The organism is Clostridium moutaii (genome assembly GCF_041205085.1).
In the GTDB taxonomy this organism is placed as follows: domain Bacteria; phylum Bacillota; class Clostridia; order Clostridiales; family Clostridiaceae; genus Clostridium_B; species Clostridium_B moutaii.
This window is the reverse complement of the sequence record NZ_JBGEWD010000006.1, coordinates 57,672-173,014: the sequence shown is the minus strand read 5'-3', so window position 1 is coordinate 173,014 and position 115,343 is coordinate 57,672. Positions and strand designations below refer to the sequence as shown.

Here is a 115,343-nt window from a genome sequence, read left to right as displayed (position 1 = left end):
GTCTTATAATAAAACATGAAATGTTTATTCATATTAGGGTCAGTCTTATGAGGGCTGCAGTGGGATTTTTACTTGCCGGAGTTGTGGCTGTACCTTTGGGATTTTTGCTTGCCGGAGGTTTTAAAAAGTTAGAAGAGTATTTAGATCCACTGCTTCAAATTTTGGCTCAGGTCAATCCTTTTTCGCTATTTCCTGTTTTTATTTTATTATTTGGAATTGGAGAAGTGGCTAAAATATCTATAATATTTTGGGTATCCATATGGCCTATATTGTTCAGTACCATAACTGGAGTAAAAACTATTGACCCGCTGCTTATTAAAGCAGCCCAGGCAATGGGTACATCTAAAATAAAACTGTTTTATAAGGTTGTTTTACCAGGTGCTGCACCGAGTATATTTTCAGGACTTAGGATGGGATCCGGGAATGCATTCTTAATGCTTATTGCAGCAGAGATGATAGGAGCAAGTGCAGGATTGGGGTGGATGGTATTGAACTCAGAAGTTAATTTCCAAATTAACAGGTTATTTGCTGCAGCACTTACAATTGCTGTTTTAGGAATACTTATAAACAAACTCATAGGTTTTGCAGAAAAAAAGGTTGTTGTATGGAAACAAGATTCTTTTGTATCTTGAAGATATTGAATATTTTAAGGGGGATTAAATGTGAAAAGTAAAAAATTAATTTCAACAGTGGTTTCAATGGCTTTGGCAGCATCAATTTTTTCCGGATGCGGAGGAAGTAAGCAAGCTTCAGCTGGAAAAAATGGAGAGCTTCAGGTTCTTAAAACCTGGAGCAGAAAAGATTGCACAGCTGCACCTATTATAGTAGCGGATAAATTGGGGTATTTTAAAGAACAGGGTTTAAAAATACAGTATACAGGTGATACTCAACCGGCGCAGCGTCTTCCATCAGTATTAAATGGGAATAATGATTTTGGGGATGCCCATCCTAATAATCTGGCCATTGCATCTGAAGGAGGGGCAAAAGTAAAAGGTGTAACAAGATCTATTGTTGAACCGCCAGATAGTGTAACCGATACCCACCTTCAACATATGTGGTGGATAAGCAATAAAAATGGACCTATAAAAACACTGGCAGATATCAACAAATATCCAGGAAAGGTTAAGGTGGGAACAAACTCTAGAAATTCTTGTGTAGATTTTTTATCAGATATATTATTTGCTAAAAACAATATATCTTTAGACAAAATTGAATGGGTTCAGATGCCGGATATAGAACAGGTTTTGTCATTAAAGAAAGAACTTATTCAAATTGCTGTAGTTCATCCTCCTTTTTATAAATCTATTGAAGACAGTGGTATAGGAAATATATTAACTACAAGCAGGCCTATAGCTGGTGAGAATGGAGGAACTTATCTCTATTATTTCTCAGATAAATTTATAAAACAGCATCCAGATGAAGTTGCAAAATTTGTAGTGGCGATTAAAAAAGCAGAAAGATATATCAACAAGAGTGTACCTGATGAAAAAGAACGTGCCAAGGTCAATAAGTGGGTGGCAGATGCCATAGGAGTACCTGTAAGCGCCAATCACTATTATGCAGATGACGGAGTTATAAAAGATAAGGATATACAGCAGTGGATAGATGGCAGTAAAACAAGCGGGGCACTTCCTGAAAATGCAAAGGTAAAGGTTAGCGATATAGTGACTCATCAATTTGACAAATATGGCAATTTGGGATCGCAGCCCAATTATATAGTCAAAGAATAATATGAATATGATAAAAATCTATGGGAGGGGAGTTTTAAATGAAAAAAGTAGTGGAAAAATCTAAACAGGAAAGTGTAAATATAAAGGATAGGCAATATAAAATTGTAATTGATAATGTAAGAAAATCTTATAATATAAAATCACAAAATCGCCAGAAAGATGAAGAGTTTTTAGCACTTGATAATTTTAGCCTAAAGGTAAAAAAAGGAGAATTTATTACAGTGGTAGGTCCAAGCGGCTGCGGAAAATCTACCTTTTTGGATATCCTGGCAGGATTGTCAAGACCTACGTCAGGAAAGGTTTATATAGATGGGAAGTTGATTACGGGACCTGCCCTGGACAGAGGAATTATCCTGCAGGGTTATGCACTGTTCCCATGGAGAACTGTAGAGAAAAATATTGAGTTCGGGCTTGAAATAAAAGGCATGACAAAAGATTTAAAACAGCAGATAAGTAAAAAATTTATAGACCTGGTAGGACTGAATGGATTTGAAAACAGATATCCCCATGAGCTTTCAGGAGGAATGAAGCAAAGAGTTGCAATTGCAAGGGCACTGGCCTATGATCCGGAAGTCTTGCTTATGGATGAGCCTTTTGCGGCAGTAGATGCCCAGACAAGAGAGTCTCTTCAGGAAGAATTGCTGAATATATGGGAGAAGACCAACAAAACTATTGTGTTCATTACCCATAGTATTGAAGAGGCGGTATTTTTAGCCGATAGGGTGGTAGTGATGTCAACTAACCCGGGTAGAATTAAGGAAATTATAAATATAAAACTTCCAAGACCTAGAATTAACGCTCAAATCAGAACTTCTCAGGAATTTAATTCCAATAGAAATAGAATATGGGAGCTACTTCATGGAGATACTGATAAAATTCAGGTAGAAGCTTCTGTATAATAATTTTAAATTGTAGGAAGTGTTACAAAATGCAAAAGGAAATAGATATAGGCTATAAATATTTTGAATATTATGGATTGAAATATTGTGGAGTGATATTGATATTGGTTTTGTGGCAGGTCCTGCCTGAAATTGGAGTCTTGGATCCACAGTTTGTACCTCCATTTTCCAAAGTCCTGGGTCAATTATATGAGTTATGGATTAATAATGGATTATTGATTCATATTATAGTAAGTCTCTGGAGGGTGATTATAGGACTTCTCATAGCAATTGTGATTGCAGTGCCCCTTGGATTTTTACTTGGAGGATGGTTTACTTATATTGCAGATATTTTAGATCCGCTTTTTAGAATACTTTCACAGGTAAATCCATTTTCACTTATGCCTATATTTATTTTATTCTTTGGCATAGGAGAAGCTGCAAAGTTGTCAGTAGTTGCATGGGTTTGTATGTGGCCTCTTTTGTATAATACTATATCAGGGGCCAGGAGAGTAGATCCTGTTTTAATAAAAACTGCTTTATCCATGAATGTGTCTAAATTTCAGATGTTAAAAAAGGTAATGATACCAGCAGCAGGTTCAGCTGTATTTCTAGGGCTTAGAGTAGGGGTTGAAATGTCATTTTTTATGCTTATAGCAGCCGAAATGATAGGTGCCACTGCAGGTGTAGGATGGCTTTTTCATAATTCTGCTATGAATAATCAGATACCTAGAATGTATGCTGCTGGTGTATGCATTATAATTCTGGGGATAGCTTTAAATAGATTTTTAATATATATTCAAAATAAATTGTTTTCATGGAAGGAATCCTCACATATTTTCAGTTTTACAAAATGGAAAAAGACTATAACCAAGTTTAATGGAATTCAAGTGACTGGTATAGCTGTATTTATGGCTGTAGTTATCGGAGTGGGAAGTTATATGGCACATGTGTCTAAAATTGCAGGTACTGACAGCGGCGTTCATATGTATCATATGCATATGAATGAAAACAAAGATGTCAATGTTAAATATGATAAAGGTGAAAATCAACATAAGGATATGAAAATGGACAAAGATATGAATAAATAAAGTTGTTCGGGTGGGGGGGCTAATGAAATTCAGTAAAGATACTTTTTATAAATTTTTGGTGATATTTATATTTATTGCAATATGGGAAATTGTAAGTAGGCTGGGAATAGTAAATCCATTATTTATCCCACCATTTACAAGTGTGATTTTAACTTTAAAGGATATGTTTATATCGGGAAATCTTATTGTAAGTATAGCGATAAGTGTTGAAAGAGCATTGGTGGGGTTTGTAATCTCAATTATAGTTGGAATATCTCTTGGCTTTTTACTTGGAGGATGGTTCTCAAAATTGGATTTAATGGCAGAACCTGTTATAGAAATTTTTTCTCAAGTGAATCCATTTATATTGTTTCATGTTCTCATTTTGTTCTCAGGTATTGGTGAGATCCCTAAAATAGCAATAATTGCATGGACATGTACCTGGCCTATAATGTTTAATACCATATATGGTATTAGACATATTGATTCTTTAATAGCAAAAGCTGCCAGGGGATTTGGCCTTGGAAGATGGAAATTTTTTTATAAAGTAGTTATGCCCTCAATTTTGCCTTCAGTTTTTGTGGGAATTAGAATTAGTGGTGGATATTCATTTTTTATGCTTGTAGCTGCAGAAATGATGGGTGCCAGTTCAGGATTAGGATGGCTTATTTTAAATAACCAGGAAAATTATGCCATAAAAAATATATTTGCCATTGCCATTATCATAGCTTTTCTCGGACTATTAATGGATACTATAATAAAATTTATTCAAAATAAATTTGTAATTCATAGAAATGAGGAAATGTTCAATGGTGTAAATTTAAATATGTAAATACTTTTATAAGATAATGGGAGGTTTTAATTTATGAAATTTGATTTAAATACTTCTGTGGTAAAAACTCGTGAAGAACGTCTTGGTACTATTATTGGCTGGAAAACAGGAAAAGCTTCCGAGCTCTCCAAGGATTCTTCATATACCTGTGCGGGCTGCAGGGGAAATGGTGGAAAAAGGCTTTGCGAAACCATAGGACCATTTACTCAAGGTTCAGGATGCAGTGAGCAGATGGTGGAGTGTCAGGCCGGAAATATAAGAGATGCAGTTTTGATTCAACATTCACCTATAGGCTGCGGTACAGGGCAAGCAGCCTATAATTCCATATACAGAAATGGACTGGCAATCAGAAATCTGCCAGTGGAAAATATTAAAATAATTAATACCAATATAAAAGAGACAGATATGGTGTTTGGAGCTCTTGGAAAATTGGAACAATCCATAAGAGATGCCTGGAACAGACATCATCCCAGAGCAATTTTTATTGCAACTTCCTGTGCCACAGGAATTATTGGAGAAGATATAGATAGTGTGGCCGGCAAAATGCAGGAAGAGCTTAAAATACCGGTTATTCCCATGTACTGTGAGGGATTTAGATCCAAACACTGGAGCACGGGATTTGATGCTACCCAGCATGGAATACTGAGGCAGCTGGTACGTAAAAATCCAAAGAAACAGGAAGATCTTGTCAATGTAATAAATTTATGGGGAAGTGATGTATTTACACCAATACTTGCAGAACTGGGACTCAGGGTCAATTATATAGTGGATTTGGCAAAGGTGGAAGATCTGGAACAGCTTTCAGAAGCTGCAGCTACCGTGGGATTTTGTTATACTCTGTCTTCTTATTTAGCTGCTGGCCTTGAGGAACAATTTGGGGTTCCCGAAATTAAAGCTCCACAGCCCTATGGTATAGCAGGAACAGATGCCTGGATAAGAGAACTTGCAAGAGTTACCCACAGAGAAGAAAAAGCAGAGGCATATATAGAAAGAGAACATAAGAAAATAGCTCCAAGACTTGCCGAGCTTAGAAAACTTCTTAAAGGAAAAAGAGGCTATGTGGCCACAGGTTCTGCATATTCACATGGACTCATTGCGGTGCTTAAAGAACTAGGTGTGGAAGTGGATGGTTCACTGGTTTTCCATCATGATCCAATATATGATAGTAACGATCCAAATAAAGATTCATTGAAATTCTTAGTAGATAATTATGGGGATGTACCAAACTTTACAGTAAGTAACAGACAACAGTATCAGTTTTATATACTGCTTAAAAATGTAAAACCTGATTTCATTCTTATAAGACATGCAGGTCTTGCACCATTGGCTTCCAGAATGGGTATACCTTCGGCACCACTTGGAGATGAACATCATGCAATAGGTTATGAGGGAATTTTAAATTTAGGTGAAACTATTTTGGATATACTCGCCCATAGAAAATTTCATAAAGATTTGAAGGAGCATATTAAACTTCCTTATACAAAATGGTGGCTTGCTCAGAAAAGCCCTTATGTACTTAAAAGAAAAAAACTTGTAAAGGTATAGTAAGGTTTAGAAATGGGCAGAAGATGTTTCAATTGTTGAGTAAATGTTTTATTGAATTGAAAAGAGGGTATGATTTATGAAACTTGATTTGGATACTTCTGTGGTGAAAACCAGAGAGGAACGTCTTGGAACAATAATAGGCTGGAAGACGGGAAGAGCTTCTGAACTTTCAAGAGATTCTGTGTACACTTGCTCCGGGTGTAAAAGTAATGGAGGTAAAAGACTTTGTGAAAATATAGGACCTTTTACACAAGGATCTAGCTGCAGCGAAAGAATGGTGGAATGTCAAGCCGGCGAGGTCAGGGATGCAATTCTCATTCAACATGCTCCAATAGGCTGCGGTACAAGTCAGATTGCATGTAATTCTATATATAGAAATGGTCTCAAAAACAGGAAATTGCCTATAGAGAACATGAAAGTGATAAATACCAATATAAAAGAAACGGATATGGTATTTGGAGCTGATAAAAAATTGGAACGATCTATAGAAGATGCCTGGGAGAGACATCATCCCAAGGCAATCTTCATTGCAACGTCTTGTGCCACAGGAATTATTGGAGAAGATATAGACAGTGTAGCCATGAAGATGCAGAAAAAGTTTAAAATACCAGTTATTCCAATGTACTGCGAGGGATTTAGATCCAAGCACTGGAGCACAGGTTTTGATGCGGTCCAGCATGGAATATTGAGACAGATAGTGCGAAAAAATCCCAGAAAAAAGCAGAAAGATCTGGTGAATGTAATAAATCTATGGGGAAGTGATGTTTTCACGCCTATATTATCAAAGCTCGGGCTAAGGGTCAACTATGTTGTGGACATGGCTACGGTAAGTGATCTGGAACAGCTTTCAGAGGCTGCGGCCACAGTTTCCTTTTGCCATACACTGTCTTCTTACCTGGCAGCAGGTCTAGAACAGCAGTTTGGAGTTCCTGAAGTTAAAGCTCCGCAGCCTTATGGCATAGCAGGGACAGACGCCTGGATAAGAGAAATAGGCAGAGTGACCCACAGGGAAGAAAAAGCAGAAATATATATAGAAGAAGAACACAGAAGAATAGCTGCTGAAATTGAAAAGCTTAGAAAGTCCCTAAAGGGTAAAAGAGGTTATGCAGCTACAGGTTCCGCATATTCCCACGGACTCATTGCAGTGCTTAAAGAACTGGGTGTGGAAGTGGATGGTTCACTGGTATTCCATCATGATCCTTCCTATGACAACAACGATCCTAAAAAGGATTCCCTTAAATTTGTAGTAGATAACTATGGTGATGTACCAAACTTCAGCGTGAGCAACAGACAGCAGTATCAATTTTATAGTCTGCTTAAAAATGTGAGTCCTGATTTTATTATCATAAGGCATGGGGGGCTTGCGCCATTGGCTTCCCATATGGGAATTCCGGCGGTTCCCCTAGGGGATGAACATTATGCTGTAGGTTATCAGGGAATTATAAATCTAGGAGAAGCTATCTTGGATATACTGGCACGAAAAAAATTTCATCAGGATCTGAAAAAACATGTTAAACTGCCTTATACAAGATGGTGGCTTCAACAAAAGGATCCTTATATATTGCAAAAACAAGGTTCATTTGTAGAGAATAGGAGTGAATAAATTGATAGATTTAGAACTGAAATGCAAAGATACAAACAAAGCTGTAAAAAAATCAAATTCAATTGAGCAGATAAGATATGGCTGTGCTCTTGGAGCCATGCATACTGCTTTTGCAATTCCAAGAGTAATACCAATTGCCCACTGCGGTCCAGGTTGTGTGGATAAACAAACAGCCAACATAGCTTTTTATAATGGGTTTCAAGGAGGAGGTTATGGTGGAGGATCAGTTGTACCAAGTACTAATATTTATGAAAAGGAAGTTGTATTTGGTGGAGAGGACAGATTGAGAGAACTTATAGATGCCACCTTTAAAGTCCTGGATGCGGACTTGTTTGTAGTTATGACAGGCTGTATTCCAGATACTGTAGGTGATGATGTGGGATCTGTAGTAGGTGAGTTTCAGACAAAAGGTCTTCCTATAGTTTATGCAGAAACAGGAGGATTTAAGGGAAATAATTTCACAGGGCATGAACTGGTTACAGAAGCCATCATAGATCAGTATGTAGGTGATTACAATGGGTCTCTTGAAAAGGGACTTGTAAATGTATGGTCCCTGCTGCCTTTCCACAATACTTTCTGGAGAGGTGATCTGGTGGAAATAAAGAGGATACTGGAGGGGGTGGGACTTAAAGTAAATATTTTATTTGGACATGAGTCCCAGGGAGCAGCAGAATGGAAAAATGTAAAGAAGGCTCAATTCAATCTGGTTTTATCTCCATGGCTGGGACTTAAAACTGCAGAACATTTAAAAGAAAAATATGGTCAGCCATATCTTCATATTCCCACAATTCCAATAGGAGCCAATGAGACCAGCAGTTTTTTAAGAAAAGTGGTGGATTTTGCAGGAATAGATAAAAGTAAATCAGAGGAATTCATAGAAAAAGAAGAAAAAAAATACTATGAGTATTTGGAGGATTTTTCCGATTTTTATGCAGAGTACTGGTGGGGGCTTCCTGCAAAATTTTCTGTCATAGGCGATAGTGCATATAACCTGGCATTGACTAAGTTCTTGGTAAATCAACTGGGACTCATACCCGCAAGGCAGATTATTACTGAAAACCCGCCTGAAAAATATAGAGATGCTATCCGTAATGAATATCAGAATATAGCAGAAGATGTTTCTACTGATGTTGAATTTGAAGAGGACAGCTATGTGATTCATCAAAAAATAAGGGAAACTGATTTTGGTCATAAACCACCTATTATTTTTGGAACCACCTGGGAAAGAGATCTTGCTAAGGAGTTAAAGGGATTCATAGTGGAAGTAGGGTTTCCAGCATCCTATGAAGTGGTTTTATCAAAATCTTATGTAGGATACAAAGGGGCACTTACATTGATTGAAAAAATATATACCACCATAGTAAGCGCAAGTGCATAGTTTTTTTGAGTATTAATTCTAATACAAAATTTTATAATAAAAAAGATATGGAGGAATAATATATGAGACAAATAGCGATTTATGGTAAAGGCGGCATAGGTAAATCAACAACTACACAAAATCTGACAGCAGGATTATCTGAAATTGGGAAAAAGGTAATGGTAGTGGGATGCGATCCAAAGGCAGATTCTACAAGGCTGCTTTTAGGCGGACTGGCACAGAGGACAGTACTGGACACATTGAGGGAGGAAGGCGAAGACGTAGATCTGGATTACATTTTGAAAAGAGGATTTAACGGCATAAGATGCGTTGAATCCGGTGGCCCTGAACCGGGAGTCGGATGCGCGGGAAGAGGTATTATAACTTCTATAAACATGCTGGAGAGGCTGGGTGCATATACAGAAGATCTGGATTATGTTTTTTATGATGTACTAGGTGATGTGGTATGCGGAGGTTTTGCTATGCCTATTCGGGAAGGAAAGGCAAAGGAAATATACATTGTGGCCAGCGGAGAGATGATGGCACTTTATGCAGCTAATAATATATCAAAGGGTATAAAAAGGTATGCCAACAAAGGTGGAGTGAGACTTGGTGGAATAATATGCAACAGCAGAGTGGTGGATAATGAAGAGGAACTTTTGAAGGCATTTGCCAAAGAACTTGGTACACAACTGATTTATTTTGTTCCCAGGGACAATGTGGTACAAAGGGCAGAAATTCATAAACAGACTGTTATAGAATTTGATTCAAATTCAAAACAGGCAGAGGAGTACAGATCTCTTGCAAGAACAATAGAGGGAAACAATAATTTTGTAATACCAAAACCTATGTCACAGCAGAGATTGGAGGAAATATTCCTGGAGCATGGTCTTATAGACAAAAATTTAAGTGCTGTCTAAAATATTATCATCAATTTCATAATGAGCTTTAAGAGGTGGGGAAATATAACTTCCTGTGGACTTTTCAGCAGGGAGTTTTTATTTTTTTAATGTTATAATATTAAGTAATTCTAAGGTTTGGTGGATTTTCGTACCCAATCTTAGAAGAGCTAATCCAGGGGCATAGCAGTGCTTATTATCCACCACTTTATTTATAAAGCTGGGGTGTTAGCAATGGTGACCTTCGGATAAACTTGGAGGGATAATTATAATGAAAAGAAAAATTTTAGTGAGTTCATGTCTGTTAGGGCAAAAAGTACGTTATAATAATGGAGATGCAGCTTGTTATGATCCTCGCTTTCTTAAGTGGCTCAAAGAAGGACGAATGATAGGTATTTGCCCGGAGGTATATGGAGGGCTTCCTGTTCCAAGACCGGCTTCCCAGAGACAAGGAGATAAAGTAGTTACTAGTACTGGAGTAGATGTGACTTGTGAGTATGAAAAAGGAGCACAGGCAGCCCTTTCTCTGGCAAAAGCTGAGAATGTAATATTTGCCATTCTAAAGCAGAATAGTCCGTCTTGTGGAAGTTCATGTATTTATGATGGAACATTTACCGGTACTAAAAAGTTAGGCCAGGGGAAAACCACTGAATTACTGAGGCAAAATGGTATTAAAGTGTTTGGGGAAGATCAATTAGATGAAGTTGAAAGGGAAATAGGAGTAAATGAATAAAGATAAGTTAAAACTTTTAAATATTGATTATAAGGATCTGAATTTTATAAGAGACCTTATTCAAGAGGATGGCTTTTATCCTCTTGAATCAAATTTTAGTATGGATGAAGAAGAAAAAATTGTGCCCACATCGGGATCACATAACTGTGGTGGGAGGTGCATTATAAAAGCACATGTTAAAAATAATCGTGTGATGAGAATATCCACTGAGGATGACATTCCTGATACAGAAAAAATGCCACAGCTTAGGGGATGTTTGAGATGCCGCTCTTATCGCAATCGCATGTACAACTGTGACAGGTTAAAGTATCCTATGAAACGCAGGGGAAAACGGGGTGAAGGCAAGTTTGAACCCATTAGCTGGGATGAAGCCCTGGATACTATTGCAGACAATTTAAAAAGACTTATGTATAAATACGGACCGGATTCCATATATATTCAATATGCCACTGGAAATGAAGGAAAACTTTCAGAGAATGTCTGGATGAAAAGACTTCTTGGAATGTATGGAGGGTATTTATCCTATTATGGAACCTACAGCACAGCCTGTACCCAAGCGGCCACTCCCTATACTTTTGGTACTATATATACTGGAAACAGCAGGGAGGACTGGGTTAATTCAAAACTCATCATTTTGCTTGGATTTAATCCGGCAGATACAATACATGGCACAAATACTTCCTATTATCTTAAAATGGCAAAAAAGGCAGGAGCAAGGATAATAAGCATTGATCCTATTTATTCCAATACTGCAGTTGCCCTTGCAGATGAATGGATTCCAATTAGGCCTACTACAGATAATGCACTACTTGATGCAATGGCATATGTTATGATTACTGAAAACTTGCAGGATCAGACATTTCTAGATAAATACTGCCTTGGTTTTGATGAGGAACATATGCCACCGGGTATTCCATATGGAAATTCCTATAAGAACTATGTGCTTGGAAAGGGAAGTGATAAAATACCAAAAACCCCTGTCTGGGCTGAAGCTATTACAGGGGTACCCAGAGAAACTATAATCAGATTGGCAAGAGAATATGCTTTAAATAAACCAGGTGCATTGATACAGGGTTTTGGACCTCAAAGACATGCTTATGGAGAGCAGATAGCTAGAGGCGGAACGGTTCTAGCTTCTATGACAGGCAATGTGGGTATTAGCGGAGGCTGGGCATCAGGTACGGGATATCCAGTTAGAGAAGGTTATGTGGCATCAATTCCCCATTATAATCCCAATAAAAGTAAAATTTCCATGTTCAGCTGGCCGGATGCCATAATCAGGGGCAAAGGTATGGGATCCAATCTTGGTGTTAGAGGGACGGACAAGTTATCTTCTAATATAAAACTTATATTTAATTTAGGGGGAAACTGTATTGTAAATCAACATACGGATTCAAATGGTACTGCAAAGCTTTTGGAAAATGAGGATTTGGTAGAGCTTATCGTGACAAGTGATCACTTTCTAACTGCAAGTGCAAAACTTTCAGATATAATACTGCCTGCAGATGATATGATGGAGAGGGAAGACATAGTTACGCCCTGGGGATTCGGTGATTATGTACTCTTCATGAATAAAGCAGTTGATACTTTGTTTCAGTGCCGAAATGCCTATAAATGGATAGAAGATTTATCACGGAGGCTTGGACTTCTAGAAAAATTTACAGAGGGAAAATCATTAGATGACTGGATAAAATACCTTGTTGCAAAAACAGCTGATAAAAACCCCGGCTTCCCATGTTATGAGAATTTCAAGAAAAAAGGAGTGTATCGCTGGATTTATGATGAACCCTGCATTGCCTTTAAAAAGCAAATTGAGGATCCTGTAAACAATCCATTTTCAACGCCTTCAGGGAAAATAGAAATCTTTTCGACGAAATTGTGGAAAATGAACAATCATAAAGAGATTCCAGCAGTTCCTAAATATATTTCTGCATGGGAAGGACCGGAAGATCTTCAGGCAGAAAAATATCCTATTCAATGCATAGGACATCATTCAAAGAGAAGAGTACATTCAACTTTTGACAATACGAGCTGGATGGAGGAAGTGGAGCCTCAGAGGGTGATTGTAAATTGTGAAGATGCAAAATCCAGGGAACTTCAAGATGGAGACATGGTTAAAGTACACAATGACAGAGGTACTATAATTTTACCTGTAAAAATCACCAGCAGGATTATGCCGGGAGTTGCTTCCATACCTCAGGGAGGTTGGTGGATTCCAGATGAAAAGGGAATTGACAGGAGAGGATGTATAAATGTTTTAACCAGATACAAGCCAACTCCATTGGCTTTTGGGAATCCATCCCATACAAGTTTAGTTGAAATAGAAAAAGTATATTAAAGGGAAGTGCTTGAAAATGTGCGGACAACTGGCATTTTATTTTGAACAGAAAAATTGTACAGGTTGTAATACATGCAGCATAGCTTGTAAAGATAAAAATAATTTAGAGGTAGGACAAAATTTTAGAAGAGTGTATGAAGTGTCTGGCGGCAATTATACAAAAAGGGGCAGGGCCATTATACCTAATGTATATGCCTTCTGGATTTCAAGTAGCTGTAATCACTGCATTGATCCTGCATGTATAAAAAACTGTCCTGTGGGAGCAATTAAAAAAAGAAAAAAAGATGGGATTGTATATATTTGTGAAGATATATGTATTGGATGTTGTAATTGTATTAAGGCCTGCCCATATAAAGCACCTCAATATGATGCCCGGGTTAAAAAAGTTAGGAAATGTGATTTTTGTATGGATTTGCTGGATGAGGGAAAGCCTCCAGTCTGTGTGGCTGCCTGCCCAATGAGGGTTTTAGATTATGGCCCCTTAAATTTGCTTACAGAGAAATATGGAAATGCTTGTGAAGTAAAAGGTATGCCTGAAGGGAGTATTACAAAACCTGCGTTAGTAATTACTCCACATAAAGATGCATTAAAAACATAAGGAGAATTTTTTTATGGATGATATGAAATTGTGGTTTATGGAAAAAGAAGCTGTATATTCCACACTGGCCCTCTTTTACAGAGGCAGCTTGAGTAGAGGATTGAAAATTTTAAGAGGTACTGATTTACTGGAAAAACTTTTTAAATGGGAAAATAATTTGACTGTCTGCCGTAAAGCTGCGATAATATTAGGTGAAATAAATGGGAATCATTTGAATCCTAAATACAAGGAAGAATTATTAGAGGATTATCAGAGATTGTTTATTGGACCGGGACATATTTTAGCACCTATGTGGGAATCTGTATATGAGAGTAAGGATAGGCTTATTTTTGGAAAATCGCAACTTTCCGTAAGAAAATTTTATGGTGAATTTGGACTAGGGGTGAGCCCCAAGGAGCCAGCAGACCATTTGGCTTTTGAACTGTTTTTTATGGCAAGACTTTGTGATGTTAAAATGGATGATGATTTGCAGAACATAGTAAAGGCTTTGTCAGCAATGGAAAAGTTTTTAAAAGATCATTTATGCAAGTGGGTCCCTAGCTGGAGAGATTGTGTAAATTCCAGTGCCAAAACTAGATTTTGGATTGAGTTTTCAAATATGACAGAAGGCTGGATAATGGATAATTTAGAAGAAATAAAAGAAATTCGCAGGCTTGTCTTGTAATATGTTTTTAAATTAGATGAGTTTGTGTTGATAATATAAATTGAATATTAGGGAGGGCAAAATTGTGACATTAGGTAAAAAAATTGGATTTATTGGCGCTGGACAGATGGGTGAGGCTATCATTAGAGGATTGCTCCATTCAGGACTTTTTGCATCAGATGAAATTTATGCTGTGGATGCTTCAAGTTCCAGACTTGAATATTTGAAGGATAATTTGAAAGTCTGTAATATTGCAAGTGATGGTAAAAAAGGATATAAGTACCTTGTTGATAACTGTGATATTGTGGTTTTTAGTATAAAACCTCAGGTGTTAAAAGAAGTTTTAGGGAGTTTAAAGGATTTGGATTGGGATAGAGAGAAACAGTTTGTAATCTCCATTGTCGGGGGTATAAATACTTCGTTTATTGAGAAGTATTTAATGGATAAGGTTCCAGTGGTTAGAGTTATACCAAATACTCCTATGCTTGTTAATGCTGGGGCATCTGGAGTTGCAGGGGGAAAAACTGCATCTGAAGAACATACAGAATTGACTCTTAAAATTTTTGGAGCCCTTGGATTGACTTTTCATGTACCTGAAAATTTAATTGATTCCGTAATGGCTATAAGTGGATGTGGACCTGCGTACATATATATGCTTATTGAAGCTATGGCAGATGGCGGTGTGGAATTGGGCATACCTAGAAATATAGCACAAACTTTAGCAGCCCAGACAGTTATGGGTTCAGCTAAAATGGTTTTGGAAACTGGAGAGCATCCTGGGAGACTTAAAGACAATGTATGTTCTCCAGGTGGCTCCACTATTGCTGGAGTCAGAACTCTGGAACAGGGCAAATTTAGAGGAACTGTTATGAATGCCGTGGAAGCTGGAAAGACAAAAATGGAAGAAGTTGCAGAGAAATCCAAATAAATATTTTTAAGAGGTGAAAATAATATGATTAATATAAGAAGCAAAGATGAGCCTGTGGGAAGAATGGCTAAACTTATGGCTGGAATATTTTATTTTATGGCCAAAGAGATGATTGATAAACTAGGTGAGGATAAAGGAAAAGAGGCAATAAGAGAAGCTGTAACTAAGTTTGGAGAATTGAGAGCGGAAAATATGAAAGAAGAAGCTGTGGAGAGAGGACTTAAGATAAATGCAGAAACTTATGCCAAGGTAAAAGATATGCCTAGTATTTCCTGGGAAAGTGATCCTCACAATCCGGGCGATATAACTTACTGTCCTATGCATGATATGTGGAAACAGCTAAATGGAGAAGATATTGGAGCATTATATTGTGAGATAGATAAGATATTATATGACAAATTCAATATAGAATTTGAAAGACCACTCTGTAAGACAGCAGGTGATAAATGCTGTAGATTTGTGGTTAAAGATAAGAGATAATTTTATAAAAATCAATAAATAATATGTATTGTTTTTATTGAAATTATATGGAGCAAGGTGTATTATTAATGTAATAAAAGTTAAAAATTGGATGAACACAGCGTGAGATAATATTTGTTAACCGAAGGAGCAATGATGTACAGTCACAGTGTACACTCAAAAACTTTCAGGTAAAAATAGCGCTGTAGGACAGAACTCTGGAAAATCTGTTTTTTAACAGTACCGAAGGTGAAAGGTATTTGATATCGAAACTCTCAGGTAAATAAACAGGGATATGTGGACTAATTAGTCTTCATGTCCTTTTTTGTGTTATATAAAAATATAATAGGAGGTTTTGTCATGGAAAAATTAAAAAGAACTGCACTGTTTGATTCCTATGAAAAATATGGAGCAAAAATGATAAACTTTGCAGGATGGTCTATGCCGGTACAATTTGAAGGTATAATACCTGAGCATGAAGCAGTCCGAGAAAAGGCCGGATTATTTGACGTTTCACATATGGGTGAAGTGGACATAATGGGAAAAGATGCACTGCAATTTGTCCAGAATTTAATTACAAATGATGTATCTGTGCTTGAAGAAAATCAAATACTGTACACTCCTATGTGTTATCCAAATGGAGGCATTGTGGATGACATTATAGTTTACAGATTCAATAGTGAACATTTTTTCCTGGTGATAAATGCCGCAAATATTGAGAAAGATATTGACTGGATGTTGAGTAACAAGGGGAGTTTTGATGTTGATATCAAAAATATATCTTCTTCTATTATACAGCTTGCCATTCAGGGTCCAAAAGCTCAAAAAATACTTCAAAAGCTTACAAATACAGATTTAAGGGAAATCAAATTTTTCTTTTGTAAAAGAAATGTACTTGTTTCAGAGAAAGAATGCATGGTATCAAGAACTGGATATACAGGGGAAGATGGATTTGAAATTTACACTGGCACTGAAAATGCAGAGTATTTGTGGGATAAAATACTTGAAACCGGAAGGGAAGAGGGTATAAAACCAGTAGGGCTTGGTGCAAGGGATACTTTGAGGTTTGAAGTAAATCTACTCCTTTATGGAAATGAACTTTCAGAATCCATCACCCCTCTTGAAGCTGGAATTGGATTTTTTGTGAAACTTGATAAAAAAAGTTTTATAGGCAAGGATGCTCTTTTAAAACAGAAAAAGGAAGGGCTTAAGAGAAAAATAATTGGACTTAAAATGAAGGAAAGAGGCATTCCAAGGCATGGATATGAAGTTTTTGCAGAAGATAAAAAAATAGGTGAAGTGACTACAGGGTATCGTTCCCCATCACTTAAAAAGAATATAGGACTTGCCCTTGTGGATTTTAAATATTCTGGACTTGGAACTGAGATCTTTGTAAAAGTGAGAGGTAAACTTTTAAAAGCGGAAGTGGTAGACAAGAAATTTTATAAAAAAAATTATAAAAAATAATTAATTATACGGGGGGTTTGGAAAATGAAAGTTTTAGAAAGTGTACTGTATACCAAAGATCATGAGTGGATAAAAGTGGATGGAGATAAGGCTTATGTGGGAATTACTGATTTCGCCCAGGATTCTTTAGGAGATATTGTATTTGTGGATTTACCTGAAGTGGATTTTGAATTTGAAAAGGGGGAGGTGTTTGGAGCAGTGGAATCTGTAAAAGCAGCTTCAGATCTATATATACCTGTATCAGGTAAAATATTAGGGATAAATGAGGAACTTGTGGATAATCCGGAATATATCAATGAAGATCCTTATAAAAATTGGATGATTTTCATTAAAATGTCGGATGATTCGCAAGTTAAAGAGCTTCTAACCCCAGAGGACTATGAAAAATTATGCGGAGGGAAGTGATAATATGTATCCATATTTACCGTTGACAGATGAAGATAAACAGATTATGTTAAATAAAATAGGACTAAATGGTATAGATGATCTGTTTTCTGATATACCAGAGAATATACGATTAAATAGAAAATTGGATATAAATGATGGAATGTCTGAACTTGAGGTGAGTTCATATATGAAAAGCATTGCATCCCTAAATAAAAATTGTGATGATTTAACCTGCTTTTTAGGTGCAGGTTCCTATGATCACTATATACCATCTGTAATAGGACATATAATATCAAGATCGGAATTTTACACTGCATATACGCCTTATCAGGCTGAAATAAGCCAGGGTACTCTTCAGGCTATATTTGAGTATCAGACGGTTATGGCAGAGTTAACCGGTATGGAAGTTTCCAATGCATCCATGTATGATGGGGCAACTGCCTGTGTTGAAGCGGCACAGATGGCTGCCAATGTGACGAGACGTAAAAAAATAATTGTTTCCAGAGCACTTCATCCTGAAGTTAGAAAAGTTCTCAGTACTTATTTGAGATTTAAGAATTTGAATCTAATGGAAATAGATGAAGCAGAAGGAGCTACAGATATAGATAAACTTAAGGCAGCTCTTGATAAAGATACAGCAGCAGTTATAGTGCAAAATCCAAACTTTTTAGGAATAATAGAAGAACTGCAATATATTGAAAAATATACTCATGAAAATAAATCCCTTTTAATAGTCTATTGTAATCCTATATCTCTTGGGATTTTAAAAAGTCCGGGTGAATATGGTGCAGATGTAGCTGTAGGAGAGGGCCAGTCCCTTGGAAACAAGATGAATTACGGTGGACCCTATCTTGGATTTTTAACCACTACTAAAAAATATCTTAGAAAAATTCCAGGAAGAATTGTAGGTGAAACCACAGATTCAGAAGGTAAAAGAGGTTATGTACTAACTCTCCAAGCAAGGGAACAGCATATAAGAAGAGAAAAAGCCACTTCAAATATCTGCTCCAATGAGGCCCTTAATGCACTAACCGCCCTTGTATATTTAACTACTCTTGGGAAAAAGGGAATTAGGGAAGTTGCTTATCAAAATACACAAAAAGCCCACTATGCTTTTAAAAAACTTATGGAAAGTGGAGAATACAAGCCCCTGTTCAACAAACCATTTTTTAATGAATTTGCAGTTGAATCCACAAATACGGTGGATGAGGTGAACAGGGCGTTGCTGCAGAATAAAATACTGGGAGGCTATGATCTGGAAAAAGAATATCCTTCCCATAAAAATTCCATGCTTCTCTGTGTTACTGAAAAGAGAACAAAGGATGAAATTGATAAATTAGTTTCTATATTGGGGGGAATAAAGTAATGAGTGAATATGATAAACTTATTTTTGAACTTTCTAAAAAGGGAAGAAAAGGGTACTCCCTTCCAAAATGTGATGTACTGGGGGAGGATATTCATAAATTACTTCCAGAAGAATTTATAAACAAGGAAGGGCCGGAACTTCCAGAGGTAAGTGAAGTTGATGTGGTAAGACATTTTACATTGATTTCAAATAAGAATTTTGGTGTAGATAGCGGATTTTATCCTCTTGGTTCCTGTACCATGAAATATAATCCTAAAATAAATGAGGATATGGCCAATTTAACCGGATTCTCCGAACTTCATCCTTATCAGCCGGAGGAAACAGTTCAAGGAGCTTTAAGGCTCATGTATGAATTGAGTGGAAAACTTGCTGAAATAACTGGTTTTGATGCTGTTTCACTGCAACCGGCAGCAGGAGCTCATGGTGAACTCTCGGGGCTTATGATTATAAAAGCCTATCATGAAAAAAATGGGGATTTTAAAAGAAAAAAGATAATTATACCTGATTCGGCCCATGGAACCAATCCGGCTTCAGCCTCCTGTGCAGGATTTGAAGTGGTGGAAGTGAAATCTGGTAAAGACGGGACAGTTGATATTGAATCTTTAAAATATGCATTAAATGATGAAATAGCAGGCTTGATGCTGACCAACCCAAATACCCTGGGGATTTTTGAAAAAAACATCCTGGAAATAGCAAAACTCGTTCATGATGCAGGAGGACTTCTCTATTATGATGGTGCCAATATGAATGCCAATATGGGAAAGACAAGGCCTGGAGATATGGGATTTGATGTGTGTCATATAAATCTGCACAAAACATTTTCAACACCTCATGGGGGCGGAGGACCGGGAAGCGGACCTATAGGAGTCAAGAGAGAACTCTCACAATTTTTACCTGTTCCTATAGTTTCCAAGAAGGATAATAGATATTATCTGGATTATAACAGGCCATATTCCATAGGAAAAGTCAGGAGTTTTTATGGGAATTTTGGAGTTATGATAAAAGCTTTTTCATATATACTGAGTATGGGGGCGGATGGTCTTAGAGAAGCCAGTGAAGATGCAGTGCTAAATGCAAATTATATAAAGGAAGGCCTTAAAGAGTATTATAATATACCTGTAGATAGTATTTGCAAACATGAATGTGTACTTGGAGGACTGAAAAATGATGAAAATGGAATTACTACCCTTGATGTGGCAAAACGGCTTATAGACTACGGATACCATCCTCCAACCATATATTTTCCGCTGATTATAAAGGAAGCAATGATGATAGAGCCTACGGAAAGTGAGAAATTGGAGACCATGGATGAATTTATAGATAATATGATAAAAATTGCAAAAGAAGCTGAAGATAATCCGGAGATAATTAAATCTGCACCTAACAGCACCTATATCAAGAGATTGGATGAAGTTAAGGCTGCAAGAAAACCTGTAGTAAAATGGAATAAATAAATATAGCTAGGGGTGTAATAATGATTAAATCTGATGACCAGGATTTTAATAAATTGTCCATATTTAAAAATATAGATGAGTCTACCTTGAAACTATTGAAAGAAAAGGCTTTTAAGAAAAAATTCCATAGAGGTGAAGTATTGTTTTATGAAAAAGACAGGGTGGATAAAATTTATTTGATCTTAAATGGGAAAGTAACCATGTATAGGGTATCAGAAGAGGGGCAAAAAAGGGTCATTTATATTTTAAATAACGGAAATTTTATCGATGAAGATATCTTTGATGACTTACCTGTATCTATAAGTTGTCAGGCTTTTGAAGACAGTTGTATCCTATACTTTTTCAAAAATGACTTATTGGAAATTATGTCAAAGGATTTTAAACTCACTTGTATTATTGCCAACTCCATGTCCAGAAAAATAAGAAGGCTTTACAGACAATTAAAAAATACAGTACCTTTAAAGATGGATAAAAAATTGGCGGCCAAACTTTGGAAATTATCCAGAGATTATGGTGTAAAAACCACCAAGGGTACCCTTATTAATTTGAACATCAGTATAACTTATCTGGCAGATATGCTTGGCAGTACCAGGGAAACTATTTCAAGATGTATAAATGGTTTTGAAAGAAAAGGGATGATCAAGTTCCACAATAAAAAAATAATAGTTGTAGATCCGGAAGTGTTATCTATATATTTTAGAGGAATTTAACGTAATTAGCAGAATTGTATGCTTTAAAATAATCATCCATAAAAGCTATTGTGTAATAAAAGACTATGCTTGTACAAAATAATTACAAGCATAGTCTTTTTGCTTTAGTGTGATTTATATCACGTTGCATTTTCCATATTTATGATATGTTGGATATATAACAATTTTTAATTGAACAGTAAAAAATAAAATTACAAATATTTTTATGGAATGTGAAAACAGCTTTGAAAACTGTTTTTGCTGTAGTATGGGAAGTAATAGCACTGAAAAATACGATTTGTTTGTAAGATATAAAGATGGAAAGGTATTTATAGAATGTAGAGATGAAATTTTTGAAGGTTATTTTACTAACATGGAGAAATGTGATGTCAAACCCAAATTTGTACAAATAAATGAAGTGAAAGTAAAAATTCCGAAAAATATGGATGAAGATATATTTAATAATCCAATGTGGAAGGAATATTCTACAAGGTGTATAAACTGTGGAAGGTGTAATGTGGTGTGTGGAACCTGCACATGCTTCTCCATGCAGGATATTTTTTATAAGGACAACAAAAATGTAGGTGAAAGAAGAAGAGTATGGGCCTCCTGTCAGGTAGACGGATACACGGATATAGCTGGAGGACATAGTTTTAGACAGGATAATGGAGAGAGAATGAGATTTAAGGTCATGCACAAGGTTTATGATTTTAAAAAGAGATTTGGATACAACATGTGTATTGGCTGTGGGAGATGTGACGATGCATGTCCGGAATATATATCTTTTTCAAATTGTGTGAATAAATTAAATGATGCAGTAAGTGAGGTGAAGTAAATGGAAAACGTATATTTGCCAGAGGCCAGCAGAATATTGGATATAAAAAAACATACGGACATTGATTATACTTTCAGAATGGAGTTTTTGGGGGAAGTTAAACCAGGACAGTTTTTTCAGGTTTCCATTCCCAAATATGGAGAGGCACCTATATCAGTGAGTGAAATAGGAAAGGGATATGTGGACTTGACTATAAGACGCGTGGGTCTGGTTACAGATCAGGGTGCCAGGTGGATGTTTAAAGGCAGGATATTTTACCATACTCCAAAAAATCTCAGAGAAATATGGCAATGGGACAATTAATATTACAACTAGGCAGGGATTTGAAATACCTGGCATCAAAATGAAAAATATGACCTTGGTAAATGAAATGATGCAACCTGTTATTGAAGGCCTGGAGATAAATCAAAAAAGTGTCAATGGAGGCTATCCGGCTTCAGGCACAAGAAACGTCTGTGCCTGTGTAGGCAATAGAGTTTGTCCTTTCGCAAATTATGATACCACTGCTTTTGCAAAGAAAATAGAGAAGGCCATATTTCCCAATGATTATCATGTAAAAATAGCCTTGACAGGATGTCCTAACGACTGTATAAAAGTAAGAATGCATGACTTTGGAATCATAGGCATGACGGAACCGCAATATGACAGCTATAGATGTATAGGCTGCAGGGTTTGTGTCAATAATTGCAGACTGAGATCCGCAGATGCGCTTAGCTTTGAAAATTTTAAAGTTGTAAGAGATGACAGCAAGTGTATAGGATGTGGAGAATGTGTGGGCAAATGTCCTACAGGTGCGTGGACAAGAAGCAGTGAGAAGTATTATAAATTAGTGATAATGGGCAGAACGGGAAAGAAAAATCCAAGACTTGCCCAGGACTTTATTAAATGGACGGATGAGGACAGTATTATAAAAATAATTTTAAATACTTATGATTATATAGAATCATATATGGATAGAAATGCTCCTGGAGGGAAAGAACATGTAGGATATATTGTGGACAGGACTGGATATCAGGAATTCAAAAAATGGGCCTTAAAAGATGTAAAGCTTAATCCCAAAGCTGAAGTGAAAGAAAATATATATTGGTAGAAGTTGATGGAACTGCATTGAATCTAAAGGAAGATTTAGAGTATACTTATTAATAGTATACATGATATATGATAAAGGAAGTCGACGATTATGACTAAGAATTATTTTACCAATGCAGTTGATCTTGCCAAAGATATATGTATGAAAAAATTAGATAAGGGAGATATTGCCATAGATGCAACTATGGGAAATGGCAATGATACAGTGTTTTTAGCAGAGCTTGTGGGGACCTCAGGGGAGGTATATGCTTTTGATATACAAAAAGAAGCAGTTAACAATACAAGAAAAAACATAGATGATAGAAATTTATCAAAACAGGTGAAGCTTATAAATGACGGCCATGAGAACATGGATAGGTATATAGATGAAAAAGTAAAATTGGTTATTTTTAATTTGGGATATTTACCTAAGGGAAGACATGATATTACCACTAAGGCAACAACTACATTGAAGGCTGTTGAAAAATCTCTCAAATTGATTCAACAAAATGGGGTGATAATTTTAGTTATATACTATGGACATAATCAGGGAAAAATTGAAAAAGATGCCCTGGAAGGTTATGTAAAAGCCTTGGATCAAAGAGAATATAATGTAGTTAAGGCATCTTTTGTCAATCAAATTAATTGTCCACCCATGCTTATGGTAATTGAAAAAAGATAAAAATAAGCAATGTATCTAATTAATTTTTACCTTTTGCTGACATAGTGTCAGTTGTTTCATAAAGAGGAACAATACAGCCTTTTTTTACATCAACCAGGCCCATGTCTGTCAATTTCAGAGCCGGGCTTACAGGTAGAGCCAGGGTACAGAGAGAAGAAATGGGATTATAATGCTTATAGCCTAATTGTTCAAGGCTTTCTCTAATTCGTTTTACGGATAACCCAATTTCTTTTACAGAACCACTTGACATAATTCCACAGACATTCAGCTGTAATTCCTCCAATATCTTTTCGCTATAAACAGTTACAATGCCGCCTTGTAATTCGGTTATACGTTTAATTGCCAGCATCATGCTTTCAATGCTTTCTCCAATGACCATCAAGTTGTGATGATCATGACTGTGTGTAGTTGCAACAGCTCCATGTTTTATGCAATCTCCAGTTACAAAGCCTAAACCAATATTTCCGTTTTTCCCGTATCGTTCTAATACCATAGTTAATAGACAACCACTTCCCTGCCATTTTAATTCATGGTTTACAACTGGCATTTCTATTTTTTTTATTTTTGTTTGTGTAGAACCATTTACAACTTGCATAACTTTCACAATAACGGAATCTACATCTTCCTTTACAGGAATGATAAAATCTTCTTTGCTTAATGATTTTACGCAAACACTGTGATAATAGTTCTTTGGAAATATATAGCTTGAACTCTTGTCTTCCATTGTGTCTCCGGCACTATAAATTTGCCTTCCGTTTTTATACACTGAAACAATATCGAAGTTTTCGATATCATTTAGCAATATAAAATCAGCCAGCTTTCCCGGTGCAATTGCTCCTCTGTCTGTGAGGTTCATTCTTCTTGAATTTGTATATGTGCCGCAATAAATAGCATTTTCTTTACTAAAACCAAGACTCATTGCTTTTTTTACAATAAGGTTCAAATGACCATATTTATATAGCTTATCTGCCATGGTATCATCCGTAACAAATCCGCAATGTTCATACAGATTATTTTCAATAATATAATTTAAAATCTCCTGTCTCAGCATTTTCTCCTGTATTTCTACAAACATGCCATTGGCAAATCTCTGCTTGATTTCTTCAAGAGAATGTTCCGTATGGTCTCCGTTAATGCCCAAATACAGATATTTGGCCAAATCTAAATTTACAAGAGAAGGACAATGCCCTTCTATGACATAATTTGGTTTGTTTTTCCTCAGATATTTTAAAAACTTTGTGATTTCCAAACTATTTTTTTTTATAATCTGTCTGCAATTCATAATTTCTCCCACACAAATTACATTTTCATATTGTAGTAGTTTTTTCATATCTCTAAAGTCTATTTTTCCACCTGTGGTTTCTAATTTTTTATTGGTAGAAGGTACACTGCTGGGTATTCCATAATATACGTCTATCATAGAGTGCTTCCCAGCTTCTATCATATGCCTGATACCGTCAAGTCCCCTGACATTTGCTATTTCATGAGGTTCTGCCACAATGGTGGTAACGCCGCAGGAAGCCAGCCGCCTGCAAAATGGTTCAGGTGTCATCATAGAGCTTTCAATATGCATATGAATATCCACCAGTCCGGGAATCATGTACTTTCCTGTGCCGTCTATTATTTTTTTACTAGTAAAATTCCCGTCTTTTTTTGTATCTACATAATAAATTCTATCTTCTAATATGTAAACATCTGCATTTATAAATTTCTTTAAATAGCTGTTGAAAACGTCAATATTTTTAATGGTGAGATCAACTTTTTCCATGTCTTCTCCCTTCAATTTTTTATTGGTGATAAGGTAAATTTAGTACTGCACAAAGAACCATGCAGTACTAAAATATTTACGGATCTAGCAGGTTGTATGCAAAAGCATTTATAATTTTATAATGGAATAAAAATAAAATAGACAGATAATTGCTATAACATACAGGGGCTTGCTAACCTCTTTGACTTTCCCGGAAGAAATTTTTAAAATTAAATATGCGGGAAGTGCTACACAAATACCGTTTGCTATATTGTTAGCAAATATGGTAAATGTTACACAAAGGAGTGCAGGGAGATATTCTGTCATGTCATTATAATTGATATATCTCAGTTTACTAAGCATATTTACACCCATAAAAATCAGCACAGGAGCTGTGGCCGATGAGGGGATCATTAGTGCAAGCGGTGTAAAAAAGAGCATTGCTGTAAAAAGAAGACTTGTGAAAATTACTGTGAGGCCTGTTTTTCCTCCAGCCTCAACACCGGCAGATGATTCAAAATAAGTTACCATAGTTGGCATATTGAATAGTGAACCTACACAGGCCGAAATAGAATCCACATAAAAACATTTGTCTATACCAGGAAGGTTACCATCTTTGTCCAAATATCCAGCTTGTGCACCAACCCCTAAAACTGTTCCCAGGGTGGAAAAGAAATCTGGTATAAACAGGGCAAAAACAAAAGGAAGATATTTTAAATTTAAAGCTCCTAAAATGTCAATTTTTAAAAAATGTTGCCCAAGTCCCCCTGGAAGTAAAACAAGTGAGGATGGAATTTTAGTAATACCCATGGGAATGCCTATCAAAGTTGTGATTATGACAACAAGAATCATTCCAGCTGTGATATTTCTTGTCTTTAAAATAAGCATAAGTGTAAATCCAATAACGGCCAAGATGACCTTTGGGGATGATAAATCTCCAAAAGTTAAACTTTTTTTAACTGCATTTACAACTATCAATCCACAACTTTTTGCACCCACTAATGCAATAAATAGTCCGATACTTGCAGTAATTGCATATTTTAAACTGACAGGAATAATGCGAACCACACTCTCCCTAATCCCGGCAAAAGAAATAATTACAAATAAAAGACCACTTATAAAAATAATGCCAGCTGCTATATCAGGCGAAACACCCTCATTGGCAACCATAGCAGCCACAATGGCAACACCGCCAAGGCCGGGAGCAAGCGCAAAGGGTCTATTTGTGTATAGTGCCATAGCAACTGTTGTAAGTATGATTAACAGGATCTCAGCTGTTAATATTGCGCTTTTGTCAAATCCAGCTGTTCCCATTGTATTTGGTACAACAGCTAAAACGTATGCCATTGTAAAAAATGTTGTAATACCTGCAATCAATTCTGTTTTAATTGTAGTACCGTATTCTGATAATTTAAATTGTTTTTCTATCCAATTATTCATGTAGGTCCTCGTTACCTTTCTTCTTGAATTTTTACTAAATTAAATTTTTTACATAAACATCCGAATGTTGTATTACAATAAAGTTTATGTAGTAAATAGTTATATGTCAAATATATATAATTCATATGTGTCATGCATTTTAACTATAAATTTATTATGGAAGTATATTCTTTCTGGTATTATTATATAAAAGGCTATTTAAGGGAGGAAGAACAATGGACTTTAAAGAGTTAAATTATATATTGTGTATTGCAAAGCACCAAAGCATTACAAAGGCCTCAAAGGAACTCTATATTTCACAGCCCACGCTGAGTAAATTCCTGCAAAGGGTAGAATCTAAAATAGGAACAAAATTATTCCATCACATAGATAATCAATTTACACCCACTTATGTAGGTGAACGTTATTTGGAATATGCAAATAGAATTATGAACATTAAACAAAATTGGGATGATGAATTACGTAAATTGGTATTATTGGATAATGGGCAACTGACTATAGCTTTTCCCTTATTTAGAAGTTATTGTATTATACCGGACACCCTACCTATATTCAAAAAAAAGCATCCGCATATTCATGTAAATCTTTTAGAAGAAGTTTATGATGTTGAAGGAAAACTATTAAGTGATGATAAAATAGATATTGCCATTTTTAACAAGACGACGCAACAGTTAAAGCTGGAATATGAAATTTTGAGAAATGATGAGACTCTTTTACTGCTCAATTCAAATCATCCGCTTGCTAAAAGTGGTAAAGTTGTACAAGGATGTCGCTATCTTTGGATTGATCTTAAATTATTTAAAAATGACAATTTTATCCTTCTTAATTCAAATTTGCATACAGGAAAAATTTCTGCACAATTATTTGATGAGGCGGGAATAAATCCAAATGTAGTTTTTCGAACAAGAAATGTTGAATTACAAGCTCAAATGGCTTCTAAAGGGTTGGGGGCATGTTTTATTTCTGAGAGTTATCTTAAACACATTAAGTTTGAACATGAACCCGTGTGTTTTTCTATTGGAAAACCTAGAATCATCAACCCGTTGGTTGTGGCTTATAGAAAAGGCGCTTATTTAACACAATATACCTTGGATTACATCAAAATCCTAAAAAATTATTTTTCTGCCCATAAGGAGGAGTAATTGTATTCGTCAATTTTCAGGGTGCTCATTATGTTTATAATAATTGAATAGGTATAATTTGTATGGTAGGAGTAGGAGTAAGTGCCCTTGATTTAGTTCCTAAAAAAGCAGCTGGAACAGCAGGTTTACAGGATTATTTGGATATATGGGTGGAGAAGTATTAGCTGAGGCAGCCATGGGAGGTATTGTGGATAAATTTAGCTGGAATGGTGGATTTATTTTCCTTATGGGTTCCTGTATCCTTTCTATAGTATTTTTATTATTTACATGGAATGTTCACGACAGATCTAAATATGATAAGGAAATTACAGCTAGTTAAAATATTATAGGCAGCTTGAGTTTTACTCAGACTGCTTAACTTGTAAATATCTATGATAAATATTATAATAAAAATATAAGTTTTTTGTGGGATAGTAAATTTTAAACTATCCTTATTTTATATTTAATTTTATAATGAAAGGAAATAAGTATGAGTAAAATATTGGTATTGGCTGAAAAACCTTCTGTAGGAAGAGATTTGGCTAAAGTACTTCGATGTAATAGAAAAAATACTGGTTATTTAGAAGGAGATAAATATGTTGTAACCTGGGCATTGGGACATTTGGTTACATTAGCGGATCCAGAGGCCTATGATGAAAAATATAAAAATTGGAAACTTGAAGATTTACCCATGCTTCCGGAAAGATTAAAACTGGTGGTTATAAAACAGAGCAGCAGGCAGTTTAATGTGGTAAAAGCTCAGATGAACAGAAAAGATATAGGGGAAATAATAATTGCCACAGATTCAGGAAGAGAAGGAGAACTGGTGGCCAGGTGGATAATAGAAAAGGCCAGGATAAAAAAACCTCTTAAAAGATTATGGATATCTTCTCAAACAGACAAATCCATAAAAGATGGCTTTAAAAGCTTGAAACCTTCTGCACAGTATGACAACTTATACAGGGCTGCTCAGTGTAGGGCAGAGGCGGACTGGGTTGTAGGACTTAATGTGACTCGTGCCCTTACCTGTAAATATAATGCACAACTTACTGCAGGAAGGGTGCAGTCTGCAGCTCTGGCTATGATAGTTAATAGAGAAAAGGAAATACATGATTTTAAACCCCGGGATTATTATGAGATCACTGCTAAATCTGACAAATTTAAATTAAAGTGGCAGAATAAAAAGGGTGGCAGAGGAGATATTTTTGATAAAAACAGTGCAGAGGATATTGTGAAAAAAATTAAGGGTAAAATTTGTACTGTAGCTGATGTGATGGAAAATGACAAAAGAAAATTTTCACCTGCTCTGTACGATTTGACTGAACTTCAGAGAGATGCCAACAAGATATTCAACTATTCTGCTAAACAGACATTGTCCATAATGCAGAGACTTTATGAAAACTACAAGATATTGACTTATCCAAGAACTGATTCCAGATATATTTCTACAGATGTGGTGGATACCATACCTGAAAGATTAAGAGCTATTTCACTGGGAAATTACAAAAAATTTACAGAAGAAATATTGAGAAAAAAAATAAATGCCCACAAGGGTTTTGTAGATAACAGCAAAATCGGTGATCATCATGCCATAATTCCCACTGAAGAAAGAGTACAATTGTCTAGATTGAGTACTGAAGAGATGAATATATATGATTTAGTTGTAAAAAGGTTTTTATCTGTTATGCTGCCTCCTTACGAATATATTCAAACTTCTGTGAAAGCAGATATTAATGGGGAGATATTTACAGCCAGAGGTAATGTGGTAAAATCCAAGGGATGGAAAAGGGTTTATGAAAGAGAAAGCAGTTTGCAGAATGAAAATGAAGAGGACAATCAAGTACTTCCAAAAATGAAAAAAGGCGACAATATAAATATAAGGTCTATAGAATTGAATAAATTGCAGACTAAACCACCTGCCAGATTTAATGAAGCTACTCTTTTATCTGCTATGGAAAACCCTCAAAAGTACGTAAAATTGGATAGCGAAAGTGCTAAAACCCTTGGAGAAACTGGAGGTATTGGAACAGTTGCTACCAGAGCTGATATAATAGAAAAGATCTTTAATATGTTTTATGTGGAGAGAAAAGGTAAGGAAATTATTCCAACCTCCAAGGGAAAACAGCTCATAGATTTAGTACCTACCGGCCTTAAATCACCTCTTTTGACAGCTAAATGGGAGAAAGAACTTGAAAATATCAGTCTCGGAAATGAAAATCCAGGAGTATTTTCCAAGAAGATGATAGGGTATGCAGTAAAATTAGTTGAAGATGTGAAAGAAAGCAAGGACAAATTTGTACATGATAATCTTACAGGAAAGAAGTGCCCACGTTGTGGTAAATACATGCTTCAAGTAAAAGGCAGAAATGGAATAATGAATGTTTGTCAGGACAGAAAATGTGGCTATAGAGAAAATGTAAGCAGATTTACCAATGTAAGATGTCCGGAATGTCATAAAAAACTGGAAATTAGAGGAGAAGGCCAAGGGCAGATTTATGTATGCATTAACTGCAGTTTTAGGGAAAAAGCCTCTGTGTTTAATAAGAGATTTAAAGAAGCCAACAATAAGTTAAATAAGAAGGATGTTTCAAAATACATGAAAAAAATAAAAGAAGAAAACAAGGCCCCTATAAATTCAGCTTTAGCAGAGGCATTGTCCAAGTTGAAGTTAAAATAATGGAATGTTTTAAAAATTTATGCTCTGTAATTATTGCATAATAAATGTTAAAATATAGATGATTTATTTGTAAAGTATATTTGAAAAAGTTTATAAATAAGGAGTGATTTATATGGAGAATTTTGATTTTAAAAATGCTACGGAAATTATTTTTGGAAGAGACACTGAGAAATTTGTAGGCAGTAAAGTGAAAGAGTATTCAAAGTCCAAGAGGATTCTTTTCTGCTACGGTGGAGGAAGTATAAAAAAATCTGGCCTTTATGACAGAGTGGTTAAATCTTTAAAAGAAAATGAAATTGAATTTATAGAACTTTCAGGTATAAAACCCAATCCCAGATTGGAACCAGTTAAAGAAGGTATAAAAATTTGCAGGGAAAACAACATAAAATTTATATTGTCTGTAGGTGGCGGAAGTGCTGCGGATACTGCCAAGGCAATTGGAGTAGGAGTACCTTATGATGGAGATGTATGGGATTTCTATTCTGGAAAAGCTGAGGTAAAAGAATCACTTCCGGTGGGAGTGGTAATAACACTCCCTGCTACAGGAACTGAAGCCAGCAATAGTTCTGTTATAATGAATGAGGATGGTTGGTACAAAAAGGGCTTGAATACGGTGCTCATCAGACCTGCCTTTTCAATAATGAATCCGGAACTTACCTTTACAATTCCAGTTTATCAGACTGCCTGCGGTGCCGCAGATATTATGGCACACATAATGGAGAGATATTTTACAAATGTAAAACATGTGGATCTTACCGACAGGCTTTGTGAAGCTGCCCTCAGGACTGTCATAAATAATGCACCCATAGTTTTGAAAGAACCTAAAAATTATGATGCCAGGGCAGAGATCATGTGGACTGGAACCATAGCTCACAATGATTCATTGAGTACAGGCAGAATTGGAGATTGGGCATCTCATAAAATTGAACATGAATTAAGCGGAGAGACTGACATTGCCCATGGGGCAGGACTTGCAATTGTTTTTCCTGCATGGATGAAATATGTGTATAAACATGATATAAATAGATTTGTACAATTTGCAGTAAGGGTTTGGGATGTGGATCTTTCATATAATTCCCCTGAAGACATTGCACTTGAAGGTATAAGGAGATTGACTGCATTTTTTAAGAGCATGGGTCTTCCTACAAGTTTAAAAGAGGGAAATATACCTGAAGATAAAATAGAAGAAATGGCAGATAAGTGCACGGATAACGATACTAACACTGTAGGACAATTTGTAAAAATAGGTAAAGGAGATATCGTAAAAATATTGAATTTGGCTAAATAGTATAGTTGAATTATTTGATAAAGAAGAGCAGTTAATCAATATAAAATTAACTGCTCTTCTTTATATTTATTTAATAATAAAATTATCATGTGGATAGTTTTGTACTATGTCAAAATAGTACATCATATTCTAATCTATAAAATACAAAACTTAGTCGAAAATTTTAAAAAACCTTCTATCTTTTAGTAATAAAATTTAAGCATAGCAAAATTAAAAGTTGATTTAGCAAATAAAAGGAGGTTTTTTTGTGACGGAGGTTTTAAATAATTTGTATAGTATGACCAAGAGCGAAAGAATAGAAAAATTAAAAGATGTTTTGTATTCGGTGACTCCAGAAATTGAGTCTGAAAGGGCTATTTTGATTACGCAATCTTTCAAAGAAACAGAGGATTATCCGATTATAATTCGAAGAGCAAAGGCATTGGAAAAAATATTAAATAAAATGACAATAGTGATACGTGATGGAGAACTTATTGTAGGAAATTTAACTAAGAAACCCAGAGCAGCTCAAATTTTCCCTGAATACTCAAATAAGTGGCTTTTAGATGAATTTGACACATTAGCTAAAAGAAAGGGAGACGTATTCCTAATAGCTGATGATGTAAAATCTCAACTTAAGGAAGTATTTAAATATTGGGATGGCAAAACTGTAAACGAATTTGCTACAAAACTTATGTTTGATGAAACTATAGAAGCCATGGATGAAGGAGTATTCACTGTTGGAAATTATTATTTCAATGGAGTTGGACATATTTGTGTAGATTATGGTAAAGTACTTTCAAAAGGTTTTAAGGGAATAATTGCTGATGCAGAAGCAGAAAAAGCTAACAGTGACAAAACTGATCCTGAATATATAAAAAAGAGAAATTTCTTAGATGCTGTAATTATAACATCAAAGGCAGTTATTAATTTTGCAGGACGTTTTGCAGAACTTGCTAAAAAGATGGCAGGTGAAACATCAGATATTAAGAGAAGAGAAGAATTATTACAGATTGCAGAAAATTGTAAAGTGGTACCGGAAAATCCAGCTATAAATTTCTATGAAGCACTTCAGTCATTTTGGTTTGTACAATCTGTTATACAAATAGAATCAAATGGACATTCTATTTCACCAATGCGTTTTGATCAATATATTTATCCCTATTATGAAAAGGATATCCCAACTGGAAAAGTAACTAAAGAGAGGGCCCAGGAACTTTTGGATTGCCTGTGGGTTAAATTTAATGATGTGAATAAAATTCGTGATGAAGCATCTACAAAATCTTTTGGAGGATATCCTATGTTCCAGAACTTAATAGTAGGTGGACAAACCATAGATGGCAAAGATGCCACCAATGAACTGTCATATATGTGTCTTGAAGCTACTGCACATACACAGTTGCCTCAACCATCCATATCTATACGAGTTTGGAACAAGACACCAGAAGATTTAATGTTAAAAGCAGGGGAGGTTACCCGCTTGGGTCTAGGCATGCCTGCTTATTATAGTGATGAAGTTATTATACCATCATTAACCAATAGAGGTGTAACTCTTGAAGATGCCAGGGATTATGGAATCATAGGGTGTGTAGAACCGCAAAAAGGCGGTAAAACTCAAGGATGGCATGATGCAGCTTTCTTTAATATGGCAAAAGTACTTGAAATAACAATTAATAATGGATATAACAATGGAAAGAAAATTGGACTTAGCACAGGAGACTTTACTTCTTTTACATCTTTTGATAAATTCTTAGATGCATTTAAAAAGCAGATGAACTATTTTGTAAAGCTTTTATCAAATGCAGATAATAGCGTAGATATTGCTCATGGAGAGAGAGGTCCACTTCCATTTCTATCTTCCATGACAGATGATTGCATAGCTAAGGGAAAAGCTCTTGAACAAGGTGGAGCACATTATAATTTTACAGGCCCTCAGGGAGTTGGAATTGCAAATGTTGCAGATTCATTGGAAGTTATTAGAAAACTTGTATTTGAGGAGAAGAAAATATCAGCTAAAGGTTTAAAAGAAGTATTGGATACTAATTTTGGACAGTCAGCTTCTACTGAAAATGAAGCTGTTGAAATAGCAAATAGTATAAAGAACATAGATGGAGTCGAAAATTTAAGCAATGAAACCATAATATCAATAATACAAAATTTAATAAGCGAAAAAAATAAGGTTTCATCAAATAGCGGTTCAGTTGGTAATGTTCAAGGAGAAAATATACGACAAATGCTTTTGAACAAAGCTCCTAAGTATGGTAATGATATAGATGAAGTAGATGAATTGGCAAGTGAAGCAGCCGCTATATATTGTAATGAAGTGGAGAAATACAGAAATCCAAGAGGAGGACAATTTCAACCTGGACTTTATCCTGTATCTGCCAATGTGTCCATGGGACAACAGACAGGAGCAACTCCAGATGGAAGAAAAGCAGGAGAAGCGCTGGCAGATGGAGTTTCACCTGCTTCAGGAAGAGATGTAAGTGGTCCAACCGCAGCAGTTAATTCCGTGGCAAAAATAGATCACTGTAAAGCTTCAAATGGCACACTGCTTAATCAAAAATTTCATCCTTCTGCTCTTGCAGGATTGTCTGGACTTGAGAATTTATCTGCTCTTGTTCGTACGTTCTTTGATCAAAAAGGTATGCACGTACAATTTAATGTAGTTAGCAGGGAAACTCTTTTAGATGCTCAAAAGAACCCTGACAAATATAAGAGTCTGGTAGTACGTGTAGCTGGATACAGTGCACATTTTACATCCTTGGATAAGTCAATTCAGGATGATATTATAAAGAGAACTGAGCAGACTTTATAATAGTAATTAATATAATAGAGGGGAGCGGTTTTTTAAAACTACTTCCTTCTTGTTTTAAAGAAGCTTATGTAATTAGAGGTGAAAATATGGTAAATGAGATGGTGGATTTAAAGGCAAAAGGAATTGTATTTGATATTCAAAAATTTTCGGTGCATGATGGACCAGGGATTAGAACCATAGTGTTTTTAAAAGGATGTCCCCTTTCATGCAGGTGGTGCAGCAATCCAGAATCCCAATGCAGGGAGCCTCAGGTAATGTTTGTATCTAAGAATTGTATAGGGTGTGGAAAGTGTAAGGAAGTCTGCCCTGTAAATGCTGTGAATTTTGAACTTCCCTATAGAATAGATCAGTCAAAATGTATTAAATGTGGGAAATGTGTTGAAAATTGTTATGCCAATGCACTCGAAATGTCAGGAACTGAAAGAACAGTTGAAGAAGTTATAAGTGAATTGAAAAAAGACAACATGTACTATAGGCGTTCAGGTGGAGGAATAACTCTTTCCGGGGGCGAAGCATTGACTCAGGTAGATTTTATTGAAGAGCTTTTGAAGGGATGCAGGGCAAACAGATGGAATACTGCAGTTGAAACTGCCGCATTTGTAAATAAGGATGTTTTAAAAAGGATACTGCCGCTTTTGGATCTTGTGATGATGGATATAAAACATATGAACTCAGAAAAGCATAGGGAATATATAGGGCAGGGTAATGAAATTATACTTGAAAATGCGAAATTTATTGCCAGTTCAGGAACACAGCTCATTATACGGGTTCCTGTAATCCCGGGATTTAATGATGATAAGGATAATATTTTAAAATTATCACAATTTGTAGTATCTCTTAAAAATGTAAGAGAAATACATCTTTTGCCTTACCATAGGTTAGGTGAAAACAAATATGGTTATTTAGGGTATAAATACAAAATGCCGCCAATAGATCCCCCTTCCAATGAAGATATGAACAAGCTTAAGAACATAGTGGAAAGTTTCGGATTGATATGTAAAATTGGTGGAGTGAGCTAGATATATAAAAACATACTGGGCACATAAATTGATGATATAATTTGTATGCCCAGTATGTTTTTATATTTTATTACTATTAGTTACTTTAAACTTATGCGGGGATAAATTTTCATTCCTTAAAAATACTTTGCTAAAATAAGCAGCATCTAAATAACCTATTTCCAAAGCTATTTGGGTTATAGATTTATCAGTATTGATTAGAAGCTTTTTTGCTTTTTCAAGTCTTAATTTAGTAATGTACTGAATAAATGTAACACCTGTTTTCTGTTTGAAAAATCTGCTTAAATATTGGGGATTTAAATGGACAAAATTAGCTACCGAAGTGAGGTTTATCTGGTTATTAAAATTATTATCTATATATTTTAAAATTGCCTTTATAGTATTTTCACAAGAATCCGCAGTATTTTCATAAGAAACTTTAGATTTATTATTATTATTTGCGTTAGAAGAATCAAGCTTTTCTATGGAATTTATAACTTTAGTTACGGCAAGTTTTAAATCATTTGGTTTTACAGGTTTTAATATATAATTTGACACACCATATTCTATAGCTTCCTTTGCATAGTCAAATTTTTCATAGGCCGTTAATATAATGGTTTTTACATTTGGTAAAAAATCTATTATTTCCCTCTGGGCATCAAGACCGCTTTTTTTTGGCATTCTTATATCCATAAGTATTATATCAGGTTTGTAGATTTTGGAATTGAGTACTGCTTCGTAACCATTTTTACAATCTTTTGTTATGTCAATATTATAAAAATATTTCTGAAGTATTATCCTTAAAGCTTTTCTTTCTAATGGTTCATCTTCTGCGATCAAGAGTTTGTACATAATTAACCCCCCTTTAAATTGTCATAATTTTGGGAATGCGAATTTCTACTTTTGTACCTGCATTGAGTTTGCTTTTTATTTTTAATCCATATTTGCTGCCAAAATAATGCTGAAGTCTATTGTTGGTATTTTTCACGCCTATCCCAAATTGTTCTGGCATGCTGTCATTATTGTTTAAAAGAGTGAGAACATTTTCATCAATACCTTTGCCATTATCGGATATCGCAATTAAAATATCTTTTTCTGGAGTTAAACTGCCTTTTATTGAAATTTCCCCTCCTTCCGATTTTTCGGAAAGACCATGTGCCAGACAATTTTCTACTATAGGTTGTATGGTCATGGCTGGAATTCTGCATTCTAAAATATCCTCGTTTATTTCAATTTTATAAGTTATTCTATCACTAAATCTCATGGCTTGTATAACTAAATATCTTTTTGTGTAATCAATTTCATATTTTAGTTTAGGAAATTCTTCAGAATTTCTAAGACTGTATCTTAGGAGATCTGAAAGAGTATATATTAATTCTTCTGTTTTAGGAGCATCTTCAATTAGTGCCATTCTTGCTATTGTATTTAGGGTATTGAATAAAAAATGAGGATTGATTTGAGCTTGAATGGTCTTTAATTGCATTTTTTTAGCTTGATTCTCTAACTTTACTTTTTCTTCGCTTTCTCTCAATAGGTTTTCTTGTGTAAGCCTGTGAATTCCCATTTCAGCTATATATCTTGCCAAAAAATTATAAAATTCTACACAATTGTGGAGATAATCGCTTTCAACTAATTCAAGTGATTCAGTTACTTTCTCTAATTTTTGAATAGGTATTTCATATTCTCTTGAGAGTTTTTGCAAGTTTATGGAATCCTTGGTTTGTTTATTTTTTATGAGTACTTGTCCACCAAGTACTGCACCTAGATAATAGTCATCTACAATAATAGGAGCTGTAGAATCCATGAGACCTGTGTGACAGGTATATATTCTTGGATTTTTATCTTTCATAGCTAAAAAGCTAGCCTGTGAATCACATAATATGCAATTTTTTCTGCCCTTTGGAGAAGAACGCATCAGTGAGCAAAAAGGAGTGAAATTGGTTTCCTTGCATACGGGTATGCCGTTTATATCTACAATAATTGTAGGAAATTTAACTAATTTTGTAAGCCTATCTTGAATGTCTTTTAGAGCTTTTACATCGATAATATCTTCGAACTTTATGTTCTTTAGTAAATTCATTTTACTTTTTTTCCTCCTGACTACATATTATAAAATTATTTAATATAGTTAAATAATTAGCTCCACATATCAAGAAAATACAATAATTATTTATATATATAATACAAAAGCTAGTCGAATTTGTCAAAAAAATTTTACCGATTTAGTAATAAAATTTAATCAAAATAAAAACTAAAATTTATGGAGGTATTATTTTTATGGGACAAGAAGCATTAGGAATGATAGAAACTAAAGGTTTAGTAGGAGCTATTGAAGCTGCGGATTCAATGGTAAAGGCAGCAAATGTTACTTTAATAGGTTATGAAAAAATTGGTTCAGGTCTTGTAACCGTTATGGTAAGAGGTGATGTAGGAGCAGTAAAGGCTGCTACAGATGCTGGGGCAGCTTCAGCTAAAAGAATAGGAGAAATTGTATCAATACATGTTATTCCAAGACCTCATACAGATGTGGAAAAAATATTACCTAAAATTTCAGAATAATTGATTAGGGGTAGTTAGTATGAATAATGATTTAATAGAAAAGGTTTTAGAAGAAGTTAGAAAAAATATAGATTTGAAAAATATTGACATGAAAAAGGTAGACAAAATCATACAATCATCATCTGAAAATTTAAAGGAATCAAAAGAAGTACAAGAAAACAATGATACAGAAAAAGGTAATAAGAGGGAAAAAAAGGAGGCAGATGTAATGAGTGCACCATCACCGATAACTGAATTTGTAGGAACAGCTATAGGAGATACAGTTGGGTTGGTTATAGCAAATGTTGACAGCCTTTTGCATGAGAAGATGGGATTAGATAAAAAATATCGTTCAATAGGAATAATAAGCGACAGGACAGGAGCAGGACCTCAGATAATGGCTGCCGATGAAGCAGTAAAGGCTACAAATACAGAGGTAGTAAGTATTGAACTTCCAAGAGATACAAAGGGTGGAGCAGGACACGGAGCACTTATAATTTTAGCTGCAGAAGATGTGTCTGATGCAAGAAGAGCAGTAGAAGTTGCCCTTAAAGACACAGAGAGAACCATGGGTGATGTATATGGGTGTGATGCAGGGCATGTGGAACTTCATTACACTGCTAGGGCAAGTTTAGCATTGAATAAAGCTTTTGGTGCTCCTATAGGAAAAGCTTTTGGAATAATTGTTGGTGCTCCCGCAGGAGTAGGAGTAGTAATGGCAGATACAGCATTAAAAACTGCAAATGTAGATCTAGTAAGTTATGCCAGCCCAGCTGGAGGAACATCATATTCTAACGAGGTTATTATAACTATAACTGGTGATTCAGGTGCTGTTAGGCAGTCAGTAATTGCAGCTAGGGAAGTAGGATTGTCTATATTAAAATCAATGGGACAAAATCCTGTGTCCACTACAGGTAAACCTTATATTTAATATACAATTTATGATGAATTTATAATAAGACATCCTTTTATGACCAATTATTGTGTTTGAAAAGGATGTCTTGTGTATAGTGATTAAAAGGAGGTTTTGGTGTGGAGGCACTTGGAATTATTGAAACTATTGGAATGGTTCCAGCTGTGGAAACGGCAGATGTTTGCTTGAAATCGGCAAATGTAAGATTGATAGGATATGAGCTTTCAACAGGCGGGATGGTAACTATAAAGGTTACAGGTGATGTTGGAGCAGTTAAGGCGTCTGTGGATGCAGCTAAGTCCAGCCCCGCTGCTCGAAGTAAGATATTTTCGACATTAGTTATTCCAAGACCAGCTAAGGGTATAGAGCTGATGGTTAATTCTAAAGTTGATAAAACAGTAAGCGGTTCTATCAGGGAAACTACTGATTTAGAAGAAGTAAATTTAACAGATAAAAGAGAAAAAACTACGGAAAAAGAGGTCTGCAATTTATGTCATGATCCTAAATGCCCGAGAAGAAGATCGCAGCCTAAGAATTTGTGTATACACTATAAAGACACTATAAAGACAACATAGATTTTTGAGAGGAGAATAAAGATGGAAATAGTAGATAAAGATTTACAGTCAATACAGGAAGTTAGAAATCTTATAGCAAAAGCAAAAAAGGCTCAGGAAGAGTTTAGAAAGTTTTCACAAAATGATGTGAACAAAGTAATAGAAAATATGGTTAAGGCTTCAGAGGCTAATGCTGTAAAACTTGCAAAAATGGCTCATGAAGAAACAGGTTTCGGGAAATGGCAGGATAAAGTTGTAAAGAATAAATTTGCCAGCAGAGTAATATATAACAATATTAAAGACATGAAAACCACTGGCATCATAAAAGATGATAAAGAGAAAAAAGTAATGGATATAGCTGTTCCTGTAGGAGTTGTGGCTGGATTAATACCATCAACAAATCCTACTTCTACTGTAATGTACAAGTCAATTATAGCTTTAAAAGCAGGTAATGCCATAGTATTTTCTCCACATCCATCAGCTAAAAATTGTATTATTGAAACAGTGAAAGTATTGAGTAAAGCTGCAGTAGAAGCAGGAGCTCCTGAAGGAATAATAGGAGCTATGACAATTCTTTCTATGGCAGGAACCGACGAGTTAATGAAAAATAAAGATACTGCATTGATACTTGCAACAGGTGGAGAAGCTATGGTAAAGGCAGCTTATAGTTCAGGAAATCCAGCTATAGGAGTTGGCCCTGGGAATGGACCAGCATTTATTGACAAATCAGCAGATATTCATCTTGCAGTAAAGAGAATAGTGGATAGCCAAACTTTTGATAATGGGGTTATATGTGCTTCAGAGCAGTCCATAGTTGTGGAAAAATGCATAAAAGACAAAGTAATTGAAGAATTGGGAAAACAGAAAGTGTACTTTTTAAATAAAGAGCAATCTGAAAAATTAGGCAAATTTATTTTGAGATCAAATGGTACAATGAATCCACAGATAGTTGGAAAGAGTGCACAGGTTCTGGCGCAGCTTTCAGGAATTACCATACCTTCAGATACTAAGGTTTTGATTTCAGAACAGACAACAGTTGGTAAGAAAAATCCTTATTCAAGAGAAAAGCTTACTCCAATACTTGCTTTTTATTGTGAAGAAACTTGGAAAGATGCTTGTGATAGATGTATCGAATTATTAATGAACGAAGGAAAAGGACATACACTTATAATTCATTCAAATAATGAGGATATAATAAAGAAATTTGCACTTACAAAACCTGTATCAAGAATACTCGTAAATACTCCAGGAGCATTAGGCGGTATTGGTGGAGCTACAAATCTTGTACCAGCTTTGACATTGGGTTGTGGAGCAGTTGGTGGCAGTGCAACTTCAGATAATGTAGGACCTATGAATTTATTAAATATAAGAAGAGTTGCATACGGAGTTAGAGAATTAGAGGATATAAAAGCAAGTGTAGGTGCTGAATCTGGATCTTCTTGTGATTCTCAAGGTTTATCAGAGGATTATATACAAAGCATCGTGAAAAGTATAATGAGTAAATTAAATAATTAATATTGTTTGTTATATTAAATTAAGAAAATTAATTGATGTTAGGAGATAAGGTTTTTTATGAACACATTTAAAATTAAACCTGTTGTGTATTTTGACACGGATTCCATAAAATATCTTAATAATTTAAAAGAAAAAAAATCATTGATTATAACAGATCCTTTTATGGTCAAAGCAGGATTTATAAACAAAGTAACAGATATTTTTAAAAATAATAATGTGGAATATAAAGTATTTTCAGGAATTAGGCCGGATCCACCAGTTGAAGTAGTTGCAGAAGGTGTAAAAGAAATGATATCTTTTAAACCTGATGTTATAGTGGCACTGGGAGGCGGTTCATCTATTGATGCTACAAAAAGCATACTGGCATTTACTATGAAAATATTAAAGAATAATGAAAGTGGATATAAGAGACCCTTGTTTATTGCTATTCCCACTACTAGTGGAACAGGTTCAGAAGTTACTTCATTTTCTATAATTACTACAGGAAATAAGAAAGTTTCATTAATTGATGAGAACTTAATACCTGATGTGGCCATATTAGATGCAAGTTTTGTTAAAACAGTGCCTGGAAGAATAACTGCAGATACAGGAATAGATGTTTTAACCCATGGAATAGAAGCTTATGTTTCAAATAAAGCTTCAGATTTTAGTGACGCACTAGCTGAAAAATCCATGAAAATAGTAATTAAATATTTACCTGAGGTTTATAAAAATGGTGATAATGTGGAAGCCAGAGAAAAATTACATAATGCTTCCTGCATGGCGGGTATGGCTTTTACAAATGCTTCTCTTGGAATTAACCACAGTATGGCCCATATACTTGGGGGAACTTTTCATATACCTCACGGCAGGGCCAATGCAATATTATTGCCCTATGTTATTAGATACAATGCCAATTTGGAAAGCGGTGAGTGTACTAAGACAGCTTTAAGGTACAGAGACATATCTAAGTTCCTGGGTCTGCCTTCTTCTACAGTTAAAGAAGGTGTGATAAGCCTTATTTGTGCTGTGAATGTAATTCTGGGTTTAACAAACACACCTAAAAATTTAAAAGAGGCTGGAATAGACAGACAGGAGTTTGTTAGTAAACTTGAACTTATGGCAGAAGTTGCCCTTGAGGACAGGTGCACTCCTACAAGTCCAAGAATTCCAAGTAAAGAGGAGTTAATTACTTTATTTAAAGAGGCCTATGGAGATTAGATTAGAATGTTAAAAATTTGAGATTAGTTTGATCCTTAAATTATTATCAAAAAATGGTTTCAAAAAAATTTTATTTGAATAATATATAGTAATAAACCAAGTTTTAAAATACTAATGATAAAATTAAACTATAAACTTATAAAAGCACAATCAAAGGGATATATCAAAAATTATTTTTGATATATCCCTTTTTAATGCATTTTATAAAACTGTAAATGAAGGATAAGTATGAATTTATGATAATTTGTTAAATTATTTGTTATTTTTATATTATAAAATTTCATTTATATAATATAGTTGAAATAATAATTTCATTTATTATTTTAAAGCTGAAATCTCCAATGAAGTTAAAAAAGGCTTGATATAAAAAATAAATTATTGTAATTGCTGTATGGTTTACAATATTAAAGGTTTAGTTTGAAATGGTTTTATAAATAACTAAATATAACCTGATTATCTTAAAATATAGCATATATATATTAAAATCAGTTTTTAAAAGCCCTATATATATGAAAAATTCAAGTAAACAATATATTCATAATTATACGAATATTTAGACAAGAATTAATTTTGTAAATTATAATCCATAAAAAATTTAAAATGAATTAATAATTTTTTTATGGATTATAATTTAGTATGAATTTTGTTATAATCCATTCTGTAAATTTAATTACAAATTATGAATCATATAATAGCTTTGGTTTCATTAAACGTATACATGATTAATCAATTATGAATTAAAAGGTAATAAAATATTAAATTGATAAAAAATCAATAAAAAAAATTACAAAATAACATTGATTTGTATAATAAATGGTGGTATTATAATAAAAACATTCATTCATTATATGGTGATGTTGATTTGTAATTGTATATTTAAATTTTAATATGATATGTTGGGGATGTAGTTTTAAAAATTATCGTTATTAAAAACAGGATTGCAATTACAGATTAAAACAATGCATTGTTTTATTTTCTATATTAATTAAGACAAACTATAAAAAGTCTATGGATTATTAAAATATTTATTTGGCTTTAAAGTTGTAAGAAAAATATACAAGGGGGCAATAATTTATGAAAGATATTTTCAGAACAAAATCTATTGATAGTCTTATAGCGGAGACTAAGGGTAAAGAATCTTTACAAAAGGTGTTGGGTTCTTTTGAGCTCACCATGCTTGGCATTGGAGCTATCATAGGTACAGGTATATTTGTTTTAACTGGAATAGCAGCAGCAAATTATTCTGGACCAGCACTTGTAATTTCATTTATTATAGCAGGTTTAGCCTGTGGTTTTGCTGCACTGTGTTATTCAGAAATTGCAGCTATGGTTCCAGTAGCCGGAAGTGCATATACTTATGGCTATGCGGCATTAGGAGAATTTTGGGCCTGGATCATAGGCTGGGATCTAATTCTTGAATATGCTTTTGCAATTGGTACAGTGGCAATTGGATGGAGCGGTTATTTTACCAGTATATTAGGAAATTTGGGAATTACACTTCCAACTGCGATTACAAAAGCACCTTTTGAAGGTGGATTAATAAATTTACCTGCAGTATTAATACTTGTAGTTATAACAGCTATTCTTGTAGCTGGTGTAAAACAGAGTACCACTACAAATAATATAATAGTTGCCATAAAATTGGCTGTGGTATTGTTATTTATAGTATTAGGAGTAGGACATGTAAAACCGGTAAACTGGCATCCATTCATGCCTTATGGATGGAATGGGGTTTTCGCAGGTGCATCAGTAATATTCTTTGCTTATATAGGATTTGATGCTGTTTCCACTGCAGCAGAGGAAGTTAAAAATCCCCAAAAGGATTTACCAAGAGGTATTATAGCTTCATTAATTATTTGTACTATATTATATATTGTAGTATCAGCTATATTAACAGGTATGGTTCCATATCTGAAATTTAAAGAAACAGCGGCTCCAGTGGCATTTGCCCTTCAGCAGGTAGGTATTAATTGGGGTTCAGCATTGGTTTCAGTAGGTGCAATTTGTGGTTTAACTTCAGTGTTGATTGTTATGATGTTTGGCCAAACTCGTATATTATTTGCAATGTCAAGAGACGGATTACTTCCAAAAGTGTTTGGACATGTTAATTTGAAATTCCATACACCTGTAAAAAGTACACTGATGGTAGGTATTATAACCATGGTTGTAGCTGGGTTCACTCCAATTGGAATTGTTTCAGAACTTACTAATGTAGGTACACTATCGGCATTTATTATAGTATCAGCATCAGTTGTAGTTTTACGAAAAAAAGATCCTGATAGACCAAGATCATTTAAGGTTCCATTTTCACCTATTACTCCTATATTTTCCATAGTAGCTTGTGCATTCTTAATAGCACATCTTCAAACGGTAACTTTATTGAGATTTGTAGTATGGCTTGTTATTGGCTTAATACTCTATTTTGCATATGGATACAAGCATAGTACTATTACTGAAGATAATGCTGGAGAAAAAGCTATATAATAAAAATTTAAAATAATTATGTATGATAAAAATAGATACAGTAAAAATGGCTGTATCTATTTTATCCATAAAGCGTATAGGATATTGAAAAAACAGTGGAGATAAAAAATAAAAAATAAAAAAATAATGAAAAACTATTGACATTTAGGACATAAGGTATTATTATTACATATAATAATTTGAAAAGATTAATCGTAATTGAGATGTAATTTAAAATATAAAAACTGTGATAGGGAAGAGTAGATAGTAAAAGATTTTAAAGAGAGTGGGGTAAGGTGAAAGCTCACAAATTGGAAACTGTTGAAAATCACCCTGGAGTTGTAAGCTGAAACATAGTAAGCTATATCGGCAAAGCCGTTAATGGAATCAAGTAAAAAATTGGGTGGTACCGCGGACCAAACTTCTCGCCCCAGGCAGAGTAGTTTGGTTTTTTTATATGTAAATTTTTAAATTGTAGTCAGTACAATGTGCGAAATTTACAGAATTATCGGTCAACTTTAATCTGTTAAAGAAAATAAAGGCATAAAAATAAAAACAAGTATGTTAAAAAAATAACAATTAGGGGGCTTTATATATGAAAATTAGGGGCGCAGAAGTGCTGTTAAAATGTATGACAGAACAAGGAGTAGATACTGTTTTTGGATATCCGGGGGGTACTGTTCTTCCCATATATGATGCTTTATACAGTTCAGGGGAAATAACTCATATATTAACTGCTCATGAGCAAGGGGCTACTCATGCGGCAGATGGATATGCCAGATCTACAGGAAAAGTTGGAGTGGTAATTGTAACTTCAGGTCCAGGTGCAACTAATACAGTGACTGGAATTGCCACAGCTTACAGGGATTCAGTCCCTATTGTAGTATTTACCGGTCAAGTACCTTTAAATCTTTTAGGAAAGGATTCATTTCAAGAAGTAGATATTGTGGATATTACAGCATCTATAACCAAGAAGAATTATATTGTAAAAAATGCAGAGGAATTACCTTGTATTGTAAGAGAAGCATTTAAAGTAGCAGCTAGCGGAAGACCTGGACCTGTAGTGGTAGATATACCTAAAGATATACAGGAATTAGAAGTCGATTATGAGCCTGAAATAAATAGTTGTGCTGTACCTGAAGAGAGTGAAAAAGAGCTTTATGATCTTGATAAAGCAATTGATATGATAAATAATAGTGAAAGGCCTGTTATATATTCAGGAGGTGGCTCGGTTATATCTGGAGCAGAAAAAGAGCTTATGGAATTGGTAGAAAAAACGGATTCGCCAATTACCTGCTCTCTTATGGGGATTGGAGCCTTTCCTGGAAATCATAAAAATTATATGGGAATGGTGGGTATGCACGGCAATCCATGTTCAAATTATGCTGTAAGCAATTGTGACCTACTGATAGCCATAGGAGCACGATTTAGCGACAGAGTTATAAGTAAAGTAGAAGCTTTTGCACCTAAGGCAAAGATCATCCATATAGATATAGATTTAAAAGAATTTGGCAAAAATATAAGTGAAGATATTTCCATAAGGGGAGATGTTAGAGAAGTACTTCAAAGGATGAATGGTAAATTAAAAAATGCTAATCATGAAAAATGGATGAATAGAATAAAAGAATGGAAAGAGCAAGAAGAGGATCCTTTTAAAGAAAATTGCAGATTAAGCCCTAAACTTATAATGAACTCCCTTTATAAGATTACTAAAGGAGATTGTATAATAACTACGGAGGTAGGGCAAAATCAAATTTGGACTGCACAATATTTTAAATTCTTAAAACCAAGAAGGTTTATATCTTCAGGAGGACTTGGAACCATGGGTTATGGTCTTGGTGCATCTATAGGGGTATCTGTTGGAAACCCAGGAAAGAAGGTAATAAATGTGGCAGGAGATGGCAGCTTTAAGATGAATTCCACTGAGCTTGCCACTGTTGCAAAATATAAATTGCCTATTGTACAATTACTTTTGAATAACCATGCTTTAGGCATGGTACACCAATGGCAGGACATGTTTTATAATAAGAGATTTTCATATACGGAATTTGAAAATGATGTGGATTTTATGAAGTTGGGAAAAGCTTATGGTATAGAGACTTTTAAAATAGAATCCAATGATCAGGTTGAGAAAATTTTAATGAAGGCTTTAAATTTAAATAAGCCTGTTATAGTAGAATGTGTTATAAACAGAGAGGAAAGGGTTCACCCTATTGTCCCGCCAGGTGCAGCTATAACAGAAATCATAAGATAAAGGAAGGAGTAGACTATACCCCTTCCTTTTTGTATTTTAGGCTTTTTTTGTTATTCTACCTTGAAATAATTCATATGAGTACAAAAGTATACATATGATGTAAGAACTAATTATGGTCATAAGTAAAGTCTGAACTATCCTGGGTATCCACAAGAACATAAAACCTTTAGCCATAAGAGCTGGAGTGAATATCAGTAAAATATAGGTATTTAAAGTTGACACCAGAATACCTGAAATTCCCAAAGATATTACCAGCTTGAAATAACTGCCATTTATAAAATCATGGGCTTTTCCGCTTCCTTTTTTAATAAATACATTTATAATAAACAGTATAATGCCTATGGCACCTATAAGCATAAAACCAAGGCTAAGGTATTGAGATTTTGTGTCTAGGGAAATAAGTAATTTACCTAAATAGGACTGAGGTATAAATTTTATGGCTATAAAATTTAAGAAACCTATTAAAAATAATAATATAAAAAAGATATTATAGTAACTTACAATTTTATGTTCCTTAGTATTTTTTATATGTTTCCATATGACAGCAGGTAAAAAACCAGCAATAATATTGGTTATAGTAAGCAGGGGGATATATGCTCCCATAGGACTCATTATATAACCCAATATATCTACTAAACCACCTGCAATTCCACCATAGAGTGGACCAAACAAAAGTCCCGGCATCACATAAAATATAGCACTAAAACTTATTCTCATAGTAAGTGTGCCACCTGCGGCTATCAATATAGAAAAAGATCTTAACACCAGCGCAATGGCAATAAACACAGCAGTAGTAACGAGAAATTTTGTATTCATTCTATTTTTCATATCCTTTACCTCCAGTGTATATATTTGAAAACGTTTTACACAGGGCTAATGATATTTTTTCATAGAAACACCTCTTTTCTCTTTAATGTGGTCACATTAAAGAGAAAAGAGGTAAATATAAGATCTCTTTAATGTAACAGCGGAAGCAACATTATATCATAAGCTTTAAATTAATAATGTAATGGATTTAAGCTTTTCGTTTAGAGACAACCTCCCATTCTCTAACACTTTATGCATAATATTTACTCTGCTACTTAATTTAATTATATAAAATAGTACAGGCGTTGTCCATAGGTTTTTTATAATATCTGGATGAATTAATGGTATTTATATGTTTAAAAGTAAAAATTTTGTATGGCAATATCAATATAGAATTTTTTAAGAAAGTAAATCTTTTATGTCTCTATAAACCAGTATATTTGATATGCCTCCATAATATCTTATTATTCCATCTATTACAGTTATAGGCGGTTCAAATCCTTTTTGTATAATATTTTCAACTCTGCTTTCCTCCTCTTTTAAAAATTTTGTCTTATTCAATTCTACAAAGTTTATATCTATATTTTCTGACACATCACTTATTTCAAGAAAGTTTTTTAAGTTATCATATAAGTCTTTAGTTTTCATAAATGTAAGTTTATCTGATGATCCGGAAGCATTATGATTGTTTTTGCAGTTTGAGCAATCAGCACATCTGGATTCTTGTGAACAATTATTGAAGTTATCATTACTGCCACAATAGTTGATTCCAGATAAAACAGCATTTTTATTTCCGTATATGTTGATTTTTATTTTCATATAGTACAATCCTTTCATATTTTAAATTTATCAGAAGGCTATCAGTGCTAGCATCCTCAGCTTCGTAAAGTGGGGATGTTAAGCAATGTTACGCATATGGATAAGTTCTTCTAAGGTTTAGATACGAAAAGCATTCCTTTATGAGCAAACTTCACCTGAAACTAATAAGAAACACCTGATAAGAATTATAATATCATATATTAAATATTTATACTAAGTATAATTTAAATTCTGCTTATGTTGACAAAAGGTGCATTTGAAAATAAAATTATTATATCGTAGTAAATTGCTATGATTTATATACGGAGTGTTTAAAATTTATAATTGCATAGGAGAGATAATCAATGAAGAGAGAAATATATATGGATTATGCAGCTACAACTTTTGTAAAGCCAGAAGTTTTAAAAGAAATGATGCCATATTTTACTGGGTATTTTGGAAATCCTTCTTCCGTTTATTATATATCAAGAAAAACTAAGATGGCAATAGATAAGGCCAGGAAATGTATATCAAAAGTTATAAATGCAAATAAAGATGAAATATTTTTTACAAGTGGAGGTTCGGAGGCAGATAATTGGGCCATAAAGGGAATTGCTATGGCTAATGAGAAAAGGGGCAAACATATAATAACTACAGAGATAGAACATCATGCGGTGATAAATACCTGCAATTATTTAGAACAACACGGGTTTAAGATAACCTATCTTCCAGTTGATAAATTTGGAATGGTTAATTTGCAGGAGCTTGACGAAGCTATTACAGAAGATACTGTACTTGTATCTGTAATGTTTGCAAATAATGAAATAGGAACCATAGAGCCTATAAAAGAAATAGGTGAGCTTTGCAAAAAGAAAGGTGTGTTATTTCATACAGATGCAGTTCAGGCAGTGGGAAATGTGCCTATTGATGTCCAGAATATGAATATAGATTTACTTTCCATGGCAGCACATAAGTTTTATGGACCTAAAGGAATGGGAGCTCTTTATGTAAAAAGAGGAGTTAAAATAGACAGTTTGATTCATGGAGGTTCTCAGGAAAGAGGGCGAAGGGCCGGAACGGAAAATATTGCAGGAATAGTTGGTATGGGAAAAGCATTGGAGATTGCAGCTCAAAATATGAATAAAGAGAGTAAAAGACTTATATATTTACGGGATAAACTGATAGATGGACTTTTAAACATACCTGATACCAGCTTAAATGGTCATGAAATTAATAGACTTCCGGGCAATGTAAATGTAACTTTTGACTTTGCAGATGGAGAAATTATAGTTATGGCATTAGATGACATTGGAATATGTGTCTCTACAGGAAGTGCATGTTCAGCAGGAGCAATAGAGCCTTCTCATGTACTCACAGCTATAGGACTTTCTGAAAATGGTGCAAAGAGTTCCATAAGACTTACCCTGGGAGCAAAAACTACTGAAGATGATGTGGATTATGTGGTAAAGACTCTAGGTGATATAGTTTTAAAGTTAAGGGAAAATAATAAAAAATGGAATGAAAGAATGCATTAAGCTAAGCAATTATATTTTAAATTAGAATAGGTGATAAAATGGGAAAAAAAGTAGTAGTAGGTATGAGCGGCGGAGTTGATAGCTCTGTTGCGGCATACCTTTTAAAAAAGCAGGGATATGAAGTAATAGGAGTAACAATGCAGGTGTGGCAGGATGATGATTATTATCAGGGAATGGAAGGAGGATGCTGTTCTCTAAGTGCGGTAGAGGATGCCAGGGCTGTGGCATATCATTTGGACATTCCCTATTATGTTATGAATTTTAAAGATGTATTTAAAAGTAATGTGATAGATTGTTTTGTAAATGAATATATGAAAGGAAGGACACCCAATCCCTGTGTAGCTTGTAATAAGTATATAAAATTTGAAGAACTCTTAAAAAGAGCAATGGAGTTAGGAGCAGATTACGTGGCAACAGGTCATTATGCAACGGTGGAGAAGATAAATGGAAGATATGTACTCGTTAAATCCAAAGACATTAGGAAGGATCAAACCTATGCTCTTTATAATTTGACTCAATTTCAATTGTCACATACCCTTATGCCCTGTGGGATATATAATAAGGAGGAAGTGCGAAAAATAGCCAAGAAAATAGGCTTGGCTGTGCATAATAAAAGGGATAGCGAGGAGATATGTTTTATTCCAGACAATGATCATGGCTCTTATATAAAAAGAGTCATGCCAAGTGGAGTAAAAGAAGGCAATTTTGTGGATAAACAGGGAAACATACTTGGAAAACACAGGGGAATAGTTTATTATACCATAGGACAAAGAAAAGGACTTGGAATAGCTTTTGGAACACCTATGTATGTTATAGATATAAATTCAGTGACCAACGAAGTTGTGCTTGGAAAACAGGAAGACATTTTCAAGAAAAACTTGACTGCAGGAGATTTGAATTTTCTTCCTTTTGAAAAATTGGCAAAACCTATGAAGGTTCAGGCCAAAATAAGATATTCTGCTGTACCGGCAGAAGCGGTAATAAGTATGCTGGATGAAAAAAAAGTGAAAGTTGAATTTGTTGAAAAGCAAAGGGCAATTACAAAAGGCCAGTCTGTAGTATTTTATAATGGAAATGTTCTTGTTGGAGGAGGAATTATTGAAAGTGTACACTGATTAATGTTAAAATTATAAAAAATGGGATATGAAGGGGATTTTTAATGTGAATGATTTGCCGAAAATATTTGATAGTTTTAGTGATTCTAGGAAAAAAGGATTTATAACGATAAAAAATTTAAAAGATGAGGGAAGGAAAGTTGTAGGTACTTTTTGCACATTTACTCCCTGGGAGATCATAAATGCTTCTGGTGCAGTATCTGTATCTCTTTGTGCTAAAAGTGATGAAACTATAGAAGATGCTGAAAAATATCTTCCTAGAAACTTGTGCCCTCTTATAAAGTCAAGCTATGGATTTGCAGTAACGGATAAATGTCCATATTTTTATTTTTCGGATTTAATAGTAGGTGAAACTACCTGTGATGGAAAAAAGAAAATGTATGAATATTTATCTGAAATAAAAAATGTACATGTTATGCAGCTTCCTCAGACAAGTAAGGGTGAGAATTCCTTTAAGTTATGGAAAGATGAAATATTAAAATTTAAAAGTGTACTCGAGAGAGAGTTTAATGTTAGTATAACAGAACAAAAAATACGAGAATCTATAAAAATAAGAAATGAGGAAAGAAAAGCTTTAATGAAACTTTCCGCATTGGGAAAGATGGATCCGCCGCCTATAACGGGACTGGAGATGCTTAGAGTTCTAAGTGGTGCTTCTTTTAAGTGGGACAAAAAAACGGAAATAGAAGAAATTTATAATTTAATAGATGATGTTGTAAAAAAACAAGAAGGCGGTGAGAAGAAGGTTCCGCAGAATGCTAAAAGAATACTTATAACAGGATGTCCTTTAGGGGAAGCCACTGAAAAGATAATAAATGCCATAGAAGGAAATGGCGGAGTTGTAGTATGTTATGAAAACTGTACTGGAATTAAAGAGATAAGCAAATTGGTAGATGAAGAGAAGGAGCCTATAGATGCTTTAACTGAAAAATATTTAAATATAGGATGTTCTTGTATGACACCAAATGATAACAGAACCAATTTGATATGTCAGCTTATTGAGGAATATAAAGTGGATGGAGTAGTTGACGTAATTCTTCAGGCCTGCCATACATATAGCGTAGAATCCTATGGCGTTAAAAAAGTTGTTACTGAAGAGGAAGGCATTCCGTATATTAGTATAGAAACGGATTATTCTCAGACAGATATAGGACAAATAAAAACAAGGATGGCAGCGTTTATAGAAATGCTTTAACTTCACATTAAAGGCTCTTGCTTTTATAAAAGTAAGAGCCTTTATAATACAAGAAATTAATTTGTGTATCCAAGGTTACAGATAATTTTTATTATTTAAGGTATTATATAGGAAATAGATAAAATTTTTAATCTGACCTGTGAAAAAGTAAATTATATATAGGAGGTAAAATAATGAAGGTACTTATAATCTGTTCAGAAAAAAGCGGAGATTTGCCTGAAAATGAATTTTATATAAAGATGGACAGTAGATTTGCAAATTCAAAATTTATACCTAATATGAAGAACTCTAAAGAAGTATGTACAGTGTGCGGCAAGGAATGTATCTGGTGCAGGGGAAGATATAAATTGAATTTTACAGAGAATATAAGCGAAATAATAAAGCTTCCGGATTTATATAGAAAATTTGAAGATTACCCTCTGAAATATTTACCGGATAGATTTAAAAAGCATGATATAGCTATTCTAATAGGAATACATGAAGACATAATAGTGGAAATTCCAAAACTAATACATGAAAGCGGAGGTAAAGGAATAATAGCACCTTGTGAGGGTGCAAATTGGATGTCAAAATGGACAAAAGAAAAACTTATAGAGGAATGTGAAAAATACAATTTACAATATACCTTTCCAAAACCATTCTGTACTTTGAGCTATGGAAAGTTTCCTGTTATAAATAAATTTATCGATTTTTTTAAAATTGGAAAACCTAAGTTTAAGCTCTATGTCAATGAAAAGAATGTAATAGTAAAAACAGAAGTAATAATATCCGCACCTTGTGGAAATGGTTATAATATAGCAAAACATCTTGTAGGTAGAAAAATGGGGGAAGATGCAAGAAAATCTCTTGCAAAGTATTGGCACAGCTATCCTTGTCTTGGAGATATGCATGTAGATGGAGAACTTGGAGATACTCCCCTTCATATAAGCGGATATACTCATTACAGTGCACTGGAAAATGCTGAAATAGTGAGAGTCTAAAAGATTTAACATTTAAAGTGTTGATCTTTTTATCCATGTACTATAAAGTGAAATTAAAAAGCTGGGAACTTGAGAGTGATTGGTAGATGAAGATAATAGTAATAGATCTCAAGGAGAAAATGGGCAGACTTATTGTTAAAATGGTCAGGAATACAGGTGAATTGGATATAGCGGGGGCTGTGATTTAGCACTGGCTATATCCTATTTTTGTATATGCATAATATATGGTTTGTTGAAAATAATATACTATATAGGTACATTGTTAAATAAACAAAATTCATATGAATAAATAATTAAATAAGGTATATGACAATAATTACATTATATTATATATATACACCTAAAAATCATTATGATAAAATAAGGTTGATTAAAAGATGAATTCATCAATATTATAGTAAGTATAAAAAGGAGCAGTTATATGAAAAAGATAATTATTATATTTACTGGCGGAACAATATGTATGAAAAAGGATGAAAACAATGCCTCTGTTGTGTCCATGACTGGAGAGGATATACTTAAACTCACTCCGGGGCTTGATAAAATTGCAATGATAGATTTCTTGAATTTTTCCATGATTCCAGGACCCCACATGACTCCTGAAAAAATGTTTGAATTGTCTAAACTTATATCAGAAAAGGTGGAAAAGGAAGGTTATGATGGGGTAGTTGTAACTCATGGTACAGATTCACTGGAAGAGACAGCATATCTTGTGGATCTCACTTATAGAGGCTCAAAACCTGTGGTATTTATGGGAGCTATGAAAAGCAGTTCCGAACTTGGGTGGGATGGCGCAGTAAATTTAGTGGATGCAGTTAATACTGTGATTTCCAGAGAGGCTTTAAATAGGGGGGTAATGGTGGTTATGAACAGGGAGATACATTCTGCATCACAGGTGACAAAAACCAATACTCGCACTCTGGATACTTTTAAAAGCATGGATTTTGGTCCTATTGGATATGTGGAGAACAACCATGTATATTTTTACTATAACTATATTAAGAGGCAGTACATACCTGCTGAAAATATAGACAGCAACGTGGAGCTGGTAAAATGCGCCTGTGGCATGGATGACAGGATTTTAAGATTTATAGTTGAGTCAGGAAGCCATGGAATAATAATAGAGGGTATGGGAAGAGGGAATATACCGCCTAAGATGGTAAGTGGTGTGGAGTATGCCTTGAGCAAGGATATACCTGTGGTTTTAGTATCCAGGTGTATTGCAGGAAAGGTTCTGGATGATTATGGATATGGAGGTGCAGGAAGAGAACTTATTGAAAAAGGAGTTATCCTTGGGGATAATCTTCCTGGCCAAAAGGCTCGGATCAAGCTCATAGTTTCACTGGGGTTTACAAGGAATGTGGATAAAATAAAAGACGTATTTGAGAAAGGTTATTATTAAAATAAAAATAGCTTTAAGGTAAGGGGGTGCAATTATGGATGCTACAGATTATAAAATAATTCATATACTTCTTGAGGATGGAAGAATATCCATGAAGGAACTGGCTAAAAAGGTGCCCTTGAGCCCTCCGGCAGTGGCCGAAAGAATTAAAAGACTTGAAGATTCAAAGATCATATCAGGATATAAAGCCATCATAGATTATAGTAAACTTGGGAAAAATATAAACGTACTTATAAATTTGGATATGAAGGTAGAAAAGACTGAAAAGTTTATGAAATTTATAGGTAATGAGGATGCAATAGTTGAATGTCATCATGTTACGGGTCCCTATTGCAAAATTATAAAGGCATGTGTAGATAATATTGTAGAGCTGGAAAAACTCATCCAAAGAATACAGAAGTTTGGAAATACGGAGACATTTATAATACTTTCTTCAATTATAAAAGAACAAATAAGTTTTAATTCTCAGGAAAACAAATAAATTTTGGGAGAGATGTTTATGGATAATTATAATCTTCAACGTGAAGAAATAGAAAGAGTATATGGAAAAGTAAGCCCTTTTGAACTTAAAGATAGATTAATAAATCTAGCTAAAGAATCTGAAGAAAGTGGAGTGCATTCACTTTTAGATGCAGGCAGGGGAAATCCAAATTGGATTGCAGCAACTCCAAGGGAAGCCTTTTTTACCTTTGGTCAATTTGCAGTGGAAGAAAGCCGTAGAGTCTGGAGTGACAATGACTTGGGTGGTATGCCCCAAAGATTGGGAATTGCCCATCGGTTTGTGGATTTTTTAAACAGGAATGAAAGGGCTCCGGGAATTAGACTTCTTAGAAAAATGATTAATTATGGTGTGACAATAAAAGGTTTTGAGGCTGATGAGTGGATACATGAACTGGCAAATGGAATTATTGGAGACAATTATCCCCAACCGGATAGAATGCTTAAGCATATAGAAAGTGTGGTTCATGATTATCTCATTCAAGAATTATGTTATAATGAGCCTTTGGAAAGAAAATTTGATTTGTTTGCGGTGGAAGGAGCTACTGCAGGCATGTGCTATATTTTTGACAGCCTAATTGCAAATAATATATTATCAAAGGGAGATAAAATCGCAATTATGGCACCAATTTTTACACCTTACCTAGAGATTCCCCATTTACCTAGATATAATTTTGAAGTAGTCGAACTCTTAGCACAAGAAGCTGCTGAAAATGGAACCCATAGAGGCCAATATTCTTTTTCAGAATTGGAGAAACTTTGTGATTCAAGTATAAAAGCGTTATTTATAGTTAACCCCAGCAATCCACCTTCTGTTGCAATGGAACCTGGGATAGTAAAACATTTAAAGGAAGTGGTGGAAAAGCATAACCCTGATTTGATGATTATTTCAGATGATGTATATGGAACTTTTGTAGATGATTTTCATTCATTGATGGCAGATCTACCCTACAATACCATCGGTGTATACTCATTTTCAAAGTATTTTGGAGTAACAGGCTGGAGACTTGGCACCATTGCATTATATGAAAACAATGTGTTTGATAAATTACTTAGAGAATTGGATTCAAATAAAAGAGGAAGAGCAAGAAAACGTTATGCAGCACTTTCCACTAATCCTGAGGAGATTCCCTTTATCGATAGAATTGTAGCGGACAGCAGACAGGTAGCTCTTAATCATACTGCAGGGTTATCTACACCACAGCAGGTACAGATGGCATTTTTTGCATTATTTTCTTTAGTTGACAAGGACAACAGATATAAAAAATTAACAAAAAGTATTTGTTATCGCCGCCAGAAGTTATTATTTGAAGGATTGGGGCTTAAACTCAGTAAAGATCCTTTTAGCGCAGCGTATTATACTCAATTTGACTTGTTAGAATGGGCTAAAAACAATTACAGTGAGGAATTTGCCGATTATTTGAAAAATAACTATAGACTAATAGATGTTCTCTTAAAGCTGGCAGAGGAATCCTCCATTGTGCTTTTAAGTGGTAGTGGATTTCATGGACCTGAATGGTCTATAAGAATATCCCTGGCAAATTTAAGTGATGAATCTTATTCCAAAATAGGAAAGGTAATTCGTAAGATACTGGAGGATTATGCTGGAGACTGGAAAAAATTACAAGACCAATAATGAAATATACAGCTCATAATCATGTAATAAATAGAATTTTTTAAATTTTATAAAAAGGTATTGACATGGATGAACACATATAGTAAAATTATATAAAATATAAAAACAAAGATAGGGACATACAATATGAATTATATTTTAAAGAGAGTGAGAGTTGGTGGGATCTCATAAATGTTTCATATTGAAGATCACCCTTAAGTTGCAGGCTGAAACAACAGTAAGCTGTGCCGGTGCAAGCCGTTATGTGATTAAGTATAAATTTGGGTGGTACCGCGAAACAGACTTCTCGCCCCAGGCAGAAGGACTGTTTTTTTATTACCTTTTAAAAGGTTATGAAAATATAATAAATATAAAAGCAGGGATAGGGACATGTAAATATGAAGCATATTTTAAAGAGAGTGGGAGTTGGTGAGAGCTCATAGATATTTCATATTGAAGATCACCCTTAAGCTGCAGGCTGAAACAACAGTAAGCTGTGCCGGCGCAAGCCGTTATGTAATTGAGTATAAATTTGGGTGGTACCGCGAAGCAGACTTCTCGCCCCAGGCAGAAGAGCTGTTTTTTTATTATCTAAAATCAATGTTATATAGATTCTCATCTGGCCAGTGAAGATTTATATATTATTTAATGTAAATAAACTGAAAATATGTAATTATAAGGAGGAAATAAAATGTTAAAACCTAAAAATTCCCGAAAAAGTGACTCAATAAAAAATTCATTGGAGGATTCCCTGATTTATGAAAATAGAAATTCATATTATGAATATTTGAGGGATATAAAATCAGAAAGTTTAAATGATACCTGTGATTACTCTACAGTTTTTATGACATTCTAATTTATTATAAGGATATTTAGAGTTCTTAATTATTTAAATGGTATAGACTAAAAAATGCCTGAAATTTTAAAATTTCAGGCATTTAAAATTTATGGAATAGATACAAGTAGCTCCATCTTTTAAAGAAAAATGTTGGAATATCATACCGATACTTTTCCTAAATTCTCGTATTTTTTAATATATAGTAAATATGTAGATTATTGAATTTTAAAAAAGTTATATTTAAACTTATATATTCATAAATTTGATACACTATGGATGCATCATAAGATCTAGTTATGTTTATTGCTTGAAGCAAAGCTTATCATTAAAATTTAAGGTAAGTAAATTTTATAAATAATGAGGGGTGTAGAGTAATGAAAAATTTATATAATAGAAATGAAATGACACCTAAAGAAAGGGCTGCAGCTTTGAGTTCTGGAAAAGGTGCAGATCGTATTCAATGTTGTCCATTTGTAGGCGAGGTAGGTGCAAAATTTATTGGAGTAAAAATATCTGAACTCTGTCATGATTACAAATTAATGGCAGATAATGAAATAAATCTTTATAAAACATTTAATTTTGATTCAGTTGGTATTGGACCAAATTTATTTGGTATTGCAGAAGCCATGGGTACAGTTCTGGGATATCCTGATAACGATATGCCTTATGTTGATATACCTATAGTAAAAAATTATGATGATATAGACAAGCTTATTCCTGTAAATCCATATAAAGATGGCAGACTTCCCTTATTTTTAGAGGCTTCAAAAATAATAGATGAAAAGATAGGAATGGAAGTTGATGTTTCAAGTGATTTTGGAGGACCTTTTACTACTGCTGCCTCCTTAAGAGGAACTGATATTTTTTTACGGGATACCTTGAAAAATCCTGAATGGGTTCACAAGCTTTTAGATATTTCCACAGAAAGCATTTTTAATTATATTGATGCAGTTTGTGATATAGGAATAAAGCCAAGTATTTCAGAACCGGTTGCTTCTTTGAATGTAATTAGTCCCAAACAATTTAGGACTTTTGTAAAGCCCTATTTAAAGAAATGTGTTGATAGAATAGTAGAAAGATGCGGCAGTGCTCCATCACTCCATATTTGTGGAAACACCAAGGGAATATGGGAGGATATGGTTGATACAGGTGTTCAGATTTTAAGTTTGGATAATGTGGTTGATCTTGAAGAAGTAAAAAAGGCTGTTGGCAAAAGGGTTGCTATAATGGGAAATGTAAAGCCTATTGAAACAATGTGCAATGGTGGCAAGAATGAGATTTTTGATGAAGTGAAGGAATGCATTGGAAAGGCATATGATAATCCAAAGGGATTTATTTTGAGTACAGGATGCAAAGTGCCTAGGGCAACTTCTAAGGAGAATATTCAATTCATCATGGATGCAGTTAGGATTTACGGCAGATATCCTTTGAGAAATAATTTTGCAGCTAAATAAAAGAAACATATATGGCTTGTTATCCCCTGGGACACTGTAATTTGGTTTATCGTATGTATTTAATATTTGTAAAAATAAATAATGGTAAATATGATATAATAATATACATAAACTTATGATATACAAGAAATATGTTATACATTTTACTCATTGTATGATTCTAAATTTAAAACAATTGTAAATAATAAAATCTAAGGTATTTAATACATATTTTACAGGTAAAATAAAGTTGAAAAGGGGGTCAGTATAATATGTTGCGGCATATTAAAGAAAGCAAGGGAATTGACGAAGGAATTTTATTAAAGGAAGTTAATATTGTAGGAAATTTGTGCGCTGGTTATGGAGAAATAGTTATAAATCAAATTTATCAAAATTGCAGCAGCGAGGATATAGAGGGAGTCTACATATTTCCACTACCAGCTACGGCTGTAATATCGGGATTTGAAGCAGAAATAGGAGGGAGAACCTTAAAGGCGGTGGTAGAAGAAAAGGATAAGGCACTGCAAATTTATGAAAATGCAAAAATTCGCGGAGACAGTGTTTTTTCACTGGAGGAATTTAGTCCACATTTTTTTAAAATAAGTATAGGTAAAATAATTTCCGGTGAAACTGTGAAAATAAAGCTTTCTTATATAGAGGAGCTGGATTACAAAGACAGTACTTTTAGGCTTACAGTTCCTGCCATTTCCGAACCTAAGATAATAAAGAGCAGATCAAAAATTGAAGAGTTAAGAAGCAACTTTGTAAATAAACTGGGAATAAAGAGAGTTAAAGAAGAAGACTTTGAATTTAAGGTGAATATAATAATTGAATCCCTTAGTAAGGTTGACTTTAGATGTCCTTATCATAAGATAAAGGTGGAAAGGGAAGGTAATACAGTAGCCAAAATAAGTCTGGATGAAAGTTATCACTTAATGGATAAAGATTTTGTTCTTTTTATAAATGAAAGAGAAACCTTAGAAGCAGATGGAATGATATATGAATATAAGGAAAATGATGAAGAGAAGGGAATAGTGTATATACGGATGATCCCAAAACTTGATCCTTACGAAGCGGAGATTAAGGAAAACTATGTATTTTTAATCGACATTTCGGATACCATGAAAGGTGAAAAATTGGAACAGGCTAAGAATGCACTTCAGCTTTGTATAAGGAACTTGTCAAAAGGGGATACCTTTGACATAATAGCTATGGGGGTAAACTTAATTAGTTTTTCTAAAAATGGATTAATAGAGTTTAATGCAGATTCTCTCAGAGAAGCTTCCAGATGGATAGATGATTTGGAAACGGAAGAAGATGCAGATATATTTGGTGGGATAAAATACAGCCTGGAAAAAGAAGGCTCTCAAAATACTATATTGCTTTTTACAGATGATTTAGTAGATGAAGAAGAAGATATACTTTCTTATGTAAGGGAAAATATAGCCGATAATAGAATATTTACTTTCGGAATAGATTCTTCGGCAAATAATTATTTTTTAAATAAATTAGCCCATGAAAGTTATGGGAAAGCAGAATTTATAGATATGGAACAGAGAATTGAAGATATAGTTTTAAGACAGTTTAATAGGATAAAAAATCCTCAAGTGGACAATATACAAATGGATTGGGGAAAATTACAGGTTAAATCATCTTATCCTAGAACCATTGAATACATGTATGATAGAGAACCATTTTCCATATTTGCCAATGTACTTGGAGAAGTAGAAGGTAAGATAATTTTAAAAGGGGAAGTTGACGGAAAAGAATATGTAAGAAGTATAGATATTGATAATTTTAATACGGAGGAAAATGCCAATTTATTAAAAAAAGTATGGGCAAGGAAGAAAATAAGATCCTTGAAAATAAATATGAAATTGCAGCGGGGACAGAAAAAGGAGGAAATGAGGAAAAGTTTAATAGAACTTTCCAAGGAGAATGGATTTATAAGCCCTGAAACTACTTTTATATTGATGGAGCTTAGAGAGGAACCTGTACTTGGAATTCAACTTAAAAATATAATTCCAATAAAGGTGGATGAAAATACCCTGGGTGAAAAAATAGATGAGAATATGGAATCAGGATTTTTATATAGAAGTTTTACATGTGATGAGGATGAAAAAGTGTATTCTAGTGACAACAAATATCTGGATGAAAAATATACAAGGGGAAGGCTTCTCAGAATAATTGCCAAAAACCAATTTGCAGATGGGGCTTTTGTGGATTATGAAGATAGTAATATAGAAGATAAAATAGAAACAACTTCCATGGTAATGCTTGCTTTTATAACAGGAAATGAAAAGATAGATATTTACACCAATCAATTGAATAAGGCAGCAGCTTTTATATGTAAAAGTTATGATGATATAAATTTTCATGTGAGGTATGATATTATAAAAATGTCCATTATGGCATTGAATAAAATAAAGAGAAAGAAATTATTGAAGGATAAGTATATTTTACAAATTGATCATACCATGGAAAAGTTGTGTGAAGTACTTCATTCTAAAGAAGAAACAAAACATATTCTAAAGGATTTAATGAAAAATTCTTTCAGTAGAAATTTAGCTTCATTGTTTACATTGAGTGAAGACGGCGAATATATAAAAGAGGAAATAACCATAGTGGAAGAGAGAAATTCCATATTTAATATGGCTAAGCTGGCAGTATTAAAGGCCCTTAGTAAATGATTTATCAAGCTGAATTTGCAGGAATACAGGGATTTAAAGAGGATGAGTAAAAAACTAGTGCTTATGATATTTTTTTAGTTATGAGCACTAGTTTTTTTATTGGTTGGTGTAAGGAGAGAAACAATAGTCCATTTAGAGAATGGCAGATACAACCCTTCGCTTAAACTGCCAATAGATATTGCAAAAGTATTTCATACAACAGTTGAAGAATTATTTGAATTTGAAGATTGACAGACAATGAGGAGCTCTTCAAAAAGTATTGCTGTGGATTATGGTATAATTAAAATGATTTAAATCGCAGCAATATAGTAAAAAATTGTGGATCATGATTTGGTAAATTTAGACGGGAGGAAAAGAGATGATTGAATTAACAAATGTAACTAAAAGTTACAGTAGTTCTTCAAAAGCAGTGGACAATATAAGTTTGGATATACCTGATGGAGAGATATTTGGATTTATTGGGCCCAATGGAGCAGGAAAAACTACTACCATAAAAATGATAACGGGTATAATAAAAGCAGATAATGGAGAAATAAAGGCAAATGGTATAGATATAAGTAAAAGTCCTTTAGATGCAAAACGTCAATTTGGATTTGTTCCAGATAGTCCTGATATGTTTTTAAGACTTAAAGGAATAGAATATCTGAATTTTATGGCAGACATATATGAAGTGAAAAGCGAAAAGAGAATGGAGCGAATAAAGTATTTATCTGATAAATTTGAGATATCAAGGGCGTTGGAAGATAAAATTGAAAGCTATTCTCATGGGATGAGGCAAAAAATAATAATTATAGGTGCGTTGATTCATAATCCAAGTATATGGATATTGGATGAGCCTATGACAGGGTTGGATCCAAAGTCATCATTTATTTTAAAGGAGATGATGAGAGAACACGCGGATGCTGGAAATACTGTGTTTTTTTCAACTCATGTACTGGAAGTGGCAGAAAAATTATGTGACAGACTGGCTATTATAAACAATGGAGTTATATTATTTTCTGGAACTTTCCAAAAGCTGAAAAATCAATTTAAAGAAGATGAGAGTTTGGAAAATATTTTTCTGGAGATGACCAGCCATGAATAAGTATTTAGTTTTAACCAGGGTCATGCTAAAAAATGGAAGCAATTCTGGAAATATTAAATCAAACAGTAAAATAAAAAAACTTATACTTTTCATAGTATTGATGTTGGCATTTTTGCCAACAGTAAAATTGTTTGCAGATTTTGTTTCAGGAGCCTATGATTATCTTTATAAAATAGGCCGGCAGGAATTAATTTTATCTGTGGGAATATCTTTTGCCAGTGTTTTTATATTCTTTTTTGCTATAGCATTTTCTCTAAATGTATTATATTTTTCAAAAGACATAGATATTTTCTTGCCTTTACCACTAAGACCCTGGGAAATTTTAGCTTCAAAAATTACATTGGTGATAATTTATGAATATATTACAGAGGCCTTTATATTATTGCCTGTTTTTTTTGTATATGGTTATAAAGATGGAGCAGGTGTATTGTATTTTATATACAGTATATTGATATTTTTAGTAGTCCCAATAATTCCTGTAGTAATAGCTTCAATTTTAAACATGATAATAATGAGTTTCACCAATATAGGAAGTCACAAGGATAAACTTAAGATATTGGGTGGAATCTTTGGAATGGCATTTGCGGTGGGATTAAATGTAGTCATTCAAAAGATGAACATAAATAATGGAAATTATAGAAACATGTTAAAAACCATCAGTGAGGGCAATAATTCTATTATGTCTTTTTCAGGCAGGCTTTTCCCGCATACAGATATAGCTGTAAATGCCCTTGCATATAGTAATAATTTAAAGGGTTTTATGGATTTGGTTCTATTTGTTATCTTAAATGCAGCAGTAGTTGTATTGTTTTTATTGATTGGAGAGAAGTTGTATTTTAAAGGTGCTGTAGGAGGAAGTGAAATTTCATCTAAAAACAGGGAAATAGATTATGCCAAAATGGATAGAAAAGTTTTGAAAAAATCTGCATTTAAAACTCTTTTATCTCAGGAAATGAAAATACTTTTTAGAACACCGGTGTATTTTATGAATTGCATCGTATCAAATTTTATACTTCCAATAATATTTATTATTCCATTTTTGATTCAGCCGAATTCTTTTCATAAATCATTTGGTGAAATGAATATTTCAATAAATGCAAATACAGCCCTGCTATTTAGTGTTATTTCAATAGCGGCTGGAATGATTTTGGGATCTATTAATTCTATAACTTCTACAGCTATATCCAGAGAGGGGAAAAATATATTCATAAAAAAATATATACCAGTATCCTATAAGACCCAAATTATGGCTAAGGTATTTTCAGGAGTTTTAGTTGGAAGTTTAACTACGATTATAATTTTAATAGTTTCAAAAATTTTTATTAATATCTCCGTTTATTTTTTGTGCATAGCCTTTGTAGTAAGCATTTTGGGGATCCTATTCACAGCTTTTACAGGAATATTAATTGATCTGAATTTTCCTAAACTGAATTGGGACAATGAAGTAAAGGCAGTAAAACAAAATTTCAATAGTTTTATAAATGTAATCATTGGTCTTGTAACTGCAGGATTGTTTTCATTTCCCATTATGGCTTTTAGGCAGAGCATAAGTGTAATTGCTATCTTTGAACTGGCTGTTATAATTATACTGGATTATATATTGTATAAAATCACAGTTGAAAAAGGTGCTTTGATATTCGAAAATATAGAATAAAGTTGCGAAGCATAAAATCTGCTGACATATTGTTTATGCCAGCAGATTTTTTAAACATTACTGTGGAGAAAAGCAGCAATTCTATTAGTAGGTATGTCTATCAAGGTACTTCCACTGCTATTTTCACAACGGGAATCAGATACTGAATTACAATTGTCAGCTGAGGAATAAGGATCACTGCAGGTATTTAAATCATTGCTGAAATTATTTCTTGCTTGATAAATTGGAGCTGCACCTACTTTGATTACAAGTCTTATAAAATAGTTATTTACACCTAGTAGTATTCCAGTAAAATTACATTTGCAGGGATCTCCTCCAGTTGTGCATACAGTCACCATCTCTCCTATATATTTTTTTAAGGTGTCTATAAAATTGGTGGTTCCTATACTATTGCATTTATTGGAATGATGCTTTCCATGGCTGCTATAAGATGAATTATTAACTTCAATGTAAGGAGTGTTTTCAGGTGGATTATTTAATGTGCTTTTTTCATTGTAAGATTCCTCTTGGTTTTCATTCACTTCATCTATGGAATTTACGTTTGGATAAACTGTGGTTTGCCATGAAGAGCCTTCTTCACTATTCTTTTCATCTATGTCTGTGAAATTAGAACTTGAAGGTGATTTTTCATCGGGAATGTAATAGCTTTCATCTTTGATACCCGAACGGTGTCTTCTGTGGTGTCTGCTCAATATACTCAACTCCTTTCTATAAATAATGAAAGATTGATTATTATACTTTAATTTATCTGGCTGCTATTTTAAATGCAAGTTACAGGATTTTAGTCCTAATTCATAATATGATATAATGTTAATTTGTGACATCAATTTTAAAATTTAAGTGAACATATAATCAAAAGGCATGAACTGATTAAAATAGTTCATGCCTTTTGATATCTGTATGTAGTTAGAATCTAATTTAAAATTTTAACTTTGTCTCCATCGTTTAAGAAAGTTAGACCTCCTAATACTACATTATCTCCTGGATTTATTTTTGAAGATAATACCTCAGTAATCTTATCATTTGAAAGGCCTGTGTTTATGGATATTTTTTTTATCTTATTATTTTTCACTGTAAATACATAAGAAACTCCATTCTCAACTTTTATAGCCTCATTAGGTACAACCACTATATCGTCCTTATTTTTATCAGGAAGTGATATTTTAGAAAACATACCTGGTTTTAAACTGCCATCTGAATTATTTATTTTTATTTTAACCAAATATTTTTCAGTCTTACTGTCTATACTGGAAGCTATATTATCTACAGTACCAGAAACCTTCTTATTCCCAGCTGAAGGGATGGTCATGCTTATAGATTGTCCTACTTTAATTTTTGAAAGCATATTATCCGGTACATTTACTTCTGCGATGATGGAACTTAAATCCAATACAGTTATAGAGGGCTGTGATGCGGAAGAAATTTCTCCCTCATGTATATTTACAGCAGATACAATTCCGGAAATAGGGGATTTAATTATAGTATCATCAATTTGGGATTGAATTGATTTAGTACCAGCTTCAGCTTGATTTACCTGAGCCTGTGCAACTTCAACTGATTCAGGGCCAACTTTTTGCTGAATTAGATTTAAATTTTGCTGCGCTGCAGATAGTGCAGCAGATGTAGTATTCAATTTCGTACTGGCATTATCCAAATCCTGTTTTGCCACAGCTCCGGCAGAGTACAAACTTTGAGTTCTATCGTAAGTAGTTTTAGCATCATTATAATTTATTTGTGCAGTTTCCAATGATTGCTGAGCCTGCAGCACTTGTTGGTCAACTCCAGAACTCTTGGTTTTATCTAAATTGGCGTTAGCTGAATCCACACTTGCCTGTTGTTGTTCCAATTGAGCTTGTAATGAACTTGAATCAAGAGTAAATAGTATATCGCCGCTTTTCACTGAACTGCCAACTTTTACATTTAAACTTTCAACTTTGCCAGGTGATTTAGGAGATAGAGAAACCTCATTATCAACGTTTAATTCTCCAGAGTAATCCACAGTTGTAGATAGTGAACTCAGTTCTGCTTTAATTACTTTTACATTTTTAATTTGATTTTGAGATTCCGTTTTTTTGTTTTTAATTATATTGTGGACTATGGCAAATACCATTAATGCTGCTAATATAAACAATACTATTTTCCATATGATTTTTTTGGATTTCAAAATATTAGGCTTCATTACTATACCTCCTGAATTTCTACATGTTTTTTCTTCTTTTTAAATATGCGTTTTTTTAAGTCATCCATTAATGTATAAACTATAGGTAATATTATAGGGGTAAAAATGGTAGAAGCGATCATACCTCCAATAACTATAACGGACATACTTGATTTTAATTCACTTCCTTCACCTATAGAAAGAGCAGAAGGCAGCATACCTACAATCATAGTTGCAGAAGTCATTATAATAGGTCTTAATCTTTTCTCACCGGATTCAATTAAAGCTTCTTTTAAATTTTTTCCACGTTTCATAAGTGTATTTGTGTAGTCAATTAAAAGAGTACCATTTTTAGATGCTAGTCCATCAAGCATTATAAGTCCTATCATGGACATCATATTTAAGGTTTTACCGGTGATAGCCAATATACCAAGGGCTCCAATTAAAGCACAAGGTAAAGATATCATTCTTATAAATGGGGTGAGGAATGATTCATAAAGTACAACAAGTATCATATAAATAAGAATTAGTGAAATAATTAGGGCCTCTATAAGAGAAGTAAAATTATCTGCCATATTCTGTTGATCACCGCCAAATTTAATTTCATATCCGTCGGGAACAGAAAATGATTTTAATTTCTGGGTTATGTCCTTATTTACAACACCTAATGATCTACCTTGAATGTTTGCAGAAACAGTAGATATATCCTGTCTGTCCTCTCTTGATATAGATTGAGGGCTGTCCGCTTTTACTATAGTGGCCACTTCACTTATAGGAATGGATTCCCCTGATTGATTAACAACATTTATGGAGCCTATATCTGCAGGAGTTTTTATATCCCCATCTTCAAATTTTACTGTTATGTCATAGTCATCACTATTTGTCCTATACACTCCGGCAGAGGATCCCTGAATGGCTGTTCTAAGTACTGAAGATATATCTGATGTAGATACGCCATAATTAGAAGCTGCTAATCTGTCTATTTGAACCCGCAGTTCACTTTCACTGGCATTGGAGGAATTATTAACATCTATAATTCCAGGAATATTTTTAACTATGCCTTCTACTTTGTCAGAGATTTCCCTTACTGTATCGGTGTCATCACCTAATACCTGTATGGATATAGGTTTGCTGCTTCCGCTTCCAATTTGAGACTCAGTTACGGAAAAATCTGTTCCAGTGAGAGAGGAATTTCCCCAGTCTCGAACTTGTTTTGCTATTTGAGATTGAGATTTTTTCCTTTCATTTTTAGGGTGAAGTTCCACATATATGCTTGCAGAATTTGAATTACCTCCCATGAGGCTGTTGCTGTCGGAACCAACTGTGGAATAATAAGTGCCTATTTCAGGTACTTTATGTAAATATCCTTCTACTTGCTTAACCGTTTTGTCCATTTGATTTAAAGTTGAACCAGAATCAAAGGTCATGTTTATGGTAAAGGTGCTTTGATCTGTGTTAGGTATAAGCTCTGTACCGATAGCTCCTGCAGGTATCAGGAGAATAACAGCTATCAGTCCAACTATACTGAGAGATAATACTCTTTTCCTATGGTCTAGAGACCATATCAAAGCTTTTTTATAGACAACTGTTACATTATCTATTGAGCTTGAAATCGCATTAAAGGCTGTATATAATTTGGTAGCCTTTATCTTATCTAGTTTTCCAGAAGATTTTTTAGGCCCATCATTGACCTTGCTGAACAATCTGGATGCCAGCATAGGGGTTATTGTAAAGGATACGAATAGAGAAAACAGCGAGGCAACAGCGATGGTAAGTCCAAATTCCTTGAAAAATTTTCCCGCCATACCTGATATAAATGCAACAGGAGCATATACAACCACATCACAGAGAGTTATTGCAATAGCCGCAAGTCCTATTTCCATACGGCCATCTATAGCAGCAGATTTTGGATCTTTTTTCATGGCTAAATGACGCTGTATATTATCCAGTACAACAATTGAGTCATCTACTAAAATACCTATGCAAAGAGATAATGCCATAAGAGACATCATGTTCATGGTAAATTTCATAACATACATCATGAAAAAAGTGGAGATGAGGGAGGTCGGAATTGCTATAAGTACTATAAGCGAAGATTTCCAGCTCCTTAAAAATATTAATAAAACTATGGCAGTTGTTATTATGCCTTCTATTAAAGTATGTTTTATCTGAGAAAGAGATGAATTTATAAATGTAGTACTGTCATATGCAGTTTCCAGTTTAATGCCACTTGGAAGCCGAGTCTTGATCTTGTTAAGCTCTGCTTTTATATTGTTTACAGCTTCAACTACATTTGCATCGCTTTGTTTTTGCACACTTATTGCTATGGTGCTTTTCCCGTTTATTCTTATATGTTCATTTTCTGTAGGATACTCTAAATTAACATCTGCTATGTCAGATAGGCGGACTGTACTGCCATTTGAAGTTGGTATTAATAAATTTTTAACTTCATCTATATTTTCAAATTCACCCATAACTCTTACAGATTCATTTAAATTTTCCTGTTTTATTTGTCCGGCTGGGAGATTTATGTTATCCGATTGTAATTTTGAAATCAGCGTATTCACGTTTACACCATAGAATTCCAGGGCAGATTTATTTAATTTTAGTATAAGTTGTTTTTTTTGTATTCCTTCAAGGGTCACATTTCCTACCCCTTGAACTTTTTCGAGAGATTGAGTTATATTATTTGCTTCATTATACAATTCATCATAGGACATATTTCCTGATATTGACAGCATTAGAACAGACATGGAGTTCGTATCTATTTTAAATAGGACAGGTTTATCAGCGTTTTTAGGAAGTTGAGCCTGGGCATTGTCTACGGCTTTTTGCACATCTAAAAAAGCTGTATTCATATTTGCACTCATTTTAAATGTTAAAACAGTTTGTCCTACACCTTCTTTAGCTGTAGATTGAATTTTATCAATGCCACTTATGCCAGATACAGCATTTTCAATGGGTTTTACCACATCTTTTTTGATATCTTCAGAACTGGCACCGGAATAGGTAGTAGATATGGAAATTATAGGTATATCCATAGATGGCATAAGATCTGCTCCAATATGGGTATAGCCAAATATGCCAAGACCTAATAAAAAAAGTATCACCATAGTTATAGCAGCGGGTTTTTTTACAGATAATTCTGTTAAATTCATTTTTGCCTCCTTTATGTAGTTATTTTTACTTTCATAATTTTTAAAATCGTAGCCTAATGGAGATAGTATAATAGTTATTATATTATGGCAAAACAGGGATGATAAAAATTTACAATATTACATAACTTAAATTATATATATATAGATATAAAAATTCAAGAATTGATAACAAATTTCATATTATATTAATAATCATATTTGAGATTTAAATATAATCTTAAATGCGGATTTAAAAAGTGAAGGAATAGCAATCATATTTTGCATAGTACAGTGCAATTTTGACACTAAACTTGTATTTTTTTAATGAAAATAGTTGAAGAATTAAGAACTATATGATAGAATATATTTAAACAAATGGAAACCATTTTTATAGAATGAAAATGCTTTTGTTGGGTGATGTAATTATATCAGCTTTAGAAGGCAAATATGTCTACAGTAATTGCTGCACTATTTGCTTCCGGCCTGATAGCAGGTTTCAGGGCAGATGTAATTAAGATTGAGGCACCGGAAAAGAGAGATACTTTTAGAAAATTTGGGTCTTATTATAAGTGAGAAAGTATTCGCTGGACAATTTTAGGCAGAAATAAAAGATGGTAAATGGGTTGTATTGGTTTACAGCACAGATAGAGCATTTGACTAATGCAATGAATAGTATCTAAATTTAGTGATACTCCAGGTGAAGTAAAATAAATAGGTCCGGAATTAGGAGCCCATAATGAGGAAATATATAAGGGATCGCTGGGATTAAATAAGGAAGAAATTAAAAACTTAAAAAATGAAAAGATAATATAATATTATGATTGTTTTAAAATTTTGCTGCAGGAGTAATCGTTTTTAACTAATCTCTAAATTTTTAATAACTTAAAACTGTTTTTGTGCATACCAAATTGCCCATCGAAAGTATGAAAATTTTCTCAATAAAGAAGTTGAAAATTCAAAAGCAATGTGATATACTAAATTTGACATTAGTGAAAGCTATTTTCACCTGATGGAAATAAAATATAAATTGCAAATAAAATTGTTTTCTTGAAATTCAGAAAACTTGTTGAAAGTAAAATAGAGTTAGAGAATAAACCCATTACGGAATTATATATTTTCTTAAAGGATATATGAAAAAACAAAAATAATTTAAATAATGTAAATTGGAAAAGAGGTAGTATTTAAATTGATTAGTGTTAAGAATGGTGTGCATTTGGTGGTGGAAAAAAACTGGTGTAAAGGCTGTGGAATATGTGTGGAATTTTGTCCTAAAAATGTACTAGCTTTAAAAAATGGAAAAGTTTCAATTGTAGATGAAGATAAATGTATAAAATGTGGTCTATGCGAATTGCGCTGTCCGGATTATGCAATCTCTTTAGGAGGTAAATAAAGATGGGAAACAATATTAAACTATTACAGGGAAATGAAGCTTGTGTGGAAGGTGCTATTGCAGCAGGAATGAGATTTTATTCAGGATACCCTATAACTCCATCAACGGAGATAGCAGAACTTTCATCCAAAAGATTACCTATGGTAGGTGGAAAATTTATTCAAACAGAAGATGAAATCGCAGGTATGGCTGCAGCTATAGGAGCATCACTTACAGGAGTAAAATCTATGACAGCTACAAGCGGACCTGGATTTTCACTAAAACAAGAAAATATCGGTTATGCAGCAATGGCTGAAGTGCCTTGTGTAGTTGTAGATGTACAAAGACATGGTCCAAGTACAGGGCTTCCTACATCACCATCACAAGGAGATGTAATGCAGGCAAGGTGGGGTACTCATGGAGATCATCCCGTGATAGCAATATCTCCTTCCTCCGTTAAAGAAGTTTTTGATTTAACTGTTAGAGCTTTTAACCTTTCGGAAAAATATAGAACACCTGTTATATTGTTAATGGATGAGATTGTGGCCCATATGAGAGAGGGAATTGAAATTCCTAAAGCAGAAGACTTGCAAATCATCAATCGTAAAAAACCTGACATGGGAGATGAAAATTATTTGCCATATCAGGTTAAAGAGGGAGAATATGTTCCTCCTATGGCAGCATTCGGTGAAGGATTTAGGTTTAATGTTACAGGACTTGTACACACTGAATCAGGATTTACAACAAATAGTACTGAAGTAGCTGATGTTCTTTGCAGCAGGCTTTTAAGGAAGATTGAAGATAATATAGATGATATCGTAACTTATGATGAATTGTATATGGAAGATGCGGAAACTATAGTAATTGCCTATGGAGGAACGGCAAGAAGTGCCAAAAGTGCAGTAAAGCAGGCGAGAAAAGCCGGCTTAAAAGTTGGTATGTTTAGGCCGATAACCATCTGGCCTTTTCCAGAAAAGCAGATTAAAGAACTTGCAAAACAAGCCAAAAATGTAATTGTGGCAGAACTTAATCATGGACAATTAGTTTTAGAAATTGAGAGAGTGATAAAGGATGAATCAAATATTTTCCAGGTAGGAAAAATAAATGGTGAAGTTATTACCCCCCAGGAAATATTATCTAAAATTAAGGAGGTAATTTAAAATGGCTAGTGCATTGGTTGAAAATTATTTGAGAATGGAAAATTTGCCACATATATGGTGTCCGGGATGTGGACATGGAATATTGATGAGAGCTATTATACAGGCTATAGATAATTTAAAACTAGATAAAGACAAAGTATGTATTGTGTCCGGCATAGGTTGTTCGTCAAGGGCTGTTGGATATATGGATTTTAACACTCTCCATACTACGCATGGTAGGGCAATAGCTTTTGCAACTGGAGTAAAATTGGCTAATCCTGAATTAGAGGTTATTGTAATTTCAGGAGATGGTGATGCAACAGCTATTGGGGGTAATCACTTAATTCATGCAGCTAGAAGGAATATTAATATTACAACAGTTATTTTTAATAATAATATTTACGGAATGACAGGCGGACAGTATTCTCCAACTACACCAAAGGGAGATAAGGGAACTACGGCACCCTATGGTACGGTTGACAGGGCTTTTGATGTTCCAAAGCTTGCTGTAGGTGCGGGAGCTACTTATGTGGCTAGAGGTACTGCTTATCATGCAAAACAATTAATTACGCTTATTCAAAGGGGTATCCAGAATAAAGGATTTTCTCTGATAGAAGGTGTTAGCGTATGTCCTACTTATTATGGAAGAAAAAATAAAAAAGGTTCTGCTGTAAACATGATGAAATGGCAAAGGGATAATGCCGTTAGTATTAAGACTGCAAAGACGCTTTCACCAGAAGAACTGAAGGGAAAATTTTTAATAGGTGAATTTAAAAACACCACAGAACCAGAATATACTGAAGAATATCAAAAAATAGTGGATAGATTCATAAAATAAGTAAATTGTAAAGGAGAAATAAATTATGAATAATCAATTGGAATTGAGATTAACAGGTTCAGGAGGACAAGGACTTATTTTAGGCGGAGTTATTTTGGCAGAAGCGGCAATAATGGAAGGTAAAAATGTTATTCAATCACAATCATATGGACCAGAAGCTAGAGGAGGTTCAAGTAAAGCTGAGGTAATAATAAGCGATGAGGAAATTGATTTCCCAAAGGTTTTAAGAACAAATTTATTATTGACTTTGACTCAAAAATCATGTAATAAATATATTGGTTCACTTGGCAAAGATGGAATATTGCTCATAGACTCGTCGGTAATAGTTCCAAGTACTAATAAAGCTGAGAGGGTTATTAAAGTTCCTATATTGGAAACTGCAAATAAAGTAATAGGCAAATCAATGGTAGCTAATATCATTGCCATTGGAGCTATTAATGGCATCTTGCATATTGCTTCAAAAGAATTTCTTGAAACTGCTGTTTTAAATAGAGTTCCAAAAGGAACGGAAGAGTTAAATAAACGTGCTTTAGAGGCAGGATATAAACTAGTTGAAAATTGTGATGCTCTGAAAGAAAAATGTCAGCTGGTAGGATAGATTTTAAATTGGGAATCCATAGTTTTTAATATTAATATTTTTAGTCATTTATGATATTTAATTAAATTTCATAGATGACTAAATTTTAGCACATTTAATTAATTAAATATTAAAAAACTGGTTGAAAAATTAAGAGTCAAGTGGTATATTGTAAACGTAATGAAATCGATTTTTATAGTATGGAAATTTGAAAATACAATTAGTTTTATTTGAATAATTGGGAGTACTTCTAAAACATTAATAAGATGAGGTGAAATTATGAAAGACAAATATGATGTAGTGGTAATCGGTGCTGGAGTAGTAGGCAGTGCTGTAGCCAGAGAACTTTCACGTTATAAACTCAAAGTAGCTGTTTTGGAAAAAGAAATGGATGTAGTTTGTGAAACAAGCGGTAGAAATAGTGGTGTTATTCATGCCGGATTTAACAGTAAACCAGGTACATTGATGGCAAAATATTGTGTAGAAGGATGTCTTGGATTTGATAAAGTTGCAGAAGAATTGGATATCCCATTTAAAAGGACAGGTAAGTTGGTAGTAGGATTTACAAAAGATGATATAGAGGGACTGGAAGAATTAAAATCAAAAGGTGAAAAAAATGGAGTGCCTGGACTGAGAATAATATCAGAAAAGGAAATAACAGAAAAACAGCCTTATGTAAAGGGCAAAGCAGCTTTATTTTCACCAATGACAGGTATAGTAAATCCTATAGTATATACAATAGCACTGGCAGAAAATGCATGTCAAAATGGAGTGGAATTTTTTCTGGAAAGAGAAGTAAAGGGAATTAAAAGAATAGAAGATCATTATGAGATATCCACTAATAATGAAACTTTTAAAACTAAATGGGTCATAAATAGTGCAGGATTAAATTCTGATAAAATCGCTGAGATGGTTGGAATAGAGGATTATAAAATATACCCATGTAGAGGCGAATATTTTATACTTGATAAAAATTTTAGTAAATATTTAACCATGCCTTCATATCCAGTACCAAACAAAAAAGAAGGCGGATTAGGCATTCATCTTACTCCTTCTGTAGATGGAAATGTTCTTATAGGACCAAGTGCAGTGTATATAGACGAAAAGGACAATTACTCAGCTACTCAAAAAGTAATGGATATGCTTATAGAAGGTGGTAAAAAAATGCTGCCTCAATTGGCAAGAAAATATTTTATAAGAAACTTTTCAGGAATAAGACCTAAGTTAGTAAGTAAGGAAAAAGGAGGCTATGCAGATTTTGTAATTGGAGAGAGAGAAGGAATACCAAATGTAATCAATTTAATAGGAATAGAATCTCCGGGACTTACAAGTGCACTTCCTATAGCAAGAGATGTAGTTAAAATCATAGACAAAAAGGAAATTTTACAGGAAAATGAGAAATTTAATCCGATAAGAAAAGGAATATTGAAGTTTAATGAGCAGTCAGATGAAAAACAAGCTGAACTCATAAAACAGGATCCGGATTATGGTGAGATATTTTGCAGGTGTGAAACAGTTACAAAACATGAAATATTAGAAGCAATACATAATCCACTGGGAGTTAAGACATTGACTGGAATTAAAAATAGAACTAGAGCAATGATGGGAAGATGCCAGGGAGGATATTGCCAGACAAGAATTGTGAAACTTCTAATGAAGGAATATAATCTAGAGCCAGAAGAAGTAAGATATTCAAGAAAGAACGGATATCTTTTTGAAGGGAGGGTTAGGTAATGACAGTAATACAAAAAGATGTAATTATTATAGGTGGTGGCCCTGCAGGACTTGCTGCAGCTATAAAATTAAAGGAACAGGGAATAGATGATATTCTCATACTGGAAAGGGAAAAAGCCCCAGGCGGAATACTTAAGCAATGTATACATGATGGATTTGGACTTCTAAAGTTTAAGGAAGCATTGAGTGGACCTGAATATGCAGATAAATTCATCCAAAAGGCAAAAGCAGAAAATGTGGAAATAGAAACTGAAGCTACAGTTATAGGACTTACAAAAGACAAAGAAGTCACAGCGGCAACAAGAAACGGATTAAAAAAATATAAAGCAAAAGCTGTCATATTATCAATGGGATGTAGAGAGAGGACAAGAGGAGCTATAAGTATACCAGGCACAAGGCCTGCAGGTATTTTTACAGCAGGTGTTGCTCAATCCTATATAAATTTAAATAATCTCATGATTGGAAAAAATATTATCATTCTTGGGTCAGGCGATATAGGTCTCATAATGGCCAGAAGACTTACACTGGAAGGGGCCCATGTCATTGCAGTATTTGAAAAGCTCCCTTATCCAAGTGGCCTCCCTAGAAATATACAGCAATGCTTAAATGACTATAATATTCCTCTTTATTTAAGCCATACTGCTACTAATATCATTGGTAAGGATAGAATTGAGGAAGTTGAAATTAGTGAACTGGACAAAAATGGACAGCCTATAAAAGGCACAGAAAAAAATTATAAGTGTGATGCCTTAGTTTTATCTGTTGGACTCATACCTGAAAATGAATTGTCGCTGCAGGCAGGTGTGGAACTTGACGGCAGGAGCAATGGAGCCTTGGTTGATGAAAATTTACAGACTGATGTAGATGGAATATATTCCGCTGGAAATGTTTTGCATGTACATGATTTGGTGGATTATGTATCAATGGAAGGTGAAAAAGCTGCTGAATCAGTTGTAAGACAGCTTAAGGGCCATGATGCAAAGAAAAGTGAAATAAATATAAGCACTGATAGGACAATAGGCAACATAATACCCAATAGAATAAGTGGAACTGAAGATGTAGAATTGGCCTTAAGAGTAAGTAGACCAGCAAGAGATAAGGTCATAAAAGTTTTGCAGGGCGAGAGAGTTATAAAAGCAGCCAAATTAAAAAAACTTAATCCTGCAGAAATGATACATCTAAAGGTTAAAAAAGATGATATTAGATTAAAAGAAGATATTAAGGTGGTGGTAGAAGTATGAAGAAAGATTTTACATGTATAGTTTGTCCTAATGGTTGTGATATTACAATTGAATATGATGGCAAGCAAATTACCAGCATTAATGGAGCAACCTGTAAAAGGGGAGAAAAATACGTAAAACAGGAGATACAGGATCCCAAGAGAACTATTGCTACTCTGGTAAAGGTTAAAAATGGCAAGGAACCTTTGGTAAGTGTCAGAACGAAAGAACCAATACCCAAAAATAAAATATTTGATGTGGTAAATGAAATAAAGAAAATAAAATTAGAAGCACCTGTAGAAATACATCAAATTGTCAGAAAAAATATTTTAGAACTTGGTTCTGATGTTATAGCAACCAAAAGTGTAGAGAAATTATAATAGATGCTGAAAATATGAAAGTGTAAGCTGCTCTTTACTCCCAGCTGGCAGTTGGAGAGTTCAAATCTGTAAAGTGCTGCTGTTCATTGTTTCATCCTGAAAAAAGGAAGAAAAGATGGGAGTATTAGGGTAGATACACATTGTTAATTATGAACTTAATGTATTCTTTGATTATTTGCATAATATTTTTTAAAATATTTCATAAAAACGATTACACAGGCATCTTTGATTTTTAGGATACAAGTAATAAATTAAAAATAAAAACTCGTGTTCAGGTTGTTGTATATAATGTAGTTTTCTTGAGAATTTTCTCAATATACGGAACTATAGTGCTTGTGATGTTTTATCATGCATTAAAGATAAATTTAGTTTATATATTTGTATATTTGTATTAAAATAGTGATTATGATAGCTTCTTAGGGAATATATATTTTGGGTGACTTAATATGTTTAGTTAAATAAAGCCTTAAAATGCATTCTAGTATTAGTAAGGTTTCATAAAGCTCCAATTAAATAATTTTAACAATTTGAAATAAAGTATATAATTAAAAGGGGGAAATCTCATAATGCGGATATTAAAAACAATGAAAAAGGTACCTGGGGGAATGATTGTAGTACCACTTATTTTAGGTGCCATAATAAATACATTTTTTCCAAATGGACTAAAAATAGGTGGATTTACTACAGCTTTATTTAAAAATGGTTCATCTTGTTTGATAGCTCTTTTTATACTATGTTCTTCTGCTAAAATCGATATACATAAATTAGGGACTCCCATATATAAAGGTCTAATATTGACAATTCCTAAAATATTAATAGGTGGAATTTTAGGATGGATTGTGGGAAAGACATTTGGACTTCCAGGTGTATTGGGGCTGTCACCTCTTGCAATAATTCCGGCAGTAGCAAATTCCAATGGAGGAATGTATGGAGCAATGGCAGCTCAATATGGAAATGATACAGATGAAGGGGCAATATCATTAGTGGCATTAAATGTTGGACCGTTTGTTACCATGATTTTCATGGGAGTAGGTGGGTTGGCAGACTTTCCGATATATTCATTTATAGCTATTCTTGTTCCAGTTGCAATTGGAATATTTTTAGGAAATGCAGATGAGGATATGAGAAAATTCTTAAGCAGTGGTTCAGGATTGCTAATTCCCTTCTTTGGTTTTGCTCTTGGAACAGGAATTAATCTTGCAAATGTCATTAATGCAGGTATCTCCGGAGTCGCATTGGGGTTATTTACATTTGTGGTAACTGGTTTTGTAACATATGCTTTATATGGCTTATTTCCTGGGAGCAATAGGGCTCTTGGTTTTGGAGTGGCAAATACGGCAGGAACCTCAATGGTTGTACCTGGACTTGTAGCGGAAGTTGATAAAACTCTAGTGCCATATGTAGCTACAGCAACCACTCAGATTGCAGCATCAGTGATAGTATGTGCAATTTTATGTCCTTTAATGGTGGGATATCTTGATAAAAAGTGGCGGCAGTCTAATAAAACATCGGTGAAGCAAGAAAGCTTAGTATAAAAAAACAGTATTTGTCTGTGGAGCTGTTTAGAGGTTGGGTATGTAATTTATATTTTAACTTTGTAACAAAAAGTTTATATTTTAAAAGTCAAGGAGGAATATTATGACTAGTACACTTGTTAATGATATGGAAAATGAATATGATCAATATTTAAATGATGAATCACGTACTGTGGGAAAAGCGGATTATATTTCATTTCCTACATCTGAAGATGATATAGTAAAGATAGTATCTTATGCTAAAAAAAATAATGAAAAAGTGACAGTACAGGGAGCACTCACAGGAATTACAGCAGGTGCGGTACCTAAGGGGGGAATTATACTCAATGTCAGCAAGATGAATAAAATTACAGGATTAAGGTATGATGAGGGCAAAAAATGTTTCTTATTATCAATACAACCTGGAGTTTTACTTTCAGAAGTTCGTAAGGCCTTGGATAATTTAGATTTTGATACTAAAGAATGGTCTGATGATTCAACCAATGCGTTAAAATTGCTTCAAAAAAGTGGCAAATGGTTTTTTACTCCAGATCCGACAGAAGCTTCGGCATCAATAGGCGGAATGGCAGCCTGCAATGCTTCAGGCGCAAGATCTTTTTACTATGGACCTACGAGAAACTATATAGATTCAGCACGCATTGTACTTTCTGATGGTTCTAAAGTTAAATTAAGAAGAGGAGTAGATAAGGTTAAGAATTTAAAATTTACTGTAAAGACTGATTCCGGTAAAGAGGTAAAAGGCCAGCTTCCTTATTATGTTATGCCTGATGTTAAAAATGCTTCTGGATATTATGTAAAAAAAGATATGGATCTTTTAGATTTATTTATAGGTTCAGAAGGAACACTTGGCATTATTACTGAAATGGAAATACAACTTACCCCACTTCCGAATCAAATATGGGGAGTTACTTCATTTTTCCCATCAGAAAAATGTGCCATAGATTTTGTGTATGCTGTCAGAGAAGCTAAATTGGATGTAAAAGTTGCTGCTATAGAGTATTTTAATAATAAAGCCTTGAATCTTATACGCAAACAGAAAGAAATTACTATGGCCTTTTCACAAATGCAGGATTTGCTTCCCAATTACCATACGGCAATTTATGTAGAACTTCATGGGGATACTTATGAAGAATTAAGTAAAGCTATGTTAAAAATTGGAGAATTAATTGTAAAATGCGGTGGAAATGAGAAGGATAATTGGCTTGCCACTAATCCCATAAATTTAGAGAGACTTATTGCTTTTAGACATGCCACTCCGGAATGTGTCAATCTCATTATCAGTGAGAGGAAAAAGAAAAATCCACATATTACTAAATTGGGGACAGATATGGCTGTACCTGACAGTGAGCTTAAAGGTATAGTGGATTATTATGATGATTCTATTTCACAATCTGGACTTCAAGCAGTAATGTTTGGGCATATAGGAAGCAATCATATACATGTCAATATACTGCCGAGAGGTGATAATGATTATAACAAGGGCAAATCAATGTACCTTAAATGGTCGGATCATGTAGTAGGTCTTGGTGGTACTATATCAGCAGAGCATGGTGTAGGTAAATTAAAAACCGCTATGTTGGTTGAAATGTATGGTAAGGATAATATCGAAAAGATGAGAGCAATTAAAAAGATTTTTGACCCTGACAGTATTTTAAATTCAGGAAATATTTTTAAAAGTGAAAATTAACATTATAGAAAGCAGGTGATTAGATTGAATATATTAGTTTGTGTAAAACAAGTGCCGTCAACTACTGAGATAAAACTGGATCCTGAAACTCATACTATAATTCGTGATAGAAATGATAATATAATCAATCCTTTTGATACTTATGCAATAGAGGAAGCTTTAAGGTTAAAAGAAAAATATGGTGGTAAAATTACGGCTATTAGTATGGGTATACCTAAAGTTGCTGATATGTTGAGAGAGATTATAGGGCTTGGAGTTGACGAAGCGGTACTTTTAAGTGATAGGAAATTTGCAGGTTCAGATACTCTAGCTACGGCCTATGCACTGGAAAAAGCAATAAAAAAAGTTGAAAATTATGATCTTATTATTTGTGGAAAGCAGGCCACTGATGGGGATACTGCACAGGTAGGTCCTAATCTTGCTGAAAAATTGGGGATTCCGCACACAACTTATGTAAGCAGAATAGACAGTGTAGAAAATGGTAAGATCAAATGCAGAAGAAATGCAGATGAGGGATATGTAATGGTGGAGCTAGAACTTCCAGCTCTTATAACAGTTGTGAAAGAAATTAATGTTCCCAGGCTTTCAACTATAGCTGGACTTAGAAGATCCATAGATGCAAAAATACCTATGTGGAATAGTTCTGATATTGAGGCATCTGATGATTTTATTGGATTGACAGGTTCGCCTACTCAGGTTAAGAAAACTTTTGTACCAGATCATGATATAGAAACCGAATTTTTAAAGGGTACACCTGATGAGCAAGCTGGAGCACTTGCAAAAAAGCTCACAATAATGGGTATTTAATAATCTAAAGTAAGGAGAATAGTATATGTCAAATATTTCTATTATAAGTGAAAAATGTGTAGGATGTAAAAGTTGTATGCGCCAGTGTCCATATGGGGCTATAAGCATGAAAGATAAAAAAGCAGAAATAGGAGAAAACTGTACTCTATGTGGAGCTTGTGTGGAAGCTTGTAAATTTGGCGCAATATTAATGGAGAAAGACAGCAATAATTGGCAGCAGAGCGGAGATAATTATAGTGGTATTTGTGTTTTAGCTGAACAATTTAATGGCCATATTAAGGCTGTAACTTATGAGTTGCTGGCAAAAGCTGGTGAATTAGCTCTGAGTTTAAAAACCAAAGTTTCAGTTATATTGCTTGGTTATAATGTTAAAGATAATGCAAAGGCTCTTATTGCTCATGGTGCTAATGAGGTACTTGCTGTAGATAATATCATGCTTAAGGACTTAAATGAAGAAATTTATCCTGAATTGATTACACAGATAATCAAACAATACAAACCAGAAATATTGTTAATTGGTGCCACTGCTTTTGGCAGATCCATAGCACCGAGAATAGCTTCAGCACTAAATACAGGTTTAACTGCTGATTGTACAAAATTGGAAATAGACAGTAAAACAGGTCTGCTTTTTCAAACAAGACCTGCTTTTGGGGGAAATCTAATGGCTACAATTGCATGCCCTCTTAGAAGACCACAGATGGCCACAGTAAGGCCTAAAGTGCTGAAAGCTGCAGAAGCAGATAGTTCTCGAGAAGGTAGAATTATTTATCCGGAAGTAAGTTTTCCAAAGAATATTAAATTACGTATCTTAGAAACTGTTTTATCCGATTCCCAAAAGATTAATGTAGCTGATGCAGATATTGTAGTTGCTGCTGGAATGGGTATGGGCAATATTAAAAATATGAAACTCGTGGATGAACTTGCTGAAGTTCTGGGAGGAGCGGTAGGAGCTACAAGAGCTATTGTAGATTTAGGATGGGCGGAATACAGCCAGCAAGTTGGACAAACTGGTAAGACAGTAGCACCTAAAATTTATATTGCTTGTGGAATTTCTGGTGCAATTCAGCATCTTGCAGGTATAGCATCCTCAGCTTATGTAATAGCTATTAATAAGGATAAAGATGCTCCTATTTTCAAATCTGCAAATGTGGGAATAGTAGGAGATTGTCTTGAAATTCTGCCTGAATTGGTAAAATCATTAAAAAAAATAAAAGAATCTAAAGTTAAAATTGGAGCATAATTTTTAACTGTAAGAATATATAAAAAATCCAGCATATAATATGTTACTTTGCAATTTAACTAAAAAATGCAGAAAGATAACAATATGCTGGATTTTAATCAATATTATTTTATAAAAAATAACATAGATAATAATTTTAAAATAGAGTATATTTAAAAACATGGGGGTATATATATGAATTTTAAGTTGGATATATTATGCAATGCATTTCCTGGTAAGTCAAACATAAGTGCACTGGGCTGGAGTAATGTCGTGCTTATACGTACCAAAGATAGAAATATATTGTTTGATACAGGTGCACAGGGAGTTAGACCAAATCTTTTGAATTCACTCAAAAATTTGTCTGTAGGACCAAAAGAAATAGACACAATTTTTTTAAGCCATTTGCATTTTGATCATTGTGGAAATGCATCTTTATTCCCAAATGCAAAATTTATTATAAGTGAAACAGAATGGAAATATGCTACTACAGAGGATGATATTTTTACAGCAGCAGAATCTGTAGAATATTTGAAAAACAGAAGAAAAATTATGATATCCCAAGATGGAGAAGGGATTTATCTCGGTATGAAAGCTATATTTACTCCAGGACATACACCTGGTGGAATGTCTCTAGTACTGGATGCAGATAATGAAAAGTGGGTTATTGCCGGCGATGCAGTAAAAAACAGGATAGAGTTATCGACGGAGAAAGTGGATATGTCTTTAAATGATGAGGACAGTAAACAAAGTATATCCAGAATAAAAAATACTGCAAATCGTGTTTTACCAGGACATGATTGCTGGTTGAGAATTGAAAATTATAAAGTTGTACCTGAAGAAAAAGTACAGGTTGAGATTTCTCTTCCTAAGGGAATGCAGGGTGGAAAAAATGGAGTTTTCAAATTAGTTGTTGAGAAATAGCTAATTGACATGATGAACCGGCTAAAATTCAAGTATTTATCAGATTGTAGCTAATAGCAGAATTAAGAACTATAACTTGACACAAATAGACATGAATGATATAGTAATAGTTGGAAAATTGAGATAAAATACTTGTAATTTAAGGAGTGAATTAATATGGCAGATGGAAATTCAAGTACCAGATCAATAGAAAGGGCTTTTGATATATTGGAGTGCTTTATTTTTGACGGTATAGAATTATCGTTAATGGAAATTTCAAATAAAATTAATTTATCTCCTAGTACGGTTCACAGGCTTATTGGTACGCTTCAGAAAAGAGGTTATTTGGAAAGAAATCCAGTAAATAAAAAATATTATTTAGGTGCTTTAATTGTCAAACTAGGCAATATTAGTTTGAAATATTTTAAAAAAGAATTTACTCAGATTGCATTTCCGTATATGGTAGAATTGCGTGATAAATTTAATGAAAGTGTTACTATGTATGTGAGAAATGGTAATAAACGTGTTTGTGTACAAAGAGTTGAATCAAAACAGAGTTTAAGATTGGTTATGAATATTGGAAGTATATTGCCTTTAGAAAAGGGCGCACCGGGAAAGATATTGCTTGCTGATCTACCTGAAGCTCAAGTAAAAGAACTGGTAGAAGATTATGATGATACTTTAAAAGATACTTTAGAACAAGTACGTAAAAATAAATATGCTATAAGCAGGGGTGAAAGAGAAAAGGGGCTGGGAGCTATAGCTACACCTGTGTTTTTTGCTGATGGAAAAGTCCTTGCCGCATTATCTATGACCGGGCCCATAAATAGACTTTTAAGTAAAGATGTTAAAGAAAAAACTGCATCTGTAATTGAATCTGCTTCAGAAATATCGGAAGCCCTGGGATATATTGAAAACAAATAGGCTATTTTTTAAGAGATAATAATGTGAAAGACAGCGAAATTTACAATTTGAGCTTTAGGAGAGTTATTAATGAAGAGCAATACTGTAAATACAATAGAGGTTTGGTATAATTTTAAGATAAAAATAATTTTAAAAAGTATGCTGGTGGGTATTTTCGCAGGATTTATAACAGTATTCTACAGATATCTTTTAGAAAAATCACTTATAGCTGCTCATTTTATTTATAGTATGGAACTTAAAAATTTTTGGCTTATTCCAGTATTTACTGTTGTTCTTATAACTGCAGGTTATGTAGTGGGATGTATAGTTCAAAGTGATTCAATGGTAGCTGGCAGTGGTATACCACAGGTAGAAGGTATTTTAATAGGAAAGCTTAGGATGAATTGGTACAAAGTAATACTAAAAAAATTTATGGCAGGAGTTATAGCCATTGGGGCAGGGCTATCTTTGGGAAGAGAAGGACCTTCAATACAAATAGGAGCAGCGGTAGGACAGGGTATTGGCAGACTATTTAAAGGAACTGATTTAGAAGAAAAGTTTTTAATAACCAGCGGTGCTAGCGCAGGGCTTGCAGCTGCTTTTAATGCACCTCTTGCAGGGTGTATTTTTGCGTTGGAGGAAATTCATAAAAATTTCTCATCTAAAATTCTAATTTCCGCCTTTTCAGCATCTATCATTTCTGATTTTATAGCTAAGCAATTGCTGGGAATGTCACCTGTTTTTAATTTTAACTATATAAAGGTAATGCCTCTAAAAAATTATAGTTATATAGTGCTGTTTGGAATAATTTTAGCTTTATGCGGAGTTCTATTTAATAAGGCACTTTTAAAATCCCAGGATATTTATAATAGTAAGAAATGGCTTACTGTAAAGAGAAAACCCATAATAGCTTTTTTAATAGCTGGAGTCATGGGACTTGTTTTACCACAGGTACTTGGAGGAGGGCATGATTTAGTTTCTGCTCTTGCAAATTCAAATATGACTATACAGATGATGATTGTAATATTGGTGGGGAAGTTCTTGTTCACAATGTCATCTTATGGATCAGGCACTCCAGGTGGAATATTTTTACCACTTTTGGTCATCGGGGCGCTTATAGGCAGTATCTATGGCAATATTATTCATGTAGCTTTTGGATTTAATTCACAGTATATAAATAATTTGATAATACTTGGCATGGCTGGATATTTCTCATCAGTTGTAAAATCTCCTATTACAGGTATTGTACTTATTACAGAAATGACTGGAGCTTTTACTAATCTTTTATCCGTTTCTGTGGTAAGTATAGTTGCTTATATATTTTCGGACATGTTAAATTCTAAACCTGTATATGAACTTCTTTTAGGTAGGATATTGAATAAAAATACAGGATGTAAAATAGAAGATAACAAAAAAACTATAGTTGAGACTGTAGTTCATATCAATTCAGATATTTGTGGAAAGAAAATAAAGAATGTGACGTTTCCACCTCATTGTTTAATTGTAGCATTAAAAAGAGGTGAAAAAGAAATAATACCAAAAGGTGATACAGTTATTTGGGCAGGAGATTATTTAATAATTCTTATTGACAAGAGTTACGAGGCTGAAGTAAGAAAAAGTTTGTATGAATTAGACTGATAGATTAACTATAAACGTGCATAAAAAAATAAATTTTATCGCTAAAATTTGAAAGGTTAATATTAAAAGAACAAATTTATTAGAAAAAATTTATTTCTAAATAGAAAAAAAATAACTTTTTCCAGGGATCTAAAAATGATCATATGTAATTATGAATAAATATTTGTATGACACTTTCATTTAGTCTGATATATTACATTGGTGAATTTATGAAGTATATAAAAATTATGTATAATTAATCTATGACAGGAGAATTAAGCAATGGACAAATATGCAATGGATATGAGGAAAAGGGGGACTAAAAAATGAGTTTTCAAAAAGATGTTTATAATACAATGAAAGAGCTTGTGGCTATACCAAGTATATCTGGCACAAGGCAGGAAAGTTTTATAGCAGAGAAAATATATGAAAAACTTTTAGAGATACCTTATTTCAAGGAAAATACCCATAATGCTGGTAAGGTAAAAATTGAAAATGATCCATTTGGAAGAAGTTTTATATGGGCAGTGGTAAATGGAAAAGAATATTCTGAAAACTCATTGATTTTATCAGGACATTTAGATGTGGTGGGAGTAGAGGAATTTGGACATTTGAAATCCGCAGCTTTTGATGTAGAAAGGTGTACAGAAAGAATTTCAGAATTGGATTTGGATGAGGATACTAGAGCGGATATTAAATCTGGAGATTGGGTATTTGGAAGAGGAACCGCAGATATGAAATTTGGAATAGCACTTAACATTGAACTTTTAAGGGAGTTCAGTGTGAATAGAAATTTCAAGGGGAATTTATTGTTTTTGGTGGTCCCGGGGGAAGAAAGTAATTCTGAAGGTATGATTTCAGCAGTACCCTTTCTTCTTAAATTAAGAGAAGAGAGAAAATATAATTACTGTGGCATGATAATATCTGAACCAAGTATACCTGAAAGGGAAGAAAAAGTTAGTAAAAGATTGTACATAGGTAGTGTAGGTAAAATTATGCCTCTGTTTTTTTGTGTGGGAAAAGAAACCCATGTAGGTGAATCTTTAAATGGATTAAATCCTAATCTAATGGTGTCCGAAATAAACAGATTACTGGAATGTAATGAAGATTTTTCAGATGATGCCTATGATGCTGTAACTCCACCACCCATGTGCTTAAAACAGATGGATTTAAAAGAACTCTATTCAGTTCAGAGCCCTCTTTACGCCGCAGCTTATTATAATGTATTGACACTTAAAATGGGATATGAAAAATTTATCGGAGACTTAAAAAGCCTAGCCCATGAGGCATTTTTAAATGTATTGGATAACCTTTCAAAAAAAAGAGATGAGTTTGCAAAAAAATCCTCTAGACAATTAAGATTTGAATCTGTTTACCCCTGTGTTATGACTTATAGTGATATTCTTTCTGAAGTTAAAAGCAACTATAAAAATTTTGACAGTTATATAAGAAAAAAAATTAGTACGTGGAAAGATGAAAAAAAAGATAATCAAACTATAGCCATAAATATAGTGAGAGAGACATATGAGCTATATAAAGAAAAAAAGCCGATGATAATAATTTCCATCATTCCACCTTATTATCCGCATAAATATTTAAAAAATGAAGATAGTAGAAGTGGTAAATTTATAGGTGCCGTGGATAGAACTATTGAATATGCGGAAAGAGAATTACATGAAGAAATTATAAAAACTAATTTTTTTATGGGTATATCCGATGCAAGTTATACAGGCATTGGTGCAAATAGTTCAGTGAACAGCCTTATCTCAAATATAGTTGGCTATGATATAATCTACGAACTTCCTATAGATGAACTAAAAAAAATTGATATTCCTGTAATAGTTTTTGGAGGTTCTGGAAAAGATCTGCATAAATATACTGAGAGGATAAATGTGCCTTATTCCTTTAATGTAGTTCCTAAACTTTATAAATATATGATTTCAAATGTACTAAAGTAATACAAATAAGATGAATATCATGTTAAATTTAAAAATTGACATAATATTCACAATGAAGAAATTTTATTGATGCTAAACATCAAAAAACCTTTTTTAAGGAATAAAAATCCATGGAAAAACATTTTGCAATACTTAATTTAAATTAAGTATTGCAAAAAAAATATTAGGAGATATAATAATATTGAAGTAGAAATAATATAAAATTTAATATAGTATCTTAAAAAAGGAGGAGAAAGAATGGCATCAGATGTAACCGAAACCAAGAAATTGACGCTTGTTTCTCTAATATTAATGATCTTCACTTCTGTGTTCGGATTTGCCAACATGCCTAGATCGTTTTATCTGATGGGATATGGAGCAATTCCATGGTATATTTTATCTGCAATTACATTTTTTATACCATTTGCTTTTATGATGTCTGAATATGGTGCCGCATTTAAAAATGAGAGGGGTGGAATCTATTCATGGATGGAGAAATCCGTAGGCCCTAAATATGCTTTTATAGGGACATTTATGTGGTTTGCTTCTTATATAGTGTGGATGGTAAACATATGCTCTACAATATGGATTCCATTTTCAAATGCCATATTTGGAAAAGATGTAACTTCTACGTGGGGGATTTTTGGGTTAAACTCCACCCAGACCATAGGAATATTGGGAATAATTTGGATATTACTCGTAACGTTTACAGCCTCAAAAGGATTGGACAAGATAACAAAAGTAACTTCAGTAGGAGGTACGGCAGTTGTAATTCTAAATGTAGTATTATTAATTGGAGCATTAATTATACTTATAGCAAATGGAGGTCATCTAGCAGAGGCAGTTGCTTCATCGCAATCTTTTGTAAAATCTCCTAATCCGGAATATCAATCACCAATTGGAATGTTATCTTTTTTAGTTTTTGCAATATTTGCTTATGGTGGGATTGAGGTAACTGGGGGATTAGTTGATCAGACAGAGAAAGCTGAAGTGACTTTCCCAAAGGGAGTTACTATAGCAGCTTTAATTATTGCAGTAGGGTACTCATTAGGTATATTTTTATGCGGTATATTTACTAATTGGAATGATGTATTATCACAAAAAGGAGTTCACATGGCCAATGCTGCCTATGTAGTTATGCAAAACTTAGGGTATCAATTGGGACAAAGCTTAAATATGAGCCAAGCTGCTTCTCTTACTATGGGAGCTTGGGTAGCTAGATTTGTAGGATTGTCCATGTTCTTGGCCTTAACAGGAGCTTTCTTTACTCTGTGCTATTCGCCATTAAAACAGATTATAGAAGGTACACCTAAGGAATTATGGCCGGGAAAAATGGCAGAAGTCAAGAATGGAATGCCTATAAATGCTATGTGGGTACAATGTATAACAGTAATAGTATTTGTAGCATTAGTATCATTTGGTGGAGATGCTGCTGCTAAATTTTTCTCAAGACTTGTTTTGATGACTAATGTGGCAATGACTTTACCTTATATGTTCCTGTCCGGCGCATTCATAGCTTTTAAGAATAAAAAGGAAATAGTAAAACCTTTTGAAATTTATAAGAGTAAATCTTTAACCTGGATTTGCACTATATTAGTTACATTTACAGTAGGGTTTGCTAATTTCTTTACAATAATTGAGCCAGCTACGGTTGGAAACTTAGGAGATACTATTTGGATGATAGCAGGACCACTATTCTTTACACTGGTAGCACTTGCAATGTACAGTAGATATGAAAAAAAATGTAGTAAAAATACTGTATGTTCCAAATAATATTTGATGAATTTAAAAAATCCATCTAGAATTAAATTCTAGATGGATTTTTTCTTGTAGTGTAATTGACAAAGGTTTATAATTATCCTTGCGCCGCTGGTATTTTCTATTGTGAACGTAACCCGAGAAAAGTATATCTGTATACGTATACTCTATAATCTATTACTTTAAATTTTTAATTAAGTACGTATACATTAACGGATCTTATACCCCAACTTTGGGCTTCAGATTGGGAAGGTACGAATAAGTCTATTCTATTTCCCTTTATGGCACCGCCAATATCCGCTGCAATAGCATAACCGTATCCTTCTACATAAACTCTAGTACCAATAGGTATAACTCTAGGATCTACAGCTATAGTACTGTAACTGTTTGGGTCTCTTTTAGTAGGAGAACCTGATGCTGTAATACCATCACCGGTATATGCAGTTGCCTGCATGCTGAGAACTCTAGAAGAAGAAACAGCGCCTGAACCTCCACGAGATAAAGTTTGATTACTACCAGTAGTGTTAGCCGTAGCAATGATAGTAGGATGAGAAGCTTGTTTAACTTGAGAATTTTGCGCAGCTATTAATTGTTGTTCCTTTGATGTCTCTTTAGAAAGAAGTTCTTTTTGTTGTTTTATATCGTTATTCAATTTGACTAGAATAACTTCATTACCTGTTCTTAAAGATTGTAACCTGTTATTTTCATCATTTAAAGTTTTCTTTTCTGTTTCTATAGCCAGTTCATTTTGCTTTAGTTTGGCAATAATGTCGTTATCAAATTTTATAACTCTTGTAACAGTATCAATTCTAGATAGAAAATCACTTAAATCTTTGGAAGACAATACCATTTCAAGATATCCATCGGTGCCATTTACATACATAGCTCGTATCCTTTTTTTGAAAAGGTTATTTTGGGATAGGGAATTATTTTTTGCAGTTTCCAATTTGACTTGTGTGTTTTTGATGTTTTTAGCAATCTCATTCATATCTGCTTTATTTTTATCAATTTTTTGTATTACTCCATTGATTTGATCATTTAAATTCCCCACTTTTGCTTCCAATTGCCTTTTGTTATCCTGAGTTTGTTTTAATTCATTTGACGTATCTGCAGATGATGTAGCAAAAACATTTCCGCATGTCATTATGATTAATACAAAAGTCATAATAACAGATAAGGTTTTTTTATTCAATTTATTTTCCCCCTTAAATGGTTATTAAGCTTTAAAATTTAATTTAAAACTTACTAATGTTTTTTATTATACCATTAATGTATGCCAAAACTCAAGTTTTTATAAAGTGAACCATAATAATGTGGAAAAGAAAACCATTACATTACAGAATAGAATAAAGGAAAATATTATGCTAATAATAGATTTATAAAAAGATTGGGAGACGCATACAGGGGTCTTTCAAAAAAGTGAAATCTATATGAAAGATATAATACATACAAACTTTCAGTGCATAGAAAAAATTAGAGTTGGAAGATGCTTTAAAATATAATTATAAAATTTAAAAAAATTTATTGACATTGACAAAAATCTATAGTAAACTACCATTTAACGAACAAAAGCTTTGATAGGACTAAGTAAATATGTGTATATTTTAAAGAGAGTGGGATGAGGTGGAAGCCCATAGATGAACATATTGAAACTCACCCAGGAGCTGCAGGCTGAAGATTTTAGTAAGCTGAGCCGGTTTTTACGTAGACCGTTATGTGAATTGAGTATAAAATTGGGTGGTACCGCGACAGACTTTTTCGCCCCAGCGAAAAAGAGCTGTTTTTTTTATGCTTTTAATTTGGAAGACTTATTAATATTGCATGTTAATTGTGCAATTTATATAGACATAATAATATATCAACCGCGATATTATTAAGACTATAGAAGAGATGGAGGTTTATTATATGAATATCATAGTTTTAATTAAACAGGTGCCGGATATGGAAAAAGTAAAATTTGATAGTGAAAAGGGAGTGGTAGATCGTAAATCTGCTGGTACAGAAATTAATCCCTTTGATTTAAATGCACTGGAAGCAGCGGTGCAGATAAGTGAGAAAATTGATTCAACTGTTACAGCTGTAAGTATGGGACCGCCAAGTGCCCAGGAGGCTTTGAAAGAATGCATTGCAAGAGGAGCAAAACAGGGGATACTTATTAGTGATGCAAAATTTGGAGGATCAGATACTAAGGCTACATCCACCATATTGTCCAGTGCAATTCAAAAAATAGGAAGTTATGATTTAATAATTGCTGGAGAAAAAACGGTAGATGGGGATACAGGTCAAATTGGACCTGAAGTTGCAGAATTTTTAAATATACCCCATGGAAGTTATATAAGTAAAGTTCAGGACATAAATGAAAGTGAAATTAAAGTGTGCTCAGAAATATGGGAGGGAACATATTTAAAAAGTATAAAATTACCTGCACTTATTACAGTTACCAAGGATATAAATGTTCCAAGACTTCCATCCTTTAAAAATAAGATGAAGGCGAGAAAAGCTGAAATAAAAATTATAAAATTTGAGGATTTAAAAGAAAATTTAGATATAAATAAAGTAGGTTTTAATGGATCACCTACAAAAGTTAAAAAAATAGAAGTTCCCCAAATATCGAAAAGGGAAGGAAAAATCTACAGGGAAAATATTCCTCAGGCGGTAGAAGGGCTTGTTAACATATTTAAAGAAAAAAAGGTGGTGGATTGACAATATGAAAAAGGAATATAATGGTGTATTGGTATTTGCAGAACAGAAAAAAGGACAAATTCATAAAGTCAGTTATGAACTTCTTGGGAAAGCCAGGAAACTTGCAGATAAGTTAAATGCTCCTGTGTACAGTGTACTTCTGGGGCAAGGAGGAATAAAGGCTGAAGAGTTGATATACAGAGGTGCGGATAAAGTTTTCTATATAGAAGATGAAATATTCAATGAGCCTGAAGAGTTAGTTTATAAAATAAATTTAGTGAAGCTTGTAGATAAAATTAAGCCGGAAATTTTCCTTATTGGGGCCACCAGCCTTGGAAGATCTCTGGCGCCGAGACTGGCAGCAGCATTAAATACAGGGCTGACAGCAGACTGTACAGGACTTGAAATAGATGAAGATGGAAAATTGATTCAAATAAGGCCTGCTTTTAGTGAAAACATATTGGCACATATAAAGACAGATACTTATCCACAAATGTCTACAGTAAGATATAAGGAATTTAATGAAAGCGAAAGAAATGATCAAAATAAAGGGGAAATCATTAGGATAGATGCAATAAAACCTGAAAATGAACTGGTAAAGGTTATAAGTGAATTAAAGGAACAGGAAGTAAATATTTCAGATGCCAGTGTAATAGTGGCAGCAGGCAAAGGGCTTAGAAAAGCTGAAGATTTTACAATGATTAAAGAACTGGCGGATTTACTTGGAGGTTTAGTTGGGGCAACTAGAAGTATTGTAGATGATGGATTTATTTCTAAAGACTTTCAGGTAGGATACAGCGGAAACAGAGTAAAACCTAAAATATATATAGCCTGTGGGATTTCAGGAGCGCCACAGCATCTGGCTGGTATGAAAGAATCGGAATTTATTGTGGCAATTAATACAGATCCGTCAGCTCCCATATTCAATATAGCTGATTATGGAATAGTGGATGATATGTATAAAGTAATACCGGAATTAGTTAATAATATCAAGAGCAGAATGTAATAGACAATTTACAAAAAGGGGGCAATAATATTGAAAAATGAAGTGATTGAAACATTAAAACAAATTGTAGGAGAGGATTGGGTTGTAAATGATCTATCAAAGATGCAAAATTATCTATATGATGAAACTGAGCCTTTATTAAGGCCTGAAGCATCAGAGGACTGTGTGGTGGTTAAACCTGGTTCACCCAAGGAAATATCCGATATATTAAAGTATGCCAATAAAATTTTGATGCCCGTGGTTGCCAGAGGTGGTGGCACTGGAGTTGTTGGCGGAGCAATACCAGTAAAGCCAGGTATAGTTTTATCCCTTGAAAGACTTAACAAAGTTGTTGAACTGGATGAAAAAAATTTGATGATAACTGTTGAAGCAGGGGCTACTTTAGCAGATTTACTAGAAGTGCTGGGAAATGAAAGCAAACTATTTTTTCCCATACATCCAGGAGATGAGGGGGCACAAATAGGTGGAATGGTTGCAACAAATGCCGGAGGTACAAAGGCCNTGGGAAATGAAAGCAAACTATTTTTTCCCATACATCCAGGAGATGAGGGGGCACAAATAGGTGGAATGGTTGCAACAAATGCCGGAGGTACAAAGGCCGTAAAGCATGGAATCATGAGAAATCATGTCAAGGCACTGGAAGTGGTTCTTCCAACGGGAGAAATAGTTACTTTTGGGGGAAAGCTTATAAAAAACAATATGGGCTATGACTTGCTTCATATGATGATTGGAAATGAAGGAACTCTGGGAATCATTACAAAAGCAACCTTAAAACTCTATGCAAAAAATAAATACACAGGTACACTTTTGGTCTCATTTAACACAAGAAGAGAAGCATGTGATGCTGTTCCAAAAATATTGCAGGAAGGGATAACTCCCTTGGCTGTTGAATACATGGATAGAATTGTTGCAGAAAAAGCTGCAGATCAGCTTGGAAGTACATGGCCTCCGGATAATAAAGGATCTGTAGATCTCATCTTCATGTTGGATGAACCCACTGAAGATGAGTTGTACTCAAATAGTGAAAAAATCGTAGAAATATGTGAAAAATACAATTCAGTGGACAGCATTATAGCAGAAACTGCAAAAGAGCAGAGAAATATTCTGGAAATAAGAAGTAACGCCTATGGCCCTTATAAAGACAATATATCAGATGCACTTGATATAGCTGTTCCTCCATCAGCTGTACCTGATTTCTTCGATGATATAACAGAATTAGCCCAAAAATATAATAACAATATTGTGTCTCTTGGGCACATTGCCGATGGAAATATTCATAATTTTATTATGGGCGAAAATGGTAAACTGCCTTCTTATTATGAAGAATTAAAAGAGGAAATGTATAAAACGGCAATAAAATATGGTGGGACAATAACGGCCGAACATGGAACGGGAAAAACAAGGAAAAAACATATGCCGCTTCAATTTACTGAAAGGGAAATTCAAATTATGAAGGGTATTAAAAAAGTATTTGATCCCAATGAAATTCTTAATCCAGGAACTATAATTGACTGAATTGATATTTTTAATAAAAAAGCTGAAGTAAAATTTACTTCAGCTTTTTTACATATATATTCAAATAATTTAAATCAGATGATATTTTTAGATGGCTTAGGTTTGGTAACTATAGATATAGTCCGTTTGTCCAGTACTGATATCAATAGAAAAGTACCAAGGCATGTTAGCCATTCCATAAATATTACATGAGGAAAAATTCTGAATGAAGGTATTGTTTCCCATAAAATAAGCACTACTATCCCCGTCAAAGTGGTGTAAAAGGCAGAACTGCGTCTGCATAATCCGGGAATAAATACAGTAAATAAAAATACTATGGTAAAAGCTGTGCAGAGGCTTAAACCTATTGATATGGTTTTTAATATGCCTGACATGGATAGAGCTAATATAAAAGTTAATATGCCTATTAAAACTACAAACATCTTATTCATAATAATAAGTTTTTTATCCTCTATTTTTGGATTTATAAATGATTTATATATGTCCTGAGTGAATAATGTAGATGCACCTAAAAGTAGATTACAAGCTGTGGATACATCAGCAGCCCACAGAGCAGCTAGAGTCAAACCTGCTGCTATAGGGTTTAGTGATAATATCATTTTGGGTAATGCCAAAGTTCCGCTTACATCGGGAAAAGCGGTTTTAGCCGCCATGCCTATTATGGCACATAAAAAGCCTATGGGAATCATAAGCAGTCCAGCTATTATAAATCCTCTTTTTGCCGTTTTAGAATCTTTAGCTGCAAAAGCCAATTGTACAGGTCCTTGCATGGACATAACCTGTGTAATCATAATGAGAAACCAGCTTAAAATTATCCATATGCCGGTACCTTGTACAGGACTGAAATAATGTATATTTTCAGGAAGTTGTAGTTTTATATTACCCAATCCACCTCTTGAAGCTACCGCCAGTATGGTGCATAATATAATTCCTGCATACTTTATTGGAACATTGAACATATTACATAATCCTGCAGACCACATTCCGCCTATAAAAGTTATACTTATAAATACACAGGCACTTACTATCATACCTGTTTTTAATGTAAATACTTCAGGCAGAAGTGAAGATAAAATGGATCCACCTGCAATGTATTGGAGTGATACAATTACTACAAGAATAATGATCTGGCATATGACACAAACAATTCTTCCCTTTTCATCATAAAATTTCCCAAATAGCTCCGGCACAGTTGATACATTAAAATCTCTATATTTACCAGCTATTAAAATTCCCATGAGAATAGCTCCAACACCCCAGGCTACATTGTACCAGCCTGCCGACAGACCTATATCATACGCCTGTTCAGCAACACCTATGGTGGAAGCTCCACCTATGGCAAGGCCTATTAGAGAGCAGGTTACAAGAGGAGTTGTCAACTGCCTTCCTGCCAAAGTATAACTTTCTCCACCCTTTAAAGCCTTTTTTCTAGCAAAAAAACTTATTACAAATAACATTGATATATAAAGGATTATAATTATTAATGATATATTCATTTTTACGGCCCCCTTTTTATTTGATTAATGGTTAGTATAGGCAATAGTTGAGTGTCCAGCTGCAAAATTTGGATAAAAAAAGCGCCCCTGGCCAAGGGACGAATTAGTCGTGGTACCACCCTAATTATACATATAGCAAATTTCTGAAATTTTTAAAAGAGTAATAAAAAAAGCACCTACGATTAAGGGACGAAACTCAATCGTGATACCACCCTATTTCAGAAACAAATACATTGTTTATCTCTTACTCTTAACGAGAGTTAAACGGCTCAGCCTACTTAAAGAATTTCAGCCTGCGGTTCAGGAATGTATTTCATAAAGCACACCAAACAGTTTACACCAACCACTGTTTCTCTTTGTGATACGCTTGATTACTTGTTTCCATCTTCACCTAGATATAATATAAATATTATAACCTGAAATTGTTGTAAATACAAAATATAAAATATATCTTAAAACTTAATTATATTAAAAATACTATGAATAGCTGTGAATATCAAGAGCATATATGATAGGCGTAATAAAAAATAATTTAAACAAAAGAAAATTCAACATGAACCTAAGAATCGCTTGATACTGGAGGCTCAATGCTATATTTCTGAATTTTTAAAATATTAATTGACATTGACAAAAACTTGTAGTAAACTATTTTTTAGGGATTTTAAGAAAAAGAATTTAAATAGAGAAATATTTTCATATATTTTATAAAACGTTTACATAAATTTTGAAATCACAAATGTATGTAATGAATTAAAAAATAATATAGTGTATTATAATTAAACTTTAAAATTAAGTTGTCAATATTGAGGCCGATAGTCTTGGAAGAAATCTGGCACCTAGACTGGCAGTGGCATTAAATATAGGGTTGACGATAAATTGTACAGGCCTCGAAATAGACGAAAGTGGAAATAAAACATAAATTAACAGTTCATTGAAAAAGGGGGCAATAATATTGGAAAGTGAAGTAATTGAAAATTTAAAACAAATTGTAGGAGAGGATTGGGTTATAAATGACCTGTCTAAGATGCAAAGCTATCTGTATGATGAAACTGAACCTTTATTAAGACCTGAGGCATCAGAAGATTGTGTAGTAGTCAAACCCGGTTCTCCTGAAGAAATATCCGATATATTGAAATATGCCAATAGGATTTTGATGCCCGTGGTTGCCAGAGGCGGGGCTACGGGAGTTTGTGCTGGAACAATACCAATAAAACCAGGGATAGTTTTATCTCTTGAAAGGCTCAATGAGATTGTTGAACTGGATGAAAAGAATTTAATGATAACTGTTGAGTCAGGAGTTACTTTGGGTGATTTACTGAAATTTTTAAGTAAAGAAAGCAAATTATTTTTTCCTATACATCCTGGGGATGAAGGAGCACAAATAGGTGGAATGGTTGCATCAAATGCCGGAGGTTCAAAGGCTGTAAAGCATGGAATCATGAGAAATCATGTCAAGGCACTGGAAGTGGTTCTTCCAACGGGTCAAATAGTTACTTTTGGTGGAAAACTTATAAAAAACAATGCAGGTTATGATTTGCTTCATATGATGATCGGAAGTGAAGGTACACTGGGAATCATTACAAAAGCAACCTTGAAACTGTATCCTACAAATAAATATTCAGGTACACTGCTTGTTTCATTTAATACAAGGAGGGAGGCCTGCGATGCGGTTCCGGAAATATTGCAGGAAGGAATCCTGCCATTAGCCGTAGAGTATATGGATAGAATTGTCGCCGTAAAGACTGCAGAAAAACTGGGTACTATATGGCCTGTAACTGAAGGTTCTATAGATTTAATGTTTGTGCTGGATGAGCACACTGAAGATGAACTGTACTCAAATAGTGAAAAAATTGTGGAGATATGTGAAAAATATAATTCAGTGGGCAGTATTATAGCAGAAACTGCAAAAGAACAGAGAAATATTCTGGAGATAAGAAGTGCTGCCTATGACTCTTATAAGGAGATATTGGCAGATGTACTTGATACTGCTGTTCCGCCTTCAAGTGTACCTGATTTCTTTGATGATATAGCTGCACTAGCTGAAAAATATAATAATGACATCGTATCTCTCGGGCACATTGCAGACGGAAATATTCATAATTTTATCATGGGCGAAAATGGCAAGATACCTCCTTATTATGAAGATTTAATGGTAGATATATATAAAACAGCGATAAAATATGGGGGGACAATAACTGCGGAACACGGAACTGGAAAAACAAAAAAGAAACATTTATATATTCAATTTAGTGAAGGGGAAATTCAAATTATGAAGGGCATTAAAAAAGCATTTGACCCCAATGGAATTCTTAATCCAGGAACTATAGTAGATTAATTCTAATGTTATTTATAAAAAGTTGCAGGTAGATTTCACTGCAGCTTTTTTATGTAATTTGCATCGTTAATAAATTTACAATGATTATCTAATATATTAAAAAACAACTATATTTTGCACAATATGTTTCTTATGATATTATATAGAATATAAGTAATATTAAAATATGTCTAAAAATAAAGAAAGGAAGGTGAAAAACCTAATTATATTGATTAAATATAATTAGGTATTATATGATTAGTGAAGGTGAACAGAGAGTATATGATACTTTAAATGAAATAGGCATTGAATATGAAAAATATGAGCATAAGCCGGTTTATACTATAGAAGATGTTAATGAATTGGATATAGATATTCCAGGTGATCACACCAAAAATCTTTTTCTCAGAAATAGAAAGGGAAATGTTCATTACCTGGTGGTTTTAGAAGATTCAAAGCAGGCGGATTTAAAAAAATTATCTAAACAGCTGGGAAGTACTCCCCTGTCTTTTGCCTCAGAGGAAAGATTGGGAAAGTATTTAGGGTTAAAACCCGGTTCTGTGAGTCCTTTTGGGCTAATTAATGATAGTGATAAATGTGTGAGAGTAATAATTGACAATGATATACTCAAGGCAGAAAAGGTGGGATTTCACCCCAATGTAAATACAGCAACACTGGTTGTTTCATGCAGAGATTTTCAAAAATTTTTAAAATGGACTAAAAATAAAGTATCCTACATAAAAATCTAAGCTGTTGTATGCGAAAAGGATATTTTTATTCTGCACTATCTGCTGTATTATTTGGAACTTGTGGTATTATAATAAAAATTGCTTTTTCAGAAGGGGCAGATTCCATAAATATATTGATTCTGCAGTACATAATATCAATTCCAATTATGTTTTTTGCCATGCTGCTAATAGATAAAAATACTTTGAAAATAGATAGATGTGATCTTTACCACACAGCTATTCTGGGGGTAATAGGGAATACACTTATGACGGTTTTTTACTATAGGGCATTTAATTACTTGAATGTTTCCATGGTAACCATATTGTTATATACCTATCCTGTAATGGTCTTTATCTATTCCATGATATTTGAAAAAATGGACCTGGATTTCAATAAAATTTTTGCTATTATTACAGCTTTTATAGGATGTTTTCTAACTCTGGGACTAGTAAGGCAAGTGGATGTTCTTTCTGTGAAAGGATGTATATTTGGATTTTTAGCTGCATTATTTTATACTTTTATGAATATATACTCGGAAAAAAACATGAAAAAATTGAATCCACTTACCATGAATTTCTATTCAATTATTTTTTCATTATTGTCTTTGATAATTTTTAGATTCCCGGTTTCAGCATTGGGCAAAGGCTTGAGCATTAAGCTCATTATCTGTATTATGGTATTGGCTGTGGTCTGTGAAATAATACCACTAACTTTGCTGTATGCAGCAATTAAAGATATTGGTTCTTTAAAAGTTTCAATAATAGGAAATTTGGAAATACCTACAGCCATGCTGCTTTCATTTTTCATATTGGGGGAATCTATGACCTTGCTTCAGGTTCTTGGAGCAGTTATGGTTATTTATGCTGTTTATAATATTAGGAAGATAGATTAGATTTAAAGTATAATGTTATACAGATAGTTATTTATTTTTTAAATTAAAAATGCAGGTGTTTAATATGGATTATGTACAAAACTCAATGTTTGATAAAAAAAGTTCTTCTCCATTAGCAGAGAGAATCAGGCCGGTGAATCTGGAAGATTATATTGGACAACGTCATATATTAGGAGAGGGAAAAATACTTAGAAATTTAATATATACGGATAATATAAGTTCTATGATATTCTGGGGGCCGCCTGGAGTTGGCAAGACAACTCTGGCTATGATAATTGCCTCTATTACCAAAGCTAAATTTATAAACTTTAGTGCTGCTACTTCTGGCATCAAGGAAATAAAAGAAGTTATGGCAATGGCAGAGAAGAATCGGAGAATTGGCATCAGGACAATTCTTTTTATAGATGAAATTCATAGATTCAATAAAGCTCAGCAGGATGCTTTCCTTCCCCATGTGGAAAAAGGAAATATAATACTCATAGGTGCCACTACTGAAAATCCTTCTTTTGAAATAAACTCGGCTTTACTATCAAGATGCAGGGTTTTTGTGCTTCACTCTTTGGATACAGGAGATATTGTCAGTCTATTGAAAAGAGCAATAAAGGACAAAAGGGGATTTGGATATTTAAAAGTAAACATTACAGATGATATACTGCAGATGATAGCCATATACTCCAACGGAGATGCAAGATGTGCTCTAAATGTGTTGGAAATTGCCATAATGAGCTGTATTGACAATATCAGCACTTCAAATGTGACAAAAGAAGTGGTTGAGCAGTGTATTAATAAAAAAACTCTGTTATATGATAAAAATGGAGAAGAACATTATAATTTAATTTCTGCTCTTCACAAATCTATGAGAAACAGTGATCCAGATGCAGCAGTTTATTGGCTGGCAAGAATTTTAGAATCAGGAGAGGATCCTCTATATGTGGCAAGGAGGATAATACGTTTTTCATCGGAAGATATAGGAATGGCAGATCCAAGAGCCTTGGAAGTTGCAGTTTCTGCGTACAATGCAGTTCACTTTATAGGAATGCCTGAATGTAGTGTAAATCTTACTGAAGCAGTGGTTTACATGGCATCTTCCCCGAAGTCCAATTCCCTGTACCTGGCATATAATAGTGCAAAAAAGGATGCACTTGACACTATTTCACAGGGAGTTCCTCTTCATCTTAGAAATGCACCTACTAAATTGATGCATGATTTGGGTTATGGGAAAGATTATAAATATGCCCATGATTTTAAGGAAAGGACTGTGGATATGCAGTGCTTGCCAGATAATTTAAAGGATAGGCAGTATTATATTCCTTCAGACGAAGGTCTTGAAAAAAAAGTTAAGGAAAAATTATTAAAGATAAAAGAGATAAAGAGTAAACACTAAGTTTACTCTTTTAAAATGTAGAAAATCATTTATTGAAAATATCCCAATGGGCAGTACCTGTATGGTTTTATATTCATGGATTGCATTGAGGAAATATATTTTTTAAATCTGTTATTTAAAATGTCCCAGTTTATATTTTGAATAAATGTAGAAATATATTTCCTCCGGTCCGTTCCAAAATCCATGAAATATGCATGCTCATAAACATCCATAACTAATATGGGGCAGGAAATCCATACTGCACCAGTATCGTGTAAATCACTTCCTATTATATGGAGTTTATTATCCATTGAATCAATGGATAATATTGCCCAACCTCTCATAGACAAACCTACATTTGTAAGATAGGAGATAAAATTATCGTAAGAGGAAAATTGATTCTTTATGGCATTAAGTAGAGGGCCTTGAGGAGCGTTATTGCCTCCGGTCATATTTTGAAAATAGAGTTCGTGAAGTTTTACTCCATTTAACGAATATGTTTCACCAAGTTTTAAGCTTCGCATTGCTGAATAAGTGGGGTTGCTGTCTGTATAGTTGCCAGGTATATAAGGAGTGTTCCATATTTTATTTAATGCGTTTACATAGCCTATATATAATTTATAATGTTCATCCAGCTGTTTTGTTGAAATGCCTTTAACCGATTTGAAATTAAAAGTTTCGGGCTTTATATTGCTCATTAGATCACCTCTAAAATAATATACTAGTATATATTATGCAGTAAGTCCTAAATGTGTTAGAATATTACAAAAGCTAAATTTTTGAATATCTACTACAGAAGATACATAACCACAGTTATTTTTTCAATATTGAATTTTTAGTATAGAAGATTATTAAAGTTAAAGTGGGAAGTACTATTTCTAAAGGCAGGGATATATACTTTGGTACATAATTAAGTCCAATATTGATGTGTTGTGGATAATTTTTCTCAAGCAGCAGCGAGAGAATAAGGACAATAAAGGGTATAAATAAGAATCTATTTTGTTTTAAATTGAATACTTGAGAGGCACCTAGAACAGCTGTATATAAAAAAATACTCAATTTGAAAAAACCTTCCACTAAAAATAAAATCATGAAAAGTATATCAAGTCTGCTCAAAAAATCACCTATATGCATGAGTCTGTATGTTTCGAATAATGGGAAATTGGATAGAGTGGCAAAATCAACTCCCAGTGTACAGATGAATACAATGCTGTTAAATGATAATAATAAAGCATCTACCATAATCGATAATATAGCTGCTTTTTTTATCTTATTTTTTTGAAGGACAAATGGGTATAACATAGTAAAGACTATAGTTTCTCCATAGGGAAAAGTAATGAGCTGCCAGGAATTTTTTAAAACATTTAAAATGCCATTATCCAATACAGGTTTTAAGTTTTGTAGTTTAAACATATCATCTGATGATAATAATATGAGAAAAAAACTTCCTAATTTTATTGTAAGCAGTATTATGAAATAAAATTGAATTAAACTTGATATGTTTTCTATTCCAGTATATACTGCATAAATTATAGGTATCATGAAAACCAGACCAAAAATTAATTTTGATGTATGCCGTAATGCAAAAGAAGCTGTTAACTCTAAAAGATCTCTAAATACACGTATTGATATATAACTAAAAAATGTAATATAAATAATGCTTAAAATATTACCTATGAATTTACCGTATATTTTAGGCATATATGTTACAAGAGTATCTTTAGGATACTTATCATATAATGTTATGTATACAATTTGAAGCAGTATACCGGGTAATGCATATAATAATAAGGCTATCCAGACATCTTGTTTTGCTTCAGGAGCTAAGAAAAATAGGGAGGCGGTTCCATAGGGAATCATAGTCATTAATATGAAAAATTGATATATTGATATTTTTTCTTTCATAGTTATTTTACCTTTCCAGCATCTATGGATTTTGATATGGTACCTGTCTGGTTTATTTTAGATGAAATATTTACTTTGATATTTATATTGGGAAATAATTTGTCCCAGTTATTTTTTATGTTTTCCCATTGGTGAGGATATTCTCTATATAATAAATTTCCAAAATCAAATATATCTGCTGAAAGTCTATTTTGTGCTGCATTTATGGCTGCAGATACCTCACTGTGGATGGCTTTATTTTGTTCCTCGGATAATTCATCTAAAATAATAGGATCCCTGTTAAAATCCATATATTTATACGTACTGCTTGATATTTCAGAGATATTTGACTGAGCCTTTATATAAACTTCAAAATTTGCTTTATTGTTATCGATAGATGGTTTTAATTTGCTGCTGGATTTTATGATATCCAGGCTTATTTTACCTTTATCGTGGGGATAAATTACTATGTTTCCAGACTTAATTTTACTTTTTATCCACTGCATGCCCCTTGTTTCGTCGGTATTCATATACCCAATAAGTTTATCCTTCCTGAATACTGCACTGCCTGCCACAAGAAAACTGCTGGTTGAAGTATTTTCATTTCTTGTAGCCATATCTATAACTCCGCATGTACTTATAGGATTATGGCTGTTCATACTGTTTTCAAATTCCAAATTTGTTGTGGTGGGGGAAAAACCTAAATATTTTTGTCTTGTAATTAAATAATTGATCGCATATGCTGAAATGGGATTTTCCGTAACCTGTGTTTTAAGTATATCCTCAGCTTTGCCATGAGTAACCAGTATAGGGGTTGTAGGTCTTATTTCGCTGAATCTTAAGGAAAAGTCTATGATAGGTTTTACACTGAATTCTGCCAAATTCTGACCAACAACTATGAATTTTTCGTTAGAAAATTTAATTGGCATACTCAACTTTTTTGAAAGATTGTTCAGGGCATTGTAGATAGTGGATCCAGAGCACATATAAACATCCGTTTTAAGTATTTGTTTTGTTCCTTGAGTTTTTAAAGAGTTCATACCCTTGAGTATTTGTATGCTTACAATAAAATTATTATCCTTATCAAGGTCCACACCTAAAGCTACAGGAAATGCAAGTGTTTCAATTTCATTTTTATCTGTACAGCTGGTTATACAACAGCTGGATATAACTAACGATATAACCAAAAGTATTATGTTAAGCTTTTTTAAGCTGTTTTTGAAATTAATCATAATGGCACCTCATCAACTTATATGCTTATGAATTCTATTGCTGATAAAGTTATTCTTTAACTTATTTGACTTTTGAGTATGGTTCAATTTCCATATAGGTGATCTTATAATTTGGTCTTCTTGAGGATCTATATTAAAAGGGAAAATCGGAAACATATAGGGAATTCCAAAGCATCGAATAGCGGCAAGTCTGGTACTGATTAATAAGATCCCGCAGGTAAGCCCGATAAGTCCTAAATATCCACTTAAAAATAAGAAGAAAAATCTAATATATACAATAGGCAGTTCGAACTCTATTGAAGGTACTGTAAATTTTGTAATGGCAGTTAATGAAACTATTACTACAATTGGAGTGCCTACTATTCCCGCATTTACTGCAGCATCACCTAGAACCAAGCCGCCCACGATACTTATGGCAGGACCTAGAGTCTTTGGCATTCTCATCCCAGCTTCTCTCATGATTTCAAAAGTAACCAGCATAAAAAAACTTTCCCATAATGCAGGTAAGGGCACGCTTGATCTGGAATCAACTATGCTTATTATAAGTTTAGTTGGTATGAGTTCCTGATGAAAATTATTAAGAGCTACGTATATTCCAGGAAGTGTAATAGTTATAATCAATGATAAACATCGTATAATTCTGTTTAAAGTGGCAGAAGAATATTTAATATAGTAGTCTTCACCAGATTGAAAAAATTCAATGAATAAAGTTGGAACGGAGAGTGCTACAGGGGATCCGTCCACAATAATTATAACTTTTCCCTCCAGAAGTTTAGATGCTGCAATATCAGGCTTTTCTGTCTTGAATATCAAGGGATAGATGCTGATGGGTTCATCAGATATATATTCTTCTATATAGTTGGAATCCAATACGGATTCCACATCTATTTTTTTTAACCTCTTTTTAACCTCTTCTACTATTTTGTTGTCAGTTACACCTGAAATGTAACTTATTATTATATCTGTATTTGTCTCTTTCCCAAGTACAAATTTTTCCATTTTTAAATTTGGGTTTTTGATTTTTTTTCTTATTAAATTGGCATTTTCTATGAGGGATTCAGTAAACCCCTCCCGTGGTCCCCTGAGTACTGAATCCGTAGGTGGTTCATTTATATTTCTTTTTGGAGGGCTGTTTAAATTAATTTCAAAAGATTTTTCTAATCCATCTATAAATACTACAGGATTTCCTGATATAATGGCTTTTATTGATTTGTTGATATCTGTATATATCTTTTCATCTTTTATACCAAAAGTGGATTTAATAAATTGAATTTCATCGGTATAACTGTCTTTTGAATAATTATCTGAAGTTAATTTTGCTATAAGAAAATTTTCTATTAGTGATTTCTCTGAAAATCCTTCTAGATAAACTATAAGAGCTTTTTTTTCTTTAATATTGAAAAGGGAAATTTCACGTATAACTAAATCAAAACAATTTGAAAAACGTGATTCTATATAACTTTTATTTTTTCCTATGCTGCTGTCGATATCAACAGGATCTTCTTTAGGGGATTGCTTGTCAGGTATATTCTTATTAGTTATCTTTTTAGATGAAAAAATTTTTTTAATGAAGTTATTCACACTAGTTCACCTCTAGATTATTTTTTCATTGCTGTACAGAAATTATTCATCAAATTTCATATTCTAAGTACATTCATGGCATAATCCGGTAAAAACTATATTAGCATCTTTATATAGGTATAATAGAAGTTTAATTGCCGTGTGGATTAAAGGCTTTGACATTTGAAAAATCAGCTTTATTAAACTGCATAACGCAAAGTAAAAAGAAAACAGCACACATGGTGAAAATAATGAATAATCCAGCAGCTTGTAAATGTAATTCCATATGTTTGATCTGGTCCGCGGATCAAGCCCCGTAGTAGGCTCCTCCAGAAACAGCACCTTAGGATGAGGAAAACAGAAAACTCCTTATTGCAAATATTTCTCACGATCTTAAAACTCCAATTACTTCAATTAAGGGATATATTGAAACAATGCTGGAAAGGCAGGATCTGTCTCAGGATAAAATAAATAAATACCATAAAATAATATATAATAATTCTGTGTATATGAACAGACTCATCGATGACCTTTTTTTGTTTTCAAAACTGGATATGCAAAAGCTGGAATTAAATTTCCAGGAGACAGATATAAGTGCTTTTATGTGTGACTTAATGGAGGAATTTAAATTTGATCTGGAGGATCGGGGAATTGAATTCAATTATACAGATGAACTTGAAGAAAAATTTTATGTGAATATTGACGGAAAAAGAGTCAATCAGATATTTAGAAATATTATTGGAAATGCAGTAAAGTATGGGTATGATGATGATATGAAAATACAAGTCAAATTATATGAAAATGGAAAAAGATTATCTGGAGTTAAATGGATATAAAGTAGAAATTGTTCAGGATGGAAATCAGGGAATCAATATGGCATTGAGGGGAATATACAGCGTAATAATTGTTGATCTGGTGCTTCCAGAAAAAGATGGTTTTGAAATAATAAAGGAAGTGAGAAAGAAATTTGAAATACCTGTAATTGTAGTTTCTGCCATAACAGAAGATATTGATAAAATAAGAGGACTGAATTTTGGATCGGATGATTATCTCACAAAACCTTTCAGCCCTGCGGAGCTTGCAGCCAGAATAAAATCACATATAAACAGATATGAGATACTTGTATTTCTGGCTTCAAACCCCAATATTGTATTTATCAAGGAGAACATTTTCGACAGCATATGGGGGGATGAATTTACTGGTGATCTGGCAACTGTGGCAGTACATATTCAGAAGATAAGAAAGAAAATAGAAAAAGATCCCTCAAATCCTGAGTTCATAGAGACATTATGGGGAACGGGGTATAGATTTAAATCGTAAGTGAAAGGAGAACTCCATAAAGCGCCATGGAGCTCTATATTAAAGATAGTTAAGGCTATCTGGTAAATTTTTCTGGAAATTGCTTGATAATTCCTTTTGCCATCATGTCTGCCATTTCTAAAGCTTGTCTTTCAATTTCATCATATGTTGTGATACTTGCCTCATAATTTTTGGTAAGTAAATCAACTGCTTCAGATTTAGTAAGCTCTAAATGTCTATGGAGCATATCCTTCCATTGATCCTCGGACCAATAGGGGTTGATGCTGCCCAAAAAAGCTGCAATTTCATCAGCATTGGCATACCATTCTTTTTCAGCATCTGCTGCTGCACTGCTGTTTCCTGCTTTTGCTGCGTTTACAAGATTTGCTGCGATTAAAAGATGATTCGTAAAAAGATTGCTGAATTTAGAGGCAATTTCATCACCATAAAATTTTTTTAAAACTGCTTCAAAATCCAGGGGATTTTGGAGAAGGCGGCGGGTGGCCGAATCCGTACCCGGTAAATCAAATACTATACCGATTATGACTATTCTTGTCCAGACAACATGCTGTTCCCACAACATACGAAATTTATTCATTAAAGCTAATTCTGATTTGGTGATTCCATAAGGAGTCGGACAGTTACTTTGAGAATATTCATATCTATGGTATTGAAGCGGGCAAACATTAGTAAGCCCTATTACTTTTGGACATAAATGCAAATTTATCACTGCTTTATCAATTACTATACCCTATATAATATGAGTAATTAATAGAAAGGTTCTGCATATATTTCATTTATCTATTTAGTATGTTTAATTAAAGATCTGAGTGGATGAAAAAGCTAGGAATTTATTAAAGATAATTATTAGAAATTCTTAAAAATAAATTATCTGCTATAGATATATTTTCTGTTGTTTTTAAGTTGTATATATCCCACTGTTATGGTATTGTCATCATTTTTCAATATGTATATACCGGGAGTATTATTGGAGCCATATAAAATGGAACCGTAATTTCCCTGCTCATCTGCCATGCTTGATGAATACCAGTAAGTTTTATTGCCAATTTTATAAGTTATTTCACCTCTGTCAAAGGTTATAGAATTATTCTTATTATTTTTATCGGTCCAACTTCCATTCAAGCTGGCTAAAACATTTAGATATTGTCCATTGGTTTCTGTAAAATTTAAAATTTTCCCTCTTACTTCATGGCCTTGACCATTTGAAAATTTAATAATAGCTTTTTCATTATTTATCCATGTCACCTCATAAGACATATTGGAAAATGGCTTATATCCATTTCCTAACCTTAATTTTTCAACAAGCCTTATAAATATTTTATGACTTTTAGTATATACCAAGCTGTAATCTGCTTCATTTTTTGTTTCCTTAACTATAAACATATTTTTCCCCTTGGAAAAATTAGATTGGAATTGTATATTATCTATACTTTTATAAATTCCTACTGTATTTATTGATGCCAATATCAAGAGCACCCAAAAATATGTCGATCTTGTTTTCCTGTTTTCAAAGTATATTGATAATGCCGATAGTATTATCAAATAATTTATCACATTATACATATAATCATGTACTAGGTATAATCCCCTGCTTTTTTCCGCATACTCCAGAAATATCCTTATGAACAATAAAATAAATGTTATGAATATTGTTATTTTTTTATATTTAGCCATGTTTTTCAAATTTTTTCTCTTCTTTCCTTAATATTTATGGAGCCTGATTTCGGGTTGCACTTTATACCTTATAAGGATAATTGCAAAAAATCTGCTTAAATATTTCCTTAGTAAAAAGGGAATAACTCCTTAATTATTAACATAGGCTGTCCTTAGACTTTTATATAACTCAATTAAGTTAACGTGTTTAGCATCTTTAGAACTGTAGTTTCCTATTCTAAATGCCAATTGTACGAATAAGCCTATGCTGCAGGCAGTTAATAGGGCACCAAAACTCACGGGCCCCCTAAAAAATATCGAATAATCAATACACTGCCTTCAATTATACTTCGTATAAGCCATACAGGCATATTGGATTTTTTTACTAACACTTCCATTAAACCATCTCTTGGTCCAGCGCCTAAATTTACTCTTAAATAAAAATAGGTGGCCCAACCCATAATGAAAATTCCCAAAAACAACATGGAGATCTCTCCTACAAGACCAGTTGGATGTTTAAAAATATTCAATTTTTGGATTAAATCAATAAACATTCCTAATTGGTATTGATTTTAATTTTCATATCTTAATTCTCCATATTTTAAATTATTGTAAATTGCTTTTCTATATTATAGCGAACTTAGAAGTGATTGTCCAAGTGTATTTTCAAAATGTATTTATATTGAGATAAAGTTAGTATAATGTTGATTGCTTATCTGTTTTTGTCGATCAATAAAGTATGCTAATATATACAGTAATAGGAAGGAGTTAATATGCCATGAATAGTTTAATAATTTACAAGTCTACAGAACATAAAAATACAGAAAGAATAGCCAATCAAATTAATCAGGTTTTGAAAGGTGATATAATGAATCCGGAAGAAGTAAATGTAAATGAACTTGACAAATATGATTTGATAGGGTTTGGATCCGGAATATTTTATGGCAAGTTTCATAAGAACATGGTAAATTTGATAGATAGCTTTGGAAATTTTCAGAGTAAAAGAGGATTTGTTTTTTCAACCAGTGGGCAGGGAAAGGCAGACTATAACAATTCGCTTAAGAATAAGCTGGAAAGCAAAGGATTTGATATAATTGGAAGCTTCGCCTGCAAGGGGTTTGATACCTATGGACCATTTAAAATTTTTGGTGGAATAGCTAAGGGAAGGCCAAATGAAAGTGATATGACGGCAGCAAAAAAATTTGCTGCCAAATTGCTAAAGGATAAATAACAGAAAGAATTATAAATAAACTTTAATCAAGTGATTCTTGAGTTTAGGTGGATTTGTCCATAGGGTAAATATATCATATAAAAAAGAGTTGATAGCTTGTTATCAATTCTTTTTTATTTTTGGTGCAATTCATTCTAAAAAACCATCCAATAATCAGTGCTTGAAAATAAAGAAATAATTTTAACTATCATCACCTTTTTTTCACCACATCATATATTATAGTAGAAGCCAATGACAAAATTGTCAATTATATTTATAAATATTTTTTGCTTTATTTTAGGCGTAATATAAAAAGGAGGATTTTGTTTATGAATTATATGTCAAGATCTAATAAAGACAACTGTGATCCATGTAATAATATAAAAAAGGAAAAAGATTGTACTGCTATTGTAAAATGTGGTTGCCCTAGTTCAACTACACTGCCTGCTGCTACGGTTGCGGGAACTACTTTTCCTCTTGCTTCACTAACATTAAATACTCGTGGATTAAAAGATCCATGTATTAAACTTGAATTTGCAAGTAATCTTGTTGCAGCTGTTGCTTTTACCGGTACTGTAAATTTTCAAGTATTTAAACAATGTGGAAATCAACTTACCCCTACCCCTATCGGACCTGTATGGACTTTTTCACTAGTAGCATTACTTTCTAGCCAAACATTCTCATTTTTCGTTTGTGACTGTGATTGCAGCTGCTTTAGTGACTGCTGTACCTATACTGTAGTTGCCACTGTTACTAGTGCAGTTACTGTTGGTACACTTGCTATCAACAATGCAACACTGGGAGCAATAGCTACATGTGGAAGTTCATGCTAACAACATGATCATATCAAATATACAACTCAAGGTAAACAGCCTTGAGTTTTTTTATGAACAATTTTGGACTAGGAACATAGGTTATGTTAGACTATCTTGAAATTTTTTTATTTTTTATACTGCAAATTAAAGCATTCAAAAGGCATGTGGATTTTAGGGAAAGGATATGTTATGATACTAATACGTGGATTAAATAGTTAAATACCTAGGATTTAATATAAACAATATTTATGAAGTGATTCTTGGGTTCGAATGGAGTTTGCCCATAGGGAATACCTTTCGTATCTGAACTTTGGAAGAACTTATTCATGGGTGTAGCAGTGCTTATCACCCACTTTACGAAGCTGGGAATATTTTAATAAAGAAAATGTAAAGTTAAAAATGGAGGTATAATGATGATTGTGACAACCACAAACAGCGTAGAGGGAAAGAAAGTTTTAGAATACAAGGGAATTATTTTTGGTGAAGTGATTTCTGGTGTAGATGTTATTAAAGATATTGCGGCAGGGCTTACAAACTTTTTCGGGGGACGTTCAAAATCCTATGAGGGGGAACTTATACAGGCAAGAGAAGAGGCATTAAAGGAATTGGAGGATAGGGCATCTGCTGTTGGAGCAAATGCAGTTATCGGTGTGGATATCGACTATGAAGTACTTGGGCAAGCTGGAAATATGCTTATGGTAACTGCCTCGGGAACAGCAGTAGTAGTTGAGTAAATGGGAGAAAATTATATGGCTGATTATAAGAACAATACAAAAATACTAAAACCGAGAATTTCAAATGATTTATCTGCATTGCCATTACTAAAAAAGGATATATTAGATGAAACTTCATTTTCAGAAGCAATTTTTAGTCATTGTCATATAGAAAATTGCCAAGCAAAACGGGTTTCCTTTAAACAAATCATATTTGATAATGTAGTATTTACAGATGTTTTATTGCAATATAGCGACTTTACAGATGTAAGATTTGAAAATTGTGACTTATCCAATGTGGATTTTAGGGAATCCTCTATATATAGGGTGGAATTTATAAATTGCAAGCTTGTTGGAACCAATTTAAGTGAATCCACCCTTAGAAATGTCCGATTTAATAAGTGTAATGGAAAGTATGCATTTTTTAGATTCACAGATTGTGTGCAGATATTATTTGATAATTGCCAATTGGGTCTTTCTGATTTTCAGGAAAGTAAATTTTCTAAGGTGGAATTTAAAAATACAGATATGAGTCAATGCCAGTTGTTTGGTACTAGTCTCAGTGGAATGGATCTCTCTGAGTGTGATATTGATGGATTGGGGGTAAGACTTCAAGATATAAAGGGTGTTATAGTTACATCCATGCAGGCGCTAGCACTTTCAACATTAATGGGAATTGTAATTAAAGAATAGGAATTCCTTGGAGAAGACAATGAAAAATCTATGAAACTGGAATCATCATTGGGTTTTAAAAAAGATAGAAGTGTTCCTGTAAATAAAAATGTATAGACTTTACTTAAGTGTAATTTTTGTATATAATAGAATAGTTACAAATAAAACAATTATACATTAAATATTATAGTAATTATAGCATAAAACACTTATGATTGTCAATGATTATTTTTTTAAATTATAGGAGCGTGATAAAATGAGTACTTATGTGCAGGACAGAGATGAAGAATGTAAATATCTTGAGGGTACATTGAGTTTTATAAAAAAAGAATTGGACAGTGAAAATTATAGCTTAAATAACAGGCAAAAAGAGCTTATTGATTCCAGAAGAGAAATGTGGAAAAACTCTGTTCATTTTTCAGATGATTTCGATAGAATTCCTGAAATGAACCAGTATTTATTTGAAGTTAATAACCAGGCAAGAAGCTATGAAGATACTCTTAAAAAAATAAAAAAGTATGAACAAATGTTGGACTCACCTTACTTGGGAAGATTCGATTTTAAAGAAGATGATTTTGATGAAGTAGAAAAAATTTATATCGGTTTATACAACTTAATAGATGACAATACAAATTCAATTTTAGTGTATGATTGGCGTTCTCCTATTTCAAGTATATTCTACCAATATGAGATGGGCAGATGCTCCTATAATTCACCTTCAGGAATAATTTCCGGCGATATCCTGTTAAAAAGACAATATAAAATTAAAAACGGTAAGCTTAAATATTTTTTTGACAGCAGTATACAAATTAATGATGAAATCCTTCAGGAAGTGCTAAGTCGCAATGCATCTTCCAAAATGAAAAACATTGTTAAAACAATTCAAAAAGAACAGGATATAATCATAAGAGATAATGATAATGAACTTTTAATGGTACAAGGCGTAGCTGGAAGTGGTAAAACTTCCATAGCACTGCATAGGATTGCTTTTTTGCTGTATATTGGAGTAAGTTCAAAATTGAATTCCAATAATGTAATTATAATTTCACCTAATTCTGTTTTTAGTAAATATATTTCTGGAGTTTTACCTGAACTAGGTGAGGAGAATGTAACCGAGATAACCTTTCATCATATTGCAAATAAAGTCCTTGAAAATAGATTTACAATTGGGAACCGGAGCCACCAACTTGAAGGTTTAATAAATTGTCAAGATGAACAGGATTTTAATTTGAATGTAGACACTATTGAATTTAAAGGTTCTAAAATATTTATAGAAATTTTAAATAGACTAATTCATCATTTTGAATACAGCTTGATTTCATTTCAAGATGTATATTATGATGGTAAAATATTAAAAACAAAACAGGAAATAAAAAATGAATTTCTTAATAACAAAATAAACATACCTATATCCACAAGGCTTAAAAGAATAGAGAATATAATACTTGATAAAATTCATCCACTTAGAAAGATAAGGCTGAAAAAGATTATGGAAATTGTAAAAAATTCCGATGGCCATGAATTGGAGATCAAATCTTTCAGTAGATTACTTTCAATTAAAGAAACAAAAGCATTTATGAAACATCTTCATGAATTTACAGAGGTTGACTACATGAACTTATATAAATTGTTATTTGAAAAAAGCTGTCTCTTACTTAAACTATCACATGGAATGAAACTTCCTCCAAATATTAAAGAGATCATATACAGGACTAAAAAAAATCTCAATAAAAACTCTATTAATTATGAGGATTGTGCCCCGCTTTTATATATTAAACTCAGATTAGAAGGAAATAAGGATTTTCAGAATATTAAACAGGTGGTTGTTGATGAGGCCCAGGATTATTATCCACTTCAATATGAAGTCCTTAAGCTTTTGTTTGGTAAATCCAGATATACCATACTGGGAGACTTCAACCAATCCTTGGAAAGGGTTAAAAATAAAAGTATATATGATGATATAGAAGAAATACTTCATAAAAAAAAGTCTACAAAGCTTTTTCTTAATAAAAGTTATAGATCTTCTTCGGAAATAATTTGCTTTGCAAAGCAGATACTAGACAATAAAGAGAACTTTATTCCCTTTGACAGACATACAGAAAAACCAAAAATTATATTTAAGGATAATGAAAAGTTACTTTATCATGCCATTTCTCACGATATTAATTATTTTTGTAATGAGGGCTATGGTTCCATTGCAGTAATTTGCAGGACTCAGAAGGAGGCAGATTGTGTTCAAGAAAAGTTAAAACCTTTAATTAAAACTAGGCTGTTAGATATTAATAATGATGAAATTGAAAAAGGTCTATTGGTCATTCCATCTTATATGGCAAAAGGTTTAGAATTTGATGTTGTACTTGTATACAATGTTTCTAAAGATAATTATAAAAATGAATTTGACAGAAGACTTTTATATGTAGCATGTACAAGGGCACTTCACCTGTTAAGTATTTATTATACTGGAGAGAAAAGTCCTTTTATTGAAAATATCAAGTGATTCCTAGGTTCAGATGGAGTTTACTCATATGGAATGCTTCTCTCCACCTGAATATTAGAATAACTTATAAAGATTTATTTTTTAGCAGGTCACATATTTGATAAAACTTGAAGAACTTCATTTATATCGGGCAATTGAGCAGGAGGATATACTTTAACCCAT

Annotated in this window: 95 protein-coding genes, 5 pseudogenes, 2 riboswitches and 5 other annotated features (2 of these 107 cut by a window edge); of the genes and pseudogenes, 81 read left to right on the top strand and 19 right to left on the bottom strand. The window is 33.5% G+C overall.

Features of this window, described 5'->3' with window-relative positions:
• The 24 genes and pseudogenes from AB8U03_RS08325 to AB8U03_RS08210 form a co-directional block, all read left to right on the top strand.
• Nucleotides 1-632: the 3' portion of an ABC transporter permease gene (locus AB8U03_RS08325; RefSeq protein WP_369704083.1), read on the top strand. The gene continues 193 nt to the left of window position 1, outside the view; 632 of the gene's 825 nt are visible here — the last part of the coding sequence; its start codon lies off the left edge, out of view; its stop codon occupies nucleotides 630-632.
• 30 nt (nucleotides 633-662) lie between these two features.
• Nucleotides 663-1,730 carry an ABC transporter substrate-binding protein gene (locus AB8U03_RS08320; protein WP_369704082.1) on the top strand — a complete coding sequence of 356 codons (1,068 nt, stop codon included), beginning with the start codon at nucleotides 663-665 and terminating at the stop codon, nucleotides 1,728-1,730.
• A 38-nt stretch (nucleotides 1,731-1,768) separates the two neighbouring features.
• Nucleotides 1,769-2,629, top strand: a complete 861-nt coding sequence (locus tag AB8U03_RS08315) for an ABC transporter ATP-binding protein (protein WP_369704081.1) — start codon at nucleotides 1,769-1,771, stop codon at nucleotides 2,627-2,629.
• A gap of 29 nt (nucleotides 2,630-2,658) precedes the next feature.
• A complete protein-coding gene (locus AB8U03_RS08310) occupies nucleotides 2,659-3,699 on the top strand; it encodes an ABC transporter permease (RefSeq protein ID WP_369704080.1) in 1,041 nt (346 codons plus the stop codon).
• A gap of 22 nt (nucleotides 3,700-3,721) precedes the next feature.
• Nucleotides 3,722-4,510, top strand: coding sequence for an ABC transporter permease (locus AB8U03_RS08305; RefSeq protein WP_369704079.1), 789 nt, complete (start codon nucleotides 3,722-3,724; stop codon nucleotides 4,508-4,510).
• Between the two features lie 33 nt (nucleotides 4,511-4,543).
• Nucleotides 4,544-6,055 (top strand): nitrogenase component 1, encoded by a 1,512-nt coding sequence (locus AB8U03_RS08300; protein ID WP_369704078.1) that lies wholly within the window; start codon nucleotides 4,544-4,546, stop codon nucleotides 6,053-6,055.
• A gap of 76 nt (nucleotides 6,056-6,131) precedes the next feature.
• On the top strand, nucleotides 6,132-7,658 hold the full coding sequence (locus tag AB8U03_RS08295; RefSeq protein WP_369704077.1) for a nitrogenase component 1: 1,527 nt from the start codon (nucleotides 6,132-6,134) through the stop codon (nucleotides 7,656-7,658).
• A 1-nt stretch (nucleotide 7,659) separates the two neighbouring features.
• On the top strand, nucleotides 7,660-9,036 hold the full coding sequence (locus AB8U03_RS08290; protein WP_369704076.1) for a nitrogenase component 1: 1,377 nt from the start codon (nucleotides 7,660-7,662) through the stop codon (nucleotides 9,034-9,036).
• 62 nt (nucleotides 9,037-9,098) lie between these two features.
• Complete coding sequence (gene nifH, locus AB8U03_RS08285; protein WP_369704075.1) at nucleotides 9,099-9,935, top strand: nitrogenase iron protein; 837 nt, start codon at nucleotides 9,099-9,101, stop codon at nucleotides 9,933-9,935.
• A 250-nt stretch (nucleotides 9,936-10,185) separates the two neighbouring features.
• Nucleotides 10,186-10,647 (top strand): DUF523 domain-containing protein, encoded by a 462-nt coding sequence (locus AB8U03_RS08280; protein ID WP_369704074.1) that lies wholly within the window; start codon nucleotides 10,186-10,188, stop codon nucleotides 10,645-10,647.
• Nucleotides 10,640-12,985 carry a DMSO/selenate family reductase complex A subunit gene (locus tag AB8U03_RS08275; protein ID WP_369704073.1) on the top strand — a complete coding sequence of 782 codons (2,346 nt, stop codon included), beginning with the start codon at nucleotides 10,640-10,642 and terminating at the stop codon, nucleotides 12,983-12,985. The genes AB8U03_RS08280 and AB8U03_RS08275 overlap by 8 nt, the downstream gene beginning before the upstream one ends.
• A 16-nt stretch (nucleotides 12,986-13,001) precedes the next feature.
• Nucleotides 13,002-13,583: a DMSO/selenate family reductase complex B subunit gene (locus AB8U03_RS08270; protein WP_369704072.1), complete on the top strand. Its 582-nt coding sequence runs from the start codon at nucleotides 13,002-13,004 to the stop codon at nucleotides 13,581-13,583.
• A 13-nt stretch (nucleotides 13,584-13,596) separates the two neighbouring features.
• Complete coding sequence (locus AB8U03_RS08265; protein WP_369704071.1) at nucleotides 13,597-14,247, top strand: TorD/DmsD family molecular chaperone; 651 nt, start codon at nucleotides 13,597-13,599, stop codon at nucleotides 14,245-14,247.
• 64 nt (nucleotides 14,248-14,311) lie between these two features.
• Nucleotides 14,312-15,154 (top strand): pyrroline-5-carboxylate reductase, encoded by an 843-nt coding sequence (gene proC, locus AB8U03_RS08260; protein WP_369704070.1) that lies wholly within the window; start codon nucleotides 14,312-14,314, stop codon nucleotides 15,152-15,154.
• Nucleotides 15,155-15,178: 24 nt separating this feature from the next.
• Entirely contained in the window at nucleotides 15,179-15,634 is a 456-nt protein-coding gene (locus AB8U03_RS08255; RefSeq protein WP_369704069.1) for an L-2-amino-thiazoline-4-carboxylic acid hydrolase, read from the top strand.
• Nucleotides 15,635-15,821: 187 nt separating this feature from the next.
• Nucleotides 15,822-15,914, top strand: a riboswitch (glycine riboswitch).
• Nucleotides 15,915-15,973: 59 nt separating this feature from the next.
• Nucleotides 15,974-17,080 carry a glycine cleavage system aminomethyltransferase GcvT gene (gcvT, locus tag AB8U03_RS08250; protein ID WP_369704068.1) on the top strand — a complete coding sequence of 369 codons (1,107 nt, stop codon included), beginning with the start codon at nucleotides 15,974-15,976 and terminating at the stop codon, nucleotides 17,078-17,080.
• A 24-nt stretch (nucleotides 17,081-17,104) separates the two neighbouring features.
• Complete coding sequence (gcvH, locus tag AB8U03_RS08245; protein ID WP_369704067.1) at nucleotides 17,105-17,485, top strand: glycine cleavage system protein GcvH; 381 nt, start codon at nucleotides 17,105-17,107, stop codon at nucleotides 17,483-17,485.
• 4 nt (nucleotides 17,486-17,489) lie between these two features.
• Nucleotides 17,490-18,833 (top strand): aminomethyl-transferring glycine dehydrogenase subunit GcvPA, encoded by a 1,344-nt coding sequence (gene gcvPA, locus AB8U03_RS08240; RefSeq protein ID WP_369704119.1) that lies wholly within the window; start codon nucleotides 17,490-17,492, stop codon nucleotides 18,831-18,833.
• Nucleotides 18,833-20,287, top strand: coding sequence for an aminomethyl-transferring glycine dehydrogenase subunit GcvPB (gene gcvPB / locus AB8U03_RS08235; protein WP_369704066.1), 1,455 nt, complete (start codon nucleotides 18,833-18,835; stop codon nucleotides 20,285-20,287). The genes gcvPA and gcvPB overlap by 1 nt, the downstream gene beginning before the upstream one ends.
• A 20-nt stretch (nucleotides 20,288-20,307) precedes the next feature.
• On the top strand, nucleotides 20,308-20,997 hold the full coding sequence (locus tag AB8U03_RS08230; RefSeq protein WP_369704065.1) for a Crp/Fnr family transcriptional regulator: 690 nt from the start codon (nucleotides 20,308-20,310) through the stop codon (nucleotides 20,995-20,997).
• A 178-nt stretch (nucleotides 20,998-21,175) separates the two neighbouring features.
• Nucleotides 21,176-21,811 (top strand): annotated as a pseudogene (gene asrA, locus AB8U03_RS08225) (anaerobic sulfite reductase subunit AsrA); the annotation flags it as partial.
• Nucleotides 21,812-22,078, top strand: a pseudogene (locus AB8U03_RS08220) (anaerobic sulfite reductase subunit AsrB); the annotation flags it as partial. It lies immediately after the preceding pseudogene.
• Nucleotides 22,023-22,901: pseudogene (asrC, locus tag AB8U03_RS08215) on the top strand (sulfite reductase subunit C); the annotation flags it as partial. The pseudogenes AB8U03_RS08220 and asrC, both read left to right, overlap by 56 nt.
• 90 nt (nucleotides 22,902-22,991) lie before the next feature.
• Nucleotides 22,992-23,561, top strand: a complete 570-nt coding sequence (locus AB8U03_RS08210; protein ID WP_369704064.1) for a class I SAM-dependent methyltransferase — start codon at nucleotides 22,992-22,994, stop codon at nucleotides 23,559-23,561.
• Nucleotides 23,562-23,580: 19 nt separating this feature from the next.
• On the opposite strand, the gene AB8U03_RS08205 is transcribed toward AB8U03_RS08210, so the two are convergent.
• Nucleotides 23,581-25,329, bottom strand: coding sequence for an adenine deaminase C-terminal domain-containing protein (locus AB8U03_RS08205; protein WP_369704063.1), 1,749 nt, complete (start codon nucleotides 25,327-25,329; stop codon nucleotides 23,581-23,583).
• 108 nt (nucleotides 25,330-25,437) lie between these two features.
• Nucleotides 25,438-26,748, bottom strand: a complete 1,311-nt coding sequence (locus tag AB8U03_RS08200; RefSeq protein WP_369704062.1) for an NCS2 family permease — start codon at nucleotides 26,746-26,748, stop codon at nucleotides 25,438-25,440.
• Nucleotides 26,749-26,963: 215 nt separating this feature from the next.
• Here AB8U03_RS08200 and AB8U03_RS08195 point away from each other — a divergent pair, with 215 nt between their 5' ends.
• The 6 genes and pseudogenes from AB8U03_RS08195 (at nucleotide 26,964) to AB8U03_RS08170 (ending at nucleotide 35,650) form a co-directional block, all read left to right on the top strand.
• Nucleotides 26,964-27,890 (top strand): LysR family transcriptional regulator, encoded by a 927-nt coding sequence (locus tag AB8U03_RS08195; protein ID WP_369704061.1) that lies wholly within the window; start codon nucleotides 26,964-26,966, stop codon nucleotides 27,888-27,890.
• A 71-nt stretch (nucleotides 27,891-27,961) separates the two neighbouring features.
• Nucleotides 27,962-28,209, top strand: a pseudogene (gene glpT, locus AB8U03_RS08190) (glycerol-3-phosphate transporter); the annotation flags it as partial.
• Nucleotides 28,210-28,359: 150 nt separating this feature from the next.
• Nucleotides 28,360-30,546 (top strand): DNA topoisomerase III, encoded by a 2,187-nt coding sequence (locus AB8U03_RS08185; protein ID WP_369704060.1) that lies wholly within the window; start codon nucleotides 28,360-28,362, stop codon nucleotides 30,544-30,546.
• Between the two features lie 112 nt (nucleotides 30,547-30,658).
• Nucleotides 30,659-31,834 (top strand): iron-containing alcohol dehydrogenase, encoded by a 1,176-nt coding sequence (locus tag AB8U03_RS08180; RefSeq protein ID WP_369704059.1) that lies wholly within the window; start codon nucleotides 30,659-30,661, stop codon nucleotides 31,832-31,834.
• Nucleotides 31,835-32,111: 277 nt separating this feature from the next.
• On the top strand, nucleotides 32,112-34,631 hold the full coding sequence (locus AB8U03_RS08175; RefSeq protein WP_369704118.1) for a glycyl radical protein: 2,520 nt from the start codon (nucleotides 32,112-32,114) through the stop codon (nucleotides 34,629-34,631).
• An 86-nt stretch (nucleotides 34,632-34,717) separates the two neighbouring features.
• Nucleotides 34,718-35,650, top strand: a complete 933-nt coding sequence (locus AB8U03_RS08170; RefSeq protein WP_369704058.1) for a glycyl-radical enzyme activating protein — start codon at nucleotides 34,718-34,720, stop codon at nucleotides 35,648-35,650.
• Between the two features lie 60 nt (nucleotides 35,651-35,710).
• Here the strand turns inward: AB8U03_RS08170 and AB8U03_RS08165 are convergent, their stop codons facing one another.
• Both AB8U03_RS08165 and AB8U03_RS08160 read right to left on the bottom strand, forming a co-directional pair.
• Nucleotides 35,711-36,481 carry a response regulator transcription factor gene (locus AB8U03_RS08165; RefSeq protein WP_369704057.1) on the bottom strand — a complete coding sequence of 257 codons (771 nt, stop codon included), beginning with the start codon at nucleotides 36,479-36,481 and terminating at the stop codon, nucleotides 35,711-35,713.
• A gap of 13 nt (nucleotides 36,482-36,494) precedes the next feature.
• A complete protein-coding gene (locus tag AB8U03_RS08160; protein ID WP_369704056.1) occupies nucleotides 36,495-37,709 on the bottom strand; it encodes a sensor histidine kinase in 1,215 nt (404 codons plus the stop codon).
• A gap of 197 nt (nucleotides 37,710-37,906) precedes the next feature.
• Between AB8U03_RS08160 and eutM the strand changes: the two genes are divergently transcribed.
• The 7 genes from eutM to ilvB all read left to right on the top strand — a co-directional run bounded on the left by eutM (nucleotide 37,907) and on the right by ilvB (nucleotide 47,066).
• Nucleotides 37,907-38,188, top strand: coding sequence for an ethanolamine utilization microcompartment protein EutM (gene eutM / locus AB8U03_RS08155; protein ID WP_369704055.1), 282 nt, complete (start codon nucleotides 37,907-37,909; stop codon nucleotides 38,186-38,188).
• Nucleotides 38,189-38,207: 19 nt separating this feature from the next.
• On the top strand, nucleotides 38,208-39,098 hold the full coding sequence (gene pduB / locus AB8U03_RS08150; RefSeq protein WP_369704054.1) for a propanediol utilization microcompartment protein PduB: 891 nt from the start codon (nucleotides 38,208-38,210) through the stop codon (nucleotides 39,096-39,098).
• A gap of 101 nt (nucleotides 39,099-39,199) precedes the next feature.
• On the top strand, nucleotides 39,200-39,655 hold the full coding sequence (locus AB8U03_RS08145) for a BMC domain-containing protein (protein WP_369704053.1): 456 nt from the start codon (nucleotides 39,200-39,202) through the stop codon (nucleotides 39,653-39,655).
• A 21-nt stretch (nucleotides 39,656-39,676) separates the two neighbouring features.
• The gene (locus tag AB8U03_RS08140; RefSeq protein WP_369704052.1) at nucleotides 39,677-41,149 is read left to right on the top strand and encodes an acetaldehyde dehydrogenase (acetylating); all 1,473 of its coding nucleotides are present in this window, start codon (nucleotides 39,677-39,679) and stop codon (nucleotides 41,147-41,149) included.
• A 57-nt stretch (nucleotides 41,150-41,206) separates the two neighbouring features.
• The gene (locus AB8U03_RS08135) at nucleotides 41,207-42,349 is read left to right on the top strand and encodes a 1-propanol dehydrogenase PduQ (RefSeq protein ID WP_369704051.1); all 1,143 of its coding nucleotides are present in this window, start codon (nucleotides 41,207-41,209) and stop codon (nucleotides 42,347-42,349) included.
• Nucleotides 42,350-43,423: 1,074 nt separating this feature from the next.
• Nucleotides 43,424-44,833 (top strand): amino acid permease, encoded by a 1,410-nt coding sequence (locus tag AB8U03_RS08130; RefSeq protein WP_369704050.1) that lies wholly within the window; start codon nucleotides 43,424-43,426, stop codon nucleotides 44,831-44,833.
• A 217-nt stretch (nucleotides 44,834-45,050) separates the two neighbouring features.
• Nucleotides 45,051-45,248: a binding site (T-box leader), on the top strand.
• Between the two features lie 159 nt (nucleotides 45,249-45,407).
• Nucleotides 45,408-47,066 carry a biosynthetic-type acetolactate synthase large subunit gene (ilvB, locus tag AB8U03_RS08125; protein WP_369704049.1) on the top strand — a complete coding sequence of 553 codons (1,659 nt, stop codon included), beginning with the start codon at nucleotides 45,408-45,410 and terminating at the stop codon, nucleotides 47,064-47,066.
• A gap of 36 nt (nucleotides 47,067-47,102) precedes the next feature.
• On the opposite strand, the gene AB8U03_RS08120 is transcribed toward ilvB, so the two are convergent.
• Both AB8U03_RS08120 and AB8U03_RS08115 read right to left on the bottom strand, forming a co-directional pair.
• Nucleotides 47,103-47,894: a folate family ECF transporter S component gene (locus tag AB8U03_RS08120; protein ID WP_369704048.1), complete on the bottom strand. Its 792-nt coding sequence runs from the start codon at nucleotides 47,892-47,894 to the stop codon at nucleotides 47,103-47,105.
• A gap of 135 nt (nucleotides 47,895-48,029) precedes the next feature.
• Nucleotides 48,030-48,146, bottom strand: a riboswitch (THF riboswitch).
• Nucleotides 48,147-48,272: 126 nt separating this feature from the next.
• Nucleotides 48,273-48,692 carry a hypothetical protein gene (locus tag AB8U03_RS08115; protein WP_369704047.1) on the bottom strand — a complete coding sequence of 140 codons (420 nt, stop codon included), beginning with the start codon at nucleotides 48,690-48,692 and terminating at the stop codon, nucleotides 48,273-48,275.
• A gap of 344 nt (nucleotides 48,693-49,036) precedes the next feature.
• On the opposite strand from AB8U03_RS08115, the gene nifS reads away from it, so the two are divergent.
• The 13 genes and pseudogenes from nifS to AB8U03_RS08050 all read left to right on the top strand — a co-directional run bounded on the left by nifS (nucleotide 49,037) and on the right by AB8U03_RS08050 (nucleotide 64,710).
• Complete coding sequence (gene nifS / locus AB8U03_RS08110) at nucleotides 49,037-50,206, top strand: cysteine desulfurase NifS (protein WP_369704046.1); 1,170 nt, start codon at nucleotides 49,037-49,039, stop codon at nucleotides 50,204-50,206.
• Between the two features lie 38 nt (nucleotides 50,207-50,244).
• Nucleotides 50,245-51,321, top strand: a complete 1,077-nt coding sequence (mnmA, locus tag AB8U03_RS08105) for a tRNA 2-thiouridine(34) synthase MnmA (protein WP_369704045.1) — start codon at nucleotides 50,245-50,247, stop codon at nucleotides 51,319-51,321.
• A 46-nt stretch (nucleotides 51,322-51,367) separates the two neighbouring features.
• The gene (locus AB8U03_RS08100; protein ID WP_369704044.1) at nucleotides 51,368-52,516 is read left to right on the top strand and encodes a double-cubane-cluster-containing anaerobic reductase; all 1,149 of its coding nucleotides are present in this window, start codon (nucleotides 51,368-51,370) and stop codon (nucleotides 52,514-52,516) included.
• 173 nt (nucleotides 52,517-52,689) lie between these two features.
• The gene (locus AB8U03_RS08095) at nucleotides 52,690-53,496 is read left to right on the top strand and encodes a DUF166 domain-containing protein (protein ID WP_369704043.1); all 807 of its coding nucleotides are present in this window, start codon (nucleotides 52,690-52,692) and stop codon (nucleotides 53,494-53,496) included.
• 421 nt (nucleotides 53,497-53,917) lie between these two features.
• The gene (locus AB8U03_RS08090) at nucleotides 53,918-54,898 is read left to right on the top strand and encodes an asparaginase (RefSeq protein ID WP_369704042.1); all 981 of its coding nucleotides are present in this window, start codon (nucleotides 53,918-53,920) and stop codon (nucleotides 54,896-54,898) included.
• A 34-nt stretch (nucleotides 54,899-54,932) separates the two neighbouring features.
• Nucleotides 54,933-55,379, top strand: coding sequence for an Lrp/AsnC family transcriptional regulator (locus AB8U03_RS08085; RefSeq protein WP_369704041.1), 447 nt, complete (start codon nucleotides 54,933-54,935; stop codon nucleotides 55,377-55,379).
• Nucleotides 55,380-55,397: 18 nt separating this feature from the next.
• Nucleotides 55,398-57,032 carry an aspartate 4-decarboxylase gene (gene aspD / locus AB8U03_RS08080; RefSeq protein ID WP_369704040.1) on the top strand — a complete coding sequence of 545 codons (1,635 nt, stop codon included), beginning with the start codon at nucleotides 55,398-55,400 and terminating at the stop codon, nucleotides 57,030-57,032.
• A 99-nt stretch (nucleotides 57,033-57,131) separates the two neighbouring features.
• Nucleotides 57,132-57,329 (top strand) — a binding site (T-box leader).
• Between the two features lie 52 nt (nucleotides 57,330-57,381).
• Nucleotides 57,382-57,580, top strand: a binding site (T-box leader).
• A 122-nt stretch (nucleotides 57,581-57,702) separates the two neighbouring features.
• Nucleotides 57,703-57,867 (top strand): hypothetical protein, encoded by a 165-nt coding sequence (locus tag AB8U03_RS08075; protein ID WP_369704039.1) that lies wholly within the window; start codon nucleotides 57,703-57,705, stop codon nucleotides 57,865-57,867.
• 356 nt (nucleotides 57,868-58,223) lie between these two features.
• The gene (locus AB8U03_RS08070) at nucleotides 58,224-59,303 is read left to right on the top strand and encodes a uroporphyrinogen decarboxylase family protein (RefSeq protein ID WP_369704038.1); all 1,080 of its coding nucleotides are present in this window, start codon (nucleotides 58,224-58,226) and stop codon (nucleotides 59,301-59,303) included.
• 251 nt (nucleotides 59,304-59,554) lie between these two features.
• Complete coding sequence (locus tag AB8U03_RS08065; protein ID WP_369704037.1) at nucleotides 59,555-61,972, top strand: VIT and vWA domain-containing protein; 2,418 nt, start codon at nucleotides 59,555-59,557, stop codon at nucleotides 61,970-61,972.
• A gap of 99 nt (nucleotides 61,973-62,071) precedes the next feature.
• Nucleotides 62,072-62,203: pseudogene (locus AB8U03_RS08060) on the top strand (helix-turn-helix transcriptional regulator); the annotation flags it as partial.
• Nucleotides 62,204-62,330: 127 nt separating this feature from the next.
• Nucleotides 62,331-63,056 (top strand): ABC transporter ATP-binding protein, encoded by a 726-nt coding sequence (locus AB8U03_RS08055; protein ID WP_369704036.1) that lies wholly within the window; start codon nucleotides 62,331-62,333, stop codon nucleotides 63,054-63,056.
• Nucleotides 63,049-64,710, top strand: a complete 1,662-nt coding sequence (locus AB8U03_RS08050) for a putative ABC transporter permease subunit (RefSeq protein WP_369704035.1) — start codon at nucleotides 63,049-63,051, stop codon at nucleotides 64,708-64,710. The genes AB8U03_RS08055 and AB8U03_RS08050 overlap by 8 nt, the downstream gene beginning before the upstream one ends.
• Before the next feature lie 50 nt (nucleotides 64,711-64,760).
• Here AB8U03_RS08050 and AB8U03_RS08045 read toward each other — a convergent pair whose 3' ends face one another.
• The 3 genes from AB8U03_RS08045 to AB8U03_RS08035 all read right to left on the bottom strand — a co-directional run bounded on the left by AB8U03_RS08045 (nucleotide 64,761) and on the right by AB8U03_RS08035 (nucleotide 70,026).
• Nucleotides 64,761-65,402, bottom strand: a complete 642-nt coding sequence (locus tag AB8U03_RS08045; protein WP_369704034.1) for a hypothetical protein — start codon at nucleotides 65,400-65,402, stop codon at nucleotides 64,761-64,763.
• 221 nt (nucleotides 65,403-65,623) lie between these two features.
• Entirely contained in the window at nucleotides 65,624-66,889 is a 1,266-nt protein-coding gene (locus tag AB8U03_RS08040; RefSeq protein WP_369704033.1) for an efflux RND transporter periplasmic adaptor subunit, read from the bottom strand.
• Between the two features lie 2 nt (nucleotides 66,890-66,891).
• Complete coding sequence (locus AB8U03_RS08035) at nucleotides 66,892-70,026, bottom strand: efflux RND transporter permease subunit (protein ID WP_369704032.1); 3,135 nt, start codon at nucleotides 70,024-70,026, stop codon at nucleotides 66,892-66,894.
• Between the two features lie 426 nt (nucleotides 70,027-70,452).
• Here AB8U03_RS08035 and AB8U03_RS08030 point away from each other — a divergent pair, with 426 nt between their 5' ends.
• The 17 genes from AB8U03_RS08030 (at nucleotide 70,453) to yjeM (ending at nucleotide 89,643) form a co-directional block, all read left to right on the top strand.
• Nucleotides 70,453-70,578, top strand: a complete 126-nt coding sequence (locus AB8U03_RS08030; RefSeq protein WP_369704031.1) for a CoA transferase — start codon at nucleotides 70,453-70,455, stop codon at nucleotides 70,576-70,578.
• Nucleotides 70,579-71,191: 613 nt separating this feature from the next.
• A complete protein-coding gene (locus AB8U03_RS08025; RefSeq protein ID WP_369704030.1) occupies nucleotides 71,192-71,395 on the top strand; it encodes an indolepyruvate ferredoxin oxidoreductase subunit alpha in 204 nt (67 codons plus the stop codon).
• Between the two features lie 2 nt (nucleotides 71,396-71,397).
• Complete coding sequence (locus AB8U03_RS08020; RefSeq protein WP_369704029.1) at nucleotides 71,398-72,534, top strand: 2-oxoacid:acceptor oxidoreductase subunit alpha; 1,137 nt, start codon at nucleotides 71,398-71,400, stop codon at nucleotides 72,532-72,534.
• A 1-nt stretch (nucleotide 72,535) separates the two neighbouring features.
• Complete coding sequence (locus tag AB8U03_RS08015) at nucleotides 72,536-73,351, top strand: 2-oxoacid:ferredoxin oxidoreductase subunit beta (protein WP_369704028.1); 816 nt, start codon at nucleotides 72,536-72,538, stop codon at nucleotides 73,349-73,351.
• Nucleotides 73,352-73,376: 25 nt separating this feature from the next.
• Entirely contained in the window at nucleotides 73,377-73,949 is a 573-nt protein-coding gene (locus AB8U03_RS08010) for a 2-oxoacid:acceptor oxidoreductase family protein (RefSeq protein WP_369704027.1), read from the top strand.
• A 258-nt stretch (nucleotides 73,950-74,207) separates the two neighbouring features.
• Nucleotides 74,208-75,662 carry an NAD(P)/FAD-dependent oxidoreductase gene (locus AB8U03_RS08005; protein ID WP_369704026.1) on the top strand — a complete coding sequence of 485 codons (1,455 nt, stop codon included), beginning with the start codon at nucleotides 74,208-74,210 and terminating at the stop codon, nucleotides 75,660-75,662.
• Nucleotides 75,662-76,903, top strand: a complete 1,242-nt coding sequence (locus tag AB8U03_RS08000; protein WP_369704025.1) for an NAD(P)/FAD-dependent oxidoreductase — start codon at nucleotides 75,662-75,664, stop codon at nucleotides 76,901-76,903. The genes AB8U03_RS08005 and AB8U03_RS08000 overlap by 1 nt, the downstream gene beginning before the upstream one ends.
• Nucleotides 76,900-77,262, top strand: coding sequence for a DUF1667 domain-containing protein (locus tag AB8U03_RS07995; protein WP_369704024.1), 363 nt, complete (start codon nucleotides 76,900-76,902; stop codon nucleotides 77,260-77,262). The genes AB8U03_RS08000 and AB8U03_RS07995 overlap by 4 nt, the downstream gene beginning before the upstream one ends.
• A gap of 566 nt (nucleotides 77,263-77,828) precedes the next feature.
• Complete coding sequence (locus AB8U03_RS07990) at nucleotides 77,829-78,797, top strand: 2-keto-3-deoxygluconate permease (protein ID WP_369704023.1); 969 nt, start codon at nucleotides 77,829-77,831, stop codon at nucleotides 78,795-78,797.
• A gap of 103 nt (nucleotides 78,798-78,900) precedes the next feature.
• Nucleotides 78,901-80,484 carry an FAD-binding oxidoreductase gene (locus tag AB8U03_RS07985; RefSeq protein ID WP_369704022.1) on the top strand — a complete coding sequence of 528 codons (1,584 nt, stop codon included), beginning with the start codon at nucleotides 78,901-78,903 and terminating at the stop codon, nucleotides 80,482-80,484.
• Nucleotides 80,485-80,499: 15 nt separating this feature from the next.
• Entirely contained in the window at nucleotides 80,500-81,291 is a 792-nt protein-coding gene (locus AB8U03_RS07980) for an electron transfer flavoprotein subunit beta/FixA family protein (RefSeq protein ID WP_369704021.1), read from the top strand.
• Nucleotides 81,292-81,316: 25 nt separating this feature from the next.
• Nucleotides 81,317-82,531, top strand: coding sequence for an FAD-binding protein (locus tag AB8U03_RS07975; protein WP_369704020.1), 1,215 nt, complete (start codon nucleotides 81,317-81,319; stop codon nucleotides 82,529-82,531).
• 174 nt (nucleotides 82,532-82,705) lie between these two features.
• Nucleotides 82,706-83,434, top strand: a complete 729-nt coding sequence (locus AB8U03_RS07970) for an N-acyl homoserine lactonase family protein (protein WP_369704019.1) — start codon at nucleotides 82,706-82,708, stop codon at nucleotides 83,432-83,434.
• A gap of 156 nt (nucleotides 83,435-83,590) precedes the next feature.
• On the top strand, nucleotides 83,591-84,337 hold the full coding sequence (locus AB8U03_RS07965; RefSeq protein WP_369704018.1) for an IclR family transcriptional regulator: 747 nt from the start codon (nucleotides 83,591-83,593) through the stop codon (nucleotides 84,335-84,337).
• 69 nt (nucleotides 84,338-84,406) lie between these two features.
• Nucleotides 84,407-85,954 (top strand): ClC family H(+)/Cl(-) exchange transporter, encoded by a 1,548-nt coding sequence (locus AB8U03_RS07960; RefSeq protein WP_369704017.1) that lies wholly within the window; start codon nucleotides 84,407-84,409, stop codon nucleotides 85,952-85,954.
• Between the two features lie 305 nt (nucleotides 85,955-86,259).
• Complete coding sequence (locus AB8U03_RS07955; RefSeq protein WP_369704016.1) at nucleotides 86,260-87,891, top strand: M20/M25/M40 family metallo-hydrolase; 1,632 nt, start codon at nucleotides 86,260-86,262, stop codon at nucleotides 87,889-87,891.
• A gap of 237 nt (nucleotides 87,892-88,128) precedes the next feature.
• Nucleotides 88,129-89,643 carry a glutamate/gamma-aminobutyrate family transporter YjeM gene (gene yjeM / locus AB8U03_RS07950; RefSeq protein ID WP_369704015.1) on the top strand — a complete coding sequence of 505 codons (1,515 nt, stop codon included), beginning with the start codon at nucleotides 88,129-88,131 and terminating at the stop codon, nucleotides 89,641-89,643.
• A 175-nt stretch (nucleotides 89,644-89,818) separates the two neighbouring features.
• Here yjeM and AB8U03_RS07945 read toward each other — a convergent pair whose 3' ends face one another.
• Nucleotides 89,819-90,820, bottom strand: coding sequence for a 3D domain-containing protein (locus tag AB8U03_RS07945; RefSeq protein ID WP_369704014.1), 1,002 nt, complete (start codon nucleotides 90,818-90,820; stop codon nucleotides 89,819-89,821).
• 373 nt (nucleotides 90,821-91,193) lie between these two features.
• Nucleotides 91,194-91,397, top strand: a binding site (T-box leader).
• Nucleotides 91,398-91,533: 136 nt separating this feature from the next.
• On the opposite strand from AB8U03_RS07945, the gene AB8U03_RS07940 reads away from it, so the two are divergent.
• The 3 genes from AB8U03_RS07940 to AB8U03_RS07930 are packed head-to-tail and all read left to right on the top strand — an operon-like array spanning nucleotide 91,534 to nucleotide 94,831.
• A complete protein-coding gene (locus tag AB8U03_RS07940; protein ID WP_369704013.1) occupies nucleotides 91,534-92,331 on the top strand; it encodes an electron transfer flavoprotein subunit beta/FixA family protein in 798 nt (265 codons plus the stop codon).
• 4 nt (nucleotides 92,332-92,335) lie between these two features.
• On the top strand, nucleotides 92,336-93,316 hold the full coding sequence (locus AB8U03_RS07935; RefSeq protein WP_369704012.1) for an electron transfer flavoprotein subunit alpha/FixB family protein: 981 nt from the start codon (nucleotides 92,336-92,338) through the stop codon (nucleotides 93,314-93,316).
• Nucleotides 93,317-93,346: 30 nt separating this feature from the next.
• Nucleotides 93,347-94,831, top strand: a complete 1,485-nt coding sequence (locus AB8U03_RS07930) for an FAD-binding oxidoreductase (protein ID WP_369704011.1) — start codon at nucleotides 93,347-93,349, stop codon at nucleotides 94,829-94,831.
• A gap of 74 nt (nucleotides 94,832-94,905) precedes the next feature.
• Here the strand turns inward: AB8U03_RS07930 and AB8U03_RS07925 are convergent, their stop codons facing one another.
• Nucleotides 94,906-96,327: a sodium:solute symporter family protein gene (locus tag AB8U03_RS07925; RefSeq protein WP_369704010.1), complete on the bottom strand. Its 1,422-nt coding sequence runs from the start codon at nucleotides 96,325-96,327 to the stop codon at nucleotides 94,906-94,908.
• Between the two features lie 182 nt (nucleotides 96,328-96,509).
• Nucleotides 96,510-96,724, bottom strand: a binding site (T-box leader).
• Between the two features lie 555 nt (nucleotides 96,725-97,279).
• Between AB8U03_RS07925 and AB8U03_RS07920 the strand changes: the two genes are divergently transcribed.
• The 4 genes from AB8U03_RS07920 (at nucleotide 97,280) to AB8U03_RS07905 (ending at nucleotide 101,646) form a co-directional block, all read left to right on the top strand.
• Nucleotides 97,280-98,662 carry an FAD-binding oxidoreductase gene (locus AB8U03_RS07920; protein WP_369704009.1) on the top strand — a complete coding sequence of 461 codons (1,383 nt, stop codon included), beginning with the start codon at nucleotides 97,280-97,282 and terminating at the stop codon, nucleotides 98,660-98,662.
• A gap of 236 nt (nucleotides 98,663-98,898) precedes the next feature.
• The gene (locus AB8U03_RS07915; RefSeq protein WP_369704117.1) at nucleotides 98,899-99,390 is read left to right on the top strand and encodes a prolyl-tRNA synthetase associated domain-containing protein; all 492 of its coding nucleotides are present in this window, start codon (nucleotides 98,899-98,901) and stop codon (nucleotides 99,388-99,390) included.
• A gap of 8 nt (nucleotides 99,391-99,398) precedes the next feature.
• On the top strand, nucleotides 99,399-100,262 hold the full coding sequence (locus AB8U03_RS07910; RefSeq protein WP_369704008.1) for a DMT family transporter: 864 nt from the start codon (nucleotides 99,399-99,401) through the stop codon (nucleotides 100,260-100,262).
• 64 nt (nucleotides 100,263-100,326) lie between these two features.
• A complete protein-coding gene (locus AB8U03_RS07905; RefSeq protein WP_369704007.1) occupies nucleotides 100,327-101,646 on the top strand; it encodes a replication-associated recombination protein A in 1,320 nt (439 codons plus the stop codon).
• A 29-nt stretch (nucleotides 101,647-101,675) separates the two neighbouring features.
• On the opposite strand, the gene AB8U03_RS07900 is transcribed toward AB8U03_RS07905, so the two are convergent.
• The 4 genes from AB8U03_RS07900 to AB8U03_RS07885 all read right to left on the bottom strand — a co-directional run bounded on the left by AB8U03_RS07900 (nucleotide 101,676) and on the right by AB8U03_RS07885 (nucleotide 106,322).
• Nucleotides 101,676-102,323: a superoxide dismutase gene (locus tag AB8U03_RS07900; RefSeq protein ID WP_369704006.1), complete on the bottom strand. Its 648-nt coding sequence runs from the start codon at nucleotides 102,321-102,323 to the stop codon at nucleotides 101,676-101,678.
• Between the two features lie 115 nt (nucleotides 102,324-102,438).
• Complete coding sequence (locus tag AB8U03_RS07895; RefSeq protein WP_369704005.1) at nucleotides 102,439-103,530, bottom strand: GerAB/ArcD/ProY family transporter; 1,092 nt, start codon at nucleotides 103,528-103,530, stop codon at nucleotides 102,439-102,441.
• Between the two features lie 2 nt (nucleotides 103,531-103,532).
• Nucleotides 103,533-104,741, bottom strand: a complete 1,209-nt coding sequence (locus AB8U03_RS07890) for a Ger(x)C family spore germination protein (RefSeq protein ID WP_369704004.1) — start codon at nucleotides 104,739-104,741, stop codon at nucleotides 103,533-103,535.
• Between the two features lie 12 nt (nucleotides 104,742-104,753).
• A complete protein-coding gene (locus AB8U03_RS07885) occupies nucleotides 104,754-106,322 on the bottom strand; it encodes a spore germination protein (RefSeq protein WP_369704003.1) in 1,569 nt (522 codons plus the stop codon).
• A 350-nt stretch (nucleotides 106,323-106,672) separates the two neighbouring features.
• On the opposite strand from AB8U03_RS07885, the gene AB8U03_RS07880 reads away from it, so the two are divergent.
• Nucleotides 106,673-107,137 (top strand): sensor histidine kinase, encoded by a 465-nt coding sequence (locus AB8U03_RS07880; protein ID WP_369704116.1) that lies wholly within the window; start codon nucleotides 106,673-106,675, stop codon nucleotides 107,135-107,137.
• A complete protein-coding gene (locus AB8U03_RS07875; protein ID WP_369704002.1) occupies nucleotides 107,097-107,621 on the top strand; it encodes a response regulator transcription factor in 525 nt (174 codons plus the stop codon). The genes AB8U03_RS07880 and AB8U03_RS07875 overlap by 41 nt, the downstream gene beginning before the upstream one ends.
• Nucleotides 107,622-107,676: 55 nt before the next feature.
• On the opposite strand, the gene AB8U03_RS07870 is transcribed toward AB8U03_RS07875, so the two are convergent.
• From AB8U03_RS07870 to AB8U03_RS07860, 3 genes are all read right to left on the bottom strand, one after another.
• Nucleotides 107,677-108,321, bottom strand: coding sequence for an acetylglutamate kinase (locus AB8U03_RS07870; protein ID WP_369704001.1), 645 nt, complete (start codon nucleotides 108,319-108,321; stop codon nucleotides 107,677-107,679).
• 167 nt (nucleotides 108,322-108,488) lie between these two features.
• Nucleotides 108,489-109,184, bottom strand: a complete 696-nt coding sequence (locus AB8U03_RS07865; protein WP_369704000.1) for a hypothetical protein — start codon at nucleotides 109,182-109,184, stop codon at nucleotides 108,489-108,491.
• Between the two features lie 386 nt (nucleotides 109,185-109,570).
• Nucleotides 109,571-109,804, bottom strand: coding sequence for a hypothetical protein (locus AB8U03_RS07860; RefSeq protein WP_369703999.1), 234 nt, complete (start codon nucleotides 109,802-109,804; stop codon nucleotides 109,571-109,573).
• 248 nt (nucleotides 109,805-110,052) lie between these two features.
• On the opposite strand from AB8U03_RS07860, the gene AB8U03_RS07855 reads away from it, so the two are divergent.
• From AB8U03_RS07855 to AB8U03_RS07835, 5 genes are all read left to right on the top strand, one after another.
• Nucleotides 110,053-110,505 carry a flavodoxin family protein gene (locus tag AB8U03_RS07855; RefSeq protein WP_369703998.1) on the top strand — a complete coding sequence of 151 codons (453 nt, stop codon included), beginning with the start codon at nucleotides 110,053-110,055 and terminating at the stop codon, nucleotides 110,503-110,505.
• Nucleotides 110,506-110,813: 308 nt separating this feature from the next.
• The gene (locus tag AB8U03_RS07850; RefSeq protein ID WP_369703997.1) at nucleotides 110,814-111,317 is read left to right on the top strand and encodes a DUF4489 domain-containing protein; all 504 of its coding nucleotides are present in this window, start codon (nucleotides 110,814-110,816) and stop codon (nucleotides 111,315-111,317) included.
• A 395-nt stretch (nucleotides 111,318-111,712) separates the two neighbouring features.
• Nucleotides 111,713-112,033, top strand: coding sequence for a putative heavy metal-binding protein (locus tag AB8U03_RS07845; RefSeq protein WP_369704115.1), 321 nt, complete (start codon nucleotides 111,713-111,715; stop codon nucleotides 112,031-112,033).
• Nucleotides 112,034-112,048: 15 nt separating this feature from the next.
• Nucleotides 112,049-112,705 carry a pentapeptide repeat-containing protein gene (locus AB8U03_RS07840; protein WP_369703996.1) on the top strand — a complete coding sequence of 219 codons (657 nt, stop codon included), beginning with the start codon at nucleotides 112,049-112,051 and terminating at the stop codon, nucleotides 112,703-112,705.
• 235 nt (nucleotides 112,706-112,940) lie between these two features.
• On the top strand, nucleotides 112,941-115,181 hold the full coding sequence (locus AB8U03_RS07835; protein WP_369703995.1) for a HelD family protein: 2,241 nt from the start codon (nucleotides 112,941-112,943) through the stop codon (nucleotides 115,179-115,181).
• Between the two features lie 89 nt (nucleotides 115,182-115,270).
• On the opposite strand, the gene AB8U03_RS07830 is transcribed toward AB8U03_RS07835, so the two are convergent.
• Nucleotides 115,271-115,343 carry the final stretch of a redoxin domain-containing protein gene (locus AB8U03_RS07830; protein WP_369703994.1) on the bottom strand. 389 nt of this gene lie beyond the right edge of the window, so the window shows 73 of its 462 coding nt (coding positions 390-462); the start codon falls outside the window, past its right edge; it ends in the stop codon at nucleotides 115,271-115,273.

Excerpts from the sequence above, each read along its gene's own strand:
- AB8U03_RS08280 (WP_369704074.1), top strand. The coding sequence starts at position 10,186 with ATGAAAAGAAAAATTTTAGTGAGTTCATGTCTGTTAGGGCAAAAAGTA.
- AB8U03_RS08185 (WP_369704060.1), top strand. The coding sequence starts at position 28,360 with ATGAGTAAAATATTGGTATTGGCTGAAAAACCTTCTGTAGGAAGAGAT.
- AB8U03_RS08085 (WP_369704041.1), top strand. The coding sequence starts at position 54,933 with ATGGATGCTACAGATTATAAAATAATTCATATACTTCTTGAGGATGGA.
- aspD (WP_369704040.1), top strand. The coding sequence starts at position 55,398 with ATGGATAATTATAATCTTCAACGTGAAGAAATAGAAAGAGTATATGGA.
- AB8U03_RS07855 (WP_369703998.1), top strand. The coding sequence starts at position 110,053 with ATGAATAGTTTAATAATTTACAAGTCTACAGAACATAAAAATACAGAA.
- AB8U03_RS08205 (WP_369704063.1), bottom strand. The coding sequence starts at position 25,329 with ATGGAAAAAGTTGATCTCACCATTAAAAATATTGACGTTTTCAACAGC.
- AB8U03_RS08265 (WP_369704071.1), top strand. The coding sequence starts at position 13,597 with ATGGATGATATGAAATTGTGGTTTATGGAAAAAGAAGCTGTATATTCC.
- AB8U03_RS07850 (WP_369703997.1), top strand. The coding sequence starts at position 110,814 with ATGAATTATATGTCAAGATCTAATAAAGACAACTGTGATCCATGTAAT.
- gcvT (WP_369704068.1), top strand. The coding sequence starts at position 15,974 with ATGGAAAAATTAAAAAGAACTGCACTGTTTGATTCCTATGAAAAATAT.
- AB8U03_RS08210 (WP_369704064.1), top strand. The coding sequence starts at position 22,992 with ATGACTAAGAATTATTTTACCAATGCAGTTGATCTTGCCAAAGATATA.
- AB8U03_RS08160 (WP_369704056.1), bottom strand. The coding sequence starts at position 37,709 with ATGAATTTACTAAAGAACATAAAGTTCGAAGATATTATCGATGTAAAA.
- AB8U03_RS08300 (WP_369704078.1), top strand. The coding sequence starts at position 4,544 with ATGAAATTTGATTTAAATACTTCTGTGGTAAAAACTCGTGAAGAACGT.
- AB8U03_RS08000 (WP_369704025.1), top strand. The coding sequence starts at position 75,662 with ATGACAGTAATACAAAAAGATGTAATTATTATAGGTGGTGGCCCTGCA.
- AB8U03_RS07840 (WP_369703996.1), top strand. The coding sequence starts at position 112,049 with ATGGCTGATTATAAGAACAATACAAAAATACTAAAACCGAGAATTTCA.
- AB8U03_RS08200 (WP_369704062.1), bottom strand. The coding sequence starts at position 26,748 with ATGAATAATTGGATAGAAAAACAATTTAAATTATCAGAATACGGTACT.
- AB8U03_RS07910 (WP_369704008.1), top strand. The coding sequence starts at position 99,399 with ATGCGAAAAGGATATTTTTATTCTGCACTATCTGCTGTATTATTTGGA.
- gcvPB (WP_369704066.1), top strand. The coding sequence starts at position 18,833 with ATGAGTGAATATGATAAACTTATTTTTGAACTTTCTAAAAAGGGAAGA.
- AB8U03_RS08035 (WP_369704032.1), bottom strand. The coding sequence starts at position 70,026 with ATGAATTTAACAGAATTATCTGTAAAAAAACCCGCTGCTATAACTATG.
- AB8U03_RS08315 (WP_369704081.1), top strand. The coding sequence starts at position 1,769 with ATGAAAAAAGTAGTGGAAAAATCTAAACAGGAAAGTGTAAATATAAAG.
- AB8U03_RS07965 (WP_369704018.1), top strand. The coding sequence starts at position 83,591 with ATGGCAGATGGAAATTCAAGTACCAGATCAATAGAAAGGGCTTTTGAT.
- AB8U03_RS07990 (WP_369704023.1), top strand. The coding sequence starts at position 77,829 with ATGCGGATATTAAAAACAATGAAAAAGGTACCTGGGGGAATGATTGTA.
- AB8U03_RS08135 (WP_369704051.1), top strand. The coding sequence starts at position 41,207 with ATGAACACATTTAAAATTAAACCTGTTGTGTATTTTGACACGGATTCC.
- AB8U03_RS08130 (WP_369704050.1), top strand. The coding sequence starts at position 43,424 with ATGAAAGATATTTTCAGAACAAAATCTATTGATAGTCTTATAGCGGAG.
- AB8U03_RS08305 (WP_369704079.1), top strand. The coding sequence starts at position 3,722 with ATGAAATTCAGTAAAGATACTTTTTATAAATTTTTGGTGATATTTATA.
- AB8U03_RS07900 (WP_369704006.1), bottom strand. The coding sequence starts at position 102,323 with ATGAGCAATATAAAGCCCGAAACTTTTAATTTCAAATCGGTTAAAGGC.
- AB8U03_RS07995 (WP_369704024.1), top strand. The coding sequence starts at position 76,900 with ATGAAGAAAGATTTTACATGTATAGTTTGTCCTAATGGTTGTGATATT.
- pduB (WP_369704054.1), top strand. The coding sequence starts at position 38,208 with ATGAATAATGATTTAATAGAAAAGGTTTTAGAAGAAGTTAGAAAAAAT.
- ilvB (WP_369704049.1), top strand. The coding sequence starts at position 45,408 with ATGAAAATTAGGGGCGCAGAAGTGCTGTTAAAATGTATGACAGAACAA.
- AB8U03_RS07985 (WP_369704022.1), top strand. The coding sequence starts at position 78,901 with ATGACTAGTACACTTGTTAATGATATGGAAAATGAATATGATCAATAT.
- AB8U03_RS08115 (WP_369704047.1), bottom strand. The coding sequence starts at position 48,692 with ATGAAAATAAAAATCAACATATACGGAAATAAAAATGCTGTTTTATCT.
- AB8U03_RS08295 (WP_369704077.1), top strand. The coding sequence starts at position 6,132 with ATGAAACTTGATTTGGATACTTCTGTGGTGAAAACCAGAGAGGAACGT.
- AB8U03_RS08255 (WP_369704069.1), top strand. The coding sequence starts at position 15,179 with ATGATTAATATAAGAAGCAAAGATGAGCCTGTGGGAAGAATGGCTAAA.
- gcvH (WP_369704067.1), top strand. The coding sequence starts at position 17,105 with ATGAAAGTTTTAGAAAGTGTACTGTATACCAAAGATCATGAGTGGATA.
- AB8U03_RS07960 (WP_369704017.1), top strand. The coding sequence starts at position 84,407 with ATGAAGAGCAATACTGTAAATACAATAGAGGTTTGGTATAATTTTAAG.
- yjeM (WP_369704015.1), top strand. The coding sequence starts at position 88,129 with ATGGCATCAGATGTAACCGAAACCAAGAAATTGACGCTTGTTTCTCTA.
- AB8U03_RS07845 (WP_369704115.1), top strand. The coding sequence starts at position 111,713 with ATGATTGTGACAACCACAAACAGCGTAGAGGGAAAGAAAGTTTTAGAA.
- AB8U03_RS08090 (WP_369704042.1), top strand. The coding sequence starts at position 53,918 with ATGAAAAAGATAATTATTATATTTACTGGCGGAACAATATGTATGAAA.
- AB8U03_RS08095 (WP_369704043.1), top strand. The coding sequence starts at position 52,690 with ATGAAGGTACTTATAATCTGTTCAGAAAAAAGCGGAGATTTGCCTGAA.
- AB8U03_RS08065 (WP_369704037.1), top strand. The coding sequence starts at position 59,555 with ATGTTGCGGCATATTAAAGAAAGCAAGGGAATTGACGAAGGAATTTTA.
- AB8U03_RS07955 (WP_369704016.1), top strand. The coding sequence starts at position 86,260 with ATGAGTTTTCAAAAAGATGTTTATAATACAATGAAAGAGCTTGTGGCT.
- AB8U03_RS08120 (WP_369704048.1), bottom strand. The coding sequence starts at position 47,894 with ATGAAAAATAGAATGAATACAAAATTTCTCGTTACTACTGCTGTGTTT.
- AB8U03_RS07865 (WP_369704000.1), bottom strand. The coding sequence starts at position 109,184 with ATGTATAATGTGATAAATTATTTGATAATACTATCGGCATTATCAATA.
- AB8U03_RS08140 (WP_369704052.1), top strand. The coding sequence starts at position 39,677 with ATGGAAATAGTAGATAAAGATTTACAGTCAATACAGGAAGTTAGAAAT.
- AB8U03_RS07895 (WP_369704005.1), bottom strand. The coding sequence starts at position 103,530 with ATGAAAGAAAAAATATCAATATATCAATTTTTCATATTAATGACTATG.
- AB8U03_RS08170 (WP_369704058.1), top strand. The coding sequence starts at position 34,718 with ATGGTAAATGAGATGGTGGATTTAAAGGCAAAAGGAATTGTATTTGAT.
- AB8U03_RS08050 (WP_369704035.1), top strand. The coding sequence starts at position 63,049 with ATGAATAAGTATTTAGTTTTAACCAGGGTCATGCTAAAAAATGGAAGC.
- AB8U03_RS07890 (WP_369704004.1), bottom strand. The coding sequence starts at position 104,741 with ATGATTAATTTCAAAAACAGCTTAAAAAAGCTTAACATAATACTTTTG.
- eutM (WP_369704055.1), top strand. The coding sequence starts at position 37,907 with ATGGGACAAGAAGCATTAGGAATGATAGAAACTAAAGGTTTAGTAGGA.
- AB8U03_RS08070 (WP_369704038.1), top strand. The coding sequence starts at position 58,224 with ATGAAAAATTTATATAATAGAAATGAAATGACACCTAAAGAAAGGGCT.
- nifS (WP_369704046.1), top strand. The coding sequence starts at position 49,037 with ATGAAGAGAGAAATATATATGGATTATGCAGCTACAACTTTTGTAAAG.
- AB8U03_RS08195 (WP_369704061.1), top strand. The coding sequence starts at position 26,964 with ATGGACTTTAAAGAGTTAAATTATATATTGTGTATTGCAAAGCACCAA.
- AB8U03_RS08310 (WP_369704080.1), top strand. The coding sequence starts at position 2,659 with ATGCAAAAGGAAATAGATATAGGCTATAAATATTTTGAATATTATGGA.
- AB8U03_RS07875 (WP_369704002.1), top strand. The coding sequence starts at position 107,097 with ATGAAAATGGAAAAAGATTATCTGGAGTTAAATGGATATAAAGTAGAA.
- AB8U03_RS08005 (WP_369704026.1), top strand. The coding sequence starts at position 74,208 with ATGAAAGACAAATATGATGTAGTGGTAATCGGTGCTGGAGTAGTAGGC.
- AB8U03_RS08180 (WP_369704059.1), top strand. The coding sequence starts at position 30,659 with ATGGAGAATTTTGATTTTAAAAATGCTACGGAAATTATTTTTGGAAGA.
- AB8U03_RS07935 (WP_369704012.1), top strand. The coding sequence starts at position 92,336 with ATGAAAAAGGAATATAATGGTGTATTGGTATTTGCAGAACAGAAAAAA.
- AB8U03_RS08270 (WP_369704072.1), top strand. The coding sequence starts at position 13,002 with ATGTGCGGACAACTGGCATTTTATTTTGAACAGAAAAATTGTACAGGT.
- mnmA (WP_369704045.1), top strand. The coding sequence starts at position 50,245 with ATGGGAAAAAAAGTAGTAGTAGGTATGAGCGGCGGAGTTGATAGCTCT.
- AB8U03_RS08015 (WP_369704028.1), top strand. The coding sequence starts at position 72,536 with ATGGCTAGTGCATTGGTTGAAAATTATTTGAGAATGGAAAATTTGCCA.
- AB8U03_RS08175 (WP_369704118.1), top strand. The coding sequence starts at position 32,112 with ATGACCAAGAGCGAAAGAATAGAAAAATTAAAAGATGTTTTGTATTCG.
- AB8U03_RS08040 (WP_369704033.1), bottom strand. The coding sequence starts at position 66,889 with ATGAAGCCTAATATTTTGAAATCCAAAAAAATCATATGGAAAATAGTA.
- AB8U03_RS08020 (WP_369704029.1), top strand. The coding sequence starts at position 71,398 with ATGGGAAACAATATTAAACTATTACAGGGAAATGAAGCTTGTGTGGAA.
- AB8U03_RS08030 (WP_369704031.1), top strand. The coding sequence starts at position 70,453 with ATGTCTACAGTAATTGCTGCACTATTTGCTTCCGGCCTGATAGCAGGT.
- AB8U03_RS08275 (WP_369704073.1), top strand. The coding sequence starts at position 10,640 with ATGAATAAAGATAAGTTAAAACTTTTAAATATTGATTATAAGGATCTG.
- AB8U03_RS08165 (WP_369704057.1), bottom strand. The coding sequence starts at position 36,481 with ATGTACAAACTCTTGATCGCAGAAGATGAACCATTAGAAAGAAAAGCT.
- AB8U03_RS07975 (WP_369704020.1), top strand. The coding sequence starts at position 81,317 with ATGTCAAATATTTCTATTATAAGTGAAAAATGTGTAGGATGTAAAAGT.
- gcvPA (WP_369704119.1), top strand. The coding sequence starts at position 17,490 with ATGTATCCATATTTACCGTTGACAGATGAAGATAAACAGATTATGTTA.
- nifH (WP_369704075.1), top strand. The coding sequence starts at position 9,099 with ATGAGACAAATAGCGATTTATGGTAAAGGCGGCATAGGTAAATCAACA.
- AB8U03_RS07925 (WP_369704010.1), bottom strand. The coding sequence starts at position 96,327 with ATGAATATATCATTAATAATTATAATCCTTTATATATCAATGTTATTT.
- AB8U03_RS08075 (WP_369704039.1), top strand. The coding sequence starts at position 57,703 with ATGTTAAAACCTAAAAATTCCCGAAAAAGTGACTCAATAAAAAATTCA.
- AB8U03_RS07940 (WP_369704013.1), top strand. The coding sequence starts at position 91,534 with ATGAATATCATAGTTTTAATTAAACAGGTGCCGGATATGGAAAAAGTA.
- AB8U03_RS07835 (WP_369703995.1), top strand. The coding sequence starts at position 112,941 with ATGAGTACTTATGTGCAGGACAGAGATGAAGAATGTAAATATCTTGAG.
- AB8U03_RS08055 (WP_369704036.1), top strand. The coding sequence starts at position 62,331 with ATGATTGAATTAACAAATGTAACTAAAAGTTACAGTAGTTCTTCAAAA.
- AB8U03_RS08230 (WP_369704065.1), top strand. The coding sequence starts at position 20,308 with ATGATTAAATCTGATGACCAGGATTTTAATAAATTGTCCATATTTAAA.
- AB8U03_RS08010 (WP_369704027.1), top strand. The coding sequence starts at position 73,377 with ATGAATAATCAATTGGAATTGAGATTAACAGGTTCAGGAGGACAAGGA.
- AB8U03_RS07905 (WP_369704007.1), top strand. The coding sequence starts at position 100,327 with ATGGATTATGTACAAAACTCAATGTTTGATAAAAAAAGTTCTTCTCCA.
- AB8U03_RS07970 (WP_369704019.1), top strand. The coding sequence starts at position 82,706 with ATGAATTTTAAGTTGGATATATTATGCAATGCATTTCCTGGTAAGTCA.